Annotated in this window: 113 protein-coding genes, 2 tRNA genes and 1 other annotated feature (2 of these 116 only partly in view); of the genes, 79 read left to right on the top strand and 36 right to left on the bottom strand. The window is 39.2% G+C overall.

Translation table 11 applies throughout. The features are described from left to right. Together J9537_RS11000 and J9537_RS10995 are read left to right on the top strand one after the other, a co-directional pair. Window positions 1-39: the end of an ABC transporter ATP-binding protein gene (locus J9537_RS11000; protein ID WP_218256173.1), read on the top strand. The gene continues 621 nt to the left of window position 1, outside the view; 39 of the gene's 660 nt are visible here — the last part of the coding sequence; its start codon lies off the left edge, out of view; it ends in the stop codon at window positions 37-39. Beyond that, window positions 40-2520, top strand: a complete 2481-nt coding sequence (locus tag J9537_RS10995) for an ABC transporter permease (protein WP_060789412.1) — start codon at window positions 40-42, stop codon at window positions 2518-2520. Window positions 2521-2626: 106 nt separating this feature from the next. On the opposite strand, the gene nrdF is transcribed toward J9537_RS10995, so the two are convergent. From nrdF to nrdH, 3 genes are all read right to left on the bottom strand, one after another. Beyond that, window positions 2627-3592: a class 1b ribonucleoside-diphosphate reductase subunit beta gene (gene nrdF / locus J9537_RS10990; protein WP_010745733.1), complete on the bottom strand. Its 966-nt coding sequence runs from the start codon at window positions 3590-3592 to the stop codon at window positions 2627-2629. 81 nt (window positions 3593-3673) lie between these two features. Beyond that, complete coding sequence (gene nrdE / locus J9537_RS10985; protein ID WP_218256172.1) at window positions 3674-5833, bottom strand: class 1b ribonucleoside-diphosphate reductase subunit alpha; 2160 nt, start codon at window positions 5831-5833, stop codon at window positions 3674-3676. A gap of 195 nt (window positions 5834-6028) precedes the next feature. Next, the gene (gene nrdH, locus J9537_RS10980; RefSeq protein WP_010745735.1) at window positions 6029-6247 is read right to left on the bottom strand and encodes a glutaredoxin-like protein NrdH; all 219 of its coding nucleotides are present in this window, start codon (window positions 6245-6247) and stop codon (window positions 6029-6031) included. 393 nt (window positions 6248-6640) lie between these two features. Here nrdH and J9537_RS10975 point away from each other — a divergent pair, with 393 nt between their 5' ends. The 5 genes from J9537_RS10975 to J9537_RS10955 all read left to right on the top strand — a co-directional run bounded on the left by J9537_RS10975 (window position 6641) and on the right by J9537_RS10955 (window position 12148). Continuing rightward, on the top strand, window positions 6641-7111 hold the full coding sequence (locus J9537_RS10975) for a FeoA family protein (protein ID WP_060789415.1): 471 nt from the start codon (window positions 6641-6643) through the stop codon (window positions 7109-7111). After that, window positions 7112-9274, top strand: a complete 2163-nt coding sequence (gene feoB, locus J9537_RS10970) for a ferrous iron transport protein B (protein WP_060789416.1) — start codon at window positions 7112-7114, stop codon at window positions 9272-9274. It begins immediately after the preceding gene. Continuing rightward, entirely contained in the window at window positions 9262-9396 is a 135-nt protein-coding gene (locus tag J9537_RS10965) for a FeoB-associated Cys-rich membrane protein (protein ID WP_141741222.1), read from the top strand. The genes feoB and J9537_RS10965 overlap by 13 nt, the downstream gene beginning before the upstream one ends. Window positions 9397-9627: 231 nt before the next feature. Continuing rightward, complete coding sequence (locus tag J9537_RS10960; RefSeq protein WP_060789417.1) at window positions 9628-10329, top strand: MarR family winged helix-turn-helix transcriptional regulator; 702 nt, start codon at window positions 9628-9630, stop codon at window positions 10327-10329. Between the two features lie 43 nt (window positions 10330-10372). Continuing rightward, a complete protein-coding gene (locus J9537_RS10955; protein WP_060789418.1) occupies window positions 10373-12148 on the top strand; it encodes an ABC transporter ATP-binding protein in 1776 nt (591 codons plus the stop codon). Window positions 12149-12257: 109 nt separating this feature from the next. Here J9537_RS10955 and leuD read toward each other — a convergent pair whose 3' ends face one another. From leuD to J9537_RS10935, 4 genes are all read right to left on the bottom strand, one after another. Next, on the bottom strand, window positions 12258-12842 hold the full coding sequence (leuD, locus tag J9537_RS10950) for a 3-isopropylmalate dehydratase small subunit (RefSeq protein WP_060789419.1): 585 nt from the start codon (window positions 12840-12842) through the stop codon (window positions 12258-12260). Further along, window positions 12842-14215, bottom strand: a complete 1374-nt coding sequence (gene leuC / locus J9537_RS10945; protein WP_060789420.1) for a 3-isopropylmalate dehydratase large subunit — start codon at window positions 14213-14215, stop codon at window positions 12842-12844. Before leuC ends, leuD begins: the two co-directional genes overlap by 1 nt. Before the next feature lie 71 nt (window positions 14216-14286). Next, window positions 14287-15333, bottom strand: coding sequence for a 3-isopropylmalate dehydrogenase (leuB, locus tag J9537_RS10940; protein ID WP_060789421.1), 1047 nt, complete (start codon window positions 15331-15333; stop codon window positions 14287-14289). Window positions 15334-15388: 55 nt separating this feature from the next. Further along, window positions 15389-16903: a 2-isopropylmalate synthase gene (locus J9537_RS10935; protein ID WP_060789422.1), complete on the bottom strand. Its 1515-nt coding sequence runs from the start codon at window positions 16901-16903 to the stop codon at window positions 15389-15391. A gap of 605 nt (window positions 16904-17508) precedes the next feature. Between J9537_RS10935 and J9537_RS10930 the strand changes: the two genes are divergently transcribed. After that, window positions 17509-19170 (top strand): peptide ABC transporter substrate-binding protein, encoded by a 1662-nt coding sequence (locus tag J9537_RS10930; RefSeq protein ID WP_028021283.1) that lies wholly within the window; start codon window positions 17509-17511, stop codon window positions 19168-19170. A 45-nt stretch (window positions 19171-19215) separates the two neighbouring features. On the opposite strand, the gene J9537_RS10925 is transcribed toward J9537_RS10930, so the two are convergent. Continuing rightward, the gene (locus J9537_RS10925; RefSeq protein WP_010745746.1) at window positions 19216-19560 is read right to left on the bottom strand and encodes a DUF3899 domain-containing protein; all 345 of its coding nucleotides are present in this window, start codon (window positions 19558-19560) and stop codon (window positions 19216-19218) included. A 300-nt stretch (window positions 19561-19860) separates the two neighbouring features. On the opposite strand from J9537_RS10925, the gene opp3b reads away from it, so the two are divergent. From opp3b to J9537_RS10900, 5 genes are all read left to right on the top strand, one after another. Continuing rightward, on the top strand, window positions 19861-20802 hold the full coding sequence (gene opp3b / locus J9537_RS10920; RefSeq protein WP_010745747.1) for an oligopeptide ABC transporter permease: 942 nt from the start codon (window positions 19861-19863) through the stop codon (window positions 20800-20802). Next, window positions 20802-21836 carry an oligopeptide ABC transporter permease gene (gene opp3C, locus J9537_RS10915; protein ID WP_010745748.1) on the top strand — a complete coding sequence of 345 codons (1035 nt, stop codon included), beginning with the start codon at window positions 20802-20804 and terminating at the stop codon, window positions 21834-21836. The genes opp3b and opp3C overlap by 1 nt, the downstream gene beginning before the upstream one ends. A gap of 6 nt (window positions 21837-21842) precedes the next feature. Beyond that, on the top strand, window positions 21843-22889 hold the full coding sequence (locus J9537_RS10910) for an ABC transporter ATP-binding protein (protein WP_028021285.1): 1047 nt from the start codon (window positions 21843-21845) through the stop codon (window positions 22887-22889). Window positions 22890-22916: 27 nt separating this feature from the next. Continuing rightward, window positions 22917-23870: an ABC transporter ATP-binding protein gene (locus J9537_RS10905; protein ID WP_028021286.1), complete on the top strand. Its 954-nt coding sequence runs from the start codon at window positions 22917-22919 to the stop codon at window positions 23868-23870. Between the two features lie 457 nt (window positions 23871-24327). Next, complete coding sequence (locus J9537_RS10900) at window positions 24328-25284, top strand: hypothetical protein (protein WP_035019952.1); 957 nt, start codon at window positions 24328-24330, stop codon at window positions 25282-25284. A 157-nt stretch (window positions 25285-25441) separates the two neighbouring features. Here the strand turns inward: J9537_RS10900 and J9537_RS10895 are convergent, their stop codons facing one another. Next, the gene (locus J9537_RS10895; RefSeq protein WP_028021287.1) at window positions 25442-26539 is read right to left on the bottom strand and encodes an LPXTG cell wall anchor domain-containing protein; all 1098 of its coding nucleotides are present in this window, start codon (window positions 26537-26539) and stop codon (window positions 25442-25444) included. Between the two features lie 534 nt (window positions 26540-27073). Further along, window positions 27074-27146, bottom strand: a tRNA-Lys gene (locus J9537_RS10890). Between the two features lie 157 nt (window positions 27147-27303). On the opposite strand from J9537_RS10890, the gene J9537_RS10885 reads away from it, so the two are divergent. The 7 genes from J9537_RS10885 to J9537_RS10855 all read left to right on the top strand — a co-directional run bounded on the left by J9537_RS10885 (window position 27304) and on the right by J9537_RS10855 (window position 34483). Next, on the top strand, window positions 27304-27852 hold the full coding sequence (locus J9537_RS10885) for a DUF1836 domain-containing protein (protein ID WP_028021288.1): 549 nt from the start codon (window positions 27304-27306) through the stop codon (window positions 27850-27852). Beyond that, the gene (locus J9537_RS10880) at window positions 27845-28699 is read left to right on the top strand and encodes a DegV family protein (protein ID WP_010745756.1); all 855 of its coding nucleotides are present in this window, start codon (window positions 27845-27847) and stop codon (window positions 28697-28699) included. Before J9537_RS10885 ends, J9537_RS10880 begins: the two co-directional genes overlap by 8 nt. 233 nt (window positions 28700-28932) lie before the next feature. After that, window positions 28933-29637 carry a response regulator YycF gene (gene yycF, locus J9537_RS10875; RefSeq protein ID WP_010745757.1) on the top strand — a complete coding sequence of 235 codons (705 nt, stop codon included), beginning with the start codon at window positions 28933-28935 and terminating at the stop codon, window positions 29635-29637. A 2-nt stretch (window positions 29638-29639) separates the two neighbouring features. Then, window positions 29640-31469, top strand: a complete 1830-nt coding sequence (walK, locus tag J9537_RS10870; RefSeq protein ID WP_028021289.1) for a cell wall metabolism sensor histidine kinase WalK — start codon at window positions 29640-29642, stop codon at window positions 31467-31469. Further along, window positions 31466-32779, top strand: coding sequence for a YycH family regulatory protein (locus J9537_RS10865; protein WP_028021290.1), 1314 nt, complete (start codon window positions 31466-31468; stop codon window positions 32777-32779). Before walK ends, J9537_RS10865 begins: the two co-directional genes overlap by 4 nt. Further along, the gene (locus J9537_RS10860; protein WP_028021291.1) at window positions 32780-33625 is read left to right on the top strand and encodes a two-component system regulatory protein YycI; all 846 of its coding nucleotides are present in this window, start codon (window positions 32780-32782) and stop codon (window positions 33623-33625) included. A 48-nt stretch (window positions 33626-33673) separates the two neighbouring features. Further along, the gene (locus J9537_RS10855) at window positions 33674-34483 is read left to right on the top strand and encodes an MBL fold metallo-hydrolase (RefSeq protein WP_010745761.1); all 810 of its coding nucleotides are present in this window, start codon (window positions 33674-33676) and stop codon (window positions 34481-34483) included. 47 nt (window positions 34484-34530) lie between these two features. Here J9537_RS10855 and J9537_RS10850 read toward each other — a convergent pair whose 3' ends face one another. Beyond that, window positions 34531-35151: an NAD(P)-dependent oxidoreductase gene (locus J9537_RS10850; RefSeq protein ID WP_028021293.1), complete on the bottom strand. Its 621-nt coding sequence runs from the start codon at window positions 35149-35151 to the stop codon at window positions 34531-34533. Between the two features lie 78 nt (window positions 35152-35229). Beyond that, window positions 35230-35874 carry a CPBP family intramembrane glutamic endopeptidase gene (locus J9537_RS10845; protein ID WP_028021294.1) on the bottom strand — a complete coding sequence of 215 codons (645 nt, stop codon included), beginning with the start codon at window positions 35872-35874 and terminating at the stop codon, window positions 35230-35232. Between the two features lie 199 nt (window positions 35875-36073). Here J9537_RS10845 and groES point away from each other — a divergent pair, with 199 nt between their 5' ends. From groES to J9537_RS10800, 9 genes are all read left to right on the top strand, one after another. Continuing rightward, a complete protein-coding gene (gene groES, locus J9537_RS10840) occupies window positions 36074-36358 on the top strand; it encodes a co-chaperone GroES (protein ID WP_010745764.1) in 285 nt (94 codons plus the stop codon). A gap of 22 nt (window positions 36359-36380) precedes the next feature. Further along, window positions 36381-38009 carry a chaperonin GroEL gene (gene groL, locus J9537_RS10835; RefSeq protein WP_028021295.1) on the top strand — a complete coding sequence of 543 codons (1629 nt, stop codon included), beginning with the start codon at window positions 36381-36383 and terminating at the stop codon, window positions 38007-38009. A gap of 359 nt (window positions 38010-38368) precedes the next feature. Beyond that, a complete protein-coding gene (locus tag J9537_RS10830) occupies window positions 38369-41284 on the top strand; it encodes an NADH-dependent flavin oxidoreductase (protein WP_028021296.1) in 2916 nt (971 codons plus the stop codon). Between the two features lie 155 nt (window positions 41285-41439). Continuing rightward, complete coding sequence (locus J9537_RS10825) at window positions 41440-41799, top strand: DUF1827 family protein (RefSeq protein WP_010745767.1); 360 nt, start codon at window positions 41440-41442, stop codon at window positions 41797-41799. A gap of 162 nt (window positions 41800-41961) precedes the next feature. Further along, complete coding sequence (locus J9537_RS10820) at window positions 41962-43434, top strand: nicotinate phosphoribosyltransferase (protein WP_010745768.1); 1473 nt, start codon at window positions 41962-41964, stop codon at window positions 43432-43434. Between the two features lie 15 nt (window positions 43435-43449). Then, the gene (nadE, locus tag J9537_RS10815; RefSeq protein ID WP_028021298.1) at window positions 43450-44274 is read left to right on the top strand and encodes an ammonia-dependent NAD(+) synthetase; all 825 of its coding nucleotides are present in this window, start codon (window positions 43450-43452) and stop codon (window positions 44272-44274) included. Between the two features lie 192 nt (window positions 44275-44466). After that, complete coding sequence (locus tag J9537_RS10810; protein WP_028021299.1) at window positions 44467-46272, top strand: LTA synthase family protein; 1806 nt, start codon at window positions 44467-44469, stop codon at window positions 46270-46272. An 18-nt stretch (window positions 46273-46290) separates the two neighbouring features. Continuing rightward, a complete protein-coding gene (locus J9537_RS10805; RefSeq protein ID WP_028021300.1) occupies window positions 46291-47037 on the top strand; it encodes a tRNA 2-thiocytidine biosynthesis TtcA family protein in 747 nt (248 codons plus the stop codon). A 243-nt stretch (window positions 47038-47280) separates the two neighbouring features. Then, window positions 47281-49959, top strand: coding sequence for a calcium-translocating P-type ATPase, SERCA-type (locus J9537_RS10800; RefSeq protein WP_028021301.1), 2679 nt, complete (start codon window positions 47281-47283; stop codon window positions 49957-49959). A gap of 48 nt (window positions 49960-50007) precedes the next feature. Here the strand turns inward: J9537_RS10800 and J9537_RS10795 are convergent, their stop codons facing one another. Next, complete coding sequence (locus tag J9537_RS10795) at window positions 50008-50514, bottom strand: GNAT family N-acetyltransferase (RefSeq protein ID WP_060789505.1); 507 nt, start codon at window positions 50512-50514, stop codon at window positions 50008-50010. A gap of 153 nt (window positions 50515-50667) precedes the next feature. Between J9537_RS10795 and J9537_RS10790 the strand changes: the two genes are divergently transcribed. After that, the gene (locus J9537_RS10790; RefSeq protein WP_010745774.1) at window positions 50668-51093 is read left to right on the top strand and encodes a hypothetical protein; all 426 of its coding nucleotides are present in this window, start codon (window positions 50668-50670) and stop codon (window positions 51091-51093) included. A gap of 815 nt (window positions 51094-51908) precedes the next feature. Here J9537_RS10790 and J9537_RS10785 read toward each other — a convergent pair. Both J9537_RS10785 and J9537_RS10780 read right to left on the bottom strand, forming a co-directional pair. Continuing rightward, window positions 51909-52070, bottom strand: coding sequence for a hypothetical protein (locus J9537_RS10785; protein WP_169794381.1), 162 nt, complete (start codon window positions 52068-52070; stop codon window positions 51909-51911). A gap of 13 nt (window positions 52071-52083) precedes the next feature. After that, a complete protein-coding gene (locus tag J9537_RS10780; protein ID WP_028021303.1) occupies window positions 52084-53103 on the bottom strand; it encodes a lactonase family protein in 1020 nt (339 codons plus the stop codon). 106 nt (window positions 53104-53209) lie between these two features. Here J9537_RS10780 and J9537_RS10775 point away from each other — a divergent pair, with 106 nt between their 5' ends. Next, window positions 53210-53554: a PTS glucitol/sorbitol transporter subunit IIA gene (locus J9537_RS10775; RefSeq protein ID WP_010745777.1), complete on the top strand. Its 345-nt coding sequence runs from the start codon at window positions 53210-53212 to the stop codon at window positions 53552-53554. Window positions 53555-53566: 12 nt separating this feature from the next. Next, window positions 53567-54730, top strand: coding sequence for an AI-2E family transporter (locus tag J9537_RS10770; RefSeq protein ID WP_010745778.1), 1164 nt, complete (start codon window positions 53567-53569; stop codon window positions 54728-54730). Window positions 54731-54766: 36 nt separating this feature from the next. Here J9537_RS10770 and J9537_RS10765 read toward each other — a convergent pair whose 3' ends face one another. Beyond that, complete coding sequence (locus tag J9537_RS10765) at window positions 54767-55387, bottom strand: NAD(P)H-dependent oxidoreductase (RefSeq protein ID WP_010745779.1); 621 nt, start codon at window positions 55385-55387, stop codon at window positions 54767-54769. A gap of 98 nt (window positions 55388-55485) precedes the next feature. Continuing rightward, entirely contained in the window at window positions 55486-55794 is a 309-nt protein-coding gene (locus tag J9537_RS10760; protein ID WP_028021304.1) for a rhodanese-like domain-containing protein, read from the bottom strand. 301 nt (window positions 55795-56095) lie between these two features. Between J9537_RS10760 and J9537_RS10755 the strand changes: the two genes are divergently transcribed. The 3 genes from J9537_RS10755 to manA all read left to right on the top strand — a co-directional run bounded on the left by J9537_RS10755 (window position 56096) and on the right by manA (window position 59124). Continuing rightward, entirely contained in the window at window positions 56096-56917 is an 822-nt protein-coding gene (locus J9537_RS10755) for a VOC family protein (RefSeq protein WP_010745781.1), read from the top strand. Between the two features lie 137 nt (window positions 56918-57054). Continuing rightward, entirely contained in the window at window positions 57055-58086 is a 1032-nt protein-coding gene (locus tag J9537_RS10750; protein WP_028020373.1) for a serine hydrolase domain-containing protein, read from the top strand. Window positions 58087-58173: 87 nt separating this feature from the next. Then, window positions 58174-59124: a mannose-6-phosphate isomerase, class I gene (gene manA, locus J9537_RS10745; protein ID WP_028020372.1), complete on the top strand. Its 951-nt coding sequence runs from the start codon at window positions 58174-58176 to the stop codon at window positions 59122-59124. 40 nt (window positions 59125-59164) lie between these two features. Here manA and J9537_RS10740 read toward each other — a convergent pair whose 3' ends face one another. The 4 genes from J9537_RS10740 to J9537_RS10725 all read right to left on the bottom strand — a co-directional run bounded on the left by J9537_RS10740 (window position 59165) and on the right by J9537_RS10725 (window position 63628). Then, window positions 59165-59851 (bottom strand): type 1 glutamine amidotransferase, encoded by a 687-nt coding sequence (locus J9537_RS10740; RefSeq protein WP_028020371.1) that lies wholly within the window; start codon window positions 59849-59851, stop codon window positions 59165-59167. Next, window positions 59844-61196: a Mur ligase family protein gene (locus tag J9537_RS10735; RefSeq protein ID WP_028020370.1), complete on the bottom strand. Its 1353-nt coding sequence runs from the start codon at window positions 61194-61196 to the stop codon at window positions 59844-59846. Before J9537_RS10735 ends, J9537_RS10740 begins: the two co-directional genes overlap by 8 nt. 189 nt (window positions 61197-61385) lie before the next feature. Then, window positions 61386-62783: a TrkH family potassium uptake protein gene (locus J9537_RS10730; RefSeq protein WP_028020369.1), complete on the bottom strand. Its 1398-nt coding sequence runs from the start codon at window positions 62781-62783 to the stop codon at window positions 61386-61388. A gap of 113 nt (window positions 62784-62896) precedes the next feature. Continuing rightward, window positions 62897-63628 carry an SDR family oxidoreductase gene (locus tag J9537_RS10725; protein ID WP_028020368.1) on the bottom strand — a complete coding sequence of 244 codons (732 nt, stop codon included), beginning with the start codon at window positions 63626-63628 and terminating at the stop codon, window positions 62897-62899. 81 nt (window positions 63629-63709) lie between these two features. Between J9537_RS10725 and J9537_RS10720 the strand changes: the two genes are divergently transcribed. Further along, window positions 63710-64168, top strand: a complete 459-nt coding sequence (locus J9537_RS10720; RefSeq protein WP_028020367.1) for a MerR family transcriptional regulator — start codon at window positions 63710-63712, stop codon at window positions 64166-64168. A 15-nt stretch (window positions 64169-64183) separates the two neighbouring features. On the opposite strand, the gene J9537_RS10715 is transcribed toward J9537_RS10720, so the two are convergent. Then, a complete protein-coding gene (locus J9537_RS10715; protein ID WP_028020366.1) occupies window positions 64184-65719 on the bottom strand; it encodes a YfcC family protein in 1536 nt (511 codons plus the stop codon). A 210-nt stretch (window positions 65720-65929) separates the two neighbouring features. Here J9537_RS10715 and J9537_RS10710 point away from each other — a divergent pair, with 210 nt between their 5' ends. The 6 genes from J9537_RS10710 to upp all read left to right on the top strand — a co-directional run bounded on the left by J9537_RS10710 (window position 65930) and on the right by upp (window position 71703). Beyond that, a complete protein-coding gene (locus tag J9537_RS10710; RefSeq protein WP_010745790.1) occupies window positions 65930-66511 on the top strand; it encodes a thymidine kinase in 582 nt (193 codons plus the stop codon). Window positions 66512-66514: 3 nt separating this feature from the next. Further along, window positions 66515-67588: a peptide chain release factor 1 gene (gene prfA / locus J9537_RS10705; protein WP_010745791.1), complete on the top strand. Its 1074-nt coding sequence runs from the start codon at window positions 66515-66517 to the stop codon at window positions 67586-67588. Further along, a complete protein-coding gene (prmC, locus tag J9537_RS10700; RefSeq protein ID WP_028020365.1) occupies window positions 67581-68414 on the top strand; it encodes a peptide chain release factor N(5)-glutamine methyltransferase in 834 nt (277 codons plus the stop codon). The genes prfA and prmC overlap by 8 nt, the downstream gene beginning before the upstream one ends. Before the next feature lie 178 nt (window positions 68415-68592). Then, the gene (locus J9537_RS10695) at window positions 68593-69606 is read left to right on the top strand and encodes an L-threonylcarbamoyladenylate synthase (protein ID WP_028020364.1); all 1014 of its coding nucleotides are present in this window, start codon (window positions 68593-68595) and stop codon (window positions 69604-69606) included. Between the two features lie 68 nt (window positions 69607-69674). Beyond that, entirely contained in the window at window positions 69675-70916 is a 1242-nt protein-coding gene (gene glyA / locus J9537_RS10690; protein WP_218256171.1) for a serine hydroxymethyltransferase, read from the top strand. Between the two features lie 157 nt (window positions 70917-71073). After that, window positions 71074-71703: a uracil phosphoribosyltransferase gene (gene upp / locus J9537_RS10685; RefSeq protein WP_010745795.1), complete on the top strand. Its 630-nt coding sequence runs from the start codon at window positions 71074-71076 to the stop codon at window positions 71701-71703. Window positions 71704-71823: 120 nt separating this feature from the next. Here the strand turns inward: upp and J9537_RS10680 are convergent, their stop codons facing one another. Beyond that, a complete protein-coding gene (locus J9537_RS10680; RefSeq protein WP_010745796.1) occupies window positions 71824-72060 on the bottom strand; it encodes a hypothetical protein in 237 nt (78 codons plus the stop codon). Window positions 72061-72194: 134 nt separating this feature from the next. Between J9537_RS10680 and J9537_RS10675 the strand changes: the two genes are divergently transcribed. From J9537_RS10675 to sufB, 18 genes are all read left to right on the top strand, one after another. After that, a tRNA-Thr gene (locus J9537_RS10675) sits at window positions 72195-72267 on the top strand. 141 nt (window positions 72268-72408) lie between these two features. After that, complete coding sequence (locus tag J9537_RS10670) at window positions 72409-73029, top strand: DUF1361 domain-containing protein (protein ID WP_218256170.1); 621 nt, start codon at window positions 72409-72411, stop codon at window positions 73027-73029. Window positions 73030-73118: 89 nt separating this feature from the next. Beyond that, complete coding sequence (locus J9537_RS10665; RefSeq protein ID WP_010745855.1) at window positions 73119-74318, top strand: FtsW/RodA/SpoVE family cell cycle protein; 1200 nt, start codon at window positions 73119-73121, stop codon at window positions 74316-74318. Beyond that, entirely contained in the window at window positions 74311-74664 is a 354-nt protein-coding gene (locus tag J9537_RS10660; protein ID WP_010745856.1) for an arsenate reductase family protein, read from the top strand. The genes J9537_RS10665 and J9537_RS10660 overlap by 8 nt, the downstream gene beginning before the upstream one ends. Window positions 74665-74668: 4 nt before the next feature. Next, window positions 74669-75001 carry a glycine cleavage system H family protein gene (locus J9537_RS10655; protein WP_010745857.1) on the top strand — a complete coding sequence of 111 codons (333 nt, stop codon included), beginning with the start codon at window positions 74669-74671 and terminating at the stop codon, window positions 74999-75001. A gap of 62 nt (window positions 75002-75063) precedes the next feature. Beyond that, window positions 75064-75315 (top strand) — a binding site (T-box leader). A 160-nt stretch (window positions 75316-75475) separates the two neighbouring features. Beyond that, complete coding sequence (locus J9537_RS10650) at window positions 75476-76510, top strand: methionine ABC transporter ATP-binding protein (protein WP_035016339.1); 1035 nt, start codon at window positions 75476-75478, stop codon at window positions 76508-76510. Continuing rightward, window positions 76503-77189 carry a methionine ABC transporter permease gene (locus tag J9537_RS10645; RefSeq protein ID WP_010745859.1) on the top strand — a complete coding sequence of 229 codons (687 nt, stop codon included), beginning with the start codon at window positions 76503-76505 and terminating at the stop codon, window positions 77187-77189. The genes J9537_RS10650 and J9537_RS10645 overlap by 8 nt, the downstream gene beginning before the upstream one ends. 75 nt (window positions 77190-77264) lie before the next feature. Then, on the top strand, window positions 77265-78107 hold the full coding sequence (locus tag J9537_RS10640; protein WP_218256169.1) for a MetQ/NlpA family ABC transporter substrate-binding protein: 843 nt from the start codon (window positions 77265-77267) through the stop codon (window positions 78105-78107). A 219-nt stretch (window positions 78108-78326) separates the two neighbouring features. Next, window positions 78327-78785, top strand: a complete 459-nt coding sequence (locus J9537_RS10635) for a PTS sugar transporter subunit IIA (protein WP_218257366.1) — start codon at window positions 78327-78329, stop codon at window positions 78783-78785. Then, window positions 78782-80179 carry a PTS fructose transporter subunit IIC gene (locus tag J9537_RS10630; protein WP_218256168.1) on the top strand — a complete coding sequence of 466 codons (1398 nt, stop codon included), beginning with the start codon at window positions 78782-78784 and terminating at the stop codon, window positions 80177-80179. Before J9537_RS10635 ends, J9537_RS10630 begins: the two co-directional genes overlap by 4 nt. Further along, entirely contained in the window at window positions 80179-81039 is an 861-nt protein-coding gene (locus J9537_RS10625; protein ID WP_218256167.1) for a ketose-bisphosphate aldolase, read from the top strand. The genes J9537_RS10630 and J9537_RS10625 overlap by 1 nt, the downstream gene beginning before the upstream one ends. A gap of 94 nt (window positions 81040-81133) precedes the next feature. Beyond that, complete coding sequence (locus tag J9537_RS10620) at window positions 81134-81904, top strand: DeoR/GlpR family DNA-binding transcription regulator (RefSeq protein ID WP_010745864.1); 771 nt, start codon at window positions 81134-81136, stop codon at window positions 81902-81904. 175 nt (window positions 81905-82079) lie between these two features. Continuing rightward, entirely contained in the window at window positions 82080-82517 is a 438-nt protein-coding gene (locus J9537_RS10615; protein ID WP_218256166.1) for a GFA family protein, read from the top strand. Between the two features lie 125 nt (window positions 82518-82642). Continuing rightward, on the top strand, window positions 82643-83413 hold the full coding sequence (gene sufC / locus J9537_RS10610; protein ID WP_010745866.1) for a Fe-S cluster assembly ATPase SufC: 771 nt from the start codon (window positions 82643-82645) through the stop codon (window positions 83411-83413). Between the two features lie 13 nt (window positions 83414-83426). Then, on the top strand, window positions 83427-84704 hold the full coding sequence (gene sufD, locus J9537_RS10605) for a Fe-S cluster assembly protein SufD (protein ID WP_218256165.1): 1278 nt from the start codon (window positions 83427-83429) through the stop codon (window positions 84702-84704). After that, window positions 84704-85939: a cysteine desulfurase gene (locus tag J9537_RS10600; RefSeq protein ID WP_218256164.1), complete on the top strand. Its 1236-nt coding sequence runs from the start codon at window positions 84704-84706 to the stop codon at window positions 85937-85939. Before sufD ends, J9537_RS10600 begins: the two co-directional genes overlap by 1 nt. Next, on the top strand, window positions 85926-86399 hold the full coding sequence (sufU, locus tag J9537_RS10595) for a Fe-S cluster assembly sulfur transfer protein SufU (RefSeq protein ID WP_010745869.1): 474 nt from the start codon (window positions 85926-85928) through the stop codon (window positions 86397-86399). The genes J9537_RS10600 and sufU overlap by 14 nt, the downstream gene beginning before the upstream one ends. 70 nt (window positions 86400-86469) lie before the next feature. Next, window positions 86470-87864: a Fe-S cluster assembly protein SufB gene (gene sufB / locus J9537_RS10590; RefSeq protein WP_218256163.1), complete on the top strand. Its 1395-nt coding sequence runs from the start codon at window positions 86470-86472 to the stop codon at window positions 87862-87864. A gap of 96 nt (window positions 87865-87960) precedes the next feature. On the opposite strand, the gene J9537_RS10585 is transcribed toward sufB, so the two are convergent. Beyond that, a complete protein-coding gene (locus J9537_RS10585) occupies window positions 87961-89124 on the bottom strand; it encodes a site-specific integrase (RefSeq protein WP_218256162.1) in 1164 nt (387 codons plus the stop codon). A 74-nt stretch (window positions 89125-89198) separates the two neighbouring features. Continuing rightward, a complete protein-coding gene (locus J9537_RS10580; RefSeq protein ID WP_218256161.1) occupies window positions 89199-89939 on the bottom strand; it encodes a helix-turn-helix domain-containing protein in 741 nt (246 codons plus the stop codon). Window positions 89940-90125: 186 nt separating this feature from the next. Between J9537_RS10580 and J9537_RS10575 the strand changes: the two genes are divergently transcribed. The 4 genes from J9537_RS10575 to J9537_RS10560 all read left to right on the top strand — a co-directional run bounded on the left by J9537_RS10575 (window position 90126) and on the right by J9537_RS10560 (window position 92617). Then, on the top strand, window positions 90126-90416 hold the full coding sequence (locus tag J9537_RS10575; protein ID WP_218256160.1) for a MerR family transcriptional regulator: 291 nt from the start codon (window positions 90126-90128) through the stop codon (window positions 90414-90416). A gap of 144 nt (window positions 90417-90560) precedes the next feature. Further along, window positions 90561-91454, top strand: coding sequence for a hypothetical protein (locus J9537_RS10570; protein WP_218256158.1), 894 nt, complete (start codon window positions 90561-90563; stop codon window positions 91452-91454). Between the two features lie 166 nt (window positions 91455-91620). After that, a complete protein-coding gene (locus tag J9537_RS10565; protein WP_218256156.1) occupies window positions 91621-92325 on the top strand; it encodes a plasmid mobilization protein in 705 nt (234 codons plus the stop codon). 10 nt (window positions 92326-92335) lie between these two features. Continuing rightward, complete coding sequence (locus tag J9537_RS10560; RefSeq protein WP_218256155.1) at window positions 92336-92617, top strand: hypothetical protein; 282 nt, start codon at window positions 92336-92338, stop codon at window positions 92615-92617. Here J9537_RS10560 and J9537_RS10555 read toward each other — a convergent pair. Beyond that, on the bottom strand, window positions 92614-92991 hold the full coding sequence (locus tag J9537_RS10555; protein ID WP_218256153.1) for a hypothetical protein: 378 nt from the start codon (window positions 92989-92991) through the stop codon (window positions 92614-92616). The two genes, J9537_RS10560 and J9537_RS10555, sit on opposite strands and share 4 nt — an antisense overlap. A 93-nt stretch (window positions 92992-93084) precedes the next feature. Between J9537_RS10555 and J9537_RS10550 the strand changes: the two genes are divergently transcribed. From J9537_RS10550 to J9537_RS10535, 4 genes are all read left to right on the top strand, one after another. Beyond that, window positions 93085-93330 (top strand): helix-turn-helix domain-containing protein, encoded by a 246-nt coding sequence (locus J9537_RS10550; protein WP_218256151.1) that lies wholly within the window; start codon window positions 93085-93087, stop codon window positions 93328-93330. A gap of 149 nt (window positions 93331-93479) precedes the next feature. Then, entirely contained in the window at window positions 93480-94721 is a 1242-nt protein-coding gene (locus J9537_RS10545; RefSeq protein ID WP_218256150.1) for a hypothetical protein, read from the top strand. After that, the gene (locus J9537_RS10540; RefSeq protein WP_218256149.1) at window positions 94687-95268 is read left to right on the top strand and encodes a hypothetical protein; all 582 of its coding nucleotides are present in this window, start codon (window positions 94687-94689) and stop codon (window positions 95266-95268) included. Before J9537_RS10545 ends, J9537_RS10540 begins: the two co-directional genes overlap by 35 nt. Further along, the gene (locus tag J9537_RS10535; RefSeq protein ID WP_218256148.1) at window positions 95261-95923 is read left to right on the top strand and encodes a hypothetical protein; all 663 of its coding nucleotides are present in this window, start codon (window positions 95261-95263) and stop codon (window positions 95921-95923) included. The genes J9537_RS10540 and J9537_RS10535 overlap by 8 nt, the downstream gene beginning before the upstream one ends. Before the next feature lie 422 nt (window positions 95924-96345). Here J9537_RS10535 and J9537_RS10530 read toward each other — a convergent pair whose 3' ends face one another. Continuing rightward, window positions 96346-97590, bottom strand: a complete 1245-nt coding sequence (locus tag J9537_RS10530; RefSeq protein WP_218256146.1) for an HlyC/CorC family transporter — start codon at window positions 97588-97590, stop codon at window positions 96346-96348. Window positions 97591-98031: 441 nt separating this feature from the next. On the opposite strand from J9537_RS10530, the gene J9537_RS10525 reads away from it, so the two are divergent. The 7 genes from J9537_RS10525 (at window position 98032) to J9537_RS10495 (ending at window position 104287) form a co-directional block, all read left to right on the top strand. Then, a complete protein-coding gene (locus J9537_RS10525; RefSeq protein ID WP_010745872.1) occupies window positions 98032-98781 on the top strand; it encodes an SDR family NAD(P)-dependent oxidoreductase in 750 nt (249 codons plus the stop codon). A gap of 351 nt (window positions 98782-99132) precedes the next feature. Further along, a complete protein-coding gene (locus tag J9537_RS10520; protein ID WP_218256144.1) occupies window positions 99133-99930 on the top strand; it encodes an SDR family NAD(P)-dependent oxidoreductase in 798 nt (265 codons plus the stop codon). Between the two features lie 20 nt (window positions 99931-99950). Further along, window positions 99951-101102, top strand: coding sequence for an oxidoreductase (locus J9537_RS10515; protein WP_218256143.1), 1152 nt, complete (start codon window positions 99951-99953; stop codon window positions 101100-101102). A 303-nt stretch (window positions 101103-101405) separates the two neighbouring features. Then, window positions 101406-102125 carry a type 2 periplasmic-binding domain-containing protein gene (locus J9537_RS10510; protein ID WP_010745875.1) on the top strand — a complete coding sequence of 240 codons (720 nt, stop codon included), beginning with the start codon at window positions 101406-101408 and terminating at the stop codon, window positions 102123-102125. 157 nt (window positions 102126-102282) lie between these two features. Then, on the top strand, window positions 102283-102732 hold the full coding sequence (locus tag J9537_RS10505; protein WP_218256141.1) for a LytTR family DNA-binding domain-containing protein: 450 nt from the start codon (window positions 102283-102285) through the stop codon (window positions 102730-102732). A 14-nt stretch (window positions 102733-102746) separates the two neighbouring features. Continuing rightward, window positions 102747-103124, top strand: coding sequence for a DUF3021 domain-containing protein (locus J9537_RS10500; RefSeq protein ID WP_218256139.1), 378 nt, complete (start codon window positions 102747-102749; stop codon window positions 103122-103124). Window positions 103125-103678: 554 nt separating this feature from the next. Then, a complete protein-coding gene (locus J9537_RS10495; RefSeq protein WP_218256138.1) occupies window positions 103679-104287 on the top strand; it encodes a DUF3267 domain-containing protein in 609 nt (202 codons plus the stop codon). Window positions 104288-104317: 30 nt separating this feature from the next. Here J9537_RS10495 and J9537_RS10490 read toward each other — a convergent pair whose 3' ends face one another. From J9537_RS10490 to J9537_RS10450, 9 genes are all read right to left on the bottom strand, one after another. Then, entirely contained in the window at window positions 104318-104731 is a 414-nt protein-coding gene (locus J9537_RS10490) for a GNAT family N-acetyltransferase (protein WP_218257365.1), read from the bottom strand. A gap of 188 nt (window positions 104732-104919) precedes the next feature. Beyond that, entirely contained in the window at window positions 104920-105699 is a 780-nt protein-coding gene (locus J9537_RS10485; protein WP_174520503.1) for a M23 family metallopeptidase, read from the bottom strand. A 17-nt stretch (window positions 105700-105716) separates the two neighbouring features. Then, window positions 105717-106334, bottom strand: coding sequence for a TetR/AcrR family transcriptional regulator (locus tag J9537_RS10480; RefSeq protein WP_218256136.1), 618 nt, complete (start codon window positions 106332-106334; stop codon window positions 105717-105719). Between the two features lie 113 nt (window positions 106335-106447). Continuing rightward, window positions 106448-106870, bottom strand: a complete 423-nt coding sequence (locus J9537_RS10475) for a VOC family protein (RefSeq protein WP_218256134.1) — start codon at window positions 106868-106870, stop codon at window positions 106448-106450. 48 nt (window positions 106871-106918) lie between these two features. Then, window positions 106919-107734 (bottom strand): helix-turn-helix domain-containing protein, encoded by an 816-nt coding sequence (locus J9537_RS10470; protein ID WP_218256133.1) that lies wholly within the window; start codon window positions 107732-107734, stop codon window positions 106919-106921. Between the two features lie 26 nt (window positions 107735-107760). Further along, window positions 107761-108285 (bottom strand): PadR family transcriptional regulator, encoded by a 525-nt coding sequence (locus J9537_RS10465; RefSeq protein ID WP_218256131.1) that lies wholly within the window; start codon window positions 108283-108285, stop codon window positions 107761-107763. A 172-nt stretch (window positions 108286-108457) separates the two neighbouring features. After that, on the bottom strand, window positions 108458-109462 hold the full coding sequence (locus J9537_RS10460; protein ID WP_218256129.1) for a WxLIP family cell surface protein: 1005 nt from the start codon (window positions 109460-109462) through the stop codon (window positions 108458-108460). A 162-nt stretch (window positions 109463-109624) separates the two neighbouring features. Beyond that, window positions 109625-110251, bottom strand: a complete 627-nt coding sequence (locus J9537_RS10455) for a WxL domain-containing protein (protein ID WP_010745886.1) — start codon at window positions 110249-110251, stop codon at window positions 109625-109627. Then, the gene (locus tag J9537_RS10450) at window positions 110251-110619 is read right to left on the bottom strand and encodes an LPXTG cell wall anchor domain-containing protein (protein WP_218256127.1); all 369 of its coding nucleotides are present in this window, start codon (window positions 110617-110619) and stop codon (window positions 110251-110253) included. Before J9537_RS10450 ends, J9537_RS10455 begins: the two co-directional genes overlap by 1 nt. A 345-nt stretch (window positions 110620-110964) precedes the next feature. Here J9537_RS10450 and J9537_RS10445 point away from each other — a divergent pair, with 345 nt between their 5' ends. The 4 genes from J9537_RS10445 to J9537_RS10430 form a co-directional block, all read left to right on the top strand. Continuing rightward, on the top strand, window positions 110965-112329 hold the full coding sequence (locus J9537_RS10445) for an adhesive domain-containing protein (RefSeq protein ID WP_218256126.1): 1365 nt from the start codon (window positions 110965-110967) through the stop codon (window positions 112327-112329). A 329-nt stretch (window positions 112330-112658) separates the two neighbouring features. Next, the gene (gene rsxC / locus J9537_RS10440; protein ID WP_218256124.1) at window positions 112659-113984 is read left to right on the top strand and encodes an electron transport complex subunit RsxC; all 1326 of its coding nucleotides are present in this window, start codon (window positions 112659-112661) and stop codon (window positions 113982-113984) included. After that, on the top strand, window positions 113981-114922 hold the full coding sequence (locus tag J9537_RS10435) for an RnfABCDGE type electron transport complex subunit D (protein ID WP_218256123.1): 942 nt from the start codon (window positions 113981-113983) through the stop codon (window positions 114920-114922). The genes rsxC and J9537_RS10435 overlap by 4 nt, the downstream gene beginning before the upstream one ends. Continuing rightward, window positions 114919-115343 carry the 5' portion of an RnfABCDGE type electron transport complex subunit G gene (locus tag J9537_RS10430; protein WP_218256121.1) on the top strand. It continues 139 nt past the right edge of the window, so only the first 425 of its 564 coding nucleotides appear in the window; it begins with the start codon at window positions 114919-114921; its stop codon lies beyond the right edge, outside the window. Before J9537_RS10435 ends, J9537_RS10430 begins: the two co-directional genes overlap by 4 nt.

The following is a 115343-nucleotide window of genomic DNA, read 5'->3' as shown; positions in this document are numbered from 1 at the left end:
GATTATATCGTCCACCTTGAAGATGGGCGGGTGATTTAAATGAAGATGACCAATACGGTAGCTGTTGCCAATACCAAATACCATAAAGGAAAGAATTTGCTATCAGGGATCGCGATTATTTTGACCAGTGTGTTGGTTTTTCTGATCACGTCAATCGGATTAGGTGTTGTGAATGTTCAAAATGCGGCCGTCAATAAGGTCTATCCGACTTGGCATGCAATGTATCGTAGTGTTTCTGAAGAAAATATGGAGAAAATTGCTCAACACGAAGCGATTGGCGAATATGGGTTGCGTCAAGATGTGGGAGAATCAATTTTATCAGAAGATAACTATATCTTGATCAGTTATTTAGATGCCGAGGCACAAAAATTAACAAAGCAAACATTTGTCAGTGGGCATGCGCCTAGAAAAGCAAATGATGCAGTTCTCTCTAAAAACGCATTGAAGGAACTTGGCTATCCCAATGCTAAGATTGGTGACGATATTTCTATCCCTGTACAATTTCTTGAAGAAGAAGGATTAGGTCTGGAACAAACAAGAACGTTTCGTCTGACAGGGTTTTCTCCTGATGGTAAAAATCAAGCTGGCAGAAAAATTTTTTCGATGCTTGTCTCAAAGGAGTTAATGCAAGAAACGATCCCAAAAAATCAACGAAGTTATCGAATGATGATTCGTTTATCAGAGGAGGCTGCGACTTCCACAGATGCCATTAAAGAACGGGTAAAGGAAATCGGAAAAAACTTTGACGTGATCGAGGATAATATTGTTGAGAATAGCGACTATCTATTTGCGAATTATGTTGATCCGGCTTTTTATACGGGAATGGCGATTATTGTAGGGATTATCTTGATTGCTGGAGCCTTAACGATTTACAGTATCTACTATGTATCCTTAATCAATAAAGTTCAGGAGTTTGGCAAACTGGCCGCTCTAGGAGCAACCAAAAAGCAAATCCGTCAAATCATTTTAAAAGAAAACTTGATCGTCGCTGGCATCGCGATTCCCATTGGCCTGCTGATCGGAACTGCTACTGTAAAGTTTGTTTTTGTTCAAATGATGTCCACAATAGAAAATGAGGTTGCGATAATGGAAGTGATGCGTGAAGTGCTAGATAACGGAGAAGTTTCGTTAATACTTCCATGGATCATTGGAATGACCATCGCGATCACAGTAATAACTGTATTACTCGCTTCTTTAAAACCAATGCGTCAAGCGAGTAAGATTATGCCAATTGAAGCGATGCGTTATACTGGGCAAACACAAGGGAAGAAAAAACAGCGAAAAGGGTTCATCAATCTCAATTTAAACCGTTTAGCCCATGCAAATCTATCTAGGAACAAAAAGCGCACGCTAATTACCATCTTTTCCTTAGGAATGATCGGAATTTTGTTTGTTGTCGTCTCAACTGTTTTTAGCTGTATGAATCCTCAACAGATTGCACGCGACACGATCGCCGCAGATTATCGTTTGAGTATTGCTTCTGTCAGTGGAGACAAGATGCGTCCAGAACGAGAATGGACAGCAATTCAACAAAATAATCCTTTGAATAATGAGATGATCCATAGAATAAAAGCCATCGATGGAGTAGAAAAAGTCGAAGCGTTCCAATCAATTACAGGTGAAATCCCCAGCATTAAGGAAATAGGAACAGATAAGCCTATGGGGCTATCCATCGGAGGCATTACGGAAGAACAAATGGGTCAGCTCAAAAAGGATATTTCAGTTGGCAGCGCGACCTATGAGGAATTGAATTCTGGAGATAAAGTAATTGTAACAGGCTATTTATTGGCTAATTATCCAGAAATCAAAATTGGAGATACGTTGACCTTTAAGATATTTGATGGCAATCGTACCTATGAAAAAGAAATGACAGTCATCGCAGGTGGAGACTTTACACAAGCGATCAGCAATTATGACAATTTCTTGATGAGTAATGAAGCCTTGAAGAAAATGTCAAAAAATAATTTGACCTATTATGTGAATATCAAAGCAGCAAAGGGCAAAGCAGCAGCGATGCAACCCGCAATTGAAGAGTTGGCGAAAGAGAATGACATGTTCCGTTTGCAAAGCTACAAAGAGATTTTGGAACAGTGGAAAGGTTCTATGCAGATGATGACTGGCGCAGGGTATGCGATTATGCTGGTCTTAGCGATTGTTGGGATCATGAATTTGATTAATACCACGATCGACAGCATCTTAAGTCGGAAAAAAGAATTGGGTGTGATGCAAGCCATTGGTATGTCCGATCGCCAAATGAAGCGAATGCTTCAAATGGAAGGCTTCGTGTATGCAGGAGGAATTCTCTTGTCAGGAGTGGGGATCGGCAGTATCTTAGGGTACTTAGTCTTTCTATATGCCAAAGATAATGGGTTGATGCAAATAAAGGTATATCAGTACCCATTAATTCAAGTCTTACTGATGGTGCTATTAGTTGTCATTGTCCAATTGATTTTGACCTATGCGACTACGACACTTGTTAATAAAGAAGCGGTCATCAAACGTATTCAAGCCTCAGAATAAACAAAAAATCTGTCAGCGCGTTTGGATAGGCTATCCCTAACTAAGACAAAGAAATAATTAAGTCCTAGTTAAGGGGGAGCCTACCATTTTCGCTGACAGATTTTTTTTATTCTAAACCAATCAAATAGTCATCATCATTCATTGCTTCAACTTGACCAAGCAAGTAGCCATTCCCAACTTGTGAGAAGAAATCATGGTTGCTAGTTCCTGTTGAAATACCATTCATGACAATTGGATTCACATCATCTGCTGTATCTGGGAAAAGCGGGTCCATTCCAAGATTCATCAAAGCTTTATTGGCATTGTAACGTAAGAAAGTTTTTACTTCTTCACTCCATCCGATCTCATCATAGAGCTCTTCAGTGTAACGCTCTTCATTTTCGTACAATTCATACAGTAAATCATACATCCATTCTTTCAAACGTTCTTGTTCTTCTTCGGTTTGCTCATTGAATCCTCTTTGGAATTTATAACCAATGTAGGTTCCATGTACGGATTCATCACGAATGATTAATTTAATAATCTCAGCTACGTTAGCCAATTTATTATTCCCTAAATAGTAAAGAGGGGTATAAAAACCAGAATAAAATAAGAAGGTCTCTAGAAACACACTAGCGATTTTCTTTTCCAAGGGTGTTCCAGTTTTATAGATTTCATTGATTCTTTCGGCTTTTTTTTGCAGGTATTGATTTGTATTTGTCCATTCAAAAATTTCTTCGATCTCGGCTTTGGTGTTCAATGTACTGAAGATAGAAGAATAACTTTTCGCGTGAACAGACTCCATGAATTGGATATTATTCAGAACAGCTTCTTCATGAGGAGTGCGTACATCCTCGCGAAGTTGATCCATTCCGCTTTCTGATTGCACGGTATCAAGCAATGTTAACCCGCCAAAAACATGTCCGACGACGGTTCTTTCTAATGGAGATAGTTTGCGCCAATCATCTAGGTCGTTAGACAAAGGAATTCGAGTGTCTAACCAAAATTGTTCTGTTAATTTTTCCCAAGTCGATTTGTCGATGACGTCTTCGATCTCATTCCAGTTAATGGCTTCATAATAAGTTTCTGCCATGAAATTTCCCCCTAGTTCGTATTAATGTATTTCTCACAGTATTACCTCTCGTGCGAGCAGCGCGAGAGGTAACAATAATGATTAGATTACGCAGCTTTCACATTGGTTGGAGCCGATTTCTTCTGCATCATCTGTAAAGGTCCGAACGTAATAAATTGATTTACAGCCTTTATAAAACGCGTAGTTACGCAAAATATTCAAATCACGGGTGGTTTGTTTGCTTTCTGTTTTCCATTCATACAAGCCTTCAGGAATTTCAGAACGCATGAATAAGGTCAGACTCATTCCTTGATCAATATGTTGTTGAGCCGTCGCATATACATCAATGACTTTTCGCATATCCATGTCATAAGCAGAAGTATAGTAAGGCAAAGTATCATTATTCAAGTAAGGAGCTGGATAATAGATCTTGCCGATTTTCTTCTCTTGACGTTCTTCAATCAAACGAGTGATTGGGTGCAAGCTGGCACTTGTGTCATTGATATAAGAAATGGAGCCATTTGGAGCAACCGCTAAACGGTTTTGGTGATAAAGTCCGTCTTTTTGGACAGCTTCTTTTAGCGCTTGCCAATCTTCAGCGGTAGGAATGAAAATATCTTTGAAGATTTCTTTGACTTTATCTGTTTTTGGTAAAAATTCACCTGTTGTATACTTATCAAAGTAAGAACCGTCTGCATAGGCTGATTTTTCGAAGTTATGGAAGACTGTCTTACGTTCTTTCGCAAGCTCGTTGCTTTCCATCAATGTCCAATAATTTAACAAAGTGAAGTAGATATTAGTAAAGTCGATGGATTCTTCTGAACCATATTCCATCAAGTGTTTTGCGAAGAAGCTGTGTAAGCCCATCGCCCCTAAACCAATCGTATGATTCAATTTATTTCCATTTTGAATAGAAGGGACGACATCAATGTCAGATTCATCGGTAACAAAGGTTAATGCTCGTACCATTGTACGAACGGATTGACCAAAGTCAGGACTTTCCATCAAATTAACAATATTCGTCGAACCAAGATTACATGAAATGTCTGTACCAAGTACATCGTATTCTTGACGCCCGTTAATAGTAGAAGGTGTTTGAACCTGTAAAATTTCGGAACATAGATTACTCATAACAATTTTTCCATCAATCGGATTGGCACGGTTTGCCGTATCAATATTGATGATATAAGGGTAGCCGGATTCTTGCTGCAATTTAGAAAGTTCATTTTCCAAATCACGGGCACGAATTTTTTTCTTGCGAATGTTTGGGTTTGCGACTAAGTTGTCGTATTCCTTGGTGATATCCACATAGGAATAAGGCACGCCGTATTCGCGTTCGATACCATAAGGACTGAATAAATACATATCTTCATTTTTACGAGCCATTTCGTAAAACTTATCCGGTACAGTCACACCAAGTGAAAGAGTCTTCACACGGATTTTTTCATCGGCGTTTTCTTTTTTGGCTGATAAGAACATTTCAATATCTGGGTGGAAGACGTCTAAGTAAACCACACCTGCACCTTGACGCTGCCCTAGCTGGTTAGAGTAAGAGAAACTATCTTCGAACAGCTTCATCACTGGAACCACACCACTTGCCGCGCCGTCATAGCCTTTAATCGGGGAGCCGGCTTCACGTAAGTTCGATAGGTTAATTCCTACACCGCCACCGATACGTGATAATTGCAGAGCTGAGTTAATCGAACGGCCGATACTGTTCATGTCATCTGTTACTTGAATCAAGAAACAAGAAACAAGTTCTCCGCGACGCTTACGACCTGCATTTAAAAAAGAAGGGGTAGCTGGTTGATACCGTTGATGAATCATTTCATCTGCTAAAGACAAAGCCAATTGTTCATCGCCATCAGCAAAATACAAGGCGTTGAAGGCAACACGGTCTTCGTAGCTTTCTAAATACTCAGTGCCTGCATTGTTTTTCAAGGCATATTGTGAGTAAAATTTATAAGCTGCCATAAATGATTTGAATGTAAAGTTTTGGTCAGCTAAGTAATTGAAGAGCTTCTCAATAAAAGCAGGGGTATATTTCGCGATAAATTCTGCTTCTAAAAAGTCTTCTTCTATTAAATAGTCTATTTTTTCTTGTACAGAAGAAAATGTATGGGTATTTGGTTCTACATTTTCTTTGAAAAAAGCAGCCAAGGCTTCTTTGTCTTTATTTAGTGGAATCTGTCCATTTACTGGACGATTGATCTCATTGTTTAATTTGAAGTAAGATACTTCACCTAGGTCCTTTAAACTCATCTCGTCACATCTTTCCTTTTCTATCTATAATAAAGAAGAAAACTTTGCAATCATGGATCGCAAAGTTTCGAAAAACGGTGCTCTAGAAGCAGTTTCTTAAGAAATAAGCCGAACTATCCCTAAAGTATGAAAAGCTACTTTTGGATAATCCCTCTTCTTTCTTGAAGCTAGCCGCTTCAGGTGCGACCTCTTAAATTACGCTAATGCTTTCAATTGATCTGGACGGAAACCGATAATGGCTTGTTGTCCACCGAAAATAACTGGGACACTTTGGAAACCTTGATCTTTTAGAAAACCTAGAGCTTCGGGTTCATTGTCGATGTTGACCTCTTCGAATGAAATTTGATTCTCAGTTAAATAACGTTTTGTCATTTTGCATTGCATACAATTGTTTTTTGAATATACTTTTACCATAAGACGACCTCCCTTGATTTCTACAATTACTAGTATAAAAGATGTAGGGAAAAAGTCAATCGTTTGATACCATATATTGTGGTGGTGAAACATTGGTATACTACTCTTTGTGTTTTTTGCAAAAACATTGAAAACGGACGGTTTCAAAGAAAAATCCCTTTACAGAATTCAAAAAACTGTTCTGGGATGTTTTTTTACGGCAAAAAAGTTTTTTTAATAACGAAAAAAAGAAAAATAAAACAAATAAAACAGAGATTGTCAAACAAATTGCTCAAAAAATAGAGAAATTCTTCGACCATTTATTGACTTTGCCATGAAATGAAGCTATTCTTAGTGAGAAAGATTCTCATTATTAATTAGATTTAGAAGTCGAACAGTAAGGTGGAGAAGTGTATGACAACTTTGGCAGATGTTTCATTGAATCAGGTTGTTCAAATTGACGAAATGACTTTAGAAAATGATACAAAGCATCGATTGCAGGATTTGGGGATGATCGTCGGTTCAAAAGTTGCCGTCGTGAATCACTCTGGCGAGAATGGAATCGTTTTATTACATAATACGCGACTGGCTTTGTCTCAGTCTTTATTAAAGCAGATACATGTGAAGAACCTAACGGAAGACCAAGAAACTTGGGTCTCATTGGATCAACTAAATGCGGGTGAACAAGGAATTGTGGTCAATGTCCATGGTACAGGAGCAGTCAAACGACGCTTGATGGATATGGGCTTGACTAAGGGAACTCAGGTGAAAGTTGTGAAGCTGGCGCCTCTAGGTGATCCGATTGAGCTGCGGGTCCGAGGATATGAATTAAGTTTACGGAAAAGCGAATCAGAGATGGTGGTCGTATCTAAGGAGGCGGAATAGATGGCAAAGACACATATTGCTTTAGCGGGAAATCCTAACAGTGGGAAAACAAGTACCTTCAACGTTCTGACAGGAACCAATCAGTTTGTAGGAAACTGGCCAGGAGTTACGGTCGAGCGAAAAGAAGGAATCTACAAGAAGGATTCCGAAGTGATCATTGATGATCTGCCTGGGATCTACTCCCTTTCTCCCTATTCTCCAGAAGAAGTTGTTGCCCGTGATTACTTACTTTCGGGTACTCCTGATGCTATCGTCAACATTATCGATGGGACGAATCTAGAACGGAATCTTTATTTAACGACGCAATTGATCGAAACGGGAATTCCTGTGGTCGTTGCAGTAAACATGATGGACATTATCAAAAAAAGTGGAAAACAGATCAATCTAGAGAAATTGGCTTATGCTCTAGGTGTGCCCGTAGTGGGGGTCAGTGCGTTGAAGAATTGGGGCTTAGATAAGGCAGTTAATGAAGCAGTGCATCTTATTAAAAAAGGTGTGGAAGAAATCAATTTTCCCCATTACGACAATCGTTTGGAAGCAGCGATTAATGAGATTGAAGCAGTGCTTGGAAGTACGGCGCAGGCGCAATATAGCCGTTGGTACAGTTTAAAACTATTTGAACGAGATGAACGTGCGCAAAAAGCCTTGGATCTTAGTTCAATCCAACAAAAAGAAATTGATGAAATCATTAAGATCACTGAAAAGATTTTTGGTGAAGATGCGGAAAGCCTAGTCATAAATGAACGCTATAATTTTATTACACATTTGAAAACACTCTGTGTGGTGGATGAAGACCAATTCAAGCTTTCCATTTCAGATAAGATTGATCGCGTCGTAACCAATCGTTTCTTAGCCTTGCCGATTTTTGCTTTAGTGATGTGGCTGATTTACTATATCGCGATCCAGACAGTCGGTGCTATGGGAACGGATTGGGTAAATGATCATTTATTTGGCGATATTGTTCCTAATTTTGTGAGCTCAACGCTGCAATCTTGGAATGTTGCCGAATGGATGCAGAGCCTGATTTTAGATGGAATTATCGCAGGTGTAGGTGCCGTCTTAGGGTTCCTTCCACAATTAATGGTCCTTTTCCTGTGCTTAGCACTGTTGGAGGATTGCGGGTATATGTCTCGTATCGCCTTTGTGATGGACCGGATTTTTCGTAAATTTGGATTGTCAGGGAAGTCTTTCATTCCGATGCTGATCGCTACAGGCTGTGGGGTACCTGGAGTAATGGCGAGTCGTACGATCGAAAGCGAAAAGGATCGTCGGATGACCGCGATGTTAACGACCTTTATGCCATGTTCGGCGAAACTGCCGATTATCGCTTTAGTTGCGGGTGCCTTCTTTCCTAACAGCAGTTGGGTAGCGCCCTCCGCGTACTTTGTCGGGATGGGAGCGATCGTATTATCTGGCATTGCCTTAAAGAAAACCAAGCTTTTTTCTGGAGATCCGGTTCCTTTTATCATGGAGCTTCCTTTATATCATATGCCTAGAATTGGGAATACGGTTCGTTATACGTATGACCACAGTAAAGCCTTTGTAAAACGTGCGGGAACAATCATTTTTGTTTCAAGTATTATTATTTGGTTTATCTCAAGTTATAACTTCTCATTGCAAGCGGTCAATGAAAACGATAGTATCTTAGCTGCATTGGGCGGCTTGATTGCACCATTGTTCGCTCCATTAGGTTGGGGAGACTGGCGCGGGGCAGTTGCGGCGATCACTGGTTTGGTCGCGAAGGAAAATGTTATTGGGACCTTTGGGATTTTATATCGTCACGCAGAAGTCGCTGAGGATGGCGTAGAAATTTGGAAATCTCTGCAAGCGGCATATACACCAATCGCCGGCTATTCCTTCTTAGTATTCAACTTGTTATGTGCACCTTGTTTTGCTGCGATCGGCGCGATCCATCGTGAAATGGGGGACATCAAATGGACATGGCGTGCGATTGGCTATCAATGCGGCTTAGCCTATGCTGTAAGCTTTATCATTTATCAATTTGGACATGTGATTTTTGAAAATGGCGAAATCGGAGTTGGTTTGATTTTAGCAGCGATTGTACTTGTAGGGATGATTTATTTCATCGTTAGAAAACCAGTTAAGCGAACACCAACAATTACCATTGAGGAAATCAAAGAGGTGAAAGAATGGCAACTATAGTATTAAGTATATTGATCTTTGGCGGTGCCGGTGCCATTGTCTATCGGCGAATCAAAAATGGCAGCTCTTGTGAAGACTGTGACGGCAGCTGTCCCGTGAAAGAAGAACAACATAAGCACTAAAGCTTTGGACTCGATGATGATCATCGGGTCTTTTTTTAACAGTAAAGGGTGATTAAAAGTTGATGAAATCAACCTTTTGGTCACTTTTCTTTTTTTTGAAAGAAAAAAATAGCAAAGTTGTTGACAATAGTTCGGTACCGAACTATAATAGCAATCGAAATAAAGTTCGGTACCGAACTTTATTGAAGAGAAGACAGTAGCTACTATAAATAAGGTAGGGGGATTTTTGTCATGAGTGAGTTTACGAAGGATTTGATGCGTCAATTACGCTTTATCAGTTCTGCCAGTAATGCCTTTATGAGTAAAAGGCAGAAACTAACTGGTCAGCAACGTGTTTTGGCGATTTTGGCTAAGGAAGATGGATTGATACAAAGTCAATTGGCTGAGATTCTAGATATTCGTCCCAGCTCACTGGCAGAATTAATGAAGAAAATGGAAAAAAACGGTGATGTCATACGTGAAGAAGCCGAGCATGACAAACGGATCAAACGCGTCTTTTTAACGGAAAAAGGAAAGCAAAAGGCTCAGAAGGTGAGTCATGCCGATGAAGATAGGAGCGAAGCGTTCTTTGTAGGCTTATCAGAGAAAGAACAGGAACACTTCAGTGAGTATCTGCAAAAAATTTCTGCTGGCTGGCAAGAAGAGTTTCAGAAACAGGCTGGACGGTTTGTTGACCCAATGGATCGTCTGCGTCAGATGCAAGCGATGCGGGATCAATTTGCTGAAAATTGGCAAGAGGATTGGCAGCAGCTTTCGCGAGAAGAACAGCATCGGATGCGGAATCAAATGCAACGAGAGATGCGCAATGCTTCAAGAGAGTTTTCTCGCGACTTCAAGCATGATTTTCGTCGGGATTTTTGGGGAAATCGAGACTGCTTTAATGAAGGAGCTAAAGAAAAAGACGAGAAAGATACTGAATGGGAAGATTTCTAAAAAAAGTAGGCGGAAAGCTGCTATGAAGCAGGAGGAACAAACGATGGATCGGGATATGAGTATGGCACCTGATGAAACTATTGAAGGTGGAAAAAAGAGTAATTACAAATTGAAGGATTTTTTACGATTGATCTTGAGTGTCAATCCTAAAAAAGCACTGTTTGCTATTGGTTTATTTCTAAGTTTGTTAACAAGCGGGGCTAGCTTAATCGTACCGCAGTTAACAAAGGGCTTGATTGATACAAGCAAGCTTGCAAAGATTGATAAAACAATGCTGATCGTATTAGTTTTGGCTTTTGTCGCACAGCTGGCCTTTGGCGCGATCGGGAGTTTTCTGTTGCGTTATGTCGGGGAAAGTGCTGTTAAAACGCTGCGGGAGAAATTATGGAGTCATCTGCTGCAAATGCCTGTCGGTTATTATGATGATCATAAATCTGGAGAAAGCAGTTCCCGACTAGTAAATGATACAACAGTAATAAAGGATTTAGTCGCGACGCAATTTCCGAACTTCATTACTGGAGCGATCCAGCTAGTTGGATCAATGATCATCTTGTTTGTAATGGATTGGAAAATGGCGGCGATGATGTTTTTAGCGGTTCCGATCATGGCGTTGATCATGATGCCGATTGGACGAATTATGTCGCGCTTAGGACGTCAACTTCAAGCCGCGACGGCTGATTTTAATGCCGAAGCTAGCGAAAAGCTTTCTGAGATTCGTTTAATCAAAGCGAGTAACGGAGAAAAGTTTGAGAAGACTAGTGGCGGCTCCTTTATCAATAAGATCTTTAGCTTAGGAATCAAGGATGCAAAGGTCGAGGCGATGCTGCAGCCAATCATCACGACCGTTATGTTGGGCTTATTCGTTGGTATCCTAGGGTATGGAGCGGTTCGTGTTCAGGCTGGAACGTTAACAAGCGGACAATTGGTTGCTTTCTTGTTGTATCTGTTTAACATTATGATGCCGGCTGCCAGCTTCGCGATGTTCTTTTCTCAAGTGCAAAAAGCAATGGGAGCGACTGAACGGATTGAACAAATACTAAAAACGGATCTAGAGCCTATTGAAACAGGCAAAACGGTGGATGTTTCAGGTAAAACGATCAAGGCAGAAAATCTTTCCTTCCATTATGTAACGGATCGTCCCATTTTGAAAAAGGTTTCCTTTGAAGCGAAACCAAATACAGTGATTGCTTTTGCTGGACCGAGCGGGGGAGGGAAATCTACGATCTTTGCCTTGTTGGAACGTTTCTATCAACCAACAGAAGGAACAGTAAAAATTGGCGATGAAGCGATCGAACAGCTTAACTTAACCAATTGGCGTTCACAGATTGGCTATGTTTCTCAAGACAGCGCGGTGTTTGCAGGAAGCATTCGTGAGAATTTGCAGTATGGACTCGATCGAACACTTACCGAAGAAGAGTTATGGCATGGTCTGGAATTGGCTTATGCCGATCAATTTGTTCGTGAGTTCCCAGAGCAGTTGGAGACAGAATTAGGCGAACGTGGAGTGAAATTATCCGGTGGACAAAAACAACGGATCGCTATTGCTCGAGCCTTCTTACGGGACCCTAAAATCCTGATGCTGGATGAAGCGACAGCCAGCTTGGACTCACAATCGGAAGAAAAGGTTCAACGAGCCTTGGATCAGTTGATGGAAGGTCGGACAACCTTGGTGATCGCTCACCGGCTATCAACGATTGTGGATGCTGATCATATCTACTTTATCGAAAAAGGCCAGGTGACTGGTCACGGGACTCACGCTGAGTTGATTGCCTCTCATCCGCTTTATGCGCAATATGTACAAGAACAGGTTGTGAATTAAATAAAAGAAAATCGCGTAAAACTTTCCAAAGTGAAAGTTTTACGCGATTTTTTTTAAGCGAATGCCAGTATAAACATTTCAGACGAGAATAGGCTAAAGACTGGATTATTTATTCGTACGTTGGCATCTGCTTCTCGTATTTCTCAATCTCATCTTCATGTTGAAGGGTGATGCTGATATCATCCAGTCCTTTAATCAATTTATCTTTCCATGTTGGATCGATCTGGAAGGCATAATTAGCCTCTGGCGTTTGGACTTCTTGTTTTGGCAAATCGATAGTGATCGACTGATCGGCAGGCAGTTGGCTCAAAATCTCTCTTACCTCTTGATCCAGTCGGATCGGCAATAGCCCATTCTTCAAGGCATTCATATAAAAGATGTCGCTGTAGCTTCCGGCAATGACTGCTTTGAAGCCGTAATCCTGAATTGCCCAAGCCGCATGCTCCCGCGAAGAACCTGAGCCGAAGTTTTCTCCTGAAATCAAGATCGTCGCTTCTTTTCGTTCAGGTGTATTCAAAATGAATTCGGGATTGGGTGAGCCGTCTTCTAAAAAGCGCCACTCATCAAAGAGATGTTTCCCGAAGCCGGACTTATCAACTTGCTTCAAAAAGCCCTTTGGAATGATTTGATCGGTATCAATATTATCGTTCATCAAGGGAACCGTTTTTCCAGTATAGATCGTAAATTTTTCCATTAGATGACCTCCTTACGGCTATCAACAAAGTTTCCATGAATGGCGGCTAGTGCAGCCATGACAGGACTGCAAAGATGTGTGCGGGCATCTTTTCCTTGCCGGCCTTGGAAATTTCGATTGGATGTTGAAGCACAGTGTACCCCGGCTGGTACGCGGTCTGGATTCATACCGAGACACATCGAACAGCCAGGTTCGCGCCACTCAAAGCCTGCCTCTTTGAAAATTTTGTCCAGTCCGATTTCTTCGGCGGCTTTACGAACAGGGCGTGAGCCAGGGACCACGATAGCAGTAACACTATCATGCACTTTTTTGCCCTGTACTATTTTTGCGGCTTCCTTAAGATCTGAGAGCCGACCATTTGTGCATGACCCAATAAAGACATATCCGACTGGGATATCTGCAGGGGTTTGCCCTGGCTTCAAATCCATATAGTCATAAGCTTTTTGTAGATCCGGTGAGGTAATCTCAGGGAAGGTGCCATCAAAAGGCACCCCCATTTCAGGATTCGTTCCCCACGTTACGAAAGGGACTAATTCGCTGACATCTAGTGTCAATTCTTTATCGTAGGCGGCATCGTCATCTGTGTACAATTCTTTCCAGTCTTGGACAGCAGCAGCCATATCCTTCGGTGCATATTCACGACCAGCTACATAATCAAAGGTTTTGTCATCAGGAGCAATCAAGCCAATTTTTGCCCCGCCTTCGATAGCCATGTTACAGATGGTCATACGTTCTTCCATTGATAGACTTTGGATGGCTTCCCCATAGAATTCCGCTCCGTAGCCGACACCAAAGTCTGTCCCGTACTTAGCAATGAGGGCCAAAATGATATCCTTCGCATAAACGCCCTTCGGCAACTGCCCAGTAATCTTTATGCCCATATTTTTCGGTTTATTTTGCCACAAGGTCTGAGTGGCGAAGACGTGTTCGACTTCACTCGTACCGATACCGAAAGACAGCGCTCCAAAAGCTCCATGTGTCGCTGTGTGTGAATCACCGCAGACAATGGTCTTGCCAGGCTGAGTCAATCCGGTTTCTGGACCGACCATGTGGACGATCCCTTGGCGATCACTTCCGTTATCACAAAGCTGAACGCCAAATTCTTCGCAGTTCTGTCTAAGTGTATCAATCTGTTTTTTTGCGACTAGGTCAGTAAAGTTATAGATATCGACCGTCGGTGTATTATGATCCATCGTAGCAAAGGTCCGCTCAGGATGGCGCAGTGTTCGCCCCGCTTCACGAATTCCCGCAAAGGCCTGTGGAGATGTCACCTCATGGATCAAATGCAAATCAATATAAAGCAATTGCGGGGCGCCTTCTTCGCCGTGGACGACGTGGCGATCCCATAGTTTGTCAAATAGTGTTTTTCCCATATTTTCCGCTCCTTATTCGTTAATAATTAGTTAGTCAGAGAACTCTTAGCTTTTTTCTTCTATATAAAGGGCTATACTGTTAGTTCCTGAAGGACGGCATCGGTAAATTCATCCGTAGAAGCTTGACCACCTAGGTCGTGTGTGAAAAGTCCCTTTGATAAGACTGTGTCACACGCCGCTTCAATTGCCTGAGCGGCCTGCTCTTCTTGGAAGGACTGGCGTAACATCATTGCTACGGATAAGATCATTGAGATCGGGTTTGCGATTCCTTTTCCTGCAATGTCTGGAGCCGAGCCGTGAATAGGTTCATAAAGAGATGGCCCACCATCACTATGGCTCGCACTTGGAAGCACTCCTAGCGAACCTGGTAGAACAGAAGCCTCGTCGCTCAAAATATCACCGAAGAGATTCTCAGTGACGATCACATCAAAAGCCTTGGGATTTTGAATCAGCTTCATTGCCGCAGAATCCACATATTGATGTTCTAACTGACAGTCTGGATAATCTTTCGCTACTTCTTCAGCGGTTGCTCGCCATAGTTTACTAGAAGCTAAAACATTCGCCTTATCAACGGAGGTCACTTTTTTACTGCGACCTTGAGCAATTTTGAATGCAGCGTGGAGAATCCGTTCAATCTCATTTTTGTGATATCGAGCAGTGTCGAAGGCCATTGTTTCATTTAACTCCCGCGGTTCGCCAAAGTAGATGCCGCTGCTTAGCTCTCTTACGATAATCAGATCGGTTCCTTCAATAATCTCCGGTTTTAAAGGAGAAAGGTGTCGTAGGGCGGAAGAGACGGAAACAGGGCGAATATTCGCAAATAGATTCAATGATTTTCTAAGTGCAAGCAAGCCTTTTTCTGGCGTGTCCGTCATTTTCTCCCATTTTGGCCCACCGATGGCACCTAATAGGATCGCATCGGCTCCCTGACAAGCAGCTAATGTCTCTTCAGGGAGTGAAGCACCGGCTTCATCAATTCCAGCCCCTCCAAAAGGAAATTTTTCTAGTTGGAATGTGCTGCTGCATGTTTTCTCTACAGCGTTTAAAACCTTTAAGCCGCTTTCCATAATCTCTGGCCCGATGCCGTCACCGGCTAATACAACAATTTTTTTATTCATGTGTCTGCTCCTATCCATATCTCATTTCTAATTGACTAGTGAATCAATAATTGGGTTAGTTTCTTTGTTTTAAGTGATTGCTCGCTTGTACGTAAGCTTTTGCTGATGCGTGCAGCACATCGAAATCGACACCAATGCCGCGAAACTCCTCTTTCGTTTCTCTATCCAAAAGGGTCACGCGAACTTCAGCCTGAGCATCCTCACCGCCGGTCAACGCCTGAATCTCATAGTCCGTCAACTCAGGATCTTGCTGAAACAGTTCATCGATGGTGTTATAAATCGCCTGAATGCTGCCTGAGCCAATTTGAGAGGCAACTTTTACTTCATCCTCTTCATCGATGATTGAGACGATAGCGCCTTGATAACCATTTGAGCTGTATTGAACCTGAACGTCTGTCAGCTTGTATTTCTCCGTTTCTTCTCTATATTGATCCGCAAGCAGTGCGATCAAATCTTTGTCAGTAATTTGCTTTTTCTTATCGGCTAAGGCTTTGAATCGTTTGAAGGCCTCTTTGCTGTCGGCATCATTTAATTCATAACCCAGCTCCTCCAGCTTCGCATTGAATGCATGGCGCCCTGATAATTTTCCAAGCGGCAGAGAATTTTGATTCACGCCGACAAGAGTCGGGGTAATAATTTCGTAGGTTTCGGGATTCTTCAATACGCCGTCTTGATGGATGCCTGATTCATGAGCGTAGGCATTGTCACCAATAATCGCTTTATTTTTTGGAACTGGAATGCCTGAAAGGCGTGAAACCAATTCGCTGGTTCGTTTTGTTTCATTTAATACAATAGAGGACTCGCATTGATAGAAGTCTTTACGAATGGCTAACGCCAAAGCGACCTCTTCTAATGCGGTATTGCCTGCTCGCTCACCGATGCCATTGATGGCACCCTCCACACGATTTGCCCCATTTTCGATCGCTGCCAGCGCATTTGCCGTCGCCATACCCAGATCATCGTGACAATGAGAGGAGAAGGTGATTTCTTGATCGCTGTGGATATTTTCAATCAATGATTTAAAGATCGCGCCATATTCCGTGGGATTTGAATAGCCAACGGTATCCGGTACATTGATGATCGTAGCGCCAGCATCAATAGCGGTTTGTACCGCTTCTAATAGGAAGCCTTTTTCTGTTCTCGAAGCATCTTCCGGAGAAAACTGTACTTTCTTAAACAAGCTTCGTGCATAGCTGACGTGCTCTTTAATAGAAGAAAGAACTTCTTCTCTCGACATTTTCAGCTTGTATTGCATGTGAACGTCACTTGTAGCTAAGAAAACGTGAATTTGAGGATCGACCGCGTCTTTTAATGCTTCATAGGCTCTATCGATATCTTTTTTCTGACAACGTGCCAATCCGGTCACAGTCATCGTCTTTACTTGACGGGCGATATTTTGTACTGCTTCAAAGTCGCCGGGGGAGGCGATGGGAAATCCCGCCTCGATGACATCAACCCCCCATTTTTCTAATTGAAGCGCGATTTGAATTTTTTCTTTCGTATTAAAATTTACTCCTGGTGTTTGTTCACCATCTCTTAATGTGGTGTCAAAAAATTGAATCTTTCTCATTTTTACTCCTCCTTCATTCAAAAACGGGTATAAAAAAAGCACTCCATCGGAAAAGAACCATTTTCTTCTCCGATGCAATGCGAATAGGGACTTTATGAAATATTTTTCAGAAAGTCCCAGCTATAATAATAAAGTTGCGTTGAAAGACCTATTTGATTTCATCATGGCAACCACCCGTTTATTGTCAGAATTTTTTAAAAATTGTTGTATACATCGTATAAAAAAAGAAAAGAAAAGTCAATACGATTATGAAAAAAAGATGAGAAATATTTTTAATAAATAGATAAGGGATTAAAAATTCATTTGATGAAATTCTAAAAGGGAAAACTTTGAGCAGTTTTTAACTAGCACGAACAACTGCTAGTTTCTACCATGAATATGTGAGAAAAACGGGCTTTGAACAAATATTTAAGGTGTTTTTATTAGAATAAAAAAATTTTAATAGGGAAATTGTTGGATTCACAAGTTTTCTTAGGTTTTTTTCAAAAAAGTAAAAAGATTATTAGAGCATATGTGTTGATTTATTAAAAACAAATGATTAAACTACTCGACATATTCAGAACTTCATAATTATTCTGAAAATTGAATCAAAAGGGGAAAAAGATATGAGGAACAAATTAGCTTACGGTATTATCGCGGTTTGCGGGCTCGCTTTGGCGGGGTGTTATGGCGGCAGCAGTGCTTCAACTGATGAGAGCAGGTCAAGCGCAAAAGCAAAAGACAACGGCACATTCAATTTAGTGGTTCAACAGGAAATGCCGACAGCCGACTTATCTGTAGCGACAGATACAATTAGTTTTACTGCACTTAATAATGTTTATGAAGGTATCTATCGTTTGGATAAGGACAATAAACCGCAGCCAGCAGGTGCTAGTGAAAAAGTTAAGGTTAGCGACGATGGTAAGACCTATACAGTGAAGTTAAGAGAAGATGCAAAATGGTCAAACGGTGATCCTGTAACAGCTAAAGATTATGTCTTTGGATGGCAACGTACAGTCAAACCAGAGACAGCCTCAGAATACGCGTATCTTTTCGAACCAGTGGAAAATGCGGCGGATATTTCTGCCGGTAAAAAAGCTCCTGAAGAACTAGGAATCAAAGCAGTGAATGATCATGAGTTAGAAATCAAGTTGGCCAAGCCTACACCGTATTTTGATTACCTATTGGCATTTCCATCCTTCTTTCCACAAAATCAAAAAGTGGTAGAAGCAAATGGAAAAGAGTATGCCACTAAGAGTGATAAATCTGTATACAATGGACCTTTCACATTAGAAGGCTTTGATGGTCCCGGAACAGATACTGAGTGGGAATATAAGAAAAATGATACTTACTGGGATAAAGACGAAGTGAAATTATCTAAAGTAAAAGTCAATGTAGTAAAAGAATCTTCTACATCCTTGAATTTATTCAAAGATGGCGAAGCAGACGATGTGATCCTATCTGGTGAGTTGGCACAACAAAATGCGAATGATCCAGCATACAAATCCTTCAAAGAAGCTCGTACCAGCTATCTTGAATACAATCAACGAAAAGAAGATTCACCATTTAGAAACGAGAACTTACGTAAAGCAATCTCTTACGCGATCAACCGGAAATCCTTAGTCAACCAAGTTTTAGGAGATGGATCAGTCGTTTCGACGGGGTTAGTCCCATCAGGTATGTCAAAAAATCCGAAAACAGATGAGGATTTTGCCAAAGAAGCAGGCAATTTAGCTCCTTACGATAAGGAAAAGGCGAAAGAGTATTGGGACAAAGCGAAGAAGGAATTGAAGATTGACAAGCTATCGTTTGAATTAATGGCTTCAGATACTGATTCCTCTAAGAAAGTCATTGAATATATGCAAAGTGCCTTGGAAGAAACACTACCAGGAATCACAGTGAAACCAACCCCTGTACCATTTTCAGTTCGTTTGGATCGTTCAAATGCTGGGGACTTTGATGTTTTACTAGGCGGCTGGGGTGCAGACTATGCGGACCCATCAAGCTTTACTGACTTGTTCGTAACAGGAAACTCATATAACCGCGGTCGCTGGAGCAATGAGGAATACGACAAGGCAGTTGAAGATTCAGGGAATAAAGATGCTAGCGATGAGGAAGCTCGTTGGGATGATTTACAAAAAGCCAATGAGATCATCTCTAAAGAATCTGGTGTCGCACCGCTTTATCAATTATCCGAAGCACATTTAGTTAACGAGAAGGTCAAAGGAATTGTTCACCATCCAGCTGGCGCTTCTTGGGACTACAAATGGACTTATGTAGAGGAATAATTAGACAAAAAAAGAAGTTGGAACGAACCTCGTTCCAACTTCCTTTTAAATCATTGTCAGCAATGCACAAATGATTGAAGAACCGATCAAAATGGCTGCAATGATCAACCAAAAAGAATATCGTCCCTGTCCAACATGGGAGAGAGGCTGAAATTCTGATTTTTTCTTTTGTTTTCTGCCAAACGCTTGATGCATCGAATGCTGAAAATGATCGAAGAAGCCTGAAGAAAAAATCCAAAGCAGGATGCCAACGATCAAAAAAGGCAATCCAGTTAAAAAAAATCGGTTAGATAGAATCAATAAAGAAAGCGACCCTTGAATAAGCGAGTAGATCACAATAAGCACAATCAAGCCGCTGCCGATTCCAATGGGAAATAATTTATTTTTCATACATACACTCCAATAATTGATGAGTAACACTCTTTTAATAAATATGATTCATACGTTCTTCCTACTCTAAACCAAAACAAAAGTAGAAGTCAAAATTTAAGAACGAATCATTAAAAGCTTTTTCTGAAATAGAACAGAATGATATACGAGCTAAAAACAACGCTCGTTTTTGCTAAAAAATGAATTAGGATGTCAGTTCCCCTTCCTGCTTTAGCAGATTAGTGGAATGATATACGTGATGAAAATAAAACTCATTTTTTGTAAAAAATGAATACATTAAAATGAATTAGGAGGCACCTCATGGGCAGTTATTTGAAATATTTTTTAAAGCGTGTCTTTTTCATGTTGATTACTTTATGGTTGATTGCCACCATCACATTTTTCTTGATGCAATTATTACCAGGGACACCTTATACCAATCAAGAACGATTGAGTCCTGAAACGATTGCGATGCTGAATAAGCAGGTGGGGCTAGACAAACCCGTTATCGTGCAGTACGGAATTTATCTATCCAACCTAGTACAAGGAAACTTTGGTATTTCTTTCCAATTCAAAAATCAAGCCGTTGCTGCTTTATTAGCAGGGCGCATCGGACCTTCCTTGCAATTAGGGTTGCAGGCAATCGTATTTGGTACTTTTGTCGGGATCATCTTAGGAACGATTTCCGCGATGAAACAAAACTCATGGGCAGATACGGCATCTACTTTAGTCGCGATTTTAGGTCGCTCGATTCCCAACTTTGTTTTTGCCGTTTTGCTACAATACATTTTTGCTATGAAATTACGTATCTTGCCGATCGCAAAATGGGAAGGGTTTGCTTACACCATATTACCGACATTGGCATTAGCGATGTCGCCTTTAGCTGATTCCGCTCGCTTTATTCGAACAGAAATGGTAGAGGTTCTTCATAGTGATTATGTGGAGCTTGCACGAGCTAAAGGATTGAGTAGATGGGAAATTGCCTTCAGACACGGATTGAGAAATAGTTTGATCCCCTTGATGACATTATTAGGACCATTAGCTGTTGCGTTAATGACAGGATCGTTAGTGGTCGAGAATATTTTCGCTATACCTGGTATCGGAGAGCAATTTGTAAAATCAATTATGACCAATGATTATCCAACGATCATGGCTGTAACGATTCTTTACTCGTTTATGCTAGTCTTTGTTATTCTGGTCGTCGATCTTCTTTATGGTTTAGTTGATCCGCGTATTCGTCTATCAGAAGGGAGTAAGAGCTAATGGAAATGAAATATCCTTCAATCGTTGATATTCCCGCTGATGAATTTCAACCCTTACAAAAAAATACCGAAAAGGAACGCGAAGAAATTGCGACACCTTCGTTGAATTTTCTACAAGACTCTTGGCGTCGCTTAAAGAAAAATAAGGCGGCAGTCATTTCAATGATCCTACTGGCTATAATTATTGTCGTCTCCATTGTGACGATCTTTGTTTCGCCACAAGACCCAAGCAAACAAAATGTTGATTATATTAATTTACCGCCTCGAGTTCCTGGTTTGAACATTGACGGCCTAAATGGAAAAACAATGGTGGCTGGTGAATTGGTTGATAAATATGCACAAGCAGATGTTCCTAATAACGTGAATTATCTGTTGGGAACGGATGGTTTGGGACGCGATGTGTTGAGTCGTTTATTTATGGGAACAAGAATTTCATTATTGATCGCTTTTATCGCAGCTTTATTCGATATCACGATCGGTGTTGCCTATGGTTTGATTTCTGGAATGCTAGGTGGAAAAGTCGATAATGCGATGCAGCGTTTCTTGGAGATTCTTTCTGGAATCCCCAATCTAGTAGTCATGATTTTAATGCTGGTTGTTTTTGAACCGGGGATTTTTTCAATTGTAGCAGCGATGGCTATTACGAACTGGATACCCATGGCCCGAATCGTTCGTGCCCAGACCCTCAAGCTGAAGGATCAAGAATACGTTCTAGCGGGGATGACCCTGGGCGAGTCGAAATGGAAGATTGCTTTCAAGCACATCATTCCGAATATCTCCAGCGTGATTATTATTCAAATGATGTTCAGCATTCCAACAGCTATTTTCTTTGAAGCCTTCCTAAGCTTTATTGGTCTAGGGTTAACACCGCCAGCCGCTTCACTAGGAACGTTGTTAAATGATGGCTATAAAACATTCCTGTATTTGCCATACTTGTTATGGATTCCAGCGGTTACTATTTCGCTGATCATGATCTGTTTCAATCTGTTAGCCGATGGTCTACGTGACGCATTCGATCCGAAAATGAAAGAGTGACAATCTATGGAAAAAATTTTAGAAGTGAAGAATTTGAATATTTCATTCGATACGTACGCCGGAAAGGTCCGTGCGATTCGTGGAGTGGATTTTGAGTTGAATAAAGGGGAGACCTTAGCGATCGTAGGAGAATCCGGCAGCGGAAAATCCGTTACTACCCGTACGATCATGCGCTTGCTTTCAAGTAACGCCAACATTGATGAGGGGCATATTTTATTTAAAGGGCAAGACATTGTTGATAAATCTGAAAAAGAAATGCAGAAAATTCGCGGACGTGAGATCGCAATGATCTTTCAGGATCCTATGACATCCCTAGATCCTACCATGACAATTGGTAAGCAAGTGGCAGAGTCTTTACGCAAGCACAAGAATGTTTCTAAAAATGAAAGCTTGAAAGCTGCTTTGGATTTATTGAACTTAGTTGGAATTCCAGACGCAGAAAAACGGTTGAAAAACTATCCCCATCAGTTTTCTGGGGGACAACGTCAACGGATTGTGATTGCCATTGCCTTAATCTGTAATCCTGAAATCCTGATTGCCGACGAACCGACAACAGCCCTTGATGTAACGATTCAGGCACAGATTTTAGAGCTGCTAAAAGAAATTCAAGAAAAAATCGAAACCTCAATTATTTTTATTACCCATGATCTGGGTGTAGTTGCCAACGTTGCCGACCGAGTAGCTGTCATGTATGCAGGGAAGATTGTGGAGGTTGGTACAGCGGAAGAGATTTTCTATAATCCGCAACATCCTTACACATGGGGATTGCTTGGGTCCATGCCAACACTAGAAAGCGAAAGTGACCGTTTGTATGCTATTCCGGGTTCTCCTCCAGATTTATTGGACCCGCCAACGGGCGATGCCTTTTACCCGCGTAATGAGTTCGCGTTGAAGATTGATGCAGAAATGGAGCCGCCGTTCTTTGAGCTTTCAGAGACGCATAAGGCTGCAACTTGGTTATTGGCTCCGCAAGCACCAGCAGTGACTCCTCCAGTCGAGATTCAACGGCGTTGGGATATTTTTCGCAAAAAGCAAAACCAATATTCCGCTTAATTTTTAGCGAGAAAATGGAGGATTAGGATGGAAAAGCGATTATTAGAAGTAAATAATTTAAAACAGTATTTTAATACCGGCAGCAAAAATGAAGTTCGTGCCGTTAATGATGTAAGCTTTTATATTAATGAAGGGGAGACCTTTGGATTAGTAGGTGAGTCTGGTAGTGGGAAATCTACCACGGGACGAACAATTATTCGTTTGAATCAACAAACGGATGGTGAAATTCTATTTGATGGGAAAGACGTAACGAAAATTCATGGGAAAGCGGATTTGACCGCCTTTCGCCGCGATGTACAAATGATTTTCCAAGATCCATACGCGTCGTTGAATCCACGGATGAAGGTTAAAGATATCATTGCTGAAGGAATTGACGTCAATAATTTAGCGAAAACGCCGAAGGAACGAGATAAAATAGTCAATGATTTATTAGAAACAGTCGGCTTGAATCCCAGTCACGGCACACGCTATCCCCACGAATTTTCTGGCGGTCAGCGTCAGCGAATTGGGATTGCCCGCGCGTTAGCTGTTCGTCCGCGCTTCATCATTTGTGACGAACCTATCTCTGCCTTAGACGTTTCGATCCAAGCTCAGGTCGTGAACTTACTACAGGATTTGCAAAAGGAACACAACTTGACATACTTGTTTATCGCCCATGATCTTTCAATGGTCAAACATATTAGTGATCGTATTGGAGTCATGAATAACGGCCATCTATTAGAAGTTGGAAGCAGTGATGAGATTTATCATTTTGGGGTGCATCCATATACTGAAAGCCTGTTATCAGCCATCCCGATGCCAGATCCTGATCATGAGCGTCAACGACGTCGAATAAAATATCAAACCGAACCTCACGACGGCAAAGCAAGAAATTTGCGTGAAATCGCACCTGGTCACTTCATTTATTCTTCTGAAGATGAAGTTGCATATTATAAAAAGAAGCTGCAGCATTTGAAAAATGAGAAAGCAGTGGCCGTATAAAAAGGAAAGTCAAAGCAGATGGTTAGCCTGCTTTGGCTTTTTTTAGCTTAGATTTTTTAAAGCACTCGCAATAGTTTTGATACCTAACCATGGAACACGACTTTTTATCGAGAAGATCGATTTTTAATAAGTCTTCCTATATATAGAAGATCGTCATCTTTTACTAGATAAAATAATTCTATTTATTTTAAAAAAATACATAAAGATTCCGTCTATCTGTTTCTCGCTAACGAAAATCTCCAAATAGTTATTTATTAAAGCTATTAATATGACTTTCAATGTAACTAATGAACAATGGAAGTCACTATCCAAAAGGTTTAAATAAATTAACATTAGTGAATACTTCATAAAGCCTATTTACTTCAAGGTTATTTTATGTGTAAAATATTTTTGTGAACGGTTACATAAGAATCATTACTACAAAGGAATCAAAAACAACGGACGGAGGATGAAACGAATGAAGGAAGCATTGTTAGGGCAGCGACAAATTTTTGGTATGTTGAGAAAGAGCTTGGAAAAACGCGTGACTCAGCGCTATGAACAAACAAAAAATGCGGCGGAGATCGTAGAGGCGGCAGTGGCTATTTTGGTTCGTGACGCACTTTCTGTGGGGGATTTTGCCTACCTGTTCCCAGAGCTGATTCGTGAGATTTTTCTGACTGCTGCACCTAATGATACCTTGCGTCGTCATTGCGCCTATTTCCGCGATTATTTTGTAGGTGAAGAAGAATGGCAGACGGTTATCCAACGTCTGTTCAAGAGCGAAGAAGAGTATCAAGAGCTGACTAAGCAAGCTCGTTCTTATAGAAAATTATTGATAAAGAGAGCCGCTGAGACCTTCGAGAAGACAGCGTTTCAATTTGATCTTGCGACGATTTTTAAAGATGGCAACGGGAAAAGATATACTTGGACATTACGTGATACGAAACAGGTCCCGACCGGACAAGAAAGAGAAACGGCGGAAATATTGGATATTTTGACGACCTTGACTATCTTCCAAGCGGGTGGCGTTCGTCGTTTTGCGGAATATGTGAAATTCAAGAGTGTAAAAACCTGTATTGATACGCAGCATGAAGCGAGTCAACCAGAACAAGAAGAACTGACCGAAATGGAATCATCGGATGAAAAATGTCCAGCTTCTGAGAAAAAAGAACAGCCTGCGCAGAACACGACATCAACTGAACCTTCGAATGAAAATAAAAAACGTAAGCTGAATTATCAGGAGCTCGCTGATCAAATCGATGCGAAGTACCCGCTGCCTTGGGAGCTGCCACCAAATGATTCAGCCGCAACGGCACATAAGCCCAAAAGCTTTGAAAGACGTCATGGCAAAACGCAAGAGGAAATTGATCAGGGACGAGAGAAAAGAAAATGGGAAAGGAAAGTCAAGAAACTATTGTCTGGAAGGAGATAGCGATGTGCTTTTTTGCCCATAGGGTTTATTCAGCGAGCCTTTAAAAAGCAAAAAAAACGAGCACATGCGTACTCGTTTTCACTTGTGGAATAGTTTAGTTTGCTAAATGAAAAATAGAAATCACTTAATATTGGTAAAGAAGGCAAGTTTATTTGCTCTATTTCAATTGAGCACGTCGTTTCAGGAGAACTAAACCTGCAAGGAAGAATACAATGATTCCCATAATCGTTAGTGAGTCAGTCCGACGTTCACCAGTTTTTGGGTATTCTTTTTGAGTAGTAGCTTGTGCATTATTCTTAACAACGCTAGTAGGATTCGTTGTGAGATTTTCAACGATTGGCTGCGTAGTTGTATCTATGTTTTGAATAGGTGCGCCGTTTTCGATAGGTGCATTTCCTGGTTGAGAGTCGTAAAGCCAACGAACAAGACCTGCAAATAGTCCATTTGCAGCACTTAATTGATCTTCAGCGCCACTAAGGTGATTCAAGATATGAAGCATTTCTTCATTTGAAAAATGTTGAATACCAGGATGAAGCACACGAAGATAATGTTGTAACTGATCTATATTTTTAGCTAATTCAACAGTAGTTTGAAAGTTATGGGGATTAAACACTAATGCTTTTTCAACTTCTGTCCAAGAAACTTCCTTATCTTTATAAATCATACGTAGAACTCGTACATAGCTACCTAGATCCATGCCAGTAATATCGAAGTTATAACGGTTGAATAGTTTAAAGGCATTGGTTAGTTCTTGATCGCTGTAGCCCTTAAGTTCATTTTGATCGATTCCGTAATCTGTCCCAGTTAAATTCTCACGGATTTTTTCAGCTGTCCACTCTTTATTAAGACTTTCTTCCAATGCTGCTGGGGATTCTGACGTTTTTGCAGCAGCTTTTTGAGGTGTGATGGTATCAACTTTCTTCTTTTCTATTTCAGACGTTTGTACTGTTTCATCCTGTTTTTTCTCAACAGTGGCTGTTTCAGTCGTTGGGGTATCTTTTGCTACTTCGCTTTTTTCTGTTTCTTCGGCAGCAGTGCTATTGGTTGCTGCAGCTTGTTTTGTAACTGTTTCTTCTGTAGAAGCTTGAGAAGTGGTAGTAGGGAGTTGATCACCGGTTCCTATTTCTGAAACTTGGTCAACGAATTGCTCTTGACTGGAACTTACGGTCTGGTCAGGGACACTATCGGAAGAATCTGCGAATGCAACAAAGGGGAAGTTTAATACCAACAAACTAAAAACAACCATTTTTTTCATCTAAATCACTCCTTAATATTTCTGTAACACAATTGTAACATAAGAAATATTTTTGTAAAGATATAAAATGAAAGAATCAAAAAAAGTTTTTTATGGGACAAAATACAAAAAAAGAATAATTCACCGTTTTTCTCTCTTTTCGCTCCAAAAAACCAGCCGCCTAAACCCTTGTTAAAGGATTTAAGCGGCTGGTTTGATTGAGTTACAATCCTATATTAAATGCGAAATCGTCTTTCTAAAAGAGTAAGACCTGAAAGAAAGAAGAATACAGTTCCAATGATTCTTCGTGAAAAAAACTTGATTTATCTGTTTTAAGATTTTCGTTTTGTGGGGTTAATTACGCTTGAGAGGCATTGCTTTGAACACGAGCAGGAATTGAACTTGGAGTTATTGGGGAAATAGATTCAGTCAATAAAATAATGTTTAGCATTTATTTAGAAAATTTTTTGAAAAACAAAAAAGTCACCACGTACATTCTTTTCTAAACTACCGAAGTAGCCAAGAATGCACTGGTGACGTGGGTTTGGCACCCAATGGGCCGTGAGGGGCTCGAACCCGCGACCCGCTGATTAAGAGTCAGCTGCTCTACCAACTGAGCTAACGGCCCAAACAAAGTACTTTCATATGTTAGCACTGGAAAAATAAAAAAGCAAGAACAAAACTAAAAAAATTTATCTAAAAAGCGCTTCAATTATCTAGTTTTCAAAACTATATTGTATAATTACCGTAATTTTGATAAACTATCGTTGAGAGGAGTGTGAAAAATGGAAGAAACGAAACTCAGAACTTGGGCAGAAGAATTGAAAGAAGTACGCTTGCCTAGGTGGGAAGAGTTACCTGAACTAGAATTATATATGGATCAAGTCATCACTCTTGTTGACCGCTACCTATCGCCGTTGATGGAAGATGAAAAGCATCAGCTCTTATCTAGTGCGATGGTCAACAACTATGTTAAACATAAATTAATACCACCACCTGTGAAAAAAAGATATAACCGCAACCATCTAGCGTATTTAATTGCGATCACTTTATTGAAACAAGTACTTGCGATTCCAGATATCAATGAACTGATTCGCATGCAGCTGGCGATTAATGAACCAAAAGATGCCTACAATAGTTTTTGCAAAGTGCAGGAGGAAGCATTGCTGCAAGTAGCAAAGATTGTTTTAGGTGAAGAGGTGAATTTGACTCGCAGCAGCAAAGATTTTTATTATTTAGCGATGGAAAGCGCTGTCGCGTCATTTACACAGAAGATGTTGGCTGAGAAGATTATTCAGTTGGATAAAGAGAAAGAAGGCGAAGTTGATGAGTGAGAAAATTGCAATCCTAGTTGACTCTGGGACGGATGTGCCAAAGGAAGTAATTGATAATGGGCCCTTTTTTATGGTTCCGTTACGGATTATTTTTAGTGATCGAGAATATAGAGATGGGATTGATATCAGCTCTGATACGATTTTCCCATTAATTAAAAAAGAATTGCCGACGACATCTTTACCCGATGGGGAACTGATTCATAAAGTCTTTGATGAAATTAAGTCTCAAGGATATACCCATGTAATAATTGTGACGATTTCTAGCGGTCTAAGCGGTACTTATAATGCGTTGAGAGTGCTGGGAGAGCATTATGAAGGGCTAACATTCCAATCAATTGATACCAAAAATGTGGGGATCGGCGCTGGTATTTTAGCGATTTACGCTGGCGACTTAGTTAAAGAAGGAAAATCATTTACGGAAATTATTACTGAAGTAGAAAGTAAAATTCCGAAGACTAAAATCTTTTTCAATGTGGATACGTTGGAATATTTGCAAAAAGGTGGACGAATTGGCTTAGTTTCCTCTTTACTAGGAAGCGCACTGAAATTGAAGCCAATCATTTCGTGCAATTCAGATGGTATTTACTACACGGTAGCGAAAGTACGCGGGCTGAATAAGAGCATCGACAAAACCATTCAACTAGTGAAGGAGCACGTAGGCAACCATAAGCGCTTCAACTTAGCGGTAACCCAGGCGGATGCTCTAGAAACGGCTGAAAAAATTCGCGAACGACTGCACGAGCTATTCCCAACAGCCGAAAATATTTATTTTGGGAAAGTCTCTCCGGCGTTATCCGTTCATACTGGCCCTGGCTCCTTAGGGGTTGTTTGCCAAGTGCTTGATTAAATGTCAACAGAATTCAAGAGAATAAAGTGAACGTATGTAGACGGCTCACAGGCTCTCAAAAAGAATGTATGCATAGAAAGAAGGAGATGAACTCAGTTTGTCTCTTTTTTCATTTTTTCTTAAGTAACAGTTGTAAAAAAACGTCGTCTGTTTGAAAAGGTGAAACAGTATTGAAATTATTGTATAATGGTAAGGCGTACATACAATCCTATGAAGGTATGAGGTGACTCTTAGTGAAAAAAATTCTAGTAGTTGACGATGAAAAACCGATTTCGGACATCGTGAAATTCAATTTAACCAAAGAAGGCTATGAAGTCTTTACTGCTTATGATGGTGAAGAAGCCTTAGAAAAAGTCGAAGAAGTAAACCCAGATTTAATTTTATTAGATTTGATGTTGCCTAAAAAAGACGGTTTAGAAGTGGCTCGTGAAGTACGCAAGACCCATGAAATGCCGATTATTATGGTTACGGCGAAAGATTCTGAGATTGATAAGGTCTTAGGGTTGGAATTAGGCGCGGATGATTATGTGACGAAACCGTTCTCTAATCGCGAATTAGTCGCTCGCGTAAAAGCAAATTTACGCCGTGGAGGCCAAGCGCCTAAGGAAGAAGAACAGACAGCGCAAAGTGATTTGACGATCGGTGACTTAACGATCCATCCAGATGCTTACATGGTAACCAAACATGGAGATACAATCGAATTAACCCATCGCGAATTTGAATTGCTGCATTATTTAGCAAAACATATTGGTCAAGTGATGACGCGGGAGCATTTATTACAAACTGTTTGGGGCTATGATTATTTTGGCGATGTCCGAACAGTGGATGTAACGGTGCGACGTCTGCGTGAAAAAATCGAAGACAATCCTAGTCATCCAACCTATTTAGTAACAAGACGTGGCGTAGGTTATTATCTACGAAACCCTGAACAGGAGTAAGTATGGAAAAGAAAGTCCGTTTTTATCGATCGGTCAATTTCAAGATTGCCTTTTCATTTATTTTGATTTTGCTGATTTCGATTGAGATTATCGGTGCTTACTTTATTAGAGGACTTGAAAAATCAACCATCAATAGCTTTACCAAAGACATGAATCAGCGTGTGTCGTTGTTAAGCACGACTCTGGGAGCGACAATGGCAGAGGATAGCGACAACGAAGCAGATCAGCTGCAGCGTATTCTCGAAAATAATACCGCCGCTGACATTGGTGAAATGTGGGTAGTAGATGATAAAGGGATCGTTGTAGCTACCAATGATGTAGGTCAAAAAGATACGATCGTTGGTAAAAAGAACGAGTACAGTGATATTGATGATTTTTCAATGAAACAATATGTAACACTTGATGACAATAATAAGCGGGTATATATCAATGTCCAACCTATTCAGTCCCCGACCGGCGATTCGGCTGTGATCGGGGCTCTTTATGTTAAGAGTGACATTGAACAAAAATATACCGAAATCAGTAATACCGCTTTGATCTTCTTTACCGCTTCGTTGATCGCAGGATTGATTTCGATCGTTGTCGCATTACTTGTCGCGCGATCAATCACAAAACCGATCAAAGAGATGCAAAAGCAGGCAGTGCGAATCGCTCAGGGGGATTATTCTGAAAAAGTAGACGTTCAAGGACACGATGAATTGAGTCAGCTTGCGGAAACCTTCAACAAGCTGTCTGATCGAATCGAAGATGCTCAAGATACAATGGAGGCTGAACGGAATCGACTGGATAGCGTCTTAACGCATATGACAGATGGTGTTATAGCTACTGATCGACGTGGGAAAGTCATCACCATTAATGAGATGGCGCTCTCCTTATTAGATACGACGAATGAAGAGGCGATCGGTCAATCCATTCTCTCCTTGCTTGATTTAGAAGAGCAATATACTTTGAGAAAATTATTAGAAACACCAGAAGAAATTTTGATTACTCGCTCAAAACCAGATTCTGATGAAGGAAACATGACCTTACGATCTGATTTCGCTATGATTCGGCGAGAGTCAGGATTTATCAGTGGCTTGGTTGTCGTACTCCACGATGTTACAGAGCAAGAGAAAACCGCTGAGGAACGACGCCAGTTCGTATCCAATGTTTCTCATGAATTACGGACACCGTTAACCAGCGTTCGCAGTTATTTAGAAGCATTAGAAGAAGGTGCTTGGCAAGACAAAACAGTGGCACCAGAATTTATCCATGTGACGCTTGGGGAAACCGACCGTATGATTCGTATGATCAATGATTTATTGAATCTCTCACGTATGGATTCAGGCGCGCAGCAAATGGATCTTGAGCTGGTGAATTTCAATGAGCTGGTTGATTATATCCTGGATCGTTTCGATATGATGGTGAATAGCCAAGAGAAAAATTACCGCATCGTCCGTGAGTTCACCGAGCGCGATTTATGGGTGGAAATCGATACGGACAAGATTATGCAAGTAATTGACAATGTCATGAATAATGCAATCAAATATTCACCTGACGGCGGAAAAATCGAAGTTCACTTAATGGAAACACATAACAATGTGGTACTAAGTATTTCTGACGAAGGGTTGGGCATACCTAAGAAGGACCTAGAAAAAGTATTTGAACGTTTTTATCGCGTAGATAAAGCACGGGCGCGTCAACAAGGCGGTACAGGACTAGGTTTGGCCATCTCTAAAGAAGTGATGAAGGCCCATCAAGGTCAAATTTGGGTCGAAAGTGTTGAAGGTAAGGGATCTACATTTTATATTTCTTTACCTTATGAACCTTATGAGGAGGATATCTGGGAATGAAACTATCAGAAAGAATCATCCGTGTAGCACTTTTTGCTCTGATACTACTCAGCCTCGTCTTAACGTACGCTATATGGCTTAGCCCTACTTCTAAAACAGCAGATATTAATACAAGCAAACAGACAGTAAAGAACGACCAAAATTATGCGAAAGCCACCGATGCTTTTTTACCTATACGAGGTATTTGGGACTTGTCCGACGGGAAATTTCAAACGAGCAGTGAGAATTTATTAGCTACCACGCAAGCGCGTTTAACAGAGAGTACCTTTGGGCAGTTGCAGGAAATCGCTCAAGGCGAAGAAGAGATCAAAAACTATTATGGGTTAGACAGTGGCATCGAGCTGAACTATGAGGGCGGTTTTTCTTTAACTGAGTATATCAAGGTTTTTGATATGCCTATCAATTTGAACTCTTTGAAGGAAGCAGATAGTATTACCTTTTCAAAAATTCAAATCGATTTTTCAAAGAAGAAGATTCGTTTTTTGAATTACAGTAAGGACACTGTTTATGAAGCGACAATGTCAGGAGATTTTTCTGGTCTAGAAACCATCTATCAAAAAAATCAGGGAAAGTATCTACCAATGTCTGATGAAAATCCATTGGTTCCTCGTTTGCTGCGAACCAAGGAACGGGTTCGTTTAAAAAAATACAGTTACATTTTGACGACCCAATCTTATTCTCTCTTTAGAAATGCCTTCTTCCAAAATCCTGATCAAGCAAAAGGAGAGGAAGAAGAAAATGGGGCGCGATCATTTTCAAGCGGCCATGAGGAACTAATCATGGACGAACAAAAGCGCTTGGTAACATTTACGGGTGAACTGCCAGAAGACTTAGCAAAGGAAAGCATCTATAGTCAAAGCTTTAACTATGTGAGTCGGTTAGGGACAGCCGTCGGGAACTTACGCTATTTCGATCATCATGATGGACAAGTAAATTACCGGATTTTTGTGGAAGGATATCCGATCTTCAGCCAAACTTCGAAAGGGAAAATGAGCGTAAAGATAGAGCATCAACCTAATGCTGCCACTCCGCAAATTAAAATTGAAACGAGTGTGGATACGGTTCAGGTACCGATCCCTTCTGATGAAGAGGTTGAATTACCTAGTACCCTTGAAATTGAAAATAATTTAGCGGCGGTCGGGATAGATTTAACAAAAATACAAAGCTTTATTATTGGTTATACATGGCAAGATATCGATGGTGTAAATAAATTAGTAGCTTTAACTCCAGAATGGTTCGTCAAATATGACAACACTTGGTATCCTGCGAATCAGTTGATGCAAGGGAACCTAGAAATGGAGGCGAGCTAATTGGATTTTAGAAAAATTGAATGGATCTTTTTTCTCGTCTTTATCGGGTTGAATATTTTCCTTTTTAGTATTTATTGGAATAATCAGCATGAACAAAGCTTAGTCACAAATTCTAATCAAAGAGAAGACATCCTGCAGCGACTCGAAAATGATGATATCAGTGTTACGGATGAGGTAACGGATGATCATAAAGAGGGGTACTATTTAAGTGCCGAGCAAGATACGTTCGAGTCATTAGTGAATGGAGGCGCCGGTTCGACGATTTCAGGAATTTGGGATATTTCTGATAAGGTTTTAAGCAGTACGCCAACTGGAGACACAGATTTTGATTTAAAAAAAGCGACCAGCAGCTTCAGACGTCTTATGAAGGATAAACAATTCATTGTAGATGGCGAAGAATACACTTATCTGCCAGACATCTCTAAAAAGGACAATGAATTAGGAAAAATTGTAGGTGCACAGACCTATGAAGGGATTCCTTTTATTGATGAAACGTCTCGAGTGACGCTAGATATTGTTAAAAATGATGATCAGGAGCAGGTTTCGAAGTACACTCAGACGCGGTTAAAAGAGATTGAGCCGCTGCGTGAAAAGATGACACTTTATTCTGAAAAAGAAATTCTGAATACACTGTATATCAATAATAATATTCCTAGTAAATCAACGATTACGAACATCTATCTAGGGTATTTTCGAACCCTCGAAGTCCGAGAGAAGAATGTCTATGTCCCCGTCTGGTTTGTCAGAATAAAGACATCAGATAAGACGACGCAGATTGAGAAAGTCAATGCGTTGAATAATCAAGTGATTACAAACAATTTAGTTCCAAAGGTGGAAAATCCATAAAAAGGGTTGTATACTGAGGACAGTTTTAAAAGAGAGGACCAATTGCTCATGTTAGAGATGAATAATGCCTTCAATATCAGCATTTTAGCAAGCGGAAGTACTGGAAATTCATTGTATTTAGAAAGTCCGCAAAAAAGAATTCTGGTTGATGCTGGATTGAGTGGAAAAAAAATCACTTCGCTATTAGCAGAGGTCGATCGAAAACCTGAGGATCTAGATGCGATTTTAGTCACCCATGAACACCGCGACCATATTCACGGCGTCGGCGTTCTTGCACGAAAATATAAGCTGCCGGTGTATGCGAACGAGAAGACCTGGGAGGCAATGTCTCCTTTGATTGGAAAAGTAGACGTTGAGCAAAAGCACATTTTTGAAATGGGAAAGGTTTTAACTTTTGGGGATTTAGATATCGAAAGTTTTGGCGTTTCACATGATGCGGCGGCACCACAATTTTACCGCTTCTACAAAGATGGTCATTCATTTGTGATGCTGACGGATACTGGCTATGCGAGTGAACATGTCCGCGGAACGATTCGCGATGCAGATGCGTACTTAGTTGAAAGCAATCATGACTTAGAGATGTTGCGGATGGGGGCCTATCCTTGGAGCTTGAAGCAGCGAATTCTAGGTGACCGAGGACATTTATCCAATGATGATGGTGCCTTAGTCATGACGGATATTCTTGGCGATCGGACCAAACGGATTTATTTGGGACACTTGAGTAAGGAAAATAATATGAAAGAGTTGGCCCATATGACGATGGAGGAAACATTGACTCGTTATGATCTTGGGGTAAATCATCAATTTCAAATTTTTGATACCGATCCTGATAGTGCAACGGAATTATTCGCAATTTAAAAAATGGCAAGTCTGTCTTAGCAGGCTTGCCATTTTTTTGAGAAGACTCAACTGTACACGCTAAAGTGCTGATTGAGATGTCTAGGTTCGATGACTTCGTCAATTACTGCGATCGCGTAATCAGCCATGCTGATCTCGCTTTTTCCTTCATCGTTCTTTTGTAAATGGTCATCACTGATTTGATAATGACCGGTGCGTACACCGTTTGGCACAAAGTTTGCCGCTGGACTTATGTAGGTCCAATTCAACTGCTGAGCAGCTCTTAAATCCATAAATGCTTGATACATGTTATAAGCGGTTGGATAATAAACAGCTTTAGGATCAGAGACATCAATCATGCGGTGCTTCTCATCGATAAACAAAGAAGAGGCGCCGCCGACAACGATCAAGCGAGTATCCGTTCCTTGTAAAATAGTGCTGAGATGTTTTAGAGAAGTTTGATGAAGCTCCTCCTGACCGTTAGGTGGACGAAAAGCGTCAATCACTACATCAAAAAATGCGACATCCTTCTTAGTAAGCTCGAATAAGTCTTTCACTAAAATTGGAACCTTTACCTTTAGCTTTTCTGGATGCCTTACGATGGCAGTAACAGCTAGGTCACGACTCAACGCTTCGTTTAAAATTAAAGAACCTGCATTTCCGGTGGCACCGATAATGGCTATTTTCATTAAAAAACCTCCTTAGACTATGTGTTGCCTTTAGTCTAAGGAGGTTTTTATAAAATAGCAAAGAATTCGAATCATCCATTACGAGGATTGAAGGGCTAATTGAGTAAGAATCACTAAGAGATTCATGCCTACATGAGTAATCATAGATGTCCAAATACGTCCACTATAGCGATACATGCCGCAAAACAAGAAGCCCAATCCGGCGTATAGCAGGTAATGACCATCATTGTGGGCAAAGGCGAATAGCGCCGAACTCAACAGTGCAGGGAAGAAGAAACCAAATCGCTTTTCTAATGCGCCAAAGATGGCGCGACGGAAAACAAATTCCTCCATAATTGGTCCAGCGAACGTTGTCGCTAAAATAAAAATCATATTGTTCATAATCAATTGGACGATATTTTGCGTATTTTGTGAAGAAAGCGATTGTCCAAGGAAGCGTTGTTCAATTTGTAAGAGAACCATTTGCAAGAGTAATGATGCAGGAATGCCAACGATTCCTATCAAAAGAGTAATCAAAAAATTCTTTTGTTGTTTCTCCAGCTCGAATACACGTGATTTCAAACGATAAAATACCATTAATGCGGCACCGAGAAAGTAAGCCAGTGTCGTCAATTGGATGATCTGTGATGGATTTGCTTGAAAGACACGTAAAAAAGCAATGGGAGAAAACAGAACCAATCCGTAAGTAAAGATGGTTATAAAGCTATATTTTTTTTCGCTCATTGTTTTTCCTTTCTAAACAGTTATTGTTCCCAAGTATAACACATTTTGAGGAAAAACCTCCCAGATAAAAAATCAGAAAAAGGCAAACGAAGGACTTGCAAAAAGAAACAAAAATGGTATTATAAGAATTGTGAGTTAGCACTCTTAGTTATCGAGTGCTAACGATTTGAAAAATCATTACTAGTTGGAGGGATCTATTGTGTTAAAACCATTAGGTGATCGCGTCATTCTTGAAGTTACTCAAGAAGAAGAAAAAACAGTTGGAGGCCTAGTCTTAGCTTCTGCAGCAAAAGAGAAACCACAAACAGCGAAAGTTGTGGCTGTCGGTGAAGGCAATGTGCTGGAAAATGGTCAAAAAAGTCCAATGCCAGTAGCTGTTGGTGATATGGTAATGTTTGAAAAATATGCTGGTACAGAAGTGAAATATGAAGGCAGTGAATATTTAATTATCGCTGCAAAAGATATTATGGCAATCGTTGAATAAAAAATAATGAGGTGAAAGAATCATGGCAAAAGATATTAAATTTTCTGAAGATGCACGTGCAGCAATGCTTCGCGGTGTAGACAAATTAGCAGATACAGTAAAAGTAACATTAGGGCCAAAAGGACGTAATGTTGTTTTAGAGAAATCTTATGGTTCACCATTAATTACGAATGACGGTGTGACCATCGCAAAAGACATCGAATTAGATGATCATTTTGAAAACATGGGCGCAAAACTTGTTTCTGAAGTTGCTTCTAAAACAAACGATATCGCTGGTGATGGAACAACGACTGCAACAGTTCTTACACAAGCAATCGTTCGTGAAGGCTTGAAAAACGTTACTGCTGGTGCGAACCCAATGGGCATTCGTCGCGGGATTGAATTGGCTACAAAAGCGGCAGTTGAAGAACTACACAGCATTTCTAAAGAAGTAGATTCAAAAGATGCGATCGCACAAGTTGCGGCAGTTTCTTCAGGTAGTGAAGAAGTTGGTAAACTGATTGCTGAAGCAATGGAAAAAGTTGGCAACGACGGTGTTATTACTATTGAAGAATCAAAAGGGATCGATACAGAATTAGATGTCGTTGAAGGAATGCAATTTGATCGCGGCTACTTGTCTCAATACATGGTAACAGACAATGATAAGATGGAAGCTGCTTTAGAGAATCCATACATCTTGATTACTGACAAGAAAATTTCGAACATTCAAGATATCTTGCCATTGTTAGAACAAGTCCTACAACAATCTCGTTCATTATTAATCATCGCTGATGATGTAGATGGTGAAGCATTACCAACATTAGTATTAAACAAAATCCGTGGTACCTTTAACGTTGTTGCTGTTAAAGCACCTGGTTTTGGGGATCGCCGTAAAGCAATGCTTGAAGATATCGCCATTTTAACTGGTGCAACAGTGATCACAGAAGACCTAGGCTTAGATCTTAAAGAAGCAACAATCGAAAACTTAGGTACTGCTGGTAAAGTTGTCGTTGATAAAGACAATACAACAATTGTTGAAGGTGCTGGCGATAAAGCCGCTTTGACTGACCGTGTTGAAATGATCAAACGCCAAATTGGTGAAACAACTTCTGATTTTGATCGTGAAAAATTACAAGAACGCTTGGCTAAGCTTGCTGGCGGAGTAGCTGTAGTTAAAGTTGGTGCAGCTACTGAAACGGAATTGAAAGAATTGAAACTACGTATTGAAGACGCGTTGAACTCTACGCGTGCCGCTGTTGAAGAAGGCATCGTTTCTGGTGGTGGTACAGCCTTAGTAAACGTGATCAAGAAAGTGTCTGATTTAGATGCTGAAGGCGATGTAGCGACAGGGATCAAGATTGTTGTACGTGCTTTAGAAGAACCTGTTCGTCAAATTGCTGAAAATGCTGGTTTCGAAGGATCAGTAATCATTGATAAACTGAAAAATGCTGACCGTGGCACTGGATTCAACGCTGCTTCTGGCGAATATGTAAATATGATTGATGCGGGTATCGTTGACCCAACGAAGGTTACTCGTTCAGCTTTACAAAACGCAGCATCTGTTTCAGCATTATTATTAACTACTGAAGCCGTTGTTGCTGACAAACCAGTTGAAGGTGGCGCAGCAGCTGCTCCAGCAATGGACCCTTCAATGATGGGCGGCATGATGTAAGGTAGAAGTTCTTCTATAATTACTCGTTGCTTAAAAGACGAAGACCGTGACTTTTGTCACGGTCTTTTTGTGTTCACAAAAGAATGGAGAGCCGTTTCACAATCATAAATAGTATTTATAGATTGTATGTAAATAAACTATTGGAATTTATCAATCAAATTTCTTACAATGAGCGTAAGAAGGAAATATACTTCCTTGTTCATAAATTATCAAGAAAAAATCTAATGTAAATGAAGTAGCAGGTACGAAGGAAGAATAGAGTAAAAAATCCTTTGTTAATCATTTGACCGCACATGTGAATTTTGTTACATAACGAGAGCTTTTTGATGAGTAGGCGTTCATTTTGAAAGGAGAACCATATGTTAAGAAATTTATTTGATGAGATTCCATTAGCATCCGGAGCAAGTTTTAAGAATCGTTTGTTTATGTCGCCAATGACGACGCAATCGGCCTTTTATGATGGAGAGATCACACAGCAAATCATTGATTATTACGCGTTTCGCTCTGGGGATGCGGCGGCAGTTATTGTTGAAAGCTGCTTTGTGGAAGACAAAGGACGCGGATTTCCCGGCGCATTAGGTGTTGATACAGATAAAAAAGTTGCTGGTTTGACAGAATTGGCAACAGCTATTAAATCAAAGGGTTCAAAGGCGATCATGCAGATTTATCACGCTGGTCGGATGGCTTGGCCGGAGATCAATGGTGGCGCAACACCCATTTCTGCAAGTCCAGTCGCAGCTTTGCGTCCCAATGCTCCTGTCCCTCGTGAAATGACAGAGGAACAAATCTTAGAAATGATTACGATGTTTGGCGATGCCACACGCCGTGCAATCGAAGCTGGTTTTGACGGTGTGGAGATTCATGGAGCCAACACCTTCATTTTACAGCAATTCTTTTCTCCTCATTCAAATCGAAGAGAAGACCAATGGGGCGGCAGTCGTGAAAAACGGGCGAAATTCCCCTTAGAGGTCATGAAAGAAGTGCAACGAGTAGTAGAAGAACAAAAGGCAGAAAACTTTATCATCGGTTATCGCTTTTCACCAGAAGAGTTAGAAGAGCCGGGCATCCATTTTGAAGATACGATGTTTTTATTGAATACGCTTGCAGAGTTGCATCCAGATTATTTCCATTTTTCTATGGGTGCTTACACACGTCCATCTATCGTTGATTCCGACGATCCGGAACCGCTGATTACGAAATATTTAGCGCAACGCTCACCTGCGTTGGCACAGATTCCGATCATGGGTGTGGGGTCTATCCTCCAACGAGCAGACGCGGAAGATGCGTTGAAATTAGGCTATGATCTATTAGCAGTCGGCAAAGGCTTCCTGATTGAACCAAACTGGGTAAACATGATCAAAGACGGTGTAGAGGTTATCGATTATGCCCATGTAAATGCCCAAAGAAAATTATTAATTCCGACTCCTCTATGGGATTTCATGGCCTATATGGTTATTGATCCAGAAGAAGAGAAACGGAAACATGAACGATTGAAAGAACTACAAAAAGTGAAACTGACCTTCAAACCTGGTACTTATACGGTTGAGGCGAAAGGCCACAATAGCGAGCTTGCGATGAATGTGACCTTTTCAGAAGAACGGATTGAAAAAATCGAAGCAGATCAAAGCAATGAATCAGAAGGGTTATCCGATCAGGTGTTCATTCGCTTGCCACAACAAATCATAGACGGTCAAACACTGAATGTGGACGTAATCTCTGGAGCTTCTGCATCTAGCCAGGGATTGATTGACGGCGTGGCTGAAGCAGTAGAAATGGCTGGAGCTAGTTCAGAAGTGTTGAAGGCTCGACCAAAACCAACGGTTCAATGGTCCAAAGAGGTTGTAGAAGAAGAAGCAGACGTAGTAATTGTTGGTTCTGGGGCAGCAGGGATTTCTGCGGCGTTAAGAGCAGATCAGATGGGCTTAAAAACGATTCTGTTAGAAAAATTAAGCTTTGTTGGTGGAGCAATCTCTATCAGTGGCGGGAATCAAGTGGTTATGGGCTCCAAGCTGCAAGCGGCAGCAGGCGTTTGTGATGACACAGCGGAATGTATGATAGAAGATTTCTTAGCTAATGGTAGTGGCTTAAATGTCCCTGAGCTTTTATCCACTTTAGCTGAAAATGTTGGTGAAACGACTGATTGGGTTCACGAATATATGGGTGTCGAATACGATATGAAAAACGGGCTGCATACTTTAGCAGAATATCGTAAGAATCGTGAGTTGGCATATGAAGATGGTGGACATGGGTTTGCTGCTAGTGCTAGAAAGGCATTGGAAAGAAGCAATGTAACGATTTATCTGCAAACAAAAGCAGAACAATTGCTAACGGATGGCAACGGCAAAGTGACTGGCTTAACGGCTGTTGAAGATACTGGTAAGCGGCACAATATCCATGCGCCAGCAGTCATTCTTACAACTGGCGGCTATGGGAACAATCCGAACCTGTTGAGCTCTGAATTGAATAATATTCTCTTTTATGGGACCAAGTCCTCTACAGGTGATGGCATATTAATGACTACAACACCAGAGTTGAACGCGGCGACACGTATGATGGAGTATGGAAAGATTTACCCGAATGGTGTGGAAGTTTCCCAAGGATATGCAAAATCAACTATCGGCGGGAACATTGAAGTGTTGAAACGGAACGGATTGCTAGTAAATACTGCTGGAAAACGGGTAATCAATGAACGTGCCAGCAATAAGAAAATTCTAGAAGTGCTCTTACAGCAAGATCCGCAAATGTTATTCCTATTGATGGATGCTGAACGCTTCGAAATCTTTACTGAAGCCGTAGAAGAAGGCGGTATTACAAGAGAAGATTTGGAACGTTGGATCGAAAACGAAGAAGAGACCCCACAAATCTTCCGAGCGGACACGTTAACAGAGCTAGCTGAAAAAGCGGGAATGGAACATGATAGTCTAGTAGACACCGTGGCTCGATATAATGGCTGGGTGGAAAAACAAAAGGATGAAGATTTTGGTCGTCAATTGGAGTTTTTACAAGAAAAAGTTGGCGAAGGTCCTTATTATATGATTGAACAAAAACCGCGTTTTGCGACAACGATGGGTGGTCTAGTCGCAAACGGACAGTTACAGGTCTTGAATCGCAACGATCAAGCGATTGAAGGGCTTTACGCAGCAGGTGAATTAGTGGGCGGCGTAATGGGAAGCGACTCTCCGTCAGGGGCAAATAATGCTTGGGCATTGACTTCTGGTAAACTGGCCGCGGAAAGTGTTCAAAAAACAGTACAAGTAGAATATGTCATGCAGTAAAAAGTAATCCTGAGGCGGCTGTCTCAGGATTTTTTTCTTTTTTGTAAATTTTTTTTATTCCTTAAAAAAACGATCGATCGTTATGGTAAAATAGTCAATGTTAAGAATTAAAGTTAGTCATTTCGACTAAAATAAATAGAATAGGAGATTGTTGAATGAAATTAATTGAGACCCCATTAAATAGCAATGTTAACTTGGAAACACTATATCCTAATCTAACGAAATACTTTTTTGATAAGCGCCAAGCTGTGAAGCTTCTTAAATTATATGCGTATGATCGCACAAAAATCATTTATGCTGACCGATTTGATACGATTGATTTGCTATTGTTAAATCGCAAACGAAAGATCAGTCATCAAGAGGTCGACACAATCATTCACCGACTATTGAAGGTGGACCGTGAAGATGTAACCGTGAATGTAGGCTATAAAAAGCAAATCATGGAAGCTGGTTTGCGCCCTAAAGAAGCCTATAAGGACATCATAGCAATAGAGTACAAAGTACCAACAGAATAATTGATGAAAGAAAGACCGCGTGTCTTTCTTTTTTTATCAAATAAACGATCTATGATAAAAAATTCACGGATTAGCAGAGAGCAAAAGCTACTCCCTCAGAACTCTTGTGATATAATGAGAGAAATAGTTTAAACTACTAAAAACAAAATGAGGAGCATGACTATGAAAAAGTTGTACGAAGATGACAGTTTGACACTTCATACGGACCTTTATCAGATCAATATGATGAAAACTTATTGGGAGACAGGTCGAGCGGATCTTCATGCCGTCTTTGAGTGTTACTTCCGTAATATGCCGTTTGATAACGGTTATGTCATCTTTGCTGGATTAGAGCGTCTAGTTAAGTACTTGGAGAAACTATCATTCAGTGAGAGCGATCTAGCCTATCTGTCGGAGGTAGAGGAATATCCAGCAGATTTTATTAATTATTTGCGGGAATTCGAGTTTACTTGTACTGTTCGTTCTGCCATAGAAGGCGAACTGGTATTTAGTAACGAACCGATTATTCAAGTAGAAGGGCCTTTATTACAATGCCAGCTAGTTGAAACGGCACTTTTAAATATTGTGAACTTTCAAACCTTGATCGCGACCAAAGCCGCTCGAATCAAATCAGTTATCGGTGAAGACCCATTATTGGAATTCGGTACACGACGTGCGCAAGAATTAGACGCTGCACTCTGGGGTACACGAGCAGCTTATATTGGCGGTGCAGATGCTACCAGTAATGTACGAGCTGGAAAGATTTTCGGTATTCCAGATAGTGGAACGCATGCTCATTCATTGATTCAGTCCTATGGTAACGACTATGACGGGTTTAAGGCATATGCAGAAACACATCGAGACTGTGTCTTCTTAGTCGATACGTATGACACGATCAAATCAGGAGTGCCAAGCGCGATTAGAGTAGCACGGGAAATGGGCGATAAGATCAATTTCTTAGGTGTCCGAATCGATAGCGGGGATATGGCTTATATCTCAAAACGGGTGCGCCAACAATTAGATGAAGCGGGATTTCCTGATGCAAAAATTTATGCTTCAAATGATCTAGATGAAAGTACCATCTTAAACTTGAAGATGCAGCACGCGAAAATCGATGTTTGGGGTGTTGGTACAAAGTTAATTACAGCCTATGATCAACCAGCGTTAGGTGCAGTTTTCAAATTGGTTTCAATTGAAAATGAAAAGGGAGAAATGGTAGATACCATTAAACTTTCCAGTAATGCAGAAAAAGTAACGACGCCTGGGAAAAAACAGGTTTGGCGAATTACACGTAAATCTGATGGGAAATCAGAAGGTGACTATGTAACGCTATGGGACGAAGATCCACGAGAAGAAAAAGAAATCTATATGTTCCATCCAGTCTATCCGTATATCAATAAAACAGTGAAAAATTTTGAAGCACGTCCGGTTCTCAAAGATATCTTTGTAGATGGAAAACGAATCTATGAACTTCCTGATTTAGAAACGGTGAAGCAAACGGCGAAAGAAAGCCTTGATTCGTTATGGGAAGAATACAAACGTGACTTGAATCCGCAAAAATATCCAGTCGATCTTTCTACGGAGTGTTGGAATCATAAGAACAAAATTATGGACCAAGTACGTAAATCTGTGGTACAAACAGAACAAGAAGATTAAAGGAGTGGACGTTTTATGACGTTGCAAGAAGACATTATTAATGAATTAGGAACCAAGCCAACCATCGACCCGAAAGAAGAAATTCGTAAGAGCGTTGAATTCTTAAAAGCTTACTTAAAAAAATACCCATTTTTAAAAACATTTGTCTTAGGGATCAGCGGTGGGCAAGACTCTTCATTGGCCGGTCGTTTAGCACAACTTACGATGGAAGAAATGCGTCAAGAGACAGGCGATGAAAACTACAAGTTTATCGCTGTACGTTTGCCTTATGGCGCCCAAGCCGACGAAGCAGACGCGAAAAGAGCGCTAGCGTTTATTCAACCAGATGTTAGTCTAAGCGTGAATATCAAAGGAGCCGTTGATGCAGAAGTAGCCGCTTTAGAAGAAGCGGGTGTTTCCATCAGTGATTTCAACAAGGGCAATATCAAAGCGCGTCAACGAATGATTACTCAATATGGGATTGCTGGAGATAATCAAGGGGCGGTTATCGGAACGGATCATGCCGCTGAAAACATTACAGGCTTCTTTACAAAATTCGGTGATGGCGGGGCAGACATTTTACCGTTGTTCCGTTTGAATAAACGACAAGGAAAAATGTTGTTGAAAGAACTTGGAGCGGAGGAAGCCTTATATATGAAGGTGCCTACTGCCGACTTAGAAGACGGGAAACCTTTGATTGCGGACGAAGTAGCGTTGGGCGTGACTTATGATGATATCGATGATTATCTAGAAGGAAAAGAGATTGATTCAAAAGCGCAGGAAACCATTGAAAATTGGTGGAACAAGACCCAGCACAAACGTCATTTACCAATCACTATTTTTGATGACTTTTGGAAATAAACGATGACTAAGACCTAGTGGAGAACAAGCTTCACTAGGTTTTTTTGACTTATACAAAAAAATAGAGAGTAGAATCTTTCAAAGTGTCAAATTTTAAATAACTATCTGTTTAAGGGAGAGATGTATAGGTATTCTTTACTTTCCATAGTTTTCTCGCTAAAATATTTAGGTGTTCATGAATAGGAGAGAGCTATGCAAAAATTTCGAAAACTTCCATGGCGCCAATTTCTAAAGGGAATAGGTGTGCTTGGTTTGATTCTTGTTTCAAATCTTTTTTTTCAGCTGACTCAGAATGATTTCTCATTTGATTTAGCCTTTAAATTCGCCTTTTCTTGGCATACCGAAAAATTCTTTTTAGGTTGTTTTGTCTTACTGATTTTTTACGGATGGCTTAGTAGTTTTTTAGGTTCATTAAAAGCAGGCAGCATATTTTATACATTAGCAGTGATTGGTGTTGGAATAGCCAATTATCTGAAAATGAAGTATCGAATGGAACCCATTTATCCCGATGATCTTAAAATGATCACAGAATTTGGAATGATTCGGGATATGGTTGGAGTGCCAATATTCCTTCTATTTTTGTTGCTACTAACAGCCGGTGTAGTTTTAGTCATCTTCAGCATAAAGAAAAGTTTAAAGCTGAAGAAGAAAAAACAGTGGATTCGATTGGGATTTTTTCTTTTAACGAGTATGCTGCTGCTATATATCGGTGGGTTTAACCAACAAGGGAATTTATTGCGAAAGGCGTATAATAAAACCGCCTTATGGATTCCCTACAGTCAAAAAATGAATTACTATAATACAGGATTTATGGGCGGTTTCTTATACAATCTGCCAGTAGATGCGATGGAAAAGCCAGAGAATTATTCAGAAGCGGCTGTAAAAAAAGTTACGAAAACCTATGAAGCGAAGCAAAATGAAGAGGATACTGAAAAACCTAACATCGTTTATGTCATGAGTGAGAGCTTTTCTGATCCAGCGCGCTTAAAGGGCTTAGAAGTGTACGGAGGAGATCCATTACAGGATTATCGAGCAGTCGCAGACAAAACATATAGCGGACAAATGTTGTCGCAGAATTATGGGGGCGGGACCGCTAATATTGAGTTTGAGGCGTTGACCGGATTTTCTATGGAGCTCTTTAACGCGCAGATGACGACCCCCTATACAATGTTAGTTCCAGAATTTCAAATGTTTCCTTCATTAGTGAGTACCTTAAAAAAACGTGGCTATGAAACCACTGCGATTCATCCCTACAATACATCCATGTACAAGCGGAAGGACGTCTATCAAACGTTTGGCTTTGACCAATTCCTAGATGAAAGTACGATGAAACATACGGATAAGATCGAAAACAATCCTTACATTTCCGACGAAGCTGCTTACCGAGAAATTTTTGATCAATTGGAAAAAAAGAATAAACCGCAATTTTTACATCTGGTAACGATGCAGACGCATATGCCCTACGAAAATAAATACGATGAGCTGCCCTATGTCGTTCAAGGAGACAACAGTTTAGCAGTAAGAAGCTATCTGCAGGACATTGCGTATAGCAGCGAGGCATTGAAGGCCTTCTTAGAAAGATTGGATGAACTGCCTGAACGAACACTGGTTGTTTTTTGGGGCGATCATTTACCGGGCATTTACTCTGATGAAGTACAAGAAGAAAATCAAGGGCATTTATTGCACGAGACAGAATTCTTAATGTATGACAATCGCCATCAGCTAAATAATCAGCAGGTTACAACGAGTCCATTTTATTTTGCGGCGGATCTTTTTCAGCAGGGAAGAATTCAAATGACCGGGTTTCAAACCCTATTAGTCTCTTTACAAAAGGAGCTGCCGGCCTTTGAAAAGGGCATGTATTATCAAAGCGGGCAATGGTTCAAAGAAGCTCGTTTAAATAAGAAGCAAGAAAAGTTGTATCAAGACTATCAAATGATCCAGTATGATATCACTGCTGGCAAGCAGTATAGTTTAAAACAAAATTTTTTTGAGTAAAGAGCTAAAGGAGTAAGTATGGGATTTAAAAAGAAAGACAATCAAAGCTATTACAATCCTTTGCGTCGCGCTATCTTGAATCACCAGATGATCGAACCTGGCGATAAAGTGGCGATTGGCATGAGCGGTGGGAAGGATAGTACCACCTTACTTTATTTATTGGATCGAATTCGGAGACAAGGGCGTTTAGGTTTTGACTTTGAATTGATTCCAATTTCTCTTGATATGGGGTTTGATGGCTGTGATATCACCCCTATGAAGGAGTTTGTGGAAAGTTTGGGTTATTCACTAGAAATTGTGCCTACGAATATCGCAAAAGTTGTTTTTGATATCCGAGAAGAAAAATCACCTTGTTCCTTGTGCGCAAAGCTTCGCAGAGGGATTTTGTATAATCGAGCCAGTGAGTTAGGCTGTCAAAAAGTAGCATTAGGTCATCACGTTGATGATGCAATCGAAACATACTTTATGAACTTTTTGTTTCACGGACGAATGAACAGCTTTGAACCAAAAAGTTATCTGACCAAGACAAACGTGACCCTAATCCGGCCCATGATCTATCTTGAAGAAAAACAAATCATTCGACTTGTGAAACGTGAAGAATTACCAGTCATTTTTAATCCTTGTCCTGTGGATAAGAAAACAAAGCGTGAAGAAATAAAAAACTTGGTGACGAACCTTGCTAAAAACTACCCAGATATACGGGAAAAGTTTATAATGGGCATGGAACAAGGAACAGCTGAAGATTTTTGGACCAAAAGTCTCTAGTGGAAGCTCTTACAATCGATTATTTTAAAAGTAGTGATTGTATTCCCGCCTTTTCTCATGCTATAATTCGTTTTGTATTCATGAGGGAGTAACTAGCAGCGCAAGCTGTGGCAACGCCACCAGCAAGAAAAAAATATTTTTCTGGTGTTGTCTTAAATAGTGAGACTTATGTATGTGTCTTTTCGCATACACAAGTCTATTTTTTTTACTCCCGAAAGGAACACTATATTAAGGAGGATAAGAATGTCAGAGGAGAAAAAACAACAACTGATAAAGCCTTTTTATTCGGAAGAAAAAGAACAGGTTTTAGCAGAAGTTCAAACAACAGAAGAAGGGCTGACATCTGCAGAAGCAGAAAAACGCCTGAATGAATATGGTTTGAATGAACTAGAAGAGGGTGAAAAGAAAAGTATGCTCGCCCGCTTCTTGGAGCAATTCAAGGACTTAATGATCATTGTTTTACTATTTGCAGCAGTTATTTCCGCGGTCGTCTCACATGAGGTAGTCGACTCGATCATTATTCTAGCTGTTGTTATTATTAATGCCGTAATGGGTGTGGTACAAGAATCTAAGGCGGAACAAGCGATTGAAGCGTTGCGTGAAATGTCAACACCGAATGCAAATGTCTTACGGGATGGACACACAAGTTCAGTAAAATCAACAGATCTTGTTCCTGGGGATATAGTTATGTTGGAAGCCGGAGATGTGGTACCAGCAGATCTGCGTTTGATTGAGGTTGCCTCATTAAAGATTGAAGAAGCGGCCTTAACTGGTGAATCTGTCCCCGTTGAAAAAGAGCTCATCGTGATCGATGAAGGCGAAGTCGGCATTGGTGATCGTGTGAATATGGCTTACTCAAATAGTAACGTCACCTATGGTCGTGGTAAAGGTGTCGTTGTCAACACCGGAATGAATACCGAAGTAGGAAAAATCGCTGGAATGTTGGCACAAGCGGACGAAACTGAAACACCGCTTAAGAATAACTTGAATCAATTAGGTAAATTCTTGACGTTTGCAATTATTATCATTGCGGTAGTGATGTTTTTCGTAGGAACAGTCTTTAACAACACTTCATGGGTCGATATGCTATTGACGTCGATCTCATTAGCCGTTGCGGCGATCCCAGAAGGATTACCTGCGATCGTTACAATCATCCTTGCTTTAGGAACACAAGTAATGGCTAAACGTAATTCTGTCATTCGTAAATTACCAGCAGTTGAAACTTTGGGTTCAACAGATATTATCGCTTCAGATAAAACAGGGACGTTGACCTTGAATCAAATGACTGTTGAAAAATTATATGTTGATAATCATCAGTATGAAGCAAACGGCGAAGTTCCTAGTGACAGTATGGCGATGAAGGTCATGAACTATGCGAATGATACTAAAATCGCTCAAGATGGCAGTTTGATTGGTGATCCGACTGAAACGGCGCTTGTCCAATTTGGGTTGAATAATCATTTTGATGTTCGTGAAAAGGTAGCCGAGGAACCTCGTGTTGGTGAATTACCTTTCGACTCTGATCGTAAATTGATGAGTACTTTACACGAAGAAAAAGACGGAAAGATACTGGTGGCTGTTAAAGGAGCACCGGATGTTTTATTGGATCGTGCAACACAAATTCTGTTAAATGGTCAAGTTGTACCAATGACGGACAAGGAAAAACAAGATATTTTAGCCAATAATAAAGACATGGCGCAGCAAGCTTTGCGTGTCTTAGGAATGGCTTACAAGTATGTTGATCAAATTCCTGTTGAACTGGAATCTGAAATCATTGAAAATGATCTGATTTTTGCTGGGCTAGTCGGCATGATCGACCCAGAACGTGCGGAAGCAGCTGAAGCTGTACGTGTAGCGAAAGAAGCTGGGGTCCGCCCAATCATGATCACAGGGGACCACAAAGATACAGCGGAAGCTATTGCTGCTCGTTTAGGGATCATTGAAAAAGGCGATGACGACTCCGTACTGACGGGTGCTCAACTAAATGAAATGACTGATGAAGAGTTTGCTCAAAAAGTTGAACATTATTCCGTTTATGCCCGTGTTTCTCCGGAGCATAAAGTTCGAATCGTCAAAGCGTGGCAAAAAGAAGGAAAAGTCGTTGCCATGACCGGTGATGGTGTCAATGATGCTCCTGCCTTGAAACAGGCAGATATTGGTATCGGTATGGGAATCACAGGGACAGAAGTTTCTAAGGGTGCTTCTGATATGGTCCTTGCGGATGATAACTTTGCCACAATCGTAGTCGCTGTTGAAGAAGGACGAAAGGTCTTCTCAAATATCCAAAAAGCAGTTCAATATTTATTGGCTGCCAACTTGGGTGAAGTGTTGACCTTGTTTATCGCTACATTGCTTGGTTGGGACACCTTGTTACCTATCCACTTGTTATGGATCAACTTGGTAACTGACACATTCCCAGCAATTGCTTTAGGTATGGAACCAGCTGAAAAAGATTTGATGCAGCACAAACCTCGTGGCCGCAGTTCGAACCTGTTCTCAGGCGGGGTCTTCTCTAGTATTATCTATCAAGGAATCTTAGAAGCCGCTACTGTATTGTTTGTTTACTGGTCCGCAATTCAATGGCCCGTTCATACCAGCTATGGAGAGATTCATTCAGATGCGTTGACAATGGCCTTTGCTACGTTAGGTCTGATGCAGCTATTCCACGCTTTTAACGTGAAATCAGTTCATCAATCCTTATTTAAAGTAGGACCTTTCCGCAACAAGAGCTTCAACTGGGCGATCTTACTTTCCTTTGTATTGATGATGGTGATCATCGTCGTTCCTGGATTGAATGATATCTTCCGAGTAGCTCATCTTGATCTTTATCAATGGGGCATCGTCATCGGTGCATCCTTTGCGATTATTCCAATCGTTGAAATCGTAAAAGCTTTCCAACGAGGAGCACAAAAAGATAAGTAAAAAAGAAACCTTCGCATTTCGATCAATTAACCGAGATGCGAAGGTTTTTTATTTGATTAAGGCATACATCTGCATGTCTTTGATTTCACCGTTTTTGACGGCATTCTTTCTTAACGTTCCCTCAAATTGAAAACCGCTTTTTTCTAATACGCGACAAGAGCCTCTGTTTGTTGAAAAGGGTTCGGCGAAAATACGCATGATGTCCGTTTGATTAAATACATGATCTGCCAGCTGTTTCACAGCTTCCGTAGCAATTCCTTTGCCCCAGTACTCTTCTGCTAAATAATAGCCCATCTCAGCCGTTTGACGATGGATGTTCTCACATCGAAAAGCACCAATACTGCCGATGGCTTTGTTTTCATCGTTAATTATCGCAAATGCAAAAGTTTTGGTTGAGTCAGCCGCTAGCATGTCTTGAATAAATGCTTGTGCGTCTTTCTCAGTGTAAGGATAAGGAAGGCCATCGTGTAAGTTGTCTTGAATTTTCTTATTGCTTAACATTCCCGCTAAATCTTTCGCATCCTCTAGCCGCCATTTTCGAATGATCTTATCCATAAACATGCCTCCTAAGAAATAATTGTTCCTTTAACGGTATCATCATTTAAAGTAAAAATGAAGTCATTTCTTAATATTTTCTAGGCAGCTTTGCATCTTGATCGAAAATCGGTAAAATGAAAGTATCAAAAGATAGAAAGTAGGAAGAAATGAATGCGACCTAATACAGGGTTTTACGCTAGAGAAATTAATGAAATTGTCCAAAATACAGAAAAAATGGGAGAACGTCTACACCCAAGCTATGAGGAAATACGTACGGCTTTAGATGAAAAGAAAATAGCTGATTTTGATCAAGAACGTTTATCTGAAATCCACGAACTTTTTAAAGAAGGAACACAATTTTACCAATTAAATTTAGAAAAAATAGGTCTGCTGAAAGCACCAGCAAAAGTGATGGGAAATCATAAAAGCTTCGAAAAAGCCTATATTCAATATGTCGCTGGCTGCCAAGAAATGACAGACAGCCTATTACCGGAAGTAAATGAGGAAGCCTTTAATGCAGCTGAAAAAAAACAAGATGCTGCAACGGATACGATCTACAAAACAATTCAAAAAATCACGAATTTGTTATTGAAATAGGTAACAAGTCAAAATTCAAATAGAACAAAGGTTTTCTAATTTTTTTATAACGTTATTTTAAATACAAATAGGGAAAGATCAGGTATGATTAATTCATAACCAATAACAACCTTTTCTTTTTCATTGCATTTAGGTAATACTCCTTTAGCACCGATTTGCCGATCGGTGCTTTTTTTGTCATTCCAACTTTTCACAGTTTGTTAAAGTATGAGTGGAATTATTTTTTTTAAGGAGTCTTGGAACAAGAAGTTTAGTTGGATGATATGCGTGACGAAGTAAAACTCATTTTTGCGGTCTTCAAAAATGAATTCTTTAAAAAGAGATAGCTGCGAGTTCTGCTTTTAGCAGTTTATCTGATGTGAATGATAATCATTGAGTTTTTAAGACTATAAGAATTTGTGTAGTTTAGCAGAATCGTATGCGAAACGAAAATCAGAATCATTTTTGTGGTCCTCGAAAAATGATTTCATCGAAAAGAGTTAGCTGTCAGTCCAACTTTTCACAGTTTATTAAAGTATGAGTGGGATTATTTTTTTAAGGAGTCTTGGAACAAGAAGTTTAGTTGGATGATAGGCGTGACGAAGCAAAACTCATTTTTGCGGTCTTCAAAAATGAATCCTTTAAAATGAGTTAGCTGCGAGTTCTGCTTTTAGCAGTTTATCTGATGTGAAGATAATCATTGAGTCAGTAAGAATGCTTGTCTGCTGATGTACGTAGCGAATATTTTACTAGATAATCGAAACGATTTTATTCATTAAATAAAAAGAAGGCTGACCACTAAGTGAAACTCACTTTGGTCAGCCTTTTTTAAAATATTAATTCTCAATATTTCTTACATAGTTTTCGAAGTAATCATTTAGGTCGTTCTTGACTTTTTGATACTCCTCTTCAGTATACTCTTTCTCTTCTAACCGCCCTTTAAAATTAGGCAGATCCAGATCTTTTTTTAATCGTTCAATCACTGCTTCTTTGTCCATAATCATTTCCTTTCTACCCGAAATACACACAAACAGCTTCCGGAGCAAAAACATCCTTTTGAATCATTGTCAATAAACCGTTCTCTTTATCGCGACGGTAAAGAGTAAGATTGTCGCTGTTCTGATTTGCTGCGACAACATAAGCACCATCTGGGCTCAAAGCAAAATCTCTAGGGAAATCACCTTCAGTAGAAATGATTTGGATAGTCTCAACGCTTAAGCCATCCTCTGCGATTGCGAAGGCTGCAATAGAGTTGTGACCACGATTTGATGCGTATAAGAACCGTCCATCATTAGAAACACGAATAGCTGCTCCACCATTTTCACCATCAAAATCTTGTGGTAAGGTGGAAACTTTTTGTTTTTGAGTAAAGCTGCCGTCAGTTTCATCGTAGGACAAGACACTAACACTGCTGTCCAATTCACCAAAAAGATAGGCAATAGCTTTATTAGGATGGAATACCAAATGACGCGGTCCCGTTCCAGGCTCCGCAACGTAAACAGCAACTTCTTCAACCTCACCAGCTTCAGTAACATCATACGTATAGACACGGTCAGTACCTAGATCACACACAGCTAGACGTTGATCCGGTGTCAAATCTGTGTAGTGGGTATGCGCCTTGTCTTGATTTTTATGAGGGCCTGTTGGTTCCTTATGGAAAAGAGACGCTGCTGCTTCAAGTGAACCGTCAGGTTGAATTTTATATGTGTTCAATGCACCTTTATGGTAATTTGCGCCGTATACTAATTGACGGGCTTCGTCTACCGCAACATAGCAAGGTGCAGCGCCTTCTTCTGTGGCTGCATTCAAAAATTTATTTTGAGAATCATAACTGGAAAGTCCGCCTTTTCCCTCGCGACTGGTCACAGAATATAGGGTCTGCTGCTTACTCTTCGTAAGGTAGGTAGGGCTGGTTTCTTCTGTTACTAATGTTAAGTTGTTTAATGTCTCCTTCGCAGTATCTAACTCAATTTGATAAATACCTTGACTAATGCGTCGTGTGTATGTGCCTAAAGTAATCGTGTGAATCATTAAAAAACCTCCTTCATTCTATGTCCATTTTAGCAAGTTTATTCCCACTTGGATAGCGCTAACTTTGTGATATAATTGAAAAATAAACAAGAAAAGAGCGTGACATATGACAGTGACAGAAATTACTCAAATTGGAAAACATGCGATTAACGATGAAAACATTCTAGTTCTTTTTGGTGAGAGCATCACGCCAGACTTGTTGGATGTTTCGATCGTTCAAAAGAAAATTAATGAAGAATTGGTTGAGCTAAAAAAAGGCGGACAACTTATTTTTGGCGATCAAAGCTATCAAATAAATGGGGTAGGACCATTAGCGAATGAAAATCTAAATGAAATTGGACATGCGACTGTTTTCTTTCAAGAAGAAGTTGGCGCGATTCCAAACGGGATATATGTTACCCCGGAAAAGCTTCCTAAATTGGAAGTCGGAATGAAAATCAGTTATCAGTAGGAGCGTGAGTGAGTGGATAAAAAGAAATTAACGCAGAAGACCTCTTGGTTTTGGAAATGGTTCTTAAACAGTCAAGTGGTTGTGGCACTGATCATCGTATTGTTGCTGCTGTTGATTGCGTTGGTCTTTACAAAAGTATCCTATCTGTTTGAGCCTGTTGGACAATTTTTTGCTATCGTAGGCTTGCCGATGGTAATTGCGGGGATTCTTTATTATTTAATGAATCCAGTTGTCAATTTTTTAGAGAGAAAGGGCATCAAGCGAACGATAGGGATCGTGTTACTATTTATTGCCGTTGTGGCATTAATCATTTGGGGGATCGTGGTTATTATTCCTCAGATTCGGGAACAAGTGGGCTCAATGATGAGAAGCTTGCCAGGATATTTTGATACGATTAGTGACAAGATAAGTGAGATCTTCAAAGATCCAGCCTTCCAGCCATTTCAGCAGCATATTGATAATAGTCTGCAGAAAATATTGGAATCCTTAACAGAGACTGCTCAAAATATTTCTCGTGTGACGCTACAGGGCTTAGGAAGCGTTGTGTCGACTCTTGCAACCGTGGTGATTGCGTTGATCACCGCGCCGATCATCTTGTTTTTCCTATTAAAGGATGGCGATCAGTTAGCACCATATATCCTTAAGTTTCTACCGACAAAGACACGCAAACCAACACTGAGAGTGATGACTGAAATGAATTCCCAGTTGGCTTCGTATATTCGCGGACAGTTGACTGTGGCTTTCGCAGTGGCGGTAATGTTCATTATTGGATTCTCTTTAGTAGGAATGAATTATGCTATCACATTAGGAATCTTAGCAGGATTTTTGAATTTGATTCCGTATTTGGGTTCGTTTTTGGCCATGGTACCAGTCGTGTTCATTGCGATTGTTACTGGTCCGATTATGTTGATTAAAGTGATTATTGTTTTTGCGATTGAGCAAACAATCGAAGGTCGAATCGTTTCACCATTGGTCTTGGGGAATCAATTAGAAATTCATCCAGTAACAATCATGTTTGTATTGTTAACAGCTGGGAAAATCTTTGGTATCGCTGGTGTGATCTTAGGGATTCCCTTTTACGCCGTGGCGAAGGTTATCGCTATTCATGTATTTGAATGGTACAAAGGAGTTTCAAACCTTTATGAGGACGAAGAAAAAAATCCTGTCGACGAGTAATCGACAGGATTTTTTGTGTTTCAAAGCATGGGTTTGCTAAAATTGAGCAGCCAATGCTTTGGCTTTTTCTTTAGCCGCTTCCATAATTTCAGGTGCTCTCGATGGATCATAGTCTGCACCTTCAATATAAATGGAATCAAATTCAGAGATACCGATAAAATTCAAAATTCCTTTAACGTATTGTGCAGAGAAATCTTGACCGTTATATGTACCGCCACTTGATTGTATGTGAAGAGCTTTTTTATCTGTAATCAATCCGGTTGGACCTTCTGCCGTATATTTGAAGGTTTTACCTGCGACGTTGATTGTGTCAAACCATGCTTTTAATCTTGTTGGAATATTTAGATTCCATAAAGCATTGGCGATGACGATTTTTTCACTAGCTAAAAATTGATCAGTAAATTCATTGAAAACACGAACTTTTTCTTGTTGAACGTTACTTAATTCTGTAAAATCAGCACCTTTTTGCAGCGATTTCCAAGCCGATAGCAGGTCGCCGTCAATTTCGGGGATATCTGTATAATACAAATCTAACATGGTGAAAACATCTTCAGGATGACTTTCTTGATGGGCCTTAATGAAAGTGTCCAAAACAGTTACAGTTTGTGAGTCTTCTGCGGCTAACGGATGCGCATTCACTACTAAAACATTTGCCAAAACTAGCACTCCTTAAATTTAATTACAAACGAATCGTACACAATATATCTAAAACAGACAATTTATTTGCTCAATGCAAACATTAAAAACATTTTTTGTTAACTTGCTAGATATTGTTTATACGCAGAAGTTCCACCAATCACATTTACTACTTGGTAGCCTTCATTTCTTAAAAATTGCGCCATCGTTTTTGAACGACCACCAAATTGAGTGAACAGGTAATACGTTTTACCTTTGTCAAGTTGGCTTAAACGATTAGGCAATTGGGTTAGCGGAATACGGGTGACATTTGATCCTTCTGATAGCTCAAAGGAATCATTTAAATCAGGGTCTCTCAAGTCCAAAACATCCAAGGGTTCTTTCGCGGCAAGCATCATAAATTCTTTTGTTGTTACTGAGTAATTCATTTTTCTCAACAGCCTTTTCTTTCTTAAGATTGATTTCAACTCTAATATATTTATTGTCTTATTACAAGTGTTATCATAGTCATTTTACTGGAATTTGATGAAAAGTAAAGAAAACATTCAAAAAATTTTTATTTAGAGAAAATATTGATAAGCATTTTTCTTGCATTCATAGAAAATCATTTATTCTTTGGTAGAAGAACAGTGAAAAATTTTCCCAGAGTTTAAAATTATTTATAAAATGATATTGCTTGCGCGAAACCGATCGCATCGTTAAAATGGTAGTGACGGAGGGAAGAGAATAATGGGAAATTTTCATTTAGGGAAACTTAATTTAAAAACGATCGCTATTCGAGTACGAGATCGTGACGGATTGATTCACTTCTATCGTGATATTATTGGCTTACATTTATTGCGGGAAGAAAATGAATTGGCAATTCTAGGATATAAAGATCCAGCCAGCGAATTGCTTTGGTTGGAAGAAAGCCCACGGGCAGATGAACATCGTGGAGAAATAAAAAAGATGCACCGCTTTTCACTAGTTGTGCCTAATGTAGAAGAATTAGCGAACGTTTATTATCGAGCAGAAAAAGAAAACTATCCAGTCAAATCTGCCTTGCAGGCGGATGATGAAAAGGGCTTGCTCTTTGAAGACCCTGAAGGAAATGAGATTGAAATTTTCTATGCTCCTAGCAAGGAACGTTCAACTTCGGAACCGATCGAAATCGATTTTACCGAATTGTTAACCAAGGCTACAAAGCGGGAAAAAATTCATGGTGCTTATTTTGACAAGGTTCACTTAAATGTGAGTGACTTGAAGAAGCAGCAATCATTCTTAGAAGATATTCTGGGATTGAAGGTGCATGATGAGAGCGATGAAGCCTCTCTTTTGAACAGGGGCGATTTTAATGTAGGGTTAACAGCAGCTACTGGTGGGACAATTGATTTACCAACAGACAAAGTTTTAGGTTTAGATTTCCTACAATTTAAAGTCTCGAAGGAGACATTGTCAGAACTGCGTCAGCACTTGGCTGAAGAACAGTTAGACTATTTTTGTGATAAGAAAAAATCACTGATTACCCTTTACGATGCAGCAGGCATCGAATGGTGGTTCGTATTGAAATAATAAAAGCCGCGAGAAATCGCGGTTTTTTTCTATATATGGCTGCTGGCTAAAAATAAAATCTTTTTTTAATTGTCCGAAGCTTTCAAATTTTATTTTATGCTATACTTTTTTGGGTAATATTTTTAAGGAGGACGGTCATGTATCCTGAAACACGTCATTTAATTGAAGAAAAAATGAGAGACGGTGTTTTTCCTGGTGCAGTCCTTCGTTTTATCGAAGGCGAGCAAGAGGAAGAAGAAGTCTACGGATTTGCACAAATCGAACCAACAAAGCTTGCCATGCAGGAAGATTTTCTTTTTGATGTCGCCTCTTTAACAAAAGTGGTCTGTACGACGACGGTGATGCTAAAGCTCAAAGAAGAAGGGAAAGTCTCTTGGGACCAATCGCTGCACGAACTATTACCAGAATTTCAAAATGAAACGATTACCATTCGACATTTGCTGACCCATACATCGAATATCCAGACCTATATACCGAATCGTGACCAGTTGGATGCGCAAGAACTACGTGGGGCCTATCTAACTCTTCAACCAGGGGACAAACTTGGAGAAGTGGTTCAATATACAGATGCGGGAACGATTTTGCTAGGCTTTTTGATTGAAGAGCTTTATCAAAAAGACGTTATCGAAGTATTCAAGGAGGAAGTTTTACAGCCGCTTGGTCTGTTAGAGAGTATCTTTTTGCCACAGTCGTTAGAGGATAAAATCGTTCCGACAGAAAAGCTTCCTAACGGGACAATTTTGAAAGGCGTAACGCATGATCCAAAAGCTCGAGTCTTGGCTGAGCATGCCGGCAATGCAGGTCTTTTTACGAATGTGAAAGATTTAAGTAAATTTGCAAAAATGTATTTGAATCTTGGACGTGTTAGCGATATTATTTATTTGCATGACAAGACAATTTTAGCTTTACTTAACGATCAGACACCAAACAAAAAAGGAAAACGTTCAATTGGGTGGGACTTGAAATTCAGTCCATTGGATCAAACACCATTACTTTTTCATACAGGGTATACAGGGACTTTTTTGATGCTGGACATCATAAAAAAATCTGCCTTCATTTTTCTATCCAACCGTGTACACTTAGAAGATCATCGAGAAAGCTATATTACTCACCGCGATGAGATTTTGAACTGCTACTTAAATGAGCGGATGAAAAACTATCAAAAGTAATGAGAAAAGAGAACCCAATCGAATGATATTGGACTAGGTGAGTAGTATTAGACTTGAAAATAAATCGAATAAAAAGGAGCAAGAATCATGGAACCATTATTTTTAAAACCAGTTTTTCAAGAAAAAATTTGGGGCGGTAATCAATTACACACCGTTTTTGGCTTTGATATTCCTAACGATAAAATTGGAGAAGATTGGGCGATCAGCGGACATCCTCATGGCGTTAGTATTGTAGAAAATGGCCCATATAAAGGCTGGAAGATTAGTGATCTTTGGAGCGAACATCGTGAATTATTCGGAAACGCTGAAGGGGATGTCTTTCCATTGTTGACGAAAATTTTAGATGCGGAGGATGATTTATCGGTCCAAGTTCATCCTGATGACAGCTATGGGTTAGAACATGAAGGTGAATTAGGAAAGACAGAATGCTGGTACATTATTAATGCAAAACCAGGTTCGGAAATTGTCTACGGACACAACGCAACCACACGTGAAGAGTTGGCAGCAATGATCAAAGAAGAACGTTGGGATGATTTATTGCGCCGTGTCCCTGTTAAACAAGGAGATTTCTTCTACGTACCAAGCGGAACGATCCATGCGATCGGTAAAGGAATCATGATTTTAGAAACGCAACAAAGTTCGGATACAACTTATCGTGTTTATGACTACGATCGCAAAGATGATCAAGGGAATACCCGTGAGTTACACATCCAACAATCTATTGATGTCACAACAGTTCCTGCAATTAGTCCTGAACTAGAGGTTTCTGAAAGTAAAAAAGGAACCTCATCAGTGATCACTTACCTAAAAACAGATTTCTTTAACGTTTATGAATGGGATGTTATTGGTGAGCTTTCTCTTAAAAAAGAGGGCGACTATACACTAGTAACCGTTGTTGAAGGCTATGGAAACTTGATCGTTGACGGTCAAAGCTATGAAATGAAGCCTGGAACAAGCTGTATTCTACCAGCTCAAATCACAGAATGGAAAGTTGAAGGCGAGATGAAGATAATCGCATCAACGCCAGGAACGAAATAAAGAAAAAAATGACCATCAGCGAGAAGCTGATGGTCATTTTTTATGGTAATTCTGGAAGTATGACGTCTTCGCCATATTTATTTTTTAATGCGGTGTGGAGTAAACGCACAGCTAAAGATTTATTACGGGCTAAGATCGGTCCGTGGAAATAAGAGCCATAAACATTTTTGTAAATGACGCCTTCTCCTTGATCTTCGCCGTTATTGCCATTTCCTTTGACAATCGTGCCTAGAGGTCGTTCGCCTTCTCCTAAAAATGTCCGTCCGTTATGGTTTTCAAATCCGTAATAGGTCTCACCGAACTCTTCATTGTGGATCTCAATATCACCGATAAAGCGGTGGTTGTCTTGGCTTAATGTGTAATGATCCAGGGCCCCGATCCCATCGATTTTTTCACCATTTGCACCAATGTAATAGTGTCCTAATAATTGATAGCCTCCGCAAATCGATAGGATGACCCCATCGTTTTCGATGTACTTGATTAAATCTTCTTTTTTATCCTGAATATCTTTGGATACGATCACCTGCTCATAATCTTGACCGCCGCCAATAAAAACAAAATCATACTTATCAGGATCGAAGTCTTGATAAATACTTACGATTTCTGAGTGAAGCTCGATGCCCATTTGTTTCGCGTAATAATTCAAGGTTAGAAGGTTTCCGTTATCACCATAGGTATTTAATAAATTTCCGTATAAATGTGCTAAGTTCAATTCATAGTTAGCCACGATCCATACCTCCATCAATGTAGCCTTTTTGGGCTAATTCTTTACGTAATTGTAAGACGGCAGTGTAGGTCGCTAGGATATACACGTGTTCCGTCGGCAATAGTTTGATCTTTTCGATGACATCCGTCAAGCTTTCTGTCTCGGTCAATTTATCCTCAGGAATGCCTGCGACTTTTAAGCGAAGAGCCATGTCAGTATGACGGTCGCCTCCAGCAATCACTGCGGGAATGTCCATCTCAGCAAATGCTTCATGATTGCCGTCCCAGATCCAACTAATATCAATTCCGTCAGCATAGTTGGCGTTCAAAAGCGATACTAATGAGAAAGGATACGGTGCTAAACCAATCATATCAATAACTTGATTCAGACCCACAGGATTTTTTACCAAGACCAGTGTACATTTTTTACCCTCGATCTCAAATTCTTCTTGCCGTCCGAAGACTTTTTCATCATATCCGAGACCACGTTTGATTTTTTCTTTTGACACACCGTAATATTCAGCTACAGCAGTTGCGGCGAGGGCATTATAGACATTGTACATACCACCGACTTCGATTTTATAATCCTGCCCGTCAATGATAAATTCTGAAGATTTATTATCCATTGCCTTCATCTCAGTCAATTTGTAATCTAATTCTGGTCGATGAAACCCGCAGTTTGGACAATAATATTTTCCAAGATTGGCATAGGTAATCATTTTATATTTTAAAATGTGCTGACATTTCGGACAAAGCAACCCATCTGTATTATAGTGCGCATCTTGATCCTTATCAGGCAGATGATCAAAGCCATAATATTTTCTTGGATTAACTGTTTCCAATGAATTAAAGATGGGAGAGTCCCCATTGCACAAAATCGGCGCATTCGGTGATTTTGCAGCACCATCCACGATTAATTTATACGTTGTATAGATTTCACCGTAGCGATCCATCTGATCACGGAAAATATTTGTGAATAAGAACAGTTCAGGCTTGATGTATTCTGTCACCTTGCTCAAACTGGCCTCATCGATTTCTAAAACAGCGATTTTCTTTCCGCCTTTTTTTCCCTTCGCGTTTAAGAAGGTAGAAACGATCCCTTGAACCATATTAGCCCCCGTTGGATTCGTCAGTACGTAATCAAATTCCTGCTTCAAAATATTTACTGTTAAAGCGGTCGTCAACGTTTTTCCATTGGTTCCCGTAACAACGACGACTTTATAGTCTTTGACTAATGTATCTAAAATTTTCGGATCCATCTTTAAAGCAAGCTGACCCGGATAACTGGATCCTCCTTTAAAGAACGTTTTTAATACCCATTGGGCGGTCTTGCCGGCCGAGATTGCCAGTTGACTTCGTAACCCCATTACACATCCTCCATGTCTGTAACAAATTTAATTCATCTTATCATATTTGAAAAAAAAGTTTAAATAGCTTTCCTTTTTCTTAATGATTACAGCAGTATCCTTCTTGAAAGATATTTTGTTTATCATTCATTTGCTTCATCAAAGTGTAGAATACCACATACAAAAAAAGGCTGGAGCAAGTTTTTGCTCCTAGCCAATAATAATCTTTTCTTCTGGAAATTCATAGCCTAAGTCTTGTGTTTCTTTCGGAACGAATAGCATCAATGTATACAGCATACCCACACGACCAATGAACATTAAAATAGCGATCATGATCTTGCCTGTGTTGGAAAGATCATCGGTGATCCCTAAGGAGAGGCCCGTCGTTCCAAATGCTGAAGTAACCTCTACTATGATTGAGATAAGCGAGTGATCTTCTGTTGCGGTCAAAAATAGGATACTAAAGAGACACATGCCTGCAGAGAGCATAAAGACCACCACCGATTTCCGAACATCCTCCTGCGCGATTTTCCGCCCGAAGATATTAATATCATTTTCATTTTTTAAGAAGGAATAGAGGTACAATCCAATAATTGCAATTGTCGTCGTCCGAATTCCTCCACCGACAGAACTTGGTGAACAGCCAATAAACATCAATAAGGAGAAAATGATCAATGTCGTATTTTGGAAGAGATTCAGATCGTGAATCTGTAGGCCGGCGTTACGTGTGGTCATCGAGTAGAAGGAAGAGTTCAACCACTGATCAAATAAATTCATATTGGAGAAGTTGTGGTCTTTTTCCAGCAGCCAAATGGCTACAGTTCCTCCGATAAACAGCACGAAGAATGCCAGTAACGCAATTTTTGAAAATAGACTAAAACGAAACGGAATCCGTGACTTAGATTTTTTATGATAAATCCATCCATGAAAATCCATCAAGACTGGGAAGCCGATGCCGCCGATAAAAATTAATACCATAATCGTTACGATAAAGAACACGTCATGAGAAAAAGGGATAATCGATTCGCCGGTGACATCAAAGCCAGAGTTTGTCACTGCCGAAATCGCCTGATAAAAGCCAAAGAAGATGGCTTCTGAGAGTTTATGATAGTATCCAGCCAAATAGAAATAAATAGAGAAGATCGTTCCGAATATAACCTCGATTGCTAGCAGCATCGTAAAAGTAATACGAATTAAATTGACGATGCCGCTGAGTCGAGGCTGGTTCATATCCGTCATAATCAGCTGTCGCTGTTTTAAGGTGATTCGACGCTTAGAAACAATAAAAAAGAAGGTAGTGATCATCATGATTCCTAATCCGCCGATATGGAATAAAACCTCCAGCATAAGGATGCCAGCGTCATTGAAGACCGAGTTAATATCAAAGGTCGTTAACCCTGTGACCGATATGGTTGAAATCGCCATGAAAAGCATATCCAAAAAAGACACGTGAGAACCGGGTTCACGAAAAAAAGGCAAGCTAAATAAAATCAATGAAAGAACTGTCATGGCCAAATAATAGAAGACAATGATCTGAATCGAAGAAAAACGATTATTGATTTTTTTCCAACTCTTTTTGAGAAAACTTATTCGTCGATCAAACTTCATGGGGCACTCCTTAAATCATCTATTCGAAATTTTAACAATAGAGACAGTATAGCATGCTTCAATAAAAAAAACTCCCACCGATTTGGCAGGAGTAAGGAAGGTGTTCATGTCTGTTAATTATCTTGTGCAGTTGCAGCGATGTCAATTTCACGAATAGTGACCTCTTGAGGCATATCATAAATAAATTTGACGCTTTCAGCTACGTGGACAGGGTTAAGTGTGATACCGCCCATGCCTTCTTTCCAAGCTTGATAGTCAGTTAAAGCCCCTTGATCGGTGACATGGGTTAATAATTCTGTTTCAGCAGCGCCTGGAGCAACTAATGAAACACGGACATTGTCACCAGATAATTCTTCTCGAATCGTTTCGCTCAAACCATGAACGCCAAATTTTGAAGCAACATAGGCCGCGTGATTAGTGAAAGTTTTCTTTCCGGCAAGTGAAGACATATTAATGACCGTTCCGTGTTTGCGCTCTTTCATACCAGGTAGAACGATCTGCATCCCATTTAACACACCCATTACGTTCGTGTTCATCATGGTTTGCCATTCTTTAGGATCTTGAGTCAAGACATTTCCTAACAACATGACCCCAGCATTATTGACTAGAAGATCGACAGGTCCAAAAGCTGCTTCGGCTTTTTTGATGCTTGCTTCAAAGACTTGGTAGTCAGTAACATCAACCCGTTCAACCATGACGTTGTCAAAATTTAACGGTAGAGCCTCGATTTTTTCAGTCCGACGACCGAGTAAAAGCAGTGGGTTACCTGCCTGATTAAAAAGTTTAGCGATTTCTGCACCAAAGCCAGAACTTGCACCTGTAATGACGATTAAAGATTTTTCCATTAAAATTGCCTTCTTTCAAAATTATGATAGACTTACTCTACTACTTGGAGTTAACTCCAGGTCAAGAAGGAAGTATGGAAAATGAAAAAATTTTTGATTGGTGATATTACTAAAATGTATGGGATCTCTCAGGATACCCTAAGATACTATGATAAAGCAGGGTTATTACCTTTTGTAAAGAAGAATAATGCTGGTCGTAGAGAATTTACTGAAGACGATCTGGGCTATATAGAAGTAATCGACTGTTTGAAACGCTCAGGAATTCCTGTTAAGGAAATCGCGAAATTCATGGACTGGTGTGTAGAAGGCGACGAGACATTGCCACAGCGGTATGCATTTATGATCGAGCAAGAAGCAGCATTGGAGAAAAAAATCTATGATTTACAAACACAGCTTGATTTTTTACGCTGGAAAAAATGGTACTATCAAACCGCCAATGAAGCAGGAACGGAAGAAGTTTTCTTCAAAGAGGGGACCCGGCAAGTTGATGGCAAGTGGCATCAAAAATATTTAGCATCAAAAAATCCTGGATCCGTTTAAGATCCAGGATTTTTACTAAGAGATCAATACACCAATGGCTAGGAAGGCGAGGATCAAAACAATAATCGTGATTAATAGCTTGGTAACAAACTTGATCCACTTATCAAACCCAACGTTGACTACAGATAGAGAAACAAGAATCAACCCCGTTGGTGCTACCAATCCAATCAAGCCTTGGCCCCAATTGTAGGCATCTACAATCAATGCACGATCAATTCCGACAACATCCGCTAAAGGCGCCATGATCGGCATTGATAATACGGCTAGCCCAGAGGAAGACTGGATGAAGAAGCCTAAGATAATGTAAACAAGAAACATAAACCAAATGAAGATAACGTTGTTCATGCCACTAATTGCGTTGCTAAAGAAATTCATGATTGTATCGCTGATGAAGCTATTTTCCATCACGATACCGACAGAACGTGCCAAACCGACGATTAAAGCAACACCAAGAAGATCAGCCGCACCTGTAACAAAACTGTCGATGAATTTTTTCTCCCCTAAGCCGGAGACAAAAGCTAAGACATAGGTTACCGCTAAAAAGACTACAGCGATCTCAGTAAAATACCAACCTAACTGCTGGACACCATAGATCATAACTACAAAACCTAGGGCAAAAACGATCAATGAAAATTTTTGACGTCTGGTAAAATCAGCGTTTTTTTCACGATCCTGTCCACCTAAAAAGCGTTCGCGATCACTCACTGCCTGTTCAGCGACTAAAGAAGCTGCGGGGTTCAAGCGTACTTTTTCGGCATAACGAATCGTGTAGAGAATCGAAATACCGACAGCGGCGATCCACATCAAAATACGTAAGGGCATGCCATCAGTAAAGCTGATCCCCGCGGCATTCGATGCAATAACCGTGGAGAATGGATTAATGGTGGAGCTCATTGTCCCGATGGCCGTCCCTAAGTAGATCGTGGCGACAGCCGTTAAGGTATCATAACCTGCTAATAAGAAGATCGGAATCAAGATTGGATAAAAAGCGATGGTTTCTTCCGCTAGTCCAAAAGTTGTTCCACCAATTGCGATTAACGTAGTGACGATTACGATCAGCCATTTTTGTTTTCCTTTGAGCTTCTCTGAAAGGCGCATCATGCCAGCATCCATTGCTCCGGTGGCATTGACGATGCCGATGACGCCGCCCAAAATTAGAATAAAGATCATGATATCGACGCTTTCAGTAATCCCTTGAACTTGAGAACGTAAAAACTGAGTGATGGTTCCTGTTATCCCACGTTTTGGTTTTTTGATTTGCTCGTAAGAATTTGGAATTGCTGCAGGCCGGTAGATTGTTCCGTCGCGAAACTTGTCGACTTTGATATGAATATCATATTTGTCTAATGTTTTTTGCGTTGCTGGCTCCATGACTGTTTTGTCTTGTGCATTGGTGATGGCGAATTGGTCTTTTCCGCTGTCATAGGTCAGGGTACTGTATTTTCCAGAAGGGATGAAAAAGGTTAGTGCCTGAACCATAATCAATACAATGATGATGACTGTGTACGCGGAAGGAAAACTGCGCCGTTTCTTTTTGTCCGATTGTTCCATGAAAAAGCCTCCTATAGTTTGTATTAATAAAAAATAATTACTATTAAAAAGTATAGCACTGAAGGCTTATAATCCTAAAAAGATCGCCTGTGACTTTCTGGAAAATCAGCAAGGATTCTTCTAAGAGATTACTTAATGAAAATTATTACTGTAAATAATCCAGCTTTTCCGCTATAATACGATAGGAACAAAAGGGAAAGGTGACATGAAATGGCCCAGCTTTTTTTTAAATACGGTGCAATGAATAGCGGGAAGACGATCGAGATATTGAAAGTCGCCCATAATTATGAAGAACAAAATAAACCGGTAGTACTGATGACCAGTGGCTTAGATACACGCGAAGGGGTGGGGAACATCTCTAGTCGGATCGGCTTAAGTCGCCCAGCAGTACCGATTTTTTCTGAAACCAATATTTTTGAATTCATCAAAAGTCTCGATTACAAACCTTATTGTGTCTTGATTGATGAATCTCAATTTTTATCAAAAGAACATGTCCTGCAATTGGCACAAGTCGTGGATGATTTAGATGTCCCGGTTATGGCCTTTGGCTTGAAAAATGATTTTCGTAATGAGATGTTCGAAGGATCGAAATATTTACTGCTGTATGCGGATAAATTAGAAGAATTAAAAACGATTTGTTGGTTTTGTCATAAAAAGGCAACGATGAATCTGCATTATATTGATGGTCGCCCAGTTTACGAAGGCGATCAGGTCCAAATTGGGGGCAATGAAGCCTATTACCCAGTTTGCCGCAAACATTATTTACATCCAGAAATTAAGGAGGAGAACTAATCCATGTACGATCAACTGCAAGCAATTGAAGATCGTTATGAAGAGCTAGGTGAATTATTGAGTGACCCAGAAGTCATCAGTGATACCCAGCGTTTCATGCAGCTTTCAAAAGAAGAAGCCAATACGCGCGATACAGTAGAAACTTACCGCCGCTATAAAAAAGTGGTGGAGGGAATCAGTGATGCTGAGGAGTTACTAGGTGAGAACTTAGATGCTGAAATGGCTGAGATGGCAAAAGAAGAGCTGTCAGACTTAAAAAAAGAAAAAGAAGTTTTAGAAGATGAGATCAAGATTCTGCTATTACCAAAAGACCCGAACGATGATAAAAATATCATTATGGAAATTCGCGGAGCCGCTGGTGGTGACGAAGCAGCGTTATTTGCTGGGGATCTTTTCAACATGTATCAGAAGTATGCTGAAAGCCAAGGCTGGAAAACAGAGGTCATGGAGGCCAATGTAACTGGAATCGGCGGGTACAAGGAAGTCATCATGATGATTACAGGCGACAGCGTCTTTTCAAAACTGAAATACGAAAGCGGCGCGCATCGTGTGCAACGTGTTCCATCAACGGAATCTCAAGGACGTATTCATACATCGACTGCGACTGTCGTGGTGATGCCGGAAGCAGAGGAAGTTGAAATTGATATCGCCGATAAGGATATTCGGACAGATATTTATCACGCATCAGGTGCTGGTGGACAGCACGTCAATAAGACAGCGTCGGCCGTTCGTTTAACCCATATTCCAACGGGGATCGTTGTCGCTATGCAGGATGAACGTTCTCAAATCAAAAACCGAGAAAAAGCAATGAAGATTTTACGTGCTCGTGTCTATGATAAGATTCAACAAGAAGCACAAAGTGAATATGATGCAAGCCGTAAATCAGCTGTCGGTACTGGAGATCGTTCCGAACGTATCCGTACGTATAACTTTCCACAAAATCGTGTGACGGATCATCGTATCGGCCTAACCATTCAAAAATTAGATCAGATCCTAGCAGGTAAGCTGGATGAGATTATTGATGCCTTAATTATGTATGATCAAACCACGAAGCTGGAAGAGATGCAAAATGGCTAAAACTTATGTAGAAGTCCTGTCAGGGGCTTCTTCTTTTTTAGAAGCTTCTGGCAAAGAGGGCTATGCGATCGAATACCTATTTTTAGCCCGCAAAAATTGGAATAAAACACAATGGCTGCTTCACATGCGGGAGGAAATCTCCTCTTCGGATGAAGCAATGATAAAAAAAGATTTAGCCAGACTGATGGAGAACATTCCTCCTCAGTACTTGCTGGGCTATGAATATTTTTTTGATCATCGTTTTAAAGTCACCAAAGATACATTGATTCCACGACCAGAGACAGAAGAACTGGTGGCTTTGTGCTTATCCATGAATAACGATCGTGAGTCTAAAAACGTTATTGACATTGGGACAGGTACGGGAGCAATTGCAATAAGTTTAAAGTTGGCGCGTCCAATGTGGCAGGTAACCGCTGTTGATATATCCGCAGCTGCGCTAAAAGTAGCAAAAGAAAATGCGGAGACGCTGCAGGCAGTTATTGATTTTAAGAAAAGTGATGTTTTATCGGGAACTTCTGAAAAATACGATGTCATTATCAGCAATCCTCCTTACATCAGTCAAGACGAGTGGGATTTAATGGATGAAAGTGTACGAACTTATGAACCCAAAACGGCGCTTTTTGCTGAGAAGGATGGGCTAGCTATTTACCAAAAGATCGCTTTGGAAAGTCGTGATCATCTAAAAATAGATGGCATGATTTTTTTAGAGATTGGGTTTCGTCAAGGAATAGCGGTAAAGGAAATTTTTCAAACGGCCTTCCCCGAAAAAAAGGTAAGTATTCACCAAGATATGTCTGGAAATGATCGTATGGTCGTGATTGCGTAAAATTATTTTTATCAAACAAAATAATAAAAGAACATTGAATTGACGGGATTTACGAGCGAAAAAAAGTTATCAACATGGTTATGCACACTTGACAACTTGATTATCCACACCTCGGGGATAAGTAGAAAAAGAAAGTATTTAAATAAGGAAAGTTAGAAAAAGGAGCTGTGGAGAAGCTGTGGAAACGAAAATATTTCAATCAGATCAAATAGAGGAAGCGGCAGCGTTATTGCGCAATGGAGAGTTGGTGGCTTTCCCGACAGAGACGGTCTATGGACTCGGTGCTAATGCGCTTCTAGCCGAATCGGTGAAGCAAGTATTTGCAGTTAAGGGGCGTCCTAGTGATAATCCATTAATTGTTCATGTGGCGAACTTTTCGATGACAGAAGAGTTTGTTGAGAGCTATCACCCGTTAACTGAAACAATCATCAAACATTTTTGGCCAGGACCATTAACCTTGATTTTTAAGATCAAAACGGGGAGTTTGAGTCCTGTTGTTACGGGAGGGTTATCCACAGCAGCCTTCAGAATGCCAGATAATAAAAAAACATTATTTTTAATTGAAAAAACAGGAGCGCCACTAGTAGGACCAAGTGCAAATACGTCAGGGAAGCCAAGTCCAACGACTGCTTTACATGTTTACCATGATCTTAGTGGAAAAATTTCCGGGATTTTAGACGATGGAGCGACAGAAATCGGTGTAGAGTCGACAGTCTTAGATTTAAGCGGAGACCAGCCAACAATTTTACGACCTGGAGCAGTGACACAAGAAGCCTTGCAAGAAGTTTTAGGCGTAGAAGTGCCATTGGATAAGCACTTGGTTAAGGAAAGCGAAACACCAAAGGCACCTGGAATGAAATATAAACATTATTCGCCTGAGACATCTGTTTTAATGATCAAACCTCAAGATTGGCAAAAGGCGATGGAGTGGGCTGAAGCGAAGGATAAAAAAGTTGGTTTGTTGGTGACACCAACGACTGCTAACAAATACACTTCAGCGGATCGTTTTGTTTTTGAAGAGGACACCATTGAGGCGGCTACTCGAGGATTGTTTAGTGGCTTACGTGCCTTGGATGAGGCTAAAAAGTCCGATGTTATCTTTGCTGAGGTTTTTCCTGAAGATCACTTAGGATTGGCCTATATGAATCGTTTGAAGAAAGCGGCAGCTCAAAATTATTTTAGCGAAAAGTAAACAAAAGATTCGATTATCTGTTGAAACTTTCGTATACTTAAATCAGAAAATTGAAAGGTGGCGTTGGGATGGATTACAAAGCACTAGATCCCGAACTATGGGGAGCAATTGAAAATGAAGCGGAGCGTCAAGAACAAAATATTGAGCTGATTGCTTCAGAGAATATCGTGTCAGAAGCGGTACAAATGGCACAGGGGAGCGTCTTAACAAATAAATATGCGGAAGGCTATCCTGGTCGCCGTTACTATGGCGGTTGTGAATTTGTCGATGTTGTTGAAAATTTGGCAATTGATCGTGCGAAGGAATTATTTGATGCAAAATTTGCAAATGTACAGGCTCATTCAGGCTCTCAAGCCAACCAAGCAGCATATTTCTCATTGATCCAACCGGGAGATACCGTTTTAGGAATGGATTTATCCGCTGGAGGACATTTGACACATGGTTCACCTGTGAATGTCAGTGGAAAGCTCTATAATTTTGTCAGCTATGGCGTGGATCCTCATACAGAAACGATCGACTATGAAGTTGTTCGTATTTTGGCACGGAAACATCAACCTAAATTAATCGTAGCAGGTGCGAGTGCGTATAGCCGTACCATCGACTTTGCGCGCTTCAGAGAAATCGCTGATGAAGTGGATGCGAAATTAATGGTTGATATGGCACACATTGCTGGATTAGTCGCAACAGGTCTACATCCCAACCCAGTACCTTATGCAGATGTAGTAACGTCAACAACTCATAAAACTTTACGTGGGCCTCGTGGCGGATTGATCTTAACAAATGATGCGGATTTAGCGAAAAAAATTAATAGCGCAGTGTTCCCTGGATTGCAAGGCGGCCCATTAGAACATGTAATCGCAGGAAAAGCTGTTGCCTTTAAAGAAGCGCTAGCACCAGAGTTTAAAGAATATAGTGAACAGGTTCTAAAAAATGCCCAAGCAATGGTCAAAGTCTTTAACCAATCACCTGAAACACGGGTGATTTCTGGAGCGAGCGACAACCATTTGTTACTGCTTGAAGTTACAGGTTTTGATGTTACTGGACGCGAAGCGGAAGAATTGTTGGATAGTGTGCAGATCACCGTAAATAAGAATTCTATTCCATTTGAATCAAAAAGCTTCAAAGAAACGAGTGGGATCAGAATTGGGACACCAGCGATTACTAGTCGTGGTTTTGAAGAAAAGGATGCAAAGCAGGTCGCTGAATTAATCATTGAAACCCTGCGTTCAAAAGGGGACGAGGAAAAACTATCAGAGATTCGCAAAGCCGTTTTAGAATTAACAGATTCTCATCCGATTCATGCACATTAGACTAGTTTTCTTATAGCAGTTGTCTTATAATTAGGAGAAATGCAGAGTGCAGGATATCAGGTTCTCTAGCTAGTAGATTTAATTCTATCTATACCTTAGAGAAATGATAGAAGGCATGAAAAATGATTCTATTAAAATGAATAAGGAGCAATTTATTATGGGCAAGTTTCAAGTAATTGATCATCCATTGATCCAACACAAGTTAACGATTATTCGTGATAAAAACTGTGGAACGAAGGTATTTCGTGAAGTAGTAAATGAAATCGCGATGTTGATGGCGTATGAAGTTTCACGGGATATGCCATTAGAAGATATCGAGATCGAAACACCTATCACGTTGTCTACTCAAAAAACTTTATCTGGTAAAAAAGTTGCGATCGTACCGATTCTACGTGCGGGTATCGGCATGGTAGATGGTATCTTAGAATTGATTCCTGCTGCAAAAGTTGGGCATATTGGCATGTTCCGTGACGAAGAAACGTTGGAACCACATGAATACTTCTTCAAAATGCCAGAAGATATCGACAGTCGTCAATTATTTATCGTTGATCCAATGTTAGCGACAGGTGGATCAGCAATCATGGCGATTGACTCATTGAAAAAACGTGGGGCTTCAAACATGAAATTTGTTTGTTTAGTGGCTGCACCTGAAGGCGTTAAAGCATTACAGGAAGCACACCCAGATGTTGACATATACACCGCAGCGTTAGACGATCAATTGAACGATCAAGGCTATATCGTTCCTGGTCTAGGAGACGCAGGTGACCGTTTATTCGGAACAAAATAAGTACAAACGCGAAGGCAGGAATTTCCTGCTTTCGCGTTTTTTATTTTTGCTGTATGAATGTGAAGACTAGATAAAAAAAGCAGCACGGAAGTCTCCGTACTGCCTGTTGCAATTGAGGATCTAAATCTTTTTCATTTGTTTATAATTGACGACGACAACGCCATTGGAATGAGTAATTAAGTCTTCATTGTCTTGCTTCTCATCAATTTCAATGACTGCTGCGTTTTTCAATTGTTTAGCGACCACCCCAGTTTGAGATTGACCGCGAATAGTGAACATGACGTGTGTCTTTACGGGAAACTTTTTCCCAGCTTCGGAAGGATCAACGTGTGCCTCTATTTTACCAAATGTAGCCATCTATTTCGAACGCCTCCTTTTATCACATACCTAATTTTAGCATATTTTCAAGTTTTTTTCATGTAATCGCTTTTTGAGAAGAATCTTACTTTACTTTTTCGCAGAAGTTTTTTATAATTTCTCTTGTACGAAATGCCAGCTTAGCTCAGTTGGTAGAGCAACGCACTCGTAACGCGTAGGTCACAGGTTCGAATCCTGCAGCTGGCACTACTTCAAGTCGTCATGTCAAAGTTAACTCTTTGATAGTGGCGGCTTTTTATTATTACGGGAAAGAAATTCAAAAAGATTTCAAACTGTTTTTGTAAATTCTATGGTACCGTTAAAGTATAGAATTTTTTAAGGAGAAGTATGAAGAAAAATTATATGTTTCATTTAGCCGTGTGGGTCTATATTTTATTTATGCATTTTGGACAACAAACCTTTTCATTTATGGGATTGAATGTTTTTTTAGCGTGGTTACCCATTCTTTTTGCGCAGCTGTTTATTCAGATAAAGGATTCTTGGCGATGGATTTTTGTCCCTCTGTGGCTTTTGTTTTTCCCAAACATTCCGTATTTAATGACAGATTTATTTCACTTGGCTGCTTTAAGGATTTATCAACCAGGCGGGCATTTTTTAATGGACTCTCAAGGATGGTGGTCGTATCTTTTATTAGCATTACCGATCGTCTTGATGGTTTTTATTGGCATGGCTCAGGTATTCAAATTATTTTCAACTATTCAACTCAGTAAAAAACAAAAAGTGAGTAGTGTAACTGTATTAGCGCTCCTTTCTAGTATCGCAATTTATATTGGTCGATTTGATCGGGTGCATTCTATCGAATTGGTGGTTCATCCTGTGACTGTTTTGAAATTATTAATTGGCAATTGGTCGGTCGAAAAAATTCAATTTGTCTTGATGTTCAGCATTTTACAGTTGGGAATATGGGGACTGATTTCTTATTTACAACAAGAGACGAAAGAAGAATAAAGATTTTGCAAAGTCAGCGATGCTTGCTTTTCTTTAGGCAAAGAAGCGTCTATAATAGAGCGAGTATACTGGTGGAAAAGAGATGAACGATGGATAGACTAAAAAAGAATAATGATGATAGCCGGATTGATTATGGCGTCATTTTACCCGTATTTTTATTATGTTTGATCGGGATGCTGTCACTATATGTAGCGTTGACTCATGATACTATCAGAGATCCCAATGTTTTTCGTGGGCTTGCGATGCAGGCGATTTGGTATGTAGTTGGAGCATTAGCCGTTGTAATTATCATTCATTTAGATGCAAAGCTCCTGTGGCGTCTGACGCCATTTTTATATGTTATTGGTTTGGCCGTTATGTTGGCATTATTAAAATATTACGATCCTGCATTGGCTGCTTCAACAGGTTCAAAAAACTGGTTCAAGTTTGGTACATTTACATTCCAGCCATCGGAATTAATGAAAATCGCCTATATTTTAATGATGGCATTGATTATTACCAAACACAACGTAACGAATAAACTGCATTCGTTAAAGTCTGATGTCTTTTTAATTGGTAAGATGTTGCTAGTGACCCTCCCAGTGCTTGGGTTGATTTTGGCACAAAAGGATTTTGGAACGATGTTGGTTTTCTTAGCCATTTTTTCAGGAATGTTTCTGATGTCGGGAATATCTTGGTTGATTTTAGTTCCGGCGATTGTGTTAGCAGTAGTTGTAGGCGGTACCTTGATCTTTTTAGTAACGACGGATTCTGGACGAGAACTGCTTACTCATATTGGTTTTAAGAATTATCAATTTGCCCGAATTGACTCGTGGCTAGAGCCTTTTCATGATCCTCAGGGGAAAAGTTATCAATTGGCTCGTTCATTGATGGCGATTGGTTCTGGTGGAATGTTTGGAACGGGCTATAATGTTAGTCATGTCTATGTGCCAGTACGTGAATCCGATATGATTTTCACTGTAATCGGAGAAAATTTTGGTTTTATTGGCGGGGCCTTTGTTATTTTGCTCTATTTTATTTTGATTTATCGAATGATTCGGTTATGCTTTGACATGAATAATGAATTTTATGCTTATATCGCTTCAGGAATTATCATGATGATGCTGTTTCATGTTTTTGAAAATATTGGGGCAAATATTGGATTACTGCCATTAACAGGGATTCCACTACCATTTATCAGTCAAGGAGGATCATCGATCTTAGGAAATATGATCGGGATTGGCTTAATTTTATCGATGCGCTATCAAAGTGCGAATAAGAAACCTATTAGGAGGACACGCAGTGCTTAAATTTTATTGGTATCCTAAATGTTCAACCTGTCGTAAAGCAAAAGCTTGGCTGGATCAAGCGGGAATTGATTATGAAACGATTGACTTGGTTCAAGAGACACCTTCAGCTGATACTTTTGAAAAGTGGCTCACAGCTAGTGATCTGCCTGTAAGAAGATTTTTTAATACAAGCGGCATGAAATATCGTGAGCTTGGATTGAAGGATAAGATGGCTGAATTATCCGTTAAGGAAGCTAGTGATTTATTAGCAAGCGATGGGATGCTAGTAAAGCGCCCGTTGTTAATCAAAGAGGATCAATTTTTATTAAATGGTTTTAAAGAAACAACTTACGAAGGAGCGTTTTAAATAAATGAGTTACTTGAAAAAAAATGAAGGTCTATGGATCTTGCACAATGATAAAGATTTTTGTATGGGATTAACAGCAGAGATGGCAGAAACGCTTGGCGAGGTGACGTTCATTTCTTTACCAAAAATTGGTCAAACGGTTAAGGCTGGAGAGCCTTTATTGGAGATTGAAGCTGAAAAAGCTGTTCAAGAATTCAAAAGCCCATTAACAGGTGTTGTTTCCTCAGTTAGTGAAAAAGTTTTGGCTGATCCGGCCGCGCTGAATGTAAAAGAAGAATTAGATGCCTGGATCTTGTCATTACGTGAGGTTGATGTTGACGAGTTTGAAAACTTATAAAGAAATTTTCATTTGATGTTTGACAGGATAAAATCTCCTTGATATAATCCTTTCATACACATGAGAAAGCGATGAAAAGAAAAGTACATCTGATTAAAGTACAAAGAGAGCTCCAGTATGCTGAAAAGGAGTTACGGAAATGAGATGGAAAATGGTCTTTGAGCAGGATGGACGAAGCAGGTGCCAAGTCTATCACGGGAGTGCCCGTTACAGCACCTCAGTATACGTGGAAAACAAGTACTGGCAGAGGTTGTGATCGTAAGGTCAGAACGAATTTTAGGTGGTAACACGGAAGTCAAACTTTCGTCCTAAGTGTACATTCGTACATTTTTTTAGGGCGGAAGTTTTTTTGTGGTTTTAGAAGAAATGAATTTCGTAAGTTCCGAGCCAGCTGTGGCCGGACTGATCCTATCTAGGGTATCTGTGATGAATAGTTATCCGCAAGTTGGATATGTGAAAGGGAGTAAGAGAAACATGGCATTGATTGAGTTAAATCAAGTAGGGAAAAGTTTTACCGGCAAAACGGGACCAATCCACGCAGTCAATGGAATCAATTTAGCGATCGAAGAAAAGGATGTTTACGGCATCGTAGGTTATTCGGGTGCTGGAAAGAGCACACTGGTTCGATTGCTGAACGGATTAGAGACACCAACAGCTGGACAAGTTCTAGTAAATGGTGAAGACGTGGCTACATTGCAGGGACCTGCTTTAAGAACATTTCGGAAAAAAGTTGGAATGATTTTCCAGCATTTCAATCTATTATGGTCACGAACGGTCATCGAAAATATTCAATTACCATTAGAGCTGGCAGGTGTAGCCAAAGATCAACGAAAGAAGAAAGCAGAAGAATTATTGAGTCTTGTGGGGCTTGATGGAAGAGGGGATGCTTACCCTTCTCAATTATCTGGTGGACAAAAACAAAGAGTCGGTATCGCACGAGCTTTAGCCAATGATCCAGACATCTTGCTTTGTGATGAGGCGACAAGTGCACTAGACCCCCAGACAACGGAAGAAGTTTTAGAGCTATTAGCAAATATCAATAAACAGCTTGGGTTGACAATTGTGTTGATCACACATGAAATGAATGTGATTCGTAAAATCTGTAACAAGGTAGCTGTGATGGAATTAGGAAAAATCGTAGAGGAAGGCTCTGTTCGAGAAGTTTTCCGCCATCCACAACAGGAAGTGACCAAGATTTTTGTTCAACAGGATCTTGAGCCAAAAGCAGACCCATCTGAGTTATTGAAAGAATTTATTAAAGAAAATCCTAAAGGCACGTTAGCGACTTTGCACTTCTTAGAAGACAATGCCAATGAACCGGTCGTTTCTCAGGCGATACGCAAGTTTCCAATTAATATTAGTATCGTCTATGGAAATATCGAACGTGTAACTGGAAATTCTTTTGGCACACTGACGGTTCAATTTACAGGAGACACCGATAAAATCGAAGAAGCCATCAACTTTATTGAGACTCAACAAGTTGGAGTGGAGGTGCTGCATCGTGGATAAGAGCTTTTCAGAAACGTATCTAAATTTTCAACAGGTGTCTTGGGATACCTTAAAAGAAGCGATCAATGATACATTGTTTATGACCATTGTTTCCATGCTGATTGTTTTTGTTCTAGGATTGCTGTTAGGTTTACTGCTATATTCATTAGGAAGAAAGCATTCAGCAGCCCGCAGTATCTTGTATGGATTGGTGTCTATTCTTAGCAACATTTTCCGATCCACGCCTTTTATGATCCTAATGGTGTTGATCATTCCGTTTACCAAAGCTTTGGTAGGAACAATGTTAGGAGCCAAAGCTGCGATTCCAGCCTTGGTTTTATCAGCAGCACCATTTTATGCGCGATTAGTCGAAATTGCTTTTCGTGAAGTGGATTCAGGAGTTTTAGAAGCGGCGGATGCTATGGGAGCAAGCTATTTTCAAACTATTTACAAGGTGTTAATTCCGGAAAGCTTGCCCGCATTGATTTCAGGACTAACGGTCACATCGGTATCCATGATTGGATTCACCGCAATGGCTGGGGCGATAGGAGCGGGCGGACTCGGAGCACTAGCTTGGCAGGAAGGGTATCAACGGGGAAATTACACGGTTACTTTAGTAGCGACGGTGATTATCCTCATTATCGTATTCATTGTTCAAGGGATTGGCGATTTCTTGACAAAACGAACAGATAAACGGTAACAATTAAAACAAGAGAAACAAAAAATTATCTCTTTGAAAATATAAACTGATTAAAACTATTAGGGGGAACGAACAATGAAAAAGAAAATTTTAGGTTTTGTGGCAGTAGCTTTATTAACGGTAGGATTAGCAGCTTGTGGAAATGGGGATTCAGGTTCATCAGACAGCAGCAGTAAAGAAAAAAGTGATACATTAGTTGTAGGAGCTTCTCCAACACCTCACGCTGAAATTTTAGAACATGTAAAACCGTTACTTGAAAAAGAAGGCGTGAATTTAGAAATTAAAAAATTCGATGATTATGTATTACCAAATAAGGCATTAGCCGATAAGGATATCGATGCCAATTATTTCCAACACAAGCCTTTCTTTGAGAAAGCCGTAAAAGAAAATGATTACAAATTCACCGATGCCGGTGCGATCCATATCGAACCAATGGGCTTATATTCTAAGAAGATCAAAGATATCAAGGACTTAAAAGATGGTGCGACGATAATTACATCAAGTTCTGAATCTGACTGGGGTCGTATTATCACCATTTTACAAGATGCTGGACTAGTTAAAGTAAAAGATGGAGTAGATTTAGAAACAGCCACGTTTGATGACATCGCTGAAAATCCTAAGAAATTGAAATTTGACCACTCGATTGATCCTGCTTTGCTAGCGACAACCTACAGCAATGACGAAGGTGATTTAGTAGCAATCAATGCTAACTTTGCTTATGGTGCAGGGTTGAACCCAGTAAAAGATGCTGTGTTGCTTGAAAAAGACACATCACCATATGCAAATATTCTTGCTGTTCGTACGGAAGACAAAGACGATGCTCGCGTCAAGAAATTAGTCAAAGTCTTACACGAAAAAGATGTACAAGACTGGATCTTAGAAAAATGGGATGGCTCTGTAAAACCGGTAAATGAATAAGATATTTTTTGAACCTCAGTACAAATGTATTGAGGTTTTTTGGTTGTTGAAACAGCTCACATAGGATGATCGATTTGGATCATTTTATGTGAGCTGTTTTATCGTTAAAAGACTTTTAACCCGAAAAACAGTCAAAATATTGAACGGTTTAGATAGCGATGCTATAGTTATCACCATAAACGGGAAAGCGCTATCCTAGTTATAAAGGTAGGTTATATGATGAAGTTGATTGATTTGATGGTGAACGATTTGATTATTTTTGATGAATCAATTCGATCAAAAAAAGAGTTGTTTGAGAAACTTGGACAATTATTGGAAGAAGAGCAACGTGTCTCAAAAGCAAAAAAAGTGATCAAAGATTTGTATCGAAGAGAAGAAGAGACATCTACTGGAATAGAGGATGGTTTTGGAATTCCGCATGCCAAAAGTAAAGCTGTTTTACAGCCTACAATTTGCTTTGCACATACTGGAAAAATTTCCGACTATGAAGGTTTGGATGGAAGAAATATTGAATGTGTTTTTGCTATTTTGGTACCGCAAAAAACTGCAGATATTCATTTAGAAATTTTGAGTAAGTTGTCACGAAAGCTAATGGATGAATCATTTCGAACCCAGCTGAAAAATGCTGGAAGCCCAATGGAAGTATTAGAGATAATGAGTAAGGAGGAATCATCATGAAAATCATTGGAATAACAGCTTGTCCTACAGGGATTGCACACACGTATATGTCTGCTGAAAAACTAGAGGTTACAGCGAAAAATTTGGGTCATGAAGCTAAGTTTGAAACCCAAGGAGCAAAAACTGAAAATGTACTTACCCCTAGTGAAATTGAAGAAGCAGATGCGATTATATTAGCAGTGGATAAAGATATAGATACTAGTCGATTTGCTGGGAGAAAGATCAAGCGAGTTTCTACCGGACGAGCGATAAAAGAGCCAGAGAAAGTGATTGAAGAGGCTTTAGAAGATATTGGAACGATTAAAGTTTCTTTAGATAAGAAAAGTGGCTCACAAGAACAAAAGAGTGGAATCTATAATCATTTTATGAACGGCGTCAATTATATGCTGCCATTTGTCATTGCGGGCGGAATAATCATAGCACTAAGCTTTGCCTTTGGAATTACGGCATCGGATCCAAAGTCTGATGATTACAATGCACTCGCAGGTGCGTTATCTACGATCGGCGGAGGAACGGCCTTTGCAATGATGGTACCCGCTTTAGGAGCAGGTATTGCTAGTTCAATCGCTGGAAAGGCAGGTTTTGCCCCAGGAATTGTTGCAGGTTTGTTGGCGGCAAATGGAGGCTCTGGGTTTTTAGGTGGGATGATCGGAGGTCTATTAGCAGGGTATATGACGGATCTTTTAGCGAATAGAATTAATATCAAGCAGCGATTTGCAGCAATTTATCAATTAATCGTTGTTCCCTTGGTTTCTATCTTAGTTATTGGATTAGCGATGGTTTTCTTAATTGATAAGCCGATCGCATGGGTACTAGACGCTTTGACTAGCTGGTTAAATGGACTGGGTAATACTTCAGGTCTAATGTTTGGCTTATTGATCGGTATCATGATGGCGGCAGATATGGGTGGGCCGATAAATAAATCGATCTCAACTTTTTCGATAGGCTTGATGTCCGCTGGTGTCAATGCGCCAATAGCTGCTTGCATGGCAGCAGGCATGACACCGCCATTAGGATTAGCGTTGGCAACGATTTTATTCAAAAATAAGTTCACGAAAGAAGAACGGACTTCAGGACAATCATGTTGGATTTTAGGTGCTTCTTATATTACTGAAGGTGCGATTCCCTTTGCAGTCGCCGATCCAATTCGTGTAATCCCTAGCCTAATGCTTGGCTCAGCAACTGCTGCGGGAATCTCCATGGCAGTCGGTGTTACTTCGATGGCTCCACATGGCGGCATTTGGGTGATGTTAATTCCAAATGTAATGAACAATTTGCCGATGTATCTTCTGGCGATTGTCGCAGGTACGTTAGTAACAGCAGTAGCAGTTGGTTTATTGAAAAAACCTGTAACTGTTGAGAATAATAAAATGATTAATGAGGTGAAAATGTAATGTTATATACAATGAAGGATTTATTGAAAGTAGCAAAAGAAAACCAGTTTGCGGTTCCTGCGTTTAATATTTGCAGTTACGATATGATGAAGGCGATTATGGAAGAGGTCGAAAAACAAAATGCACCAGTAATTTTAGAAATCCATCCTGATGAAATTGCCTACCTAAATGATGAGTTTGTTGCGGCGGCTAAAGAATATGCCCACAATAGCAAAGTTCCGGTGGTCATTCATATGGATCATGGTGGTTCAGTGAAAGACGTTATGCGGGCAATTCGTAATGGGTATACATCTGTGATGATTGATGCTTCAACACAGACTTTTGAAGACAATATGAGTTTAACAAAGGAAGTTGTAAAATTGGCACATGATGTAAATGTTTCCGTTGAAGCAGAATTAGGAACTATTGGGAATAATGGTTCGGCAGAAGGGGGAACGGCGAATATCATCTATACTGATCCGAATCAAGCAGAAGAATTTGTGAAAGAAACAGGAATTGACACCTTAGCTGTAGCAATTGGAACTGCACATGGGTTGTACCCGAAAGATATGCCTCCTAAGTTGAACATTGATCTATTAAAAGAGTTAAATCAACGTATCGATATTCCTTTTGTTTTGCATGGTGGTTCTGGAAATCCTGATTCTGAGGTTAGCGAAGCTGTGAAATATGGTGTAGCAAAAGTCAATCTAAGCTCAGATCTGAAAAGCGTCTTCTTTGAGGCTTTAAGAGCTATTTTGACGAATAATCCTGAGATGTACGAGCCAGGCGATGTATATCCTGAGGCGAATGAGAAAGTGAAAGAAGTGGTAAAACATAAATTAGGCGTGCTTAACACGATCGGAAAAGCTGGATTATACTAATCAAAAGACAGAACTTTCAATTTTTTTGGAAGGGCTGTCTTCTTTTCCTTTATAAAAGTTATAATCAGTTATAGAAAAGAATAGGGGGAGAAAGATGCTAAGTGCAATTGAGGATCGACAACAACAAATTGTCAATTATTTAAAAGTACATCAGTTTGCAACGGTCACTGATTTGATTGAGCTTGTCAATTATAGTGAAGCTACTGTAAAAAGAGATCTTGTCTTGCTTGAAGAAAGTGGGCTGATCAGGCGGACACGTGGCGGTGCGATGATTATTGACAATAAAAAAATCGATGTTCCATATTTAATGAAAGTAACTCGCTTGAATGAAGAAGACAATAAACAATATATCGCAGATGTCGCGGAGACTTTGGTAAAGGATGATATGGTTATTTTTTTAGATTCTAGTACTACTAGCTTACATTTAATCAAGAATTTAAGTAAGTTTGATGGTCTACAGGTTATTACTAATGGGGTTCTTACGGCAGCCATGCTAAGCGAGTTCACTACAGCTCACGTATCGGTTTTAGGCGGTTCAATTGTGCCAAAGCGAGCGACAATTAATGGATCAAAAGCATACAATGACATATTAACTTATAATGCAGATATTGCCTTTATTGGTTGTCGAGGCTTAGATTTTGAGCATGGCGTGACTGAGACACATGAAGGAGAAGCACTGATTAAAAAAGCCTTCCGAAGACAGGCCAATCATTTGGTCGTTTTGGCAACGGATGATAAATTGGATCACAAATATATGTATCAAGCGATCGCCTGTCATGAGATCGATTATCTGATTACTGAGAAACCTTTATCCGCAGAGAAGATGAGTAGATTAAATCACCACCATATCAAATGCTTATACTAATCTCGCAAAAACACTGAGAGCTATTTTTCAGTGTTTTTTTGCAATAGATTTTTATTGTTTTACAAAAAGGATGTTCATAAAGATTGTATTATTGATAAACTATAAGAAAAGAGATGTTTTAGAAACAATATAGTTTTTTTATTATTTGTATTTTAGAAAGTAAAGGAGGAGAAGCATGAAAGTTCAAGGTCAGTGCCTTTGTGGGGAAGTGCATATCACCATTCCTCAAATTTCAGAAGAAATCACCATCTGTCATTGTCACATGTGTCAAAAGTTTTTTGGCGGGCCATTTATGTCATTGGCAGGAGTAACGCCGAAGGATTTTACTTTTACCGGAAAGGAGCAGCTGCATCGTTTTCAATCATCGGAATGGGCAGAACGAGGTTCCTTTAAAAAGTGCGGCAGCAGTTTGTTCTACCATAGCCTAGCGGATGATGAGTATTATTTCCCAACGGGTCTGTTTGATGAAGTCGATCAGGCCAAGCTAATGGAGGAAATCTTTTATGATCAAAAACCTGCTTTCTTCCATTATAAAGAACCGACTGAAAAATTAACGGAGGCTGCGTTTTTGGAAAAGCTTTTCCAAGAGCCAGAGGAACATCCTTTAGGGTGAACAAATTTATAATTATTCTAAATAAAAGGCTCTTTTTTAAAAGAAAATTGGTGAATCAGTTTGTATTCCATTCTCATTTAGTCTAAAATATGTGAGAACGAGAAAAAAATTTTGGAGGTACATTCATGTCAGTTTTAGAAATCAAAGACTTACACGTTGCCATTGAAGATAAAGAGATTTTAAAAGGTGTAAACCTTGTGATGAAAACGGGAGAAATCCACGCCATCATGGGACCAAACGGTACAGGTAAATCTACCTTATCAGCGGCAATCATGGGGAACCCAAACTACGAAGTTACAAAAGGGGAAATCCTTTTCGATGGGAAAAATATTTTAGATTTAGAGGTAGATGAGCGCGCACGCTTAGGGCTATTTTTAGCGATGCAATACCCAAGTGAGATTCCAGGAATCAGTAACGCAGAGTTCATGCGTGCAGCGATGAATGCTCGCCGTGAAGAAGACGACAAAATCTCCGTTATGCAATTCTTGAAAAAATTAGATAAAAAAATGGAATTGCTGAATATGCCTGAAGAAATGGCTGAACGCTATTTGAACGAAGGCTTCTCTGGTGGGGAAAAGAAACGGAACGAAATTTTACAGTTATTAATGATCGAACCAACCTTTGCGATCTTAGATGAAATCGATTCTGGTCTAGATATCGACGCCTTGAAAGTCGTAGCTAAAGGAATTAACGAAATGCGTGGCGAAGAGTTCGGTGCGTTGATCATTACCCATTATCAACGTCTATTGAACTACATCGTACCTGATGTGGTGCATATTATGATGGATGGACGAGTAGTCTTGACTGGCGATGCAGAATTAGCGAAACGTTTAGAAGCTGAAGGCTATGCAGGGATTTCTGCTGAATTAGGTATCGATTACAAAGAAGAAGTTTAGGAGGGCAAGATAGATGAAAAAATGGACAGAATATCTTGAGGCCGTTAAAACTTTTTCAGCCGAATGGGGCGAACCTCAATGGATGACTGACTTGCGTGTTAATGCGTTGAATAAAATTGATGAACTGCCTTTGCCTGTGATTGAAAAAGTGAAATTTGCTCGTTGGAACCTTTACAATGTAAAACCAGAACACCAAGAAGCAGTGGGTACGATTCCTAGCTTTGATCAAATGAAAGACAATCCAATGATCGTACAAGCTGGTGAAACGACTGTTTTTGAACAAATTTCACCAAAGCTTGCCGAGCAAGGAGTAATCTTCACTGACCTACTGACAGCGATGCAAGAGCATCCTGATTTAGTCAAAGAATACTACATGCAAAAGGCTGTACCAGTTGAAGAAAATTCATTGACGGCACTGCATGCAGCTTTTATGAATAATGGAATTTTCTTATATGTACCGAAAAATGTTGTGATCGAAGAGCCAATCGAAAGTCTTTTCTTGCACAATGGGGATGACGATGCGCATTTCTTCAAGCATGTCTTGGTTGTGGCGGAAGACAACAGTGAGTTTTCATATTTGGAGCGCTTTGAATCACAAGGAGAAGCAGCGAAGAAGCTGTCTGGGAATGTCGTAGTCGAAGTAATCACGAAACCCGGCGCACGTGTGAAATTCTCAGCGGTAGATTCCTTAGGCGCCAATATTGCTACTTATATGAATCGTCGTGGCTACTTGATGCGTGATTCGATGATTGAATGGGCAATTGGGATCATGAATGATGGCAATGTGATCGCAGACTTTGACTCTGATTTAGTCGGCGAAGGTTCTCATTCAGAAGTCAAGATCGTAGCTATCAGTGACGGTAAGCAAATTCAAGGAATTGATACTCGAGTGACGAACAAAGCGCCTCACACGATTGGACACATTTTGCAGCATGGAGTTATTTTAGAGAAATCGACCTTGACCTTCAATGGAATCGGTCATATCTTAAAAGGAGCAAAGGGTGCCGATGCACAACAAGAAAGTCGCGTATTGATGCTGTCAGAGAAATCTCGCGGAGATGCCAATCCAATTCTTTTGATTGATGAAAATGAAGTAACTGCTGGGCACGCGGCCAGTGTTGGACGAGTAGACCCTGACGAGTTGTTTTATCTAATGAGTCGCGGATTAGAAAAAGCAGCAGCAGAACGCTTAGTCATTCGCGGATTTTTAGGACCTGTTATTACTGCTATTCCAGTGAAAGCCACCCAAGAGCAATTGATCGCAACGATCGAAGGGAAGTTGAGTAAATAATGAGGGATTTTTCTACGATTAGAAAAGATTTTCCGATTCTTTTCCAAGAAGTAAATGATGAACCACTTGTTTATTTAGACAATGCAGCAACCACACAAAAGCCGACGCAAGTCTTAGACGTCCTGCGTCATTACTACGAACATGATAATGCCAATGTACATCGCGGGGTCCATACTTTAGCCGAACGGGCGACGGAAGATTATGAGAATAGTCGAGAAAAAGTTCGGGCATTTATCAACGCTAAAGAAACATCTGAGGTGTTGTTTACTCGAGGTACGACCACCGGGTTAAATTGGTTAGCACGAAGTTATGGGGATGCCTTCATTAAGGAAGGTGACGAGATCGTTATTTCTTACATGGAGCATCATTCCAATATTATCCCATGGCAACAGTTAGCGGCACGGAAGGGGGCGACATTACGCTACCTACCACTGACCGACGAAGGTTTCATTGATATGACTGCCGCAAAAGAGATGATCAATGAAAAAACAGCGATTGTTTCATTGGCCTATGTATCAAATGTTCTTGGTGTCATCAATCCAATTAAAGAATTGGCAGAGATGGCTCATGAGAACGACGCTGTGATGATCGTAGATGGTGCCCAAGCAGCACCGCATATGATAGTTGATGTACAAGCGTTGGATGCAGACTTTTTCGCCTTTAGCGGGCATAAAATGTGCGGGCCGACTGGAATCGGTGTATTATATGGCAAACGTCAATTGTTAGAACAAATGGAGCCGGTCGAATTCGGCGGTGAAATGATAGATTTTGTCAATCTTTACGATAGTTCATGGAAAGAGCTGCCATGGAAATTTGAAGCTGGTACTCCGAACATTGCTGGAGCAATCGCTCTAGGCGGAGCAATCGATTACTTGAATGAGATTGGTATGGAGAATATTCATCGTTATGAGCAAGAACTGGTTGCCTACGTTTTACCTAAATTACAAGCGATCGGCGGTATCACCATTTACGGACCGCAAGATCCTGAACATCATACTGGTGTGGTTGCTTTCAATTTGGAAGGCATCCATCCCCATGATGTGGCGACTGCTCTAGATATGGAAGGTGTCGCTGTACGTGCAGGACACCATTGTGCACAACCGTTAATGAACTATTTAAATCTGCCAGCGACGGCACGGGCTAGCTTCTATTTTTATAATACGAAAGAAGATGCGGACCGTTTGATCGAAGCAATCAAGGCGACGAAGGAGTTTTTCAAAGATGGCGCTATCTAAATTAGATAATTTATACCGGCAAGTAATCTTGGACCATTCCTCTCATCCACACCATCGCGGGAAGCTAAGTGATTCTACGCAAACGATCGAGATGAACAATCCGACTTGCGGCGATGTGATCGAACTTGAATTGATCGTCAAGGACGACGTCATTACAGACATTGCCTTTTCTGGGAGCGGCTGCTCAATTTCCACTGCAAGTGCATCCATGATGACAGATGCGGTGATTGGCAAGCCCGTTTCAGAAGCCGAACATCTAGCAGTGATTTTTGCTCAAATGGTTCAAGGAAATGAGATTCCTGAAAAAGATGAAGAAGCCTTAGGAGATGCAGCGATGCTTAGCGGTGTTGCAAAATTCCCAGCTCGAATCAAATGCTCAACCTTGGCTTGGAAGGCACTAGGCAAAGCTTTGACTAGCGAACAAGGAAAAGCTCGCGAAGGGCAATTTCATAAAGAATAAATGAGTGAACGACTAATCTTTTTTTTAGTCAGAAAATGAATACATTAAAACGAATAAGGAGCGGGAATACATGAGTGTACCTGAAATGCAAGAGGAATATCAATTTGGCTTCCACGATGATATTGAACCAGTCTTTACGACGGGTGAAGGTCTGTCAGAAGAAGTCATTCGCGAAATCTCCCGCGCAAAAGGAGAACCGGATTGGATGTTGGATTTCCGTTTGAAATCCTTAGAAACATTCAGAAAATTAGATATGCCCAATTACGGACCTGATTTGTCCGAATTGGATTACGATAAAATTAACTACTTCATTCGTTCAAGCGATAAGCCAGCTCGCGATTGGGATGATGTGCCAGAAGAAATCAAGACGACCTTTGAACGGTTAGGGATTCCAGAAGCAGAACGTGCTTATTTGGCTGGTGCCTCTGCCCAATACGAATCAGAAGTGGTGTACCACAACATGAAGGACGAGTTCACCAAATTAGGGATCGTCTTTACAGATACCGATTCAGCTTTGAAGGAGTATCCTGAATTGTTCAAGGAATACTTCGGCACATTAGTACCACCATCAGACAATAAATTGGCTGCGTTAAACTCAGCTGCTTGGTCTGGCGGAACTTTTATCTACGTGCCAAAAGGTGTGAAAACCGATATTCCGATCCAGTCGTACTTCCGTATCAACTCGGCAAATACCGGACAATTCGAACGTACACTGATCATCGTCGACGAAGGTGCCAGCATCAACTATGTCGAAGGCTGTACGGCTCCAACGTATTCTTCTGACAGCTTACATGCCGCAGTCGTAGAAGTTTTCGTTAAAAAAGACGGCTACTGCCGTTATACAACGATCCAAAACTGGTCAAACAATGTTTATAGCTTGGAAACTAAACGTGGACAAGCTCAAGAAAACGCGACAATGGAATGGGTCGACGGCAACTTAGGCTCAAAAGTAACCATGAAATACCCAAGTGTTTACATGGAAGGAAAAGGCGCTCGCGGCACAATGTTATCGATCGCTGTAGCCGGCAAGAACATCGTTTTAGATAACGGTGCCCGGATGATCCATAATGCACCAAATACATCCAGCTCGATTGTTTCAAAATCCATCGCCAAAGACGGCGGCGCAGTAGATTACCGTGGAACCGTCCGCTTCGGTCGAAACAGTGCTGGCTCATTCAGCCACATCGAGTGCGATACGATTATCATGGATGATCAATCAAGCTCCGATACGATTCCGTATAACGAGATCCTAAATGGAAATGTATCTTTAGAACACGAAGCGAAGGTTTCAAAAATCTCCGAAGAACAATTGTACTATCTAATGAGTCGTGGTATCTCTGAACAAGAAGCGACAGAGATGATCGTGATGGGATTCGTTGAACCATTCACCAAAGAATTACCAATGGAATACGCTGTGGAACTTAACCGTCTGATTCAGTATGAGATGGAAGGGTCTGTGGGATAGATATTTTATAAGTTCCCGAAACGTTGATAAGATAACGTTTCGGGGCTTTTTATTTTGTATTCAGAGATAAGTGAATGCCATATTGAATGCCATTCGTCAAAAATTAACGTATTTTGCGAACCGTTCGCCAGTCTCCTTAATCTTTTCAGGAGTGACATGAGCGTAAATATTCATAGTAGTTTTGACATCTTTATGACCTAATCGTTCCTGAACTTCTTTTATGCTTGCGCCGGATTCAAACAACAGACTAGCATGAGTATGACGAAAACCATGTAATGTAATCTTTGGCAGCTCATATTTTTCGAGTATGTTATAAAGCCAGTCATTAGGAGCTTGAGGATAATAAAGAGCATTGAACTTATTTGTGAACAGAAATTGATCTACACTTGATGTATTATATCCAAATTTCAAGTAACATTCTTTTTGATTAACACGCCACTGTTCAAGAATTTTTACTGTTTTTCGATCAAGTCTAATAGTACGTTGAGAACTCGCTGTTTTAGGTTCTTGAACAACTATTTGATCAAATTCATCAGTAGCTAGAGTTTTTCCAATCGTCAGCTCTTGATTGAAGAGATTTACGTCTTTCCATTGCAAGGCTAGAACTTCAGACTTTCTCATGCCTGTAAAAGCCAACAGACGAAAGAATGCGAGTAGTTTGGTGCTTGTACGCCCAGATAGCTCAATATGCTCCTCTAAGCACTCAAAAAACGTCTCTAGCTGCTTTTTAGTGTAGAAGTTTGGAAATGATTCAACTTCTTTCTTGCGAGGTAATATCGTCTTTCTCATTGGATTACTATCGATTACTTCCATTTGCACACCAAATTGCAGCACCTGACCAACTACTTTGCGAAAATAGTGATATTGTTTATACTTTTCATGCCATATATTAACGATCTTTTGACAATAGCGAACAGTAATCTTGTCGAGTTTCAATCTTCCAAAGTATTCTAGTGCATAACCTTCAATAAAACGCTTTGAGGTAGCAACAGTTGAAGGTTTTACTTTTAAACGGTATTGAACAAGCCAGAGATCATATAACTCTCTGAAAGTAATCATTTCCTCTGAAATTAGTTTACGACTATTCTTCTCAAATTCTGCTTGTAGTTGAGCCAATGATATTTGAGCTTCTTTCTTTGAATCAAATCCTCTTCGAGTTGTTTTAACTCGTTCTCCAGTATCTGGATCAGTTCCGAGATATGCTTGAAATCTCCATTTCTTTTTACCACTTGCTAATTTGTATTGTGTAAATGAAGCCATTTAAGTTCCTCCTTGATTACCTTTTGAGGAGCTATTTCAAAAATCAATCAAGGTATATTTAGTGTGAGGTATTTTTATGGCTTTATGCTATCAAAAAAATTTGTAACACTCTCAATTACTTCGGATTCAATTTCATTTATTCTGTCTGTATTCAAGTTTTCTTCGTAGTATGCATAATGCAAACTATTAATGATGCTGGATAATTCATTGAACGCAGTCTTATTTTCTATTTGACAAAGTCTAAGTTGATTAAAATGTTTGAAAAGATAATCAGAATCAGCTCTTTCAAGCTGATTTAAAGTTGAATTTTCAAGTTTCTCCTCAGTATCATCTAAACTGGCATAAGGATTAGCCGCATTTTTATATCTTCTCTCGCCGAACAATATTTCTTTTGGAGAATTATGCCCATCTTGTGCCATAACTTTGAGTTGTAAGAAAGAAGGTAATAAAGATTCGTTTTCCCATTTATCGACAATTTGCTCTGATACAGGTGGTATAAAACTTTTACCGAACTCGGCTTTCGTCATATTCAACTCGTCTTCTCGAATCTTTCTAATTCGTTCACCGTACCCAGTTTTTTCCTCGATAATTCCAAATAATAAATACTCAATTGTTGTATTTGCCAGATCCGCAATTTGCTTTAATCTTACGTTATTTGGTACATACACACCGTTTTCCCATTTCGATACCAAGGTCTTATCTGCGGGAGGGTCTAAGAGTGCCCCAAAGTCTTTCATCGAGATTTTTTTAAAAAAAAGGGTACTCCTAATTTCTTTAATTCGTTTTCCAACAGCTATACTATCAATATCAGTCATATAGTATACTCACCTCTTTTAAATATAAGTATAGTCGAAAATGAATTATTAATAAAGTTTTTATTGTAGCGAGCTGCAACTTTTCGTTGACATGATACTCATAGAGTAATATATTGTATTTAGAAATAAGTTGTAGCGAACATCAACTTATTTTGAGAGGAGCTATTTCAAAAAGGAGGAATTGAAATGTCAGGTTTTCAAGTTTTGTTAGACGATAAACAGTCTAAAGAGTTGCAGCAGTATATTTTTTCATTGGCGCAAGAATCTATCTCTAAAGCGGTTCAAAATGTTGGAATGGATAAAGATTTCTTGAATCAAAAAGAGATGTCTGATTGGTTGGGAGTAAGCCCAAATACATTGAAAATCTATGTAAGAGAAGGAATGCCAATAATTACAATGGGAGGAAGGAAATTTTATTCTAAAAGGGAAGTAACAAAGTTTATGCTTTCAAAACAAAGAGGAGGACTTGATGCGTAATCTTGGCGGATCAACATCAAGTCCTCAATGAAATAGAGAGTTAGAACACTATTCCAGATTTCATTTTATCACTAAAGTAAATGATTGCAATTCAAAATGTAACTTTTTCAAGTGTTCTATTAACTTACAGTGTGAGGAGATAGCATGGAGCAAAAAATATATACGAATTTTTCAGGTAAAAATTTTACTCAAATAAGAAATCAGGCTGTCAGAGATGAGAAACTTTCATGGAAGGCAAGAGGAATCTTAACTTATTTGGCAAGCTTACCATCTGATTGGAAAATATATAAAAGTGAAGTCATGAAGCATTCTACTGATAAAAAAGACAGCTTCAATAGCGGGTGGAATGAACTGAGAAAAGCAGGATATATATGTGGCTTTACTGATAGGGAAAATGGAAAATTCAGTGGTTATACTTGGATAGTTACCGATGATCCAAGTTTATTAACACCGGAAGTGGATTTTCCGGTTTCCGGTAATCGGGAGCCTGAAAAATCCGTCTCTACTAATACTAATATAACTAATACTGATTTTATAAATACTATCGACGCATCAATCGATACAGATGATATTTTGAAATCATATAATAGAGAATTTTTGACAAAAAAAACGATTCAAATTTTTTTGTTATTTGGTTCATATTTCGAAGCAAAAAAATATCTAAACATTATTTTCAAATCAAAAATATTTGTGGAAAAGAAATTAAGTACTGCAAATAGTGCAGTAAAAATTTATGGTGATATTTGGGGAGAAGAAATTGAAAAGACAGCAATTAGATTTATCTTAAAAATGAAAGAAGCAAATTTGAAAGAAAAACCAATTGCCAATTTAGAAGCCTATTGGAATAAGATAATGATTACTTTTTGGGAAAACGCTTATTGTATGGTAAGAGATGTGGGATTCACAGAAGTTGAAATGTTGTATAGTAATAATTTATTGGAGATGAAGGATATTTTTTTTGAGTTTAAACAAAATTACTCTTCAAAAAAAGAAATGGAAGAGGAAAGAAAAAAATTTGTTTATGGTGATTTAAAGTGAGTGAAAAAGGTTAGTCAATTAAGGTGTTTGGCTGACCTTTTTTATTTGGTTTAAGGGAAAGGCAAGCATCGGGTTTGTCATGACAAACGCCAAAAAACATGTTTTTACTTGGTAGAAATTCTACAACTTTTTGTGTCGCAGCTGCTAGAACTTTTGAGGTGAATTTATGGCAAATAAAACAGAAAAAATTGAATTGAGAGTTACTGAGGAAGATAAAGCATTCATAATTAACAAAGCAAAGAAACTAGGATTTAATTCAACCACAGCTTTTCTTGTAGACAGTGCCAGAACTTATTTTAGATTGAATATTGACATGAGTGTTTATAGGGGATTGGCCAAAGAGATTAATTATATCGGTCACAATATAAACAACGTTGTCAGAAGAATAAATGTCGATGGTTTTTATACGGATATGGAAATCGATCAGATAAAATCTAAACTAAATTCGATTTATGATCTAATGAATCACGAGTATAGAAGATTGACTAAAATGAAGTTTAATTTCACGAGTGATAAGCTAGATTTGAAAACAACAACCAATTTAATAAATTCGATGAAAAATTCAGAAATGAAAATTCCGAAAGAATTGATTTACGAAGAAATATTTGAGAGAATCAATAATGATATTGTATACATTATTGGTTTTATTGAATCTTCAAAAGAGCAAGAAAAAGAGGTTTCTGATTTTACTTGGGATTGGTTATATGACGGACATTTTTTTAAATTGGAAGAATCTCTATTAATTTCGTTTTGGAATGAAATTTTTATATTTGCGGAGAAATTGAAGACTATATCTCAAAAGTATGGATACGAGTTTACTGATGATGATTGGTTCGAATTTAAGGACATATTAGACAAATATACTATTTGAAGGTGAAAAGATGGAATATAGAATTGATTACGAATTAACAGCAAAAATTGAAATCATCAATGAATTTTCATATGGGATTTACAATAGACTTTTGAATTACATTTTGAATAATGGAATTGATAGAACTAGCTCAAATTTATACTCTACTCTTCTTTCAACTTTAGGAGAAATGCTCTCTGTTGATCTATTTAATTTTAGTAAAGAAGAGCTTGAAAAAACTCTACTATATTGGAAAAATATGAATCAGTTTATTAATGAGATTACAGATAAAGTGAAAACTCAGCCAGTTTAAGATTGGCTGAGTTTTATTTTTTTTATAGTGACCCAAAGTATGATGAAAAGATCATAGATAAAAGGAAATAGAGCAAATACCATAAAAAATAAATTACTCGCTTCTACAGAGTATTCATTGTGGAGATACTCATTAGTCAGCATAATTGCTATACATATTCCTAATAATAGAATTACTGCGATAAGGTAGTTTTTCGCAATCCTCAATGAAAAGTAAAACATGCTGAAAGCAAAATAATTGAGAAATACTGTGTCTAGAAAAGTGCCCTGGTAAGTAAATAGTTTTGCCACTAAAAGAGACAAAAAAATTTTGATGATAATAGCTTTAAGATATTGCGCCCTATTTTCAAAAATCAAGGTTTTTGAAATATTCATGAGTAACCTCCTTGTGGACTAGAACTAGTCCCATTGTATCATGATTTCTCTCTAAGATTAACAAGAAAAAGGACTTATTTTAGTCCATAAGGTGTGTTAATCTTGAAAGAAGAAAAAATAATTGATCAGAATAATGTAATCGGTAGCAATATCAGACGGATTAGGAAAGAAAAGGGTATTGGTCAAACTGAGTTAGTTAAAATGTTGCAGCTCAATAATGTTGATATTACTAGAGAAACGCTTGTAAAAATAGAAGGTGGACGGCAGCACGTAAAGTTGGAACAATTGAAAAGTATAAGAATAATTCTGAATGTTAGGTATGAGGACCTTTTACAGTAAAATTGATTTTCAATTGTATTTTAATTTGCGATTTTTATATATAAAGAAGGCAAATATTGGTATAATTTTGAATGATAACAAACGTAATTGCATACGAGCGAAAAATAAGAATTCTTAAATTAATTTTTTTGAGGAAGAGGAGCAAAGTCATGGGGTATGATATTTCTATTCTTAATAATTTATATGTCAATCAAATTTATGATTATCTATGTGTAAATGTCGCAGGTTTTGAAACAAAATATGAAGAGCAAGTTTTAGATGGAGAAATTAAACAAAGAGCAATAAGGAGAATACTTAATAATTACTTAGACGAAGATGCTAATGCATCGGATATTATTGAGAGTAGTCTCTTTGATTTTTTATTTTCTGTTTATCCCGAAACAACTATGCACTATCATATGGTAGTTGGGGATCAGAACATTGATGAAGTACACAGAGTTATATCTGAAAATCCTGAGTTCAATGAATTTATCGATAATAAGCTTTATAATGATCTTGATGATGACGAACCTATTGTTTCGATTCGTTTTGCAGGAAACACTTTAAAAATTTTGCTACAATTTGGCGTATACACTACTCCTGTAAATAGAGATAGAAAGAGATTTCTGGTTGCATGCAAACTGGATTTTAATAATAATATTCTATCATTTGCGTATAAACAGAATGTTTTTTCAAAACTTGATTCAGAAATGAAGTTTAGTGAGTTGAAAAATGAAATTATTAATACTCTAAATAGTTTGGGTTTACAAATCGTTTTTAGGGATATTCCTGAGACAGCGGCTAAAAAAGCTATGTATTTATTATTTACTGAAGAATCAGCTAGGGCATTGGAATTAATTAAGCAAACGATTAGTGATAATCAAGGTGCTCCTTTTGAAGAGCAACAATATACAGAATCAATACGCCAATTTCTGACTGAGGAATTAAGGCTGGCTAATCCTGATGAATTTATTAATAGAGCAATGATATTGAAATATCAAGATTCTGCTATTGAAATAGATAATAGAGTTTTTATTAATCACGGAGGATATATTTTTGGTTTTAGTTTTGTAGATCCAAGAATTACTAAATCTAGTAACAGAAGTGATGATCGAGATCCCGTGTATAAATCAAAAATTTTTTGGAATTTGAAGGATGTAGTTTCAGAATATGAAGAACTAGATGGATTATCAATGTTTTGGAGATTTAATCCTGATAACTTTGATGATGAAATAACACCAGCAAATGTAACAAATACAATTTTCGTATTAGTTGATTATAAGTATGCAAGAGGGTCTCTATGTATCTATCACTATGTTAACAAAGAATTGAAGGTAAGTAATAGTAGAGCTAGAGAAAGAGAAAGGGCTGAAGAATATGTTCTTTACCGTATTGCAGGCAATTTACAATGATAGCATTTGGTTGAGTAATAATTATCCTTTTGAAGAGTATTATCCTCTTTTAAGAGGTTATCTTAGTGATGAATTAGCTATTCATAGCAAGTATATGAGTCCATATAGATTTTCTTATAAATACAGGAAACCTGTTGAACAAGTTATCAAATTCTTTCTAGCACTAACTGGAGATGACGGAATTTTTTCTCTACGATTCAAATTTATTTGTGAAAATGATGACTGTATTAATATTTTTCAAGAAAAAGATATTTCCAATAATAGGCTTTACTGTAAAGATTGCGGGGAAGAATATAATTTTGAAAAAGTTAATGCTGATAATGAAATATCACTCTTGTTTGTTCTGAATGAGGATTTAAAAGTAGAGTTAAGTAAAGATATTTTTTTTGAAAAAAGCTCTTCTTATAAGACCGAAGCTTGCTTAAATGAAGATTCTTCTAGAGGAGAGCTATTATTGAAAAAAGCTGCAGAGTTATTGAGAGAGGAACCTATAAACGATTCGCTAGAAAAAAATTTAGAAAGATTAGCGTTTAATTCTAATGTATAGATGGAAAATGTTTTCTGACAAACAGAAGTTGATAATAGTAGTCTTGCTTGTTGCTACTTTAGGAGAAATATTTGCTCTTTCTGGAATATTTCTAATTCATTTTAATAAGCCATTTTTTAATGAAAATATTGATATAATCGAAACATATATAAAAGCATCAACCGCTTTTTTTGGCTCCTTTTTCTCGTTTTTAACCGCCTTATTAATGTTTTTATTTCAGAAAAACAGAGATAAGAAAAAAGAACTTGTAGAATTAGGTTTAATTTTCGATAAGCTTAAGAGTGAATATGAAAAAAATTTTTTAATACTGTCTGAATTGACCGAAGTCATTAAATGCGATCCCGATAAAATGGCTGAGTATATCAAGAGTGGTGGAAAACAAAGAGAACAATTCATAATAACTATTTACAAATTGCGTTTTACTATGTTTAACTCGTATTTTGGTTCTTTTGATTGGAGAACTTTAAAAGAGGTCGATAGTAAAGTAGATAGTTATGTTGAGATGTTTGAAGAGAGTAACCAAATCAAAATACTTTTAGATTTAATCTTAAAGAAAGAAGTTGCAGAAATAGAAAATATAAAACAACTTTTAAAACTAGTCATAAATAAAGTTGAGCTATTAAGGGAAAAAGAAGCTGGGTTAAATAAGCAATAACCGATTTTTTTTGAATGTCTGAATTAAAGTTTGATTTTTGAAATAGCTCCTCAAAAGGATAAAAATGAATGCCACAGTGAATGCCATATCGTTGATTTTTACTGATTACCATTGATTTAATTGAGTTTAGAAAGCGTCAAGAATCATTGGTTTTCAACTGTTCTGATGGTTATTAAAACTTGAATCATCAAATGGAAGGGTCTGTGGGGTAATATCTGTTTATAAGCTAGAAACCTTGATGTGTGAGGTTTCTAGCTTTTTTAATAGAAAATTTTGCTTGAGACAAAATATGAAAAGATTTGGACACAGAAAATAAGTCTCGTCACCTTATTTCGTGACGAGACTTATTCAATGTATGAGTCAAAACTAAACGATCTGTTTTTGTTTTATCGACCTTGTATAAAATAATTTAGATGGTCTATTTATTCACCCTCAACAACCGGCTCAACCACTACTTCTTCAATCCTGCGATTCCGCATCTTCGAAATAGTCATCATCAAACCATCTATCTGAATCGTTTCGCCTTGTATGGGGATTCGTTCGATTGAAGCTAAAATATAACCTGCGACCGTTGTAGAATTCGTTGTATTAGAAATATTGAAAAGCTCCTCTAAGCACTCGAAGTCTGAACGACCATTTACTAAGAAGCTGCCATCTGCTAGTTTGTAATAATCCAGTTCTTTACTATCATATTCATCCCAGATTTCTCCGACCAATTCTTCAATAATATCTTCTAGCGTGACGAGGCCGGCAGTTCCACCGTATTCATCAATAATGATAGCGATATGGATTTGATCGGCTTGAAATTTCTTCATCAGCTCTGAAATCTTCATGCTCTTCGGCACAAAGCTGATAGGTTTGACAATTTCTTCTAATTTTTTTTCGCCTTTTCGTACATGGTAATAAAAATCCTTTTGATTTACTACACCCTTCACATCATCGATACTATCTTGACAATAGGGGAGGCGAGATAAACCGGAAGATTCAAAAATTTCTGCTATTTCTTCTGTACTTTTTTTACTGTTAATGGAAATGATATCTGTGCGGGGTACAAAAATTTTTTGTACTTCCAAATCATTAAATGCTACCACACTCTTAATCAGAAGTTCATCATCCTCATCAATCGATCCCTCTTGTGCTGCTTCCTCCACAAGGATCAACAATTCATCTTCGGTAATGGAAGGAGTTGCTTCTTTGTTTGGTAATAGTTTCATTAATCCAACTTTTAGGATAGAAAAAAAGAGTGTCAACGGATAAAAAATGGTCATCAAAATTTTTAGTGGTCGAGCAACTGAAAGTGCGAAAGTCTCAGGGGATTCTTTTGCCAATGTCTTAGGAAATATCTCACCAAAAGTTAAAACTAGAATCGTCATTACAACCGTCGATAGCGTCACACCGACGTTACCAAAATAGCGGACAAATAGAACAGTCGCAATAGAAGAACTTGCGATATTTACGATATTGTTTCCGATAAGAATTGCTGACAAGAGGCGATCGAAATTATGAAACAAGTCCAAAACAGTCCTTGCCTTATTATTACCATCCTCTGCCAATTTAGTGATTCGAATGCGATTCAATGAAGAATAGGCCGTTTCACTTGAAGAAAAAAACGCTGACAAAGCTAATAATATACCCAGTACTACAATCATTATGCTCAAGTTATCCAAAAAGCTTCCTCCTTATAGTTCTCCCCTAATGCAAAAAAGCACCCTGTTTGCAGACAGCGCACTTTGGGATTACTAGTATCAATCACAAATTCTTCTTTTTTAATACACAACGAGTCCTCGTCATCCAAAGTATCATTCTCCTATCTTAAATAAAAACTCTTTAATTAACCGTATCGTAGTCCAAATTGAATGTCAAGACACGATTTTTCACAAGTTAACAAGTTTAAGAGACTTGCTAAAAATCATATTTTCTCATGAATCCGTTTTCTAACTGTCTCGAATAATGATATCATTGTATTAGTGTAGTATTCCTCTTTTTTATTCGATTCACCAAGACAACCTGCCCGCAACTTAAATCCATAAAGAATCTCTCAATTGAACAAATTCAGTTGTCCTATTTTCATTTGAAGTCTTTTTGCTTTGGAAAAGGGAGGTAGAACGATGTTCCAAGATTACAAAGTTGTGATTACTGGTGCGACTTCTGGTATCGGTCTAGCTACGGCTCGACTGTTTATCAGGGAGGGCGCGACAGTGATTGGGATCGGACGGAATTTTAGCAAAACGAAGGAGTTAGGCGATCAGTTTATTCCTTGTACCTGTGATGTACGAAACGCTGATGAAATCGTAAAGACGTGCGAATTTATCAAAGACACTTTTGACAATGAGTTGGATGTATTTGTGAACAATGCAGGTTTTGGTGAGAATACAACGATTCGCGATGTCACAGTCGATCAATTTGATCGTTGCTTCAGTCTTTTGTTACGGGCGCCTATGTTGTTTGCCAAAGAATTGTATCCTCTTTTATTAAATGCTCCGAAAAACAACGCAAGTATCATCAACACTGCTTCTGCAGCCAGTCGAACTGTCAGCTCTGAAAATCCTCTATATAATTTAGCGAAAAACGCCGTGGTGCTGTATACCAAACAGCAAGCCCAGGGCTTTATTGGCGTGCGTTGCAATAGTGTGTCGCCAGGTTTTATTCAAACACCGATATTTCAGCGTGAGGGTGTCAACATGGAAGAAAATGCTGTGTTAGCGATGTACGATCAGATGGCGAAGGTTACTTGTGGACGAACAGGGAAACCAGAAGAAGTAGCGGATCTGATTGCGTTTCTAGCCTCAACGGATGCACAGTACATCAATGGTGCCGATGTGTTGATTGACGGCGGCTTGATGACAGTCAGTAATTAAGCCAGTTCCACTTTTCGCAGTTCATTTTAAATGTGACTGTTTAGTGGAATGGTTTTCGTAACGAAAATAAGACTCATTTTTGAAAAAAATGAATTCTTTAAAATGAGGTAGATGCCAGTTCCACTTTACGCAGTTTGCTTCAAAGATAAATGTTTAGTGGAATGGTATGCGTGATGAAAATAAAATTCATTTTTGAAAAAAATGAATTCCTTAAAATGAGGTAGATGCCAGTTCTACTTTACGCAGTTTGCTTCAAAGATAAATGTTTAGTGGAATGGTATGCGTGACGAAAATAAAACTCATTTTTGAAAAAAATGAATTCCTTAAAATGAGGTAGAAGGAGGATTCAACATGTTAAATGATTATATTGTAATGATTACTGGCGCGACTTCTGGCATCGGTTTGGCGACAACGAAGGAGTTTCTGGATCAGGGAGCAAAGGTGATTGGGATTGGACGGAATTTTAGTCGGACGAAGGAGTTAGGCGAGAATTTTTTGCCATTTAAATGTGATGTAACGGATGAGGAGCAGATCAAAGCGGCTGTGGATTTTGCGAAGGAAAAATTTGGTAAACTGGACAGTTTGATTTGTAATGCGGGTTCGGCGATCGTAGGTACGGTTGAAGAGGTGGATTCGGAGGAATTTGAACGAGCATTTCAGCTGTATGTCTTGCATGCGGCAATGTGTACCAAGTATTGTGTACCGCTTTTGCGCAAGTCAGATAATCCGAGTATTACCCATACTGCTTCGGTAGCGTCTTTCATGATTGGGGATTCGGTTCCTTATAATGTCTTGAAGGCAGCATTATTGAATTATACGCGACAAAGTGCAGCAGCACTATTAAACAATAATCCAGCGGATATGTTTGGACGACCAAAAGCAGTGACAGAAATTGACGAGGGTGACAATACTTTTATTCGGGTAAATGCGGTTTGTCCGGGATTGATTCGCACAAATTTGATGCCAGATCAAGCGTGGGAGATGTTGGGCACGGAAGCTGCTTTGAAGGCAATCCCTAGTCGTCGAATCGGAGAAGACTGGGAACCAGCAAAATTATTTGCCTTTCTAGCTTCACAAAAAGCCAGCTTTATCACTGGTGCGACTATCACGATCGACGGCGGCTGGTATACAACGCATGCACGAGTTTAGATTATGAAGGAGGACTTGAAATGAAGGAAAAATATGCACCACTATTTGAACCAATTGATTTGAAACACGGTGGACGTTTGGCAAATCGTTTTGCGATGTGTCCGATGGTAGTTTTTGCGGCGGATCCAGCAACAGGCAGACCAACCGAGGAAGATATTAAGTACTTTGAACGGCGCAGTAAATTTGCAGATTTGCTTTTGACTGGAGCGATCACAGTTCAAGAAAATATCCAAGGACATCCGAAACAATTGGCACTTTACAATGATGAAGCAATCGAAGCTTACTGTAAACTAGCTGCGGCAATGAAGAGCAACGGCAGTAAAGCCATCGGTCAGATTCAGCATCCAGGACGTGAAGGTGGTTATGGTTGTTACGTGACGGGTAAGGCCTATGCGCCAAGTGCGATTGAATTTCCTTTCTTGCAATACAAGGTGACAGAATTGACCGAAGATGAGGTTTGGCAAGTAGTAAAAGATTTTGGTCTAGCCGCACAGCGTTTATTAAAAGCGGGCTTTGACGGGGTAGAGATCCATGGGGCAAATCATTATTTGATCCAGCAGTTTTTCTCTAGCTATTCGAATCAGCGAGAGGATTATTGGGGTGGGACCTTCGAGAAGCGCATGAATTTCGCCATTGAAGTAACGAAGGAAGTATTAAAAGTCGCTCGGGCGGAAAATCCAGATGCGATTGTTGGATATCGTATCTCTCCTGAAGAGATTCATGGTGAAATGGTTGGCTACGATTTAGATGATTCGTTGAAGCTAATAGATAAGTTATTAGAGCAAGACATCGATTTCCTTGATCTTTCTTCTGCAGCAGGGGGGAATTTTGGCAAAGATGCCTATAAAGCGATGCCGCAAAAAGGTGACTATACAAAACCAGTCAGTTTAGTAATTAAGAATTTTGTCGCGAGTAGAGTCCCCGTAGTTATCTCAGGGACGATTCGTTCTGCTGATGAAGCATTAGATGCTCTGAATTATGGAGATATTGCTTCAATGGGGGTCGCTGCACTGTCTGATCCAGATTTCAAAGAAAAAATTCTGGCAGAAAAAGAAGACACCATTCATATGAACGTCAAAGGTCATACGGAGGATCTTGAACTGCCATCAGGCCTAATCGAAGTCTATACAGCAGGAATTGGGCTTCCTCAAGTTGAAGGTTTAGTTGAATAAGACGGGTGCTCGAAACGTTTTGCTGGAACGTTTCGAGTTTTTTCTAAATGAACTTTTTTAGTCAAAGTGTTTGAAGGGGTTTAATAAATATTTGAAAAATGCTATAATAAGGCACGATTACAAACGCATAAATAGTATTTTTTATTACCAAATAGTTATTTATAGGGTGTTTAATTTAGAAAATAGTATTTTATCGTGTTTAAAATGTTTAATAAGTGAAATGAGGAGGCGAGAGGACTTATTTTTCTAAATTTGACTAAAAAAATATAAGGAGAAGCATTCAACTTGAATGTATGGTGAAAAATGATTTCAGAAAAGCAAAAATTAGTGATTGTTTCTTTGGTAGTTTTATTGGTGGGCGAAGTAATCGCGGTGACGAGTATAGGCTTTATCTATTTCAACAAAGAGCTATTCAGCGAAAACATCGACATCATTAAGACATTTGTTAATGCGTCAACAGCTTTCTTTGGTTGCTTCTTTTCATTTTTAGCAGCATTATTGATGTTCCAATTTTTGAAATATCGCGAAAAGCAGAAGGAAGTTGCTAAAACGACACGGCTGTTTACGAAATTGAGAAAAGAGTACGAAAATAATTACACTGTTTTAGTGGAGTTGGGCGGCGAAATAGCGAATGGTTCAACAGAACTAGCGAAGCTATTGAGAGAAAACAAAAAAGTACGAGATTTATTTGTTTTAGCAGTGTATCGTTTAGATTTTTTGATGTACAACACGTATTATCATGATACTGATTGGCAGCTTATTAGTGAAGCGGATCATTCGGTGGAAAGCTACTTAGAGTTGTTTGAGCAAAGCCATCAAATCGAATATCTATGCCAAGCAATTGTAGAGAATAAGGTCAACACTGAAGAAAGTGTGAAGCAGCTATTACTGTTAATCACAGAAAAAATTTCAGCGCTACAGGAACATCAGCTGGTACTTGATTTAAGAGAAGAACAAACAGAGACAGAAAGCCAGTTTGATTACACAACTGATCCAGCGGGTGTAGAGATGGTTCAGGAATAAGGAATAACCAGAAACCTTTTTAGGTCTCTGGTTTTTTTGTTCTCATAGTAATCAAACGAGCTGGTACCGGATAGGACACCTATTACACCGGAAAGGGAAAAGGTCTATTTTCTAGAAAGCAAATGACTTACTATAGAGATACAGACGGGGGTGGCACATGTTAAAAGGGTTGAAGATTCATATGGAGATTGGGAAGAACTGGATAGAGCCGGAAGTCCGAATCCGTGCAGACGAGGAAGAGATAGGAGCTCAAATTGTAGAGCGATTAGAGGATTATCAAGAAAATCAATTAGTGGTCAAAATGAAAGAGGGGTTTGTCTTGCTAAACAAATCAGAAATTATTTATTTGGAAGTCTTCAATAAGGTCATGACTTTGTATACAGCAGACGAAAACTATTCCTATCGGAAATCACTGGCGGCGCTAAAAGAAGAGCTTCCTAAAGAGCAATTTTTACAGGTTTCTAAATCTGCAATAGTGAATACGAAAGAAATCAAAAAACTAGAGGTTGCTTTTTCCGGCAGCTTATACGCTTATTTGAAAAATGGGCAGAGAATCACTGTTTCCAGACGTTTTGTTGATCAGTTGAAACAACATTTAGGTATTTAAAGGAGGAACTAAAAATGAAAAAAACAATAAAGCTATTAATACAATCAATCGGAATTGGCAGTACCCTTTGTATGCTCTTTGCCTATATTTTTGCAGATAGCGAAGTAAGAAAAATTGTCGCAAGCTTTGTTTTGCTTTCTGTTGTCATTGGTCTGTTAAGCATGATATATAATGTGAAGAAACTACCGATTTTAGCACAAACCTTGATTCATATGGGGGGAAGTTTTCTCGCCTTCATTGTTGCAGCGGCAATAAATCAATGGTTTCCTTTTAAGTGGCAGGTCATTTTATCAGCTTCGACGTCCTTCTTCTTTATCTTTTTTGCAATTTGGATTTTTTACTATTTGAAATACAAACGAGAAATTGAGAAAATTAATCAGAAGCTACGATAAAAACAAGCGTTTTTTAGAGGTCATCGGTTCTTTCGATGGCTTCTTTTGACTATTCCCAATAATTTGTTAAACTATCAAAAAAACGAAAACGTGAAATAGCACATAAACAGGTATAATATAAGTGAGGGGAGAATGGTTTTTATATAGAGTTGTAGACAGCCGTTCAATTTCTTTTGTTGTCATCTAACCTTTCGACCTAACCTTATTAGTTTTTGAGAAGAATGTCAGCAGGAATTCAAGGAAAAATAAGAATATGATAAAGTTGTGGCTTCCTCTCTTCATGTACACAATCTTTGTTCACGAAAGCCATTTTCTAGGAAAGTAGATTTTCTGTTTGAAAGAGCACATCAGAAAAAAATTAGATATAAAAGCAGCTAAATTCTTGAAAGAAAGAGTTTTTAGCTGTTTTTTATTCACCTAAAAACTCATTGATGAAGAATTTCTTATGAATTTAGATTTTGACGTAGCAGAGTCCTGCCTATATCATGATGGAAAGGGCAAGTTAAAAAATTAAAGGGTAGATCTATGTGGAACATGGGAATGGGGGAATAGTTATGGAGACAAGGAAAAGGCGGAAAAAGGATAAGAAATATGAACGATTTGATGCGATCTGTCAGGAGATGAAAGAAAAACACTTTCATAAAAAAGACAAAACATTCTCAGCAAAGGAAGCTGGCACGCAAGGTCTGTTGTTACCGGTACCATTTATCATCGTGGTTGTTGTGGGATTCTTTTGGCGCTGGGGGGCGGAGGCCACACCACTTTGGGAAATCAATTTTCTTAGATTTCTTTTTTCATTCATCTTATCCATTTTCATTCATGAGCTGATTCATGGCTTGGCTTGGGCACACTATGCGAAGAATAAAATGGAAAGTATAACCTTTGGATTCAATCTCAAAGAGTTCATGCCGTATTGTCACTGCAAAGAAGCTTTAGAAGTAAAAGCGTATAAAATTGGTGTATTGGCACCAGTTATTATATTAGGCGGGGGCAGTTTTCTCCTCTCACTGATATTTCCGAATACCGAACTAATTTTACTTTCCGCTTTCAATATTTTCATGGCAGCAGGAGATTTGCTGATTTTTTGGGGTGCACGTTCGGTTCAAGAGGGGCTAATTGTCGATCATCCAGAATTACCAGGATTTGTGGTATTTACAAAATAAAAAGGATTCCTGAAAAAGGAGTCCTTTTTTTTATCTTTTCAAATACATTCCTAGACTTTCTGGTGCTGTTTCAACGAAACCAAACTGCTTATAAAGGTTATCAGCAGGACGATCGGCAATCAGATTCACATAAGCCTGAGGGTCAATTTCACTTTCGATATAAGTCATTAGAAGTTGCATGATTGTCTTTGCTAATCCTTTTCCCTGTTCAGTAGGAAGAACAGCGATATCAACGATTTGATAAGCTGTACCGCCATCGCCGATCAGCCGCCCCATTCCAGCTAGCTTTTGGTCCTTATTTCGTCGAATAATGACAGAGTAGACGCTATTACTCAACCCCGTTTTACTGGCTTCTATCCCTCGATCCGATAGACCGCAAATTTTGCGTAAAGCAAGATACTCTTCTACTTCAGGAATATCGATTCTAATACTGTAGTTCTCCAATTCTTCCATTCTGTTCCTCCTTACCTTACGAATATAGAATTATTTTACGCTATTTTTCAAAGGAAAGAAAAAATAAAACACGCGAATCGCTGGAAGTTCTTTTTTCGGCTTGTTCAATAGTGATCTAATTGTACTCGTATAATAGACTGCATTAAATAAATATTTCTGCATCAAAGTTGCTTTCTGAGTTAGTCTAAGAAGCGAATTCGTTCGCCGACAGCGGGAATTTCATTAGTAACGGGTATCCATGATTGCCCATCATACTTTTCATACGCTTTAAATACGAAGGGAAGCCCCTTTGCTAATTCGATCGTAGATGAATCCATCAGTTGAAAATGTAGATGAGGCTCAGTAGAATTACCAGAGTGTCCAACATTACCGAGATAAGCGTTCTGTTGAATGAATTCGCCTTCTGTGACGGCAATTGATTCCTTTTGCAAATGGCAAAAGGCTGCATAAATCCCCTCAGATTGTTTGATGATGACATAATTACCAGCGATTGCTTCAAAACCATCTCGTTCTGGGTTAAAAAAGAGGGAGTGGCGAATCGCTGTGGTTTGATCGTGAATCCAGGAAGCCATTTCGCCATCGAGCGTATTATCTTTTACACTAATTACTTCTCCGTCAAATGGGGCAAACACCGATTGACCAAAACAATAATAGTTATCTAAAGGAATGCCTTTGAAAATATAATCAGCTGCTCCACCTGTATGAGAGGCACCTTTCCGATCTTTTTGAATGAAATCAAAAGCGTAACGCAGTCCAAAATGATTGGTTCCATGACTTGGGACACGATCAGCCGGGCTTGTTTCTGTGAACCATTCGCCACGTAAAGGAAAAGCAATGGAAATTTTTGATTGTGTCATTGTAAATCCCTCTTTCTGCTGGGAGAAATTCTTTGTTGCTTGAGTAAAGCCGACAATTGATAAAAATAGGAAGCTGCCAATTAAATATAGTTTTCTTCTCATCAAGCACCTCTCAATTTTTATTGATAGAAAATCCTGCTGAGATTTTCAAGATATTGTATCAATTTGTCGGTGATTTCCTGATAATCAATAGCTTCATACTTCACATTTTTCAATTCAGCTAAAACTTCAGTCGTAAACCCGATATTTCCCCAATAAATCAATTGTTTGTATTGATCAACTGTGAGCTCAGATCGAAATTTTGATTCATCAATTTGCTCGAATAAAGCATTTTTACAATGGAAACAATCCTGTTTGGAACGATCAGTTAGTTTGGCGTTGATTGTTTCTGATTTTGACTCGAATGTTTTATTAGAAAAATCAATAATCCATGGATTTTTTTTCATTAGTTCAATCTGTAGGACATAAGACTGACGTAACCGTTTAAAAAGATCTTTTTCTTGAAAATCCATTTGTTTTAAGTAGTCTTCATCAATTGTTTTTTGACAATAATCTACAAGTAGCCAAAACAGATCCTCTTTACTTTTTACATAATGAAACATCAATGGTTTAGATAGTCCAGCCGCTTTGGCAATTCGATTAGTAGAGGCATCATCATAGCCTCTCAGAGAAAATTCTTTTAACGCCGCATTTATAATTCTTTGAATCTTCGGGTCGTTGGTATTAAAATCGGTCATAAATTCTACTCCTTTACCTAATAGGTCAACACCATTCTATCACCCTTTACCTAATAGGTCAATTTGGTGCAAAAAAAGAAAGCCCATTATACTATCCATGGACTTTCTTTCAATCAAACAGTTTTCATCGCAGAGACAATCCAGGTAACCCCATATTTGTCTTGGACACAGCCACTGATGCTGCGATCATCTGGTGGAGGATTTTCAACAATTTCTGCTATGATAGTTCCTTTACTTGATAACTCTGAAAAAACTTTTCTGGCAAAAGCTTCTTCAGGTAGATGTGCCTGAATTGAAATGTTGCCATTTTTTTCAATGGACTCTAGATAATCGCCACCAGTAAGCCCATTAAAATCTGTAATGGTTAGTCTGGCATGCATTACTTTACCGTTCAGCTTATCAGTTGAGAAAATGTCTGAATTAGGAGAGCTATCGCTGTATCTGGATAAGTGTTGTACTTTTCCGTTGAAAACTTGCGCATACCATAAAAAAGCTTCTTCACAATTGCCATTAAAACGGATATAGGGCGTAAACATAGGATCGACCACCTTTTCTTGTTGATTTATTTAAACAAGAGTATACGCTCACAATTTATAGGGGTCATTGTAAAAAACAGACATATTCTCTAAGTATTTTTTTGGAGTGATACCATAAATGTCGCTAAAATCACGTAGAAAATGAGCGTCATCATAATGACCTGTTTGTTCGAACAAGCGACTAATTCGTTGACTTTCCTGTAACAGATGTGTTGCGTTTTTCATCCGAATAATTCGTGAACACGTTTTTATTTGTGCGCCGGCATATTTCATAAACAAGCGGTTCAATTGCTTTTCACTATAATATGTTTCACTAGCCAAGTCCTTTACGCGAATATCGCCTTTGCATTTAAGCAGCTTTTCAAAGGCAATCGAGAAGGTGGGGTTGATTTGTTTGTTAGTCAGATGTGTTAAGAAAATGTGGTCCAATTTATTTGTCAAGGAGAGAATGTCTTTAGCTGTGAAATAACCTTCAGCGATTTGTTGGGACAAACTACGGTTTAAGTCATTAAAAAGAAACCCATCATCCGCTAGGTAATTTTGATCAATTTGTAAGAATGGATATAACCCTGCAGCATGAAATTCAACAAGAAACATAAAATCAAATTGACGTGCATAATCAGCAATCATCGTTGAACGGGTATTCACACCTCGCAAACCAGCTGTAAATTTCCCATTTTGAAAGGTACAAACCAAAGTTGAACTGATTGTGGGCAAAATTGTTTGCTTTGTAGACATTTTACTAGGATTGGTAAAAGTATAATTTGCTATGTATGGAAGTAACAGCTCATGGGGTCTCATGATGATAGAATCTGCGTTTATTTTAGGTAAAGTACTTTGAGAAATGCTTTCATTATTTAGCATGAGAATCACCTTTCAACAGCATCTTATTAGAATCCTTTTTTAATTTCTTCAATCCATTTCTCGATTGCTTCAAATAAATAAAACTGTTGTCGTATAACGACTTTTCCAGTTTCTGGAATGACAGTTGAATTCTGGGAGTTTACCCACTGATTGTCCATTTCCACCTTCATTTTCTTTACATTGGCTTCGATGATACTGATGCATGCTCTTTGATCAGTAGGAGCTAGGCTGTCTAAGTTTAAAATGACCGCATTAAAATCCAAGTAAATATTGATCGGACGTGCAGCGATTCCCAGCATCAACTTTTCAAATTCTGTTTGGCCTTTTGCTGTTAATGAGTAGATAGTCTTTTCAGGCATCTTACCATTTTTCATCAACCTACTTTTGACATATCCTTGTTTTTCAAGCTGTAACATTTTTTTGTAGATGGTTGGCGTACTGACCTTTACCCATTGAGAAATATTCTGATATTCAATCAATTTTTGAATATCGTAGGCACTAAGATCTTCCTTTTTTAAAACCCCTAGAACAATCAAATCTATTGTCCGCATGATAACTTCTCCTCCTTGGATTTTTATACTATATACACGAGTGATATTTAAGAGACTACTATACTTTATAGTATTTTGTTTCTTACGTTTAGTCAAGCGTTCAAACTATTGAGTCGCACAAAAAAACGATGCTTCAATTACGAAGCACCGAATCTAAACAATTATTGTCCATTTATTTTTTCTTCAAGTTTCTATTTCGATTATACATTACTATCACGATAGCTAATAACACGATAATCACTGTAAGTCCGATCCAGATCCAAGGATTTGTCGATTTATCTTCGATTGAGACATCCTTTTTGTTGTACTCTTTTGCTTTCTCTTGATTGACAGTGAATGTTGGTGTGCCTGTCCATTTCTGACCTCCAGAGCTGATAGTCATCTTGACTGTATAAGCACCAGGTGAAAACTCTGTATTGTTCATCTGAATCAAAAAGGGCATGCTAGAACTTGGTGCCAATGATAACTGTTCTTTTTTATCTTTAACAATGGTTTTACCGTCTTTTTCGACTTGATAGTTTATTGTCACATCTTTAACGTAGGTTGCCTTTTGATTGTCTACAGTTACATTTATTGCGTTACGACTATTGGCTTGTATAGCCTGTGCATTGATGATCTTTAACTCTGGGCTTATCTCGTCAGTGGTGTTTTGAAGCAACACAGCAATTTCTCGTGAAAAAACGTTTTTGATATTTCCATCGACTTTTGTATCAGATATTTGCTCGATATACAAGCCGCCAGCTAAGACACCTTCAAATTCTTTTGAAGGCATCTTTACATCTAGATAAACATCCTTTGATTGGTTTGCCGCTAAGTTGATTTCTTTATCACTAAGCTTCACATAGTCGGTAATATTGGGTCCAAAATGGCTCTCATCCATATTCATCCCTGAATATTCAATAACGCCCAAACTATTTGTAATAGCTCGATTAAATGATGCTTTCAACTTAATTGACTGATCTGTCCGATTGGTCAAAGTAACCGTCAGACGTTCAGCTTCATCTGGTTGATACTGCAAATCATAATAAAGCTGATTTTTATCAATTTGATGCTCCGAAGGGTGGATCACCGCATCGAAGGTATCCAATGACTCTCCATGAGCGACAATTGGTAAAAATGAAAAAGCGAAAATGAGGAACAGGCCTCGTGCTACTAAGCTTATATGATTCTTCAGCATTTTCTATCTCCTTACTTCAATTGTATTTTCCGCGTAATGGAAGAGTCTCTCTCAATTTACTTTTCCCCTTTGTATATTTTAAAGGATGGAGCCAGGACCGAATAGCCTGTAGCCGTCTTCTCAGTAGACGAGACTATTGGTGGAACTCCATCCTAGTTTTTTTTAGCTAGGTGTCGCTGAGAATGTCCAAACTAATGTTGTCTGGTATTGTGCTTGTTGTTTGGCTGTATCTTTCGGAACATCCAACTCAAACTTAGAAATCGGCAACGCAGTTTCACCGACGCCTTCATTCGCTTGTGCGGTTAGAACGGAAACGGACTGATTAACAAGCATTGTTGTTTTTGCGCCATTGGCAATACGGGTTCCAGTTGGTGCGGAATTCACATTATTAGTTAATGTTCCTACCGTAAAGCTCAGAGCTGCACCTGTCAGAGTATTTGAGTTTGCTGTGAATTGGGTAGGTTGATTAACCTTCACCGACCAACCAGTTGAAGTTCCACCACGGTTATCACTAACTGCAATTTGTCCTGTAGTGGCGGGTGATGTTTGTACACCATCTGATGTTGCGGTCCATATTTCATCCTTGGTTGTCTGGATGGCATGAGAACCAAAATTTAAGTTCTTTGGTAATGAAGCACTAGCATTTCCTGGGACTTGTGGGTCAAAGGTGATGCCACCATCGGTATAATCAACGGTCCCAGTGGTATCTACTGCTTGGGCAGTATTTGAAAAAGCAAACAGGCTGCCAGCAAAGAGCCCAGCAATCAGCAAAGCAAATTGTTTTTTCATTATTTTTTCCTCCTATTATGAGTAATTCTTATTCCTAAAAAGGCAATCGCAAGAATCAAAAATCCAATGACGATTAAAAAAATATTTTTTTGATCATTTGTTTTTAGAAAATGTGCAATTTTTGAATGCATGCTTCCACTTTGAAGATTGGTTGAAGTCGTTGTTTGGCTTTTAGTTGTGCTGCCGGATTCTGAGTGTAAAGATGCTGAAGCTTTTGTCGTGCTACTGGATGAATGACTAGTGCTGGTAGACGTACTACTTTCGTAATAATATTGAACTTTTCCGTCGGTTACTGCAGCTTCAGCCAATGGAGAAAGAGCGCCAAAGAACAACAGTAACCACAGGATGATCACTATTTGCTTCTTCAATTCTCTCCTCCTTTCTCAATATTATGCAAGCGGCAAAACTAGCTCTTTTCTGCGCAGAAAAGGGTGTGAAACTTATGCGGTGATTATATAGCCAGAATCTCTAAAAGTGGTATAAAATTGCTCGGACTGTCTTTACAGGTGAGCATAAAAGTTTCTAGACAAGAGATTTATCTGTTTAATTAGTAGTGAGAACCCGTGTTATATCGGTATATTTATTGAGAAAATCATGTGTTTGAAAGCGGTAATCATGTACTTTGGATGAAAAAATAGATGATTTTCGATTATTTTCTTTTGGAGGAAATTATTGACAGACTCAAAAGTGAACTAGCACAAGGAGGAGAGAGGATGAAGAAAAAAAGGTATTATTTATTTCGGATAATTTGGTTCATTAGTTTAGTTTTTTTCCTTTTCTTGACAAGCTCTAACATAATTGTCAGTGCGGTATCTGTTGATTTATTTGGGAATACTCAAATAAATAATGACAGTGGAACGACAGCAGCAACACCCTATCTAAATGTGAGTCAAAAACCAGTGACCTTTACTATTAATGGGACAACTACAGGTGTAGGATTGATAAAAACCGGGAAAAAATACGCGTTGATTTCGGTTCCAACAGAACTATCAAGCAAAGTCGTACCGAATGGAGCAGCGTCTGTGACAACTGCAGTAACGATTCCGGCGGCTGATTTGCCTGTTGGGGGATTGTTGGATTTATTGAATAGCTTAATTTCCGTTCTTAATTTGCTTCCTACTTTGCGGCCAACGATTACGAGTATCAATCAAGCAATTACCAATCTTAAGAATGAAGATTTTGGTACTCATAATATTCCAATTTCAACCGAACAGCTTTCTTCTACTTTACTAGGCGTTAATATCAGTCAAGGACTATTACCAATATTAAGCAGTACATTAGCTACACGACTGAAGGATTTAAAAAATATTTTAGATACGTTGCCGTTAGGATTAGTAGGGACTATTCTTACCTCTGTATTATCTAGTGTGAATAGTTTAATAGCTTCTTTAGAAAATCCAGATTCGACGATTAGTACAAATCTTGTTTCGGCTTCACTCTTAGGAGCCACGAACGTTTCAATTCCAACATTTGTTTCTAGTCCAATAGGTTTAGCACAAGATTACAGGGCAAGTATTCGTGGTGGAATCATTCAAAGTGATGATATCGTTATTCAGTTATTGAGTAACTTTGGTGGTAATACGAATATTTATTTCTCAGCTGGTTCACTGACAATGAAAAGTGATTTGCTGCCTACAAATTTAAACTTCGGAATTCATCCGATCCAAACGGTAGCTGATGAAACATGGAAAGCCTATATTGGTGGCAACAGTAGCAATCCGATTCAAACAGGAATGATTCGAATAGAGGATACTCGAACAATCGCGAAAGCTTGGCAGCTAAAGGTAAGTCAGGCTAGTAATTGGAACAATGGGCAAAATAATTTGAACAATGCCCAGCTAGGTATTTCTTTAGGTTCATTAAATACGAATTTTTCTAACTATTCTGGATTATCTAATCAAAAGGTTCAGGTAACTCCTGATAATCAGGTAACACTGATGTCTTTAAGTAACACCACAGCTTCAGGATATGTAGAAATCCCTTTGAACCAATTTGAGCTTTTTGTGCCTAAAAATACACAGAGACGATCTGGTAGTTATCAAACTATTTTACAATGGACATTATCTAATACACCATAAATGACGAACCCGAAAAATATCTAGTTGAGCACTAGGTATTTTTTTTGCTGAGTTTGTGAAAACTAATTACATTTGTTTTTCACTGTGCTATCATAAATATAGTAATATACAGAAGAAAGCTAAATTATTGGTAAAAAAATTTGTGAAAAAATTTCTCAAGGTTTTATCAAAGATGGTTGAAAGTGGATAGTAATCTGTTATTCCAGGTTAATTTGTTTTGCGGGGATACATTTTTGAATTAAGATTGTGCTCATTTTCATTGAAAAATCATGAGTATAAAATGATAATTGAGTTACAGATTATTTTCGAATTACAAGGGAGGTTTGTCTATGGATACAATAACTAAGGCTATCGCAAAGTTTAAAGGAGGCGTTAAGGTTCCCCACAATAAAAACACGGCAGAATATGAAAGCGTTTTTATGGAACCGCCGAAAATTGTAACTATTCCAATGCAACAACATATTGGAGGTGTTTGTACACCGACGGTAAAAAAGGGGGACACTGTTACAGTTGGGCAAGTTATTGGTGACTCAGAGGCTTTTGTTTCAGCACCAATCCATGCTTCTGTTTCTGGCAAGGTAAAAGGGATCAAACCCATTCTAATGGCGAACGGTCAACTGTGTGAGGCTATTCATATTGCAAGTGATGGGTTACCAGTAGAGTTCCCAGATCCAACACCGATTAAGATTAATTCTAAGGAAGATTTACTGAAGGCCGCACGAGACAGCGGTATTGTAGGGATCGGCGGAGCGGGATTTCCATTGCATGTGAAGTTGAATGTCAAAGAAGATACACCAATTGATACATTGGTGATAAATGGAGCAGAGTGTGAACCATTTATTACATCTGACTATCGCGAAAGCTTGGAGTATCCGGAACGAATTATCGCAGGAATGCAAGCGTTGATGACTTACTTGAATATTGCTCACGGGGTGATAGGAATTGAAAGTAATAAACCGAAAGGGTTGAAAAAGCTACGGGAGCATTTGAATGAGTTAGCAGATCTTGATCCACGGATTGATGTGATGGAGATTCCTTCTTTATATCCTCAAGGGGCGGAAAAAATGTTGGTATATGCAACAACTGGTAGAAAAATTCCACCAGGCAAGCTGCCATCTGAGGTAGGGTGCTTGATTACGAATATCTCGACAGTCTCGCTTTTACAAAGATACATTGAGATTGGGATGCCACTGACCCATAAAAGAATAACAGTTGATGGAAATGTTGCGCAGCCAAAAAACGTTGTAGTTCCAGTCGGTACACCAATTGGTGAGGTTATAAAGTTCTGTGGTGGATTGATCGATGAGCCGAGTAAGATTATTTTAGGCGGACCTATGATGGGAATGGCACAGTTTTCTACAGAATTACCAATTACTAAGCAAACGAATGCCATCACAATTTTATCAGCCGAGCAAAGCTTACCGGAAGAATCTCCATGTATCCGTTGTGGTCGTTGTGTAGAAGCTTGCCCAATGTCATTGTTACCTGTACAGATTGAACGCTGCACACGAAATAATGATGTAGTAGGCTTGAAGAATCTGAATGTATCGGCCTGTATGGAATGCGGTTGTTGCGCATTTGTTTGTCCTGCGGGACGTAGACTTGTTCAATCCATGAAACGAGCAAAACAGTTAGAAAGGGAGGCTGCTCAATGAACAAATTACCTGTATCCATCTCGCCGCACCTTCACTGTGGACGGAGTAGTCGCAGTATTATGTTAGATGTGATTATTGCTTTAATTCCAGCAGTCATCGCGTCGACAATTATTTTTGGTTTTCGTGCTCTTATTTTGATTATAGTAACGGTTGGTGCTTGTGTCATCAGTGAGTATGTAACGAGAAAGATTCTGAAACGTCCAGACACAATACACAATTTGACAGCGGTTGTTACAGGAATACTGTTAGCATTGAATCTACCCGTAACGCTGCCCTTTTGGATGGCCATTCTAGGTGGTGTGATCGCAATTGTAATCGTAAAAGAATTCTTTGGAGGGATTGGACAGAATTTCGTAAATCCAGCAATTACTGCCCGTATCATCTTGATGATGTCTTTTGCTTCACAGATGAGCACTTGGCAGCCACCATTGAACTATTACATGTTTCAACCAGACGTCATTTCGTCGGCAACCTACTTTTCAGCTTCTCAGACCGGACAGCCTATTCCTTCACTACTTAATATGTTTCTAGGAGTTCGAGCAGGAAGTTTGGGAGAGACATGTGCATTGGCTCTTTTGATCGGAGGGGCTTATTTAGTTGTTCGAAAAGTGATTTCGCCAATTATTCCTCTCTGCTTTATTGGTACCGTAGTTATTTTTTCTACTATATTAGGTGGGGATCCTTTGTATCAAATGATGTCTGGGGGATTATTACTAGGAGCTATTTTCATGGCGACTGATTATACAACATCTCCAATTACAAGAAATGGCAAAATTATTTTTGGAGTCGGATGTGGAGTTATCACTGTTTTGATCCGTTTCTTCGCTGCATTGCCTGAGGGTGTTTCCTATGCAATTTTATTGATGAATATCCTTGTCCCTCATATTGAGAATCTAACTATTCCTAAGGTCTTTGGTGAGGGGGCGAAGGTAAAATGAAACGATCAGGTTCTAAAGTAATTTTTACTGATGCGCTTTGTTTATTTATCATTTGTCTAGTCATCACTTTTGCTGTCGCAGGAACACGGGCTATGTTCAAGGAGCGTATTGCAAAGCAAGAATGGGAGCAGACGCAAAGTGTTATGAGTCAGTTGATTAAAGCAGATGATTTTCAAGAAATTAAAGTGACTGGAGAAAATCAAGGCTATAAGGCACTGGACTCCTCAGGTAAGGTTTTGGGGTATCTCTTTGTGACTAAGTCATATGGCTATGGTAGTGATGTAAGTGTTATGAGTGCTGTTGAGAATGGAAAAATTGTCGGGGTAAATGTTTTAGACGCTTCGAATGAAACCCCTGGACTCGGACAGAACGTCACAAAAAAAGAATTTGCGGATCAATTTTCTGGACTTAATGAGACGCT

This window comes from Enterococcus raffinosus (genome assembly GCF_019175485.1).
GTDB lineage: Bacteria > Bacillota > Bacilli > Lactobacillales > Enterococcaceae > Enterococcus_A > Enterococcus_A raffinosus.
The sequence above is the reverse complement of the archived record's forward strand: the minus strand, read 5'-3'. Positions and strand labels throughout refer to the sequence as shown.

Excerpts from the sequence above, each read along its gene's own strand:
- J9537_RS10995 (WP_060789412.1), top strand. The coding sequence starts at position 40 with ATGAAGATGACCAATACGGTAGCTGTTGCCAATACCAAATACCATAAA.
- nrdF (WP_010745733.1), bottom strand. The coding sequence starts at position 3,592 with ATGGCAGAAACTTATTATGAAGCCATTAACTGGAATGAGATCGAAGAC.
- nrdE (WP_218256172.1), bottom strand. The coding sequence starts at position 5,833 with ATGAGTTTAAAGGACCTAGGTGAAGTATCTTACTTCAAATTAAACAAT.
- nrdH (WP_010745735.1), bottom strand. The coding sequence starts at position 6,247 with ATGGTAAAAGTATATTCAAAAAACAATTGTATGCAATGCAAAATGACA.
- J9537_RS10975 (WP_060789415.1), top strand. The coding sequence starts at position 6,641 with ATGACAACTTTGGCAGATGTTTCATTGAATCAGGTTGTTCAAATTGAC.
- feoB (WP_060789416.1), top strand. The coding sequence starts at position 7,112 with ATGGCAAAGACACATATTGCTTTAGCGGGAAATCCTAACAGTGGGAAA.
- J9537_RS10965 (WP_141741222.1), top strand. The coding sequence starts at position 9,262 with ATGGCAACTATAGTATTAAGTATATTGATCTTTGGCGGTGCCGGTGCC.
- J9537_RS10960 (WP_060789417.1), top strand. The coding sequence starts at position 9,628 with ATGAGTGAGTTTACGAAGGATTTGATGCGTCAATTACGCTTTATCAGT.
- J9537_RS10955 (WP_060789418.1), top strand. The coding sequence starts at position 10,373 with ATGGATCGGGATATGAGTATGGCACCTGATGAAACTATTGAAGGTGGA.
- leuD (WP_060789419.1), bottom strand. The coding sequence starts at position 12,842 with ATGGAAAAATTTACGATCTATACTGGAAAAACGGTTCCCTTGATGAAC.
- leuC (WP_060789420.1), bottom strand. The coding sequence starts at position 14,215 with ATGGGAAAAACACTATTTGACAAACTATGGGATCGCCACGTCGTCCAC.
- leuB (WP_060789421.1), bottom strand. The coding sequence starts at position 15,333 with ATGAATAAAAAAATTGTTGTATTAGCCGGTGACGGCATCGGGCCAGAG.
- J9537_RS10935 (WP_060789422.1), bottom strand. The coding sequence starts at position 16,903 with ATGAGAAAGATTCAATTTTTTGACACCACATTAAGAGATGGTGAACAA.
- J9537_RS10930 (WP_028021283.1), top strand. The coding sequence starts at position 17,509 with ATGAGGAACAAATTAGCTTACGGTATTATCGCGGTTTGCGGGCTCGCT.
- J9537_RS10925 (WP_010745746.1), bottom strand. The coding sequence starts at position 19,560 with ATGAAAAATAAATTATTTCCCATTGGAATCGGCAGCGGCTTGATTGTG.
- opp3b (WP_010745747.1), top strand. The coding sequence starts at position 19,861 with ATGGGCAGTTATTTGAAATATTTTTTAAAGCGTGTCTTTTTCATGTTG.
- opp3C (WP_010745748.1), top strand. The coding sequence starts at position 20,802 with ATGGAAATGAAATATCCTTCAATCGTTGATATTCCCGCTGATGAATTT.
- J9537_RS10910 (WP_028021285.1), top strand. The coding sequence starts at position 21,843 with ATGGAAAAAATTTTAGAAGTGAAGAATTTGAATATTTCATTCGATACG.
- J9537_RS10905 (WP_028021286.1), top strand. The coding sequence starts at position 22,917 with ATGGAAAAGCGATTATTAGAAGTAAATAATTTAAAACAGTATTTTAAT.
- J9537_RS10900 (WP_035019952.1), top strand. The coding sequence starts at position 24,328 with ATGAAGGAAGCATTGTTAGGGCAGCGACAAATTTTTGGTATGTTGAGA.
- J9537_RS10895 (WP_028021287.1), bottom strand. The coding sequence starts at position 26,539 with ATGAAAAAAATGGTTGTTTTTAGTTTGTTGGTATTAAACTTCCCCTTT.
- J9537_RS10885 (WP_028021288.1), top strand. The coding sequence starts at position 27,304 with ATGGAAGAAACGAAACTCAGAACTTGGGCAGAAGAATTGAAAGAAGTA.
- J9537_RS10880 (WP_010745756.1), top strand. The coding sequence starts at position 27,845 with ATGAGTGAGAAAATTGCAATCCTAGTTGACTCTGGGACGGATGTGCCA.
- walK (WP_028021289.1), top strand. The coding sequence starts at position 29,640 with ATGGAAAAGAAAGTCCGTTTTTATCGATCGGTCAATTTCAAGATTGCC.
- J9537_RS10865 (WP_028021290.1), top strand. The coding sequence starts at position 31,466 with ATGAAACTATCAGAAAGAATCATCCGTGTAGCACTTTTTGCTCTGATA.
- J9537_RS10855 (WP_010745761.1), top strand. The coding sequence starts at position 33,674 with ATGTTAGAGATGAATAATGCCTTCAATATCAGCATTTTAGCAAGCGGA.
- J9537_RS10850 (WP_028021293.1), bottom strand. The coding sequence starts at position 35,151 with ATGAAAATAGCCATTATCGGTGCCACCGGAAATGCAGGTTCTTTAATT.
- J9537_RS10845 (WP_028021294.1), bottom strand. The coding sequence starts at position 35,874 with ATGAGCGAAAAAAAATATAGCTTTATAACCATCTTTACTTACGGATTG.
- groL (WP_028021295.1), top strand. The coding sequence starts at position 36,381 with ATGGCAAAAGATATTAAATTTTCTGAAGATGCACGTGCAGCAATGCTT.
- J9537_RS10830 (WP_028021296.1), top strand. The coding sequence starts at position 38,369 with ATGTTAAGAAATTTATTTGATGAGATTCCATTAGCATCCGGAGCAAGT.
- J9537_RS10825 (WP_010745767.1), top strand. The coding sequence starts at position 41,440 with ATGAAATTAATTGAGACCCCATTAAATAGCAATGTTAACTTGGAAACA.
- J9537_RS10820 (WP_010745768.1), top strand. The coding sequence starts at position 41,962 with ATGAAAAAGTTGTACGAAGATGACAGTTTGACACTTCATACGGACCTT.
- nadE (WP_028021298.1), top strand. The coding sequence starts at position 43,450 with ATGACGTTGCAAGAAGACATTATTAATGAATTAGGAACCAAGCCAACC.
- J9537_RS10810 (WP_028021299.1), top strand. The coding sequence starts at position 44,467 with ATGCAAAAATTTCGAAAACTTCCATGGCGCCAATTTCTAAAGGGAATA.
- J9537_RS10805 (WP_028021300.1), top strand. The coding sequence starts at position 46,291 with ATGGGATTTAAAAAGAAAGACAATCAAAGCTATTACAATCCTTTGCGT.
- J9537_RS10800 (WP_028021301.1), top strand. The coding sequence starts at position 47,281 with ATGTCAGAGGAGAAAAAACAACAACTGATAAAGCCTTTTTATTCGGAA.
- J9537_RS10795 (WP_060789505.1), bottom strand. The coding sequence starts at position 50,514 with ATGGATAAGATCATTCGAAAATGGCGGCTAGAGGATGCGAAAGATTTA.
- J9537_RS10790 (WP_010745774.1), top strand. The coding sequence starts at position 50,668 with ATGCGACCTAATACAGGGTTTTACGCTAGAGAAATTAATGAAATTGTC.
- J9537_RS10785 (WP_169794381.1), bottom strand. The coding sequence starts at position 52,070 with ATGGACAAAGAAGCAGTGATTGAACGATTAAAAAAAGATCTGGATCTG.
- J9537_RS10780 (WP_028021303.1), bottom strand. The coding sequence starts at position 53,103 with ATGATTCACACGATTACTTTAGGCACATACACACGACGCATTAGTCAA.
- J9537_RS10775 (WP_010745777.1), top strand. The coding sequence starts at position 53,210 with ATGACAGTGACAGAAATTACTCAAATTGGAAAACATGCGATTAACGAT.
- J9537_RS10760 (WP_028021304.1), bottom strand. The coding sequence starts at position 55,794 with ATGAATTACTCAGTAACAACAAAAGAATTTATGATGCTTGCCGCGAAA.
- J9537_RS10755 (WP_010745781.1), top strand. The coding sequence starts at position 56,096 with ATGGGAAATTTTCATTTAGGGAAACTTAATTTAAAAACGATCGCTATT.
- J9537_RS10750 (WP_028020373.1), top strand. The coding sequence starts at position 57,055 with ATGTATCCTGAAACACGTCATTTAATTGAAGAAAAAATGAGAGACGGT.
- manA (WP_028020372.1), top strand. The coding sequence starts at position 58,174 with ATGGAACCATTATTTTTAAAACCAGTTTTTCAAGAAAAAATTTGGGGC.
- J9537_RS10735 (WP_028020370.1), bottom strand. The coding sequence starts at position 61,196 with ATGGGGTTACGAAGTCAACTGGCAATCTCGGCCGGCAAGACCGCCCAA.
- J9537_RS10730 (WP_028020369.1), bottom strand. The coding sequence starts at position 62,783 with ATGAAGTTTGATCGACGAATAAGTTTTCTCAAAAAGAGTTGGAAAAAA.
- J9537_RS10725 (WP_028020368.1), bottom strand. The coding sequence starts at position 63,628 with ATGGAAAAATCTTTAATCGTCATTACAGGTGCAAGTTCTGGCTTTGGT.
- J9537_RS10720 (WP_028020367.1), top strand. The coding sequence starts at position 63,710 with ATGAAAAAATTTTTGATTGGTGATATTACTAAAATGTATGGGATCTCT.
- J9537_RS10715 (WP_028020366.1), bottom strand. The coding sequence starts at position 65,719 with ATGGAACAATCGGACAAAAAGAAACGGCGCAGTTTTCCTTCCGCGTAC.
- J9537_RS10710 (WP_010745790.1), top strand. The coding sequence starts at position 65,930 with ATGGCCCAGCTTTTTTTTAAATACGGTGCAATGAATAGCGGGAAGACG.
- prfA (WP_010745791.1), top strand. The coding sequence starts at position 66,515 with ATGTACGATCAACTGCAAGCAATTGAAGATCGTTATGAAGAGCTAGGT.
- prmC (WP_028020365.1), top strand. The coding sequence starts at position 67,581 with ATGGCTAAAACTTATGTAGAAGTCCTGTCAGGGGCTTCTTCTTTTTTA.
- glyA (WP_218256171.1), top strand. The coding sequence starts at position 69,675 with ATGGATTACAAAGCACTAGATCCCGAACTATGGGGAGCAATTGAAAAT.
- upp (WP_010745795.1), top strand. The coding sequence starts at position 71,074 with ATGGGCAAGTTTCAAGTAATTGATCATCCATTGATCCAACACAAGTTA.
- J9537_RS10680 (WP_010745796.1), bottom strand. The coding sequence starts at position 72,060 with ATGGCTACATTTGGTAAAATAGAGGCACACGTTGATCCTTCCGAAGCT.
- J9537_RS10670 (WP_218256170.1), top strand. The coding sequence starts at position 72,409 with ATGAAGAAAAATTATATGTTTCATTTAGCCGTGTGGGTCTATATTTTA.
- J9537_RS10665 (WP_010745855.1), top strand. The coding sequence starts at position 73,119 with ATGGATAGACTAAAAAAGAATAATGATGATAGCCGGATTGATTATGGC.
- J9537_RS10655 (WP_010745857.1), top strand. The coding sequence starts at position 74,669 with ATGAGTTACTTGAAAAAAAATGAAGGTCTATGGATCTTGCACAATGAT.
- J9537_RS10650 (WP_035016339.1), top strand. The coding sequence starts at position 75,476 with ATGGCATTGATTGAGTTAAATCAAGTAGGGAAAAGTTTTACCGGCAAA.
- J9537_RS10640 (WP_218256169.1), top strand. The coding sequence starts at position 77,265 with ATGAAAAAGAAAATTTTAGGTTTTGTGGCAGTAGCTTTATTAACGGTA.
- J9537_RS10635 (WP_218257366.1), top strand. The coding sequence starts at position 78,327 with ATGAAGTTGATTGATTTGATGGTGAACGATTTGATTATTTTTGATGAA.
- J9537_RS10630 (WP_218256168.1), top strand. The coding sequence starts at position 78,782 with ATGAAAATCATTGGAATAACAGCTTGTCCTACAGGGATTGCACACACG.
- J9537_RS10625 (WP_218256167.1), top strand. The coding sequence starts at position 80,179 with ATGTTATATACAATGAAGGATTTATTGAAAGTAGCAAAAGAAAACCAG.
- J9537_RS10620 (WP_010745864.1), top strand. The coding sequence starts at position 81,134 with ATGCTAAGTGCAATTGAGGATCGACAACAACAAATTGTCAATTATTTA.
- J9537_RS10615 (WP_218256166.1), top strand. The coding sequence starts at position 82,080 with ATGAAAGTTCAAGGTCAGTGCCTTTGTGGGGAAGTGCATATCACCATT.
- sufC (WP_010745866.1), top strand. The coding sequence starts at position 82,643 with ATGTCAGTTTTAGAAATCAAAGACTTACACGTTGCCATTGAAGATAAA.
- sufD (WP_218256165.1), top strand. The coding sequence starts at position 83,427 with ATGAAAAAATGGACAGAATATCTTGAGGCCGTTAAAACTTTTTCAGCC.
- J9537_RS10600 (WP_218256164.1), top strand. The coding sequence starts at position 84,704 with ATGAGGGATTTTTCTACGATTAGAAAAGATTTTCCGATTCTTTTCCAA.
- sufU (WP_010745869.1), top strand. The coding sequence starts at position 85,926 with ATGGCGCTATCTAAATTAGATAATTTATACCGGCAAGTAATCTTGGAC.
- sufB (WP_218256163.1), top strand. The coding sequence starts at position 86,470 with ATGAGTGTACCTGAAATGCAAGAGGAATATCAATTTGGCTTCCACGAT.
- J9537_RS10585 (WP_218256162.1), bottom strand. The coding sequence starts at position 89,124 with ATGGCTTCATTTACACAATACAAATTAGCAAGTGGTAAAAAGAAATGG.
- J9537_RS10580 (WP_218256161.1), bottom strand. The coding sequence starts at position 89,939 with ATGACTGATATTGATAGTATAGCTGTTGGAAAACGAATTAAAGAAATT.
- J9537_RS10575 (WP_218256160.1), top strand. The coding sequence starts at position 90,126 with ATGTCAGGTTTTCAAGTTTTGTTAGACGATAAACAGTCTAAAGAGTTG.
- J9537_RS10570 (WP_218256158.1), top strand. The coding sequence starts at position 90,561 with ATGGAGCAAAAAATATATACGAATTTTTCAGGTAAAAATTTTACTCAA.
- J9537_RS10565 (WP_218256156.1), top strand. The coding sequence starts at position 91,621 with ATGGCAAATAAAACAGAAAAAATTGAATTGAGAGTTACTGAGGAAGAT.
- J9537_RS10560 (WP_218256155.1), top strand. The coding sequence starts at position 92,336 with ATGGAATATAGAATTGATTACGAATTAACAGCAAAAATTGAAATCATC.
- J9537_RS10555 (WP_218256153.1), bottom strand. The coding sequence starts at position 92,991 with ATGAATATTTCAAAAACCTTGATTTTTGAAAATAGGGCGCAATATCTT.
- J9537_RS10545 (WP_218256150.1), top strand. The coding sequence starts at position 93,480 with ATGGGGTATGATATTTCTATTCTTAATAATTTATATGTCAATCAAATT.
- J9537_RS10540 (WP_218256149.1), top strand. The coding sequence starts at position 94,687 with ATGTTCTTTACCGTATTGCAGGCAATTTACAATGATAGCATTTGGTTG.
- J9537_RS10535 (WP_218256148.1), top strand. The coding sequence starts at position 95,261 with ATGTATAGATGGAAAATGTTTTCTGACAAACAGAAGTTGATAATAGTA.
- J9537_RS10525 (WP_010745872.1), top strand. The coding sequence starts at position 98,032 with ATGTTCCAAGATTACAAAGTTGTGATTACTGGTGCGACTTCTGGTATC.
- J9537_RS10520 (WP_218256144.1), top strand. The coding sequence starts at position 99,133 with ATGTTAAATGATTATATTGTAATGATTACTGGCGCGACTTCTGGCATC.
- J9537_RS10515 (WP_218256143.1), top strand. The coding sequence starts at position 99,951 with ATGAAGGAAAAATATGCACCACTATTTGAACCAATTGATTTGAAACAC.
- J9537_RS10510 (WP_010745875.1), top strand. The coding sequence starts at position 101,406 with ATGATTTCAGAAAAGCAAAAATTAGTGATTGTTTCTTTGGTAGTTTTA.
- J9537_RS10505 (WP_218256141.1), top strand. The coding sequence starts at position 102,283 with ATGTTAAAAGGGTTGAAGATTCATATGGAGATTGGGAAGAACTGGATA.
- J9537_RS10500 (WP_218256139.1), top strand. The coding sequence starts at position 102,747 with ATGAAAAAAACAATAAAGCTATTAATACAATCAATCGGAATTGGCAGT.
- J9537_RS10495 (WP_218256138.1), top strand. The coding sequence starts at position 103,679 with ATGGAGACAAGGAAAAGGCGGAAAAAGGATAAGAAATATGAACGATTT.
- J9537_RS10485 (WP_174520503.1), bottom strand. The coding sequence starts at position 105,699 with ATGAGAAGAAAACTATATTTAATTGGCAGCTTCCTATTTTTATCAATT.
- J9537_RS10480 (WP_218256136.1), bottom strand. The coding sequence starts at position 106,334 with ATGACCGATTTTAATACCAACGACCCGAAGATTCAAAGAATTATAAAT.
- J9537_RS10475 (WP_218256134.1), bottom strand. The coding sequence starts at position 106,870 with ATGTTTACGCCCTATATCCGTTTTAATGGCAATTGTGAAGAAGCTTTT.
- J9537_RS10470 (WP_218256133.1), bottom strand. The coding sequence starts at position 107,734 with ATGCTAAATAATGAAAGCATTTCTCAAAGTACTTTACCTAAAATAAAC.
- J9537_RS10465 (WP_218256131.1), bottom strand. The coding sequence starts at position 108,285 with ATGCGGACAATAGATTTGATTGTTCTAGGGGTTTTAAAAAAGGAAGAT.
- J9537_RS10460 (WP_218256129.1), bottom strand. The coding sequence starts at position 109,462 with ATGCTGAAGAATCATATAAGCTTAGTAGCACGAGGCCTGTTCCTCATT.
- J9537_RS10455 (WP_010745886.1), bottom strand. The coding sequence starts at position 110,251 with ATGAAAAAACAATTTGCTTTGCTGATTGCTGGGCTCTTTGCTGGCAGC.
- J9537_RS10445 (WP_218256126.1), top strand. The coding sequence starts at position 110,965 with ATGAAGAAAAAAAGGTATTATTTATTTCGGATAATTTGGTTCATTAGT.
- rsxC (WP_218256124.1), top strand. The coding sequence starts at position 112,659 with ATGGATACAATAACTAAGGCTATCGCAAAGTTTAAAGGAGGCGTTAAG.
- J9537_RS10435 (WP_218256123.1), top strand. The coding sequence starts at position 113,981 with ATGAACAAATTACCTGTATCCATCTCGCCGCACCTTCACTGTGGACGG.